This window comes from Blautia sp. HCP3S3_C12 (assembly GCF_052064155.1).
Lineage (GTDB): Bacteria > Bacillota > Clostridia > Lachnospirales > Lachnospiraceae > Blautia_A.
Map to the genome: position 1 here is coordinate 1 of NZ_JBQHWC010000014.1, position 90,782 is coordinate 90,782.

Annotated in this window: 90 protein-coding genes, 2 pseudogenes and 2 riboswitches; of the genes and pseudogenes, 71 read left to right on the forward strand and 21 right to left on the reverse strand. The window is 41.8% G+C overall.

Annotated features, from left to right (window positions below):
* Window positions 1-203: 203 nt before the first annotated feature.
* The 3 genes from ACTNDS_RS11280 to ACTNDS_RS11290 all read right to left on the reverse strand — a co-directional run bounded on the left by ACTNDS_RS11280 (window position 204) and on the right by ACTNDS_RS11290 (window position 3,404).
* The gene (locus ACTNDS_RS11280) at window positions 204-578 is read right to left on the reverse strand and encodes a BlaI/MecI/CopY family transcriptional regulator (RefSeq protein ID WP_173742717.1); all 375 of its coding nucleotides are present in this window, start codon (window positions 576-578) and stop codon (window positions 204-206) included.
* Window positions 579-721: 143 nt separating this feature from the next.
* Entirely contained in the window at window positions 722-1,387 is a 666-nt protein-coding gene (locus tag ACTNDS_RS11285; RefSeq protein WP_173742716.1) for a GNAT family N-acetyltransferase, read from the reverse strand.
* A 19-nt stretch (window positions 1,388-1,406) separates the two neighbouring features.
* Window positions 1,407-3,404, reverse strand: a complete 1,998-nt coding sequence (locus tag ACTNDS_RS11290; RefSeq protein ID WP_441035886.1) for a M28 family peptidase — start codon at window positions 3,402-3,404, stop codon at window positions 1,407-1,409.
* Between the two features lie 400 nt (window positions 3,405-3,804).
* Here ACTNDS_RS11290 and spoIIID point away from each other — a divergent pair, with 400 nt between their 5' ends.
* From spoIIID to ACTNDS_RS11375, 17 genes are all read left to right on the forward strand, one after another.
* The gene (gene spoIIID, locus ACTNDS_RS11295) at window positions 3,805-4,059 is read left to right on the forward strand and encodes a sporulation transcriptional regulator SpoIIID (RefSeq protein WP_019160446.1); all 255 of its coding nucleotides are present in this window, start codon (window positions 3,805-3,807) and stop codon (window positions 4,057-4,059) included.
* Between the two features lie 116 nt (window positions 4,060-4,175).
* Complete coding sequence (locus tag ACTNDS_RS11300; protein WP_441035784.1) at window positions 4,176-5,444, forward strand: amidohydrolase family protein; 1,269 nt, start codon at window positions 4,176-4,178, stop codon at window positions 5,442-5,444.
* Between the two features lie 53 nt (window positions 5,445-5,497).
* Window positions 5,498-6,334 (forward strand): alpha/beta hydrolase, encoded by an 837-nt coding sequence (locus ACTNDS_RS11305; RefSeq protein ID WP_173742712.1) that lies wholly within the window; start codon window positions 5,498-5,500, stop codon window positions 6,332-6,334.
* Between the two features lie 373 nt (window positions 6,335-6,707).
* Window positions 6,708-7,397 (forward strand): N-acetylmannosamine-6-phosphate 2-epimerase, encoded by a 690-nt coding sequence (locus ACTNDS_RS11310; RefSeq protein WP_441035786.1) that lies wholly within the window; start codon window positions 6,708-6,710, stop codon window positions 7,395-7,397.
* A 53-nt stretch (window positions 7,398-7,450) separates the two neighbouring features.
* Window positions 7,451-8,332 (forward strand): carbohydrate ABC transporter permease, encoded by an 882-nt coding sequence (locus ACTNDS_RS11315; RefSeq protein WP_173742710.1) that lies wholly within the window; start codon window positions 7,451-7,453, stop codon window positions 8,330-8,332.
* Between the two features lie 42 nt (window positions 8,333-8,374).
* Window positions 8,375-9,205 (forward strand): carbohydrate ABC transporter permease, encoded by an 831-nt coding sequence (locus ACTNDS_RS11320; RefSeq protein ID WP_173742709.1) that lies wholly within the window; start codon window positions 8,375-8,377, stop codon window positions 9,203-9,205.
* Window positions 9,206-9,278: 73 nt separating this feature from the next.
* The gene (locus tag ACTNDS_RS11325) at window positions 9,279-10,658 is read left to right on the forward strand and encodes an ABC transporter substrate-binding protein (protein WP_243873969.1); all 1,380 of its coding nucleotides are present in this window, start codon (window positions 9,279-9,281) and stop codon (window positions 10,656-10,658) included.
* 2 nt (window positions 10,659-10,660) lie between these two features.
* On the forward strand, window positions 10,661-11,635 hold the full coding sequence (locus tag ACTNDS_RS11330; protein WP_441035787.1) for a D-isomer specific 2-hydroxyacid dehydrogenase family protein: 975 nt from the start codon (window positions 10,661-10,663) through the stop codon (window positions 11,633-11,635).
* An 18-nt stretch (window positions 11,636-11,653) separates the two neighbouring features.
* The gene (locus tag ACTNDS_RS11335) at window positions 11,654-12,568 is read left to right on the forward strand and encodes a dihydrodipicolinate synthase family protein (RefSeq protein ID WP_173742707.1); all 915 of its coding nucleotides are present in this window, start codon (window positions 11,654-11,656) and stop codon (window positions 12,566-12,568) included.
* 90 nt (window positions 12,569-12,658) lie between these two features.
* Window positions 12,659-13,546, forward strand: a complete 888-nt coding sequence (locus tag ACTNDS_RS11340) for an ROK family protein (RefSeq protein WP_441035789.1) — start codon at window positions 12,659-12,661, stop codon at window positions 13,544-13,546.
* 11 nt (window positions 13,547-13,557) lie between these two features.
* A complete protein-coding gene (locus tag ACTNDS_RS11345) occupies window positions 13,558-14,406 on the forward strand; it encodes a MurR/RpiR family transcriptional regulator (protein WP_186994643.1) in 849 nt (282 codons plus the stop codon).
* A gap of 92 nt (window positions 14,407-14,498) precedes the next feature.
* Window positions 14,499-15,242, forward strand: coding sequence for a glucosamine-6-phosphate deaminase (nagB, locus tag ACTNDS_RS11350; RefSeq protein ID WP_173742704.1), 744 nt, complete (start codon window positions 14,499-14,501; stop codon window positions 15,240-15,242).
* A gap of 25 nt (window positions 15,243-15,267) precedes the next feature.
* A complete protein-coding gene (gene nagA, locus ACTNDS_RS11355; RefSeq protein WP_441035790.1) occupies window positions 15,268-16,371 on the forward strand; it encodes an N-acetylglucosamine-6-phosphate deacetylase in 1,104 nt (367 codons plus the stop codon).
* Between the two features lie 197 nt (window positions 16,372-16,568).
* Entirely contained in the window at window positions 16,569-17,300 is a 732-nt protein-coding gene (locus tag ACTNDS_RS11360; RefSeq protein ID WP_441035791.1) for a histidine phosphatase family protein, read from the forward strand.
* A gap of 47 nt (window positions 17,301-17,347) precedes the next feature.
* Complete coding sequence (locus tag ACTNDS_RS11365; protein ID WP_441035888.1) at window positions 17,348-18,313, forward strand: alpha/beta hydrolase; 966 nt, start codon at window positions 17,348-17,350, stop codon at window positions 18,311-18,313.
* A 16-nt stretch (window positions 18,314-18,329) separates the two neighbouring features.
* Window positions 18,330-20,150, forward strand: a complete 1,821-nt coding sequence (locus ACTNDS_RS11370; protein ID WP_441035793.1) for a DUF6320 domain-containing protein — start codon at window positions 18,330-18,332, stop codon at window positions 20,148-20,150.
* Window positions 20,151-20,186: 36 nt separating this feature from the next.
* Window positions 20,187-20,765: a thiamine phosphate synthase gene (locus ACTNDS_RS11375; RefSeq protein ID WP_433845646.1), complete on the forward strand. Its 579-nt coding sequence runs from the start codon at window positions 20,187-20,189 to the stop codon at window positions 20,763-20,765.
* A 138-nt stretch (window positions 20,766-20,903) separates the two neighbouring features.
* On the opposite strand, the gene thiC is transcribed toward ACTNDS_RS11375, so the two are convergent.
* From thiC to ACTNDS_RS11390, 3 genes are all read right to left on the reverse strand, one after another.
* Window positions 20,904-22,214: a phosphomethylpyrimidine synthase ThiC gene (gene thiC, locus ACTNDS_RS11380; RefSeq protein ID WP_186994638.1), complete on the reverse strand. Its 1,311-nt coding sequence runs from the start codon at window positions 22,212-22,214 to the stop codon at window positions 20,904-20,906.
* Window positions 22,215-22,471: 257 nt separating this feature from the next.
* Window positions 22,472-22,580: riboswitch (TPP riboswitch) on the reverse strand.
* 52 nt (window positions 22,581-22,632) lie between these two features.
* Complete coding sequence (locus ACTNDS_RS11385; protein ID WP_441035795.1) at window positions 22,633-23,634, reverse strand: fibronectin type III domain-containing protein; 1,002 nt, start codon at window positions 23,632-23,634, stop codon at window positions 22,633-22,635.
* 189 nt (window positions 23,635-23,823) lie between these two features.
* Window positions 23,824-24,102 (reverse strand): type II toxin-antitoxin system HicB family antitoxin, encoded by a 279-nt coding sequence (locus ACTNDS_RS11390; protein WP_019160457.1) that lies wholly within the window; start codon window positions 24,100-24,102, stop codon window positions 23,824-23,826.
* A gap of 185 nt (window positions 24,103-24,287) precedes the next feature.
* On the opposite strand from ACTNDS_RS11390, the gene ACTNDS_RS11395 reads away from it, so the two are divergent.
* The 5 genes from ACTNDS_RS11395 to ACTNDS_RS11415 all read left to right on the forward strand — a co-directional run bounded on the left by ACTNDS_RS11395 (window position 24,288) and on the right by ACTNDS_RS11415 (window position 27,942).
* On the forward strand, window positions 24,288-25,097 hold the full coding sequence (locus ACTNDS_RS11395; protein ID WP_441035798.1) for a DNA glycosylase: 810 nt from the start codon (window positions 24,288-24,290) through the stop codon (window positions 25,095-25,097).
* 44 nt (window positions 25,098-25,141) lie between these two features.
* The gene (locus ACTNDS_RS11400) at window positions 25,142-25,432 is read left to right on the forward strand and encodes a hypothetical protein (protein ID WP_441035800.1); all 291 of its coding nucleotides are present in this window, start codon (window positions 25,142-25,144) and stop codon (window positions 25,430-25,432) included.
* A gap of 67 nt (window positions 25,433-25,499) precedes the next feature.
* Window positions 25,500-26,543, forward strand: a complete 1,044-nt coding sequence (locus ACTNDS_RS11405; protein ID WP_441035801.1) for an ABC transporter substrate-binding protein — start codon at window positions 25,500-25,502, stop codon at window positions 26,541-26,543.
* Window positions 26,521-27,306: an ABC transporter permease gene (locus ACTNDS_RS11410; protein WP_441035803.1), complete on the forward strand. Its 786-nt coding sequence runs from the start codon at window positions 26,521-26,523 to the stop codon at window positions 27,304-27,306. The genes ACTNDS_RS11405 and ACTNDS_RS11410 overlap by 23 nt, the downstream gene beginning before the upstream one ends.
* 57 nt (window positions 27,307-27,363) lie before the next feature.
* Window positions 27,364-27,942 carry an ATP-binding cassette domain-containing protein gene (locus ACTNDS_RS11415; protein WP_303242328.1) on the forward strand — a complete coding sequence of 193 codons (579 nt, stop codon included), beginning with the start codon at window positions 27,364-27,366 and terminating at the stop codon, window positions 27,940-27,942.
* 1 nt (window position 27,943) lies between these two features.
* Here the strand turns inward: ACTNDS_RS11415 and ACTNDS_RS11420 are convergent, their stop codons facing one another.
* Window positions 27,944-28,579 (reverse strand): endonuclease III domain-containing protein, encoded by a 636-nt coding sequence (locus tag ACTNDS_RS11420; RefSeq protein ID WP_019160460.1) that lies wholly within the window; start codon window positions 28,577-28,579, stop codon window positions 27,944-27,946.
* Between the two features lie 187 nt (window positions 28,580-28,766).
* On the opposite strand from ACTNDS_RS11420, the gene ACTNDS_RS11425 reads away from it, so the two are divergent.
* Entirely contained in the window at window positions 28,767-29,921 is a 1,155-nt protein-coding gene (locus ACTNDS_RS11425; protein WP_441035806.1) for an MBL fold metallo-hydrolase, read from the forward strand.
* A gap of 89 nt (window positions 29,922-30,010) precedes the next feature.
* Here the strand turns inward: ACTNDS_RS11425 and ACTNDS_RS11430 are convergent, their stop codons facing one another.
* The 4 genes from ACTNDS_RS11430 to ACTNDS_RS11445 form a co-directional block, all read right to left on the reverse strand.
* Window positions 30,011-32,278, reverse strand: a complete 2,268-nt coding sequence (locus ACTNDS_RS11430; RefSeq protein WP_441035808.1) for a glycogen/starch/alpha-glucan phosphorylase — start codon at window positions 32,276-32,278, stop codon at window positions 30,011-30,013.
* Between the two features lie 170 nt (window positions 32,279-32,448).
* The gene (locus ACTNDS_RS11435) at window positions 32,449-33,333 is read right to left on the reverse strand and encodes an AraC family transcriptional regulator (protein WP_441035809.1); all 885 of its coding nucleotides are present in this window, start codon (window positions 33,331-33,333) and stop codon (window positions 32,449-32,451) included.
* Window positions 33,334-33,541: 208 nt separating this feature from the next.
* Window positions 33,542-33,754 (reverse strand): type II toxin-antitoxin system RelE/ParE family toxin, encoded by a 213-nt coding sequence (locus ACTNDS_RS11440; RefSeq protein WP_119253083.1) that lies wholly within the window; start codon window positions 33,752-33,754, stop codon window positions 33,542-33,544.
* Entirely contained in the window at window positions 33,751-34,137 is a 387-nt protein-coding gene (locus tag ACTNDS_RS11445) for an AbrB/MazE/SpoVT family DNA-binding domain-containing protein (protein WP_441035811.1), read from the reverse strand. Before ACTNDS_RS11445 ends, ACTNDS_RS11440 begins: the two co-directional genes overlap by 4 nt.
* Before the next feature lie 263 nt (window positions 34,138-34,400).
* Between ACTNDS_RS11445 and ACTNDS_RS11450 the strand changes: the two genes are divergently transcribed.
* From ACTNDS_RS11450 to ACTNDS_RS11525, 16 genes and pseudogenes are all read left to right on the forward strand, one after another.
* Entirely contained in the window at window positions 34,401-35,207 is an 807-nt protein-coding gene (locus tag ACTNDS_RS11450; RefSeq protein ID WP_441035890.1) for a transglutaminase domain-containing protein, read from the forward strand.
* 45 nt (window positions 35,208-35,252) lie between these two features.
* A complete protein-coding gene (locus ACTNDS_RS11455; protein ID WP_441035813.1) occupies window positions 35,253-36,224 on the forward strand; it encodes a DUF3878 family protein in 972 nt (323 codons plus the stop codon).
* 39 nt (window positions 36,225-36,263) lie between these two features.
* Entirely contained in the window at window positions 36,264-37,067 is an 804-nt protein-coding gene (locus ACTNDS_RS11460; protein ID WP_441035814.1) for an HD domain-containing protein, read from the forward strand.
* Entirely contained in the window at window positions 37,042-37,629 is a 588-nt protein-coding gene (locus ACTNDS_RS11465) for a M48 family metallopeptidase (RefSeq protein ID WP_441035815.1), read from the forward strand. The genes ACTNDS_RS11460 and ACTNDS_RS11465 overlap by 26 nt, the downstream gene beginning before the upstream one ends.
* Before the next feature lie 6 nt (window positions 37,630-37,635).
* Window positions 37,636-38,862: pseudogene (locus ACTNDS_RS11470) on the forward strand (endonuclease Q family protein); the annotation flags it as partial.
* Between the two features lie 69 nt (window positions 38,863-38,931).
* Window positions 38,932-39,390, forward strand: coding sequence for a metallophosphoesterase family protein (locus tag ACTNDS_RS11475; RefSeq protein ID WP_441035817.1), 459 nt, complete (start codon window positions 38,932-38,934; stop codon window positions 39,388-39,390).
* 248 nt (window positions 39,391-39,638) lie between these two features.
* Window positions 39,639-41,831 (forward strand): alpha-galactosidase, encoded by a 2,193-nt coding sequence (locus ACTNDS_RS11480; RefSeq protein ID WP_441035819.1) that lies wholly within the window; start codon window positions 39,639-39,641, stop codon window positions 41,829-41,831.
* Between the two features lie 27 nt (window positions 41,832-41,858).
* Window positions 41,859-42,872, forward strand: a complete 1,014-nt coding sequence (locus ACTNDS_RS11485; protein ID WP_441035821.1) for a LacI family DNA-binding transcriptional regulator — start codon at window positions 41,859-41,861, stop codon at window positions 42,870-42,872.
* 340 nt (window positions 42,873-43,212) lie between these two features.
* Window positions 43,213-44,391 carry an AGE family epimerase/isomerase gene (locus ACTNDS_RS11490; RefSeq protein ID WP_441035823.1) on the forward strand — a complete coding sequence of 393 codons (1,179 nt, stop codon included), beginning with the start codon at window positions 43,213-43,215 and terminating at the stop codon, window positions 44,389-44,391.
* A pseudogene (locus ACTNDS_RS11495) lies at window positions 44,381-45,529 on the forward strand (glycoside hydrolase family 130 protein); the annotation flags it as partial. The gene ACTNDS_RS11490 and the pseudogene ACTNDS_RS11495, both read left to right, overlap by 11 nt.
* On the forward strand, window positions 45,521-47,233 hold the full coding sequence (locus ACTNDS_RS11500; RefSeq protein WP_441035892.1) for a phospho-sugar mutase: 1,713 nt from the start codon (window positions 45,521-45,523) through the stop codon (window positions 47,231-47,233). The pseudogene ACTNDS_RS11495 and the gene ACTNDS_RS11500, both read left to right, overlap by 9 nt.
* A gap of 119 nt (window positions 47,234-47,352) precedes the next feature.
* Window positions 47,353-48,294, forward strand: coding sequence for a type I phosphomannose isomerase catalytic subunit (locus ACTNDS_RS11505; RefSeq protein WP_441035825.1), 942 nt, complete (start codon window positions 47,353-47,355; stop codon window positions 48,292-48,294).
* A gap of 279 nt (window positions 48,295-48,573) precedes the next feature.
* Complete coding sequence (locus ACTNDS_RS11510; protein ID WP_173742675.1) at window positions 48,574-48,939, forward strand: CidA/LrgA family protein; 366 nt, start codon at window positions 48,574-48,576, stop codon at window positions 48,937-48,939.
* A complete protein-coding gene (locus tag ACTNDS_RS11515) occupies window positions 48,939-49,631 on the forward strand; it encodes an LrgB family protein (RefSeq protein ID WP_173742674.1) in 693 nt (230 codons plus the stop codon). Before ACTNDS_RS11510 ends, ACTNDS_RS11515 begins: the two co-directional genes overlap by 1 nt.
* A gap of 184 nt (window positions 49,632-49,815) precedes the next feature.
* A complete protein-coding gene (locus ACTNDS_RS11520; RefSeq protein WP_441035827.1) occupies window positions 49,816-50,037 on the forward strand; it encodes a hypothetical protein in 222 nt (73 codons plus the stop codon).
* Between the two features lie 114 nt (window positions 50,038-50,151).
* A complete protein-coding gene (locus ACTNDS_RS11525) occupies window positions 50,152-51,120 on the forward strand; it encodes a biotin--[acetyl-CoA-carboxylase] ligase (RefSeq protein ID WP_441035829.1) in 969 nt (322 codons plus the stop codon).
* Window positions 51,121-51,222: 102 nt separating this feature from the next.
* On the opposite strand, the gene ACTNDS_RS11530 is transcribed toward ACTNDS_RS11525, so the two are convergent.
* From ACTNDS_RS11530 to ACTNDS_RS11540, 3 genes are all read right to left on the reverse strand, one after another.
* Complete coding sequence (locus tag ACTNDS_RS11530) at window positions 51,223-51,864, reverse strand: hypothetical protein (protein WP_441035831.1); 642 nt, start codon at window positions 51,862-51,864, stop codon at window positions 51,223-51,225.
* A 73-nt stretch (window positions 51,865-51,937) separates the two neighbouring features.
* Entirely contained in the window at window positions 51,938-52,432 is a 495-nt protein-coding gene (locus ACTNDS_RS11535; RefSeq protein ID WP_441035832.1) for a hypothetical protein, read from the reverse strand.
* The gene (locus tag ACTNDS_RS11540; RefSeq protein WP_441035834.1) at window positions 52,433-52,939 is read right to left on the reverse strand and encodes an RNA polymerase sigma factor; all 507 of its coding nucleotides are present in this window, start codon (window positions 52,937-52,939) and stop codon (window positions 52,433-52,435) included. It abuts the gene before it with no gap.
* A 250-nt stretch (window positions 52,940-53,189) separates the two neighbouring features.
* Here ACTNDS_RS11540 and ACTNDS_RS11545 point away from each other — a divergent pair, with 250 nt between their 5' ends.
* Both ACTNDS_RS11545 and ACTNDS_RS11550 read left to right on the forward strand, forming a co-directional pair.
* Window positions 53,190-54,341: an alanyl-tRNA editing protein gene (locus tag ACTNDS_RS11545; RefSeq protein ID WP_441035836.1), complete on the forward strand. Its 1,152-nt coding sequence runs from the start codon at window positions 53,190-53,192 to the stop codon at window positions 54,339-54,341.
* Window positions 54,342-54,446: 105 nt separating this feature from the next.
* Window positions 54,447-55,316: an amidohydrolase family protein gene (locus ACTNDS_RS11550; protein ID WP_441035838.1), complete on the forward strand. Its 870-nt coding sequence runs from the start codon at window positions 54,447-54,449 to the stop codon at window positions 55,314-55,316.
* Window positions 55,317-55,370: 54 nt separating this feature from the next.
* Here ACTNDS_RS11550 and ACTNDS_RS11555 read toward each other — a convergent pair whose 3' ends face one another.
* Window positions 55,371-56,549, reverse strand: coding sequence for a hypothetical protein (locus tag ACTNDS_RS11555; protein WP_441035840.1), 1,179 nt, complete (start codon window positions 56,547-56,549; stop codon window positions 55,371-55,373).
* 79 nt (window positions 56,550-56,628) lie between these two features.
* Complete coding sequence (locus tag ACTNDS_RS11560; protein WP_441035842.1) at window positions 56,629-56,826, reverse strand: hypothetical protein; 198 nt, start codon at window positions 56,824-56,826, stop codon at window positions 56,629-56,631.
* 324 nt (window positions 56,827-57,150) lie between these two features.
* Window positions 57,151-57,255, forward strand: a riboswitch (THF riboswitch).
* Between the two features lie 88 nt (window positions 57,256-57,343).
* Between ACTNDS_RS11560 and ACTNDS_RS11565 the strand changes: the two genes are divergently transcribed.
* Entirely contained in the window at window positions 57,344-57,904 is a 561-nt protein-coding gene (locus tag ACTNDS_RS11565) for a folate family ECF transporter S component (protein ID WP_441035844.1), read from the forward strand.
* Between the two features lie 278 nt (window positions 57,905-58,182).
* On the opposite strand, the gene ACTNDS_RS11570 is transcribed toward ACTNDS_RS11565, so the two are convergent.
* Window positions 58,183-58,959: a GNAT family N-acetyltransferase gene (locus ACTNDS_RS11570; RefSeq protein WP_441035846.1), complete on the reverse strand. Its 777-nt coding sequence runs from the start codon at window positions 58,957-58,959 to the stop codon at window positions 58,183-58,185.
* A 219-nt stretch (window positions 58,960-59,178) separates the two neighbouring features.
* The gene (locus tag ACTNDS_RS11575) at window positions 59,179-59,853 is read right to left on the reverse strand and encodes an SGNH/GDSL hydrolase family protein (protein WP_441035848.1); all 675 of its coding nucleotides are present in this window, start codon (window positions 59,851-59,853) and stop codon (window positions 59,179-59,181) included.
* 656 nt (window positions 59,854-60,509) lie between these two features.
* Here ACTNDS_RS11575 and ACTNDS_RS11580 point away from each other — a divergent pair.
* From ACTNDS_RS11580 to atpC, 8 genes are all read left to right on the forward strand, one after another.
* On the forward strand, window positions 60,510-61,172 hold the full coding sequence (locus ACTNDS_RS11580; RefSeq protein WP_441035850.1) for a F0F1 ATP synthase subunit A: 663 nt from the start codon (window positions 60,510-60,512) through the stop codon (window positions 61,170-61,172).
* 172 nt (window positions 61,173-61,344) lie between these two features.
* The gene (gene atpE, locus ACTNDS_RS11585) at window positions 61,345-61,563 is read left to right on the forward strand and encodes an ATP synthase F0 subunit C (RefSeq protein ID WP_019160512.1); all 219 of its coding nucleotides are present in this window, start codon (window positions 61,345-61,347) and stop codon (window positions 61,561-61,563) included.
* 39 nt (window positions 61,564-61,602) lie between these two features.
* On the forward strand, window positions 61,603-62,103 hold the full coding sequence (atpF, locus tag ACTNDS_RS11590) for a F0F1 ATP synthase subunit B (RefSeq protein ID WP_441035852.1): 501 nt from the start codon (window positions 61,603-61,605) through the stop codon (window positions 62,101-62,103).
* Window positions 62,084-62,587, forward strand: a complete 504-nt coding sequence (gene atpH / locus ACTNDS_RS11595) for an ATP synthase F1 subunit delta (RefSeq protein WP_441035854.1) — start codon at window positions 62,084-62,086, stop codon at window positions 62,585-62,587. Before atpF ends, atpH begins: the two co-directional genes overlap by 20 nt.
* A gap of 16 nt (window positions 62,588-62,603) precedes the next feature.
* Window positions 62,604-64,103, forward strand: coding sequence for a F0F1 ATP synthase subunit alpha (atpA, locus tag ACTNDS_RS11600; RefSeq protein WP_441035894.1), 1,500 nt, complete (start codon window positions 62,604-62,606; stop codon window positions 64,101-64,103).
* Window positions 64,104-64,111: 8 nt separating this feature from the next.
* Entirely contained in the window at window positions 64,112-65,002 is an 891-nt protein-coding gene (gene atpG / locus ACTNDS_RS11605) for an ATP synthase F1 subunit gamma (protein WP_441035855.1), read from the forward strand.
* Between the two features lie 5 nt (window positions 65,003-65,007).
* Window positions 65,008-66,405, forward strand: coding sequence for a F0F1 ATP synthase subunit beta (gene atpD / locus ACTNDS_RS11610; protein ID WP_008706999.1), 1,398 nt, complete (start codon window positions 65,008-65,010; stop codon window positions 66,403-66,405).
* A gap of 22 nt (window positions 66,406-66,427) precedes the next feature.
* Window positions 66,428-66,841, forward strand: a complete 414-nt coding sequence (gene atpC, locus ACTNDS_RS11615) for an ATP synthase F1 subunit epsilon (RefSeq protein ID WP_441035858.1) — start codon at window positions 66,428-66,430, stop codon at window positions 66,839-66,841.
* Window positions 66,842-67,104: 263 nt separating this feature from the next.
* Here the strand turns inward: atpC and ACTNDS_RS11620 are convergent, their stop codons facing one another.
* A complete protein-coding gene (locus tag ACTNDS_RS11620) occupies window positions 67,105-67,815 on the reverse strand; it encodes a glycosyltransferase family 2 protein (protein ID WP_441035860.1) in 711 nt (236 codons plus the stop codon).
* Window positions 67,816-67,975: 160 nt separating this feature from the next.
* Between ACTNDS_RS11620 and ACTNDS_RS11625 the strand changes: the two genes are divergently transcribed.
* From ACTNDS_RS11625 to ACTNDS_RS11710, 18 genes are all read left to right on the forward strand, one after another.
* The gene (locus tag ACTNDS_RS11625) at window positions 67,976-68,992 is read left to right on the forward strand and encodes a LacI family DNA-binding transcriptional regulator (protein ID WP_441035862.1); all 1,017 of its coding nucleotides are present in this window, start codon (window positions 67,976-67,978) and stop codon (window positions 68,990-68,992) included.
* Between the two features lie 305 nt (window positions 68,993-69,297).
* Window positions 69,298-70,176, forward strand: coding sequence for a carbohydrate ABC transporter permease (locus ACTNDS_RS11630; RefSeq protein ID WP_019160519.1), 879 nt, complete (start codon window positions 69,298-69,300; stop codon window positions 70,174-70,176).
* Window positions 70,176-71,015 (forward strand): carbohydrate ABC transporter permease, encoded by an 840-nt coding sequence (locus ACTNDS_RS11635; protein ID WP_173742657.1) that lies wholly within the window; start codon window positions 70,176-70,178, stop codon window positions 71,013-71,015. Before ACTNDS_RS11630 ends, ACTNDS_RS11635 begins: the two co-directional genes overlap by 1 nt.
* A gap of 81 nt (window positions 71,016-71,096) precedes the next feature.
* Complete coding sequence (locus ACTNDS_RS11640; RefSeq protein WP_019160521.1) at window positions 71,097-72,359, forward strand: ABC transporter substrate-binding protein; 1,263 nt, start codon at window positions 71,097-71,099, stop codon at window positions 72,357-72,359.
* A gap of 178 nt (window positions 72,360-72,537) precedes the next feature.
* Window positions 72,538-74,892 (forward strand): alpha-xylosidase, encoded by a 2,355-nt coding sequence (yicI, locus tag ACTNDS_RS11645; protein WP_441035864.1) that lies wholly within the window; start codon window positions 72,538-72,540, stop codon window positions 74,890-74,892.
* Window positions 74,893-74,894: 2 nt separating this feature from the next.
* On the forward strand, window positions 74,895-76,859 hold the full coding sequence (locus ACTNDS_RS11650; RefSeq protein WP_173742655.1) for a glycoside hydrolase family 127 protein: 1,965 nt from the start codon (window positions 74,895-74,897) through the stop codon (window positions 76,857-76,859).
* Between the two features lie 215 nt (window positions 76,860-77,074).
* Window positions 77,075-77,590 (forward strand): prepilin peptidase, encoded by a 516-nt coding sequence (locus tag ACTNDS_RS11655; RefSeq protein WP_441035866.1) that lies wholly within the window; start codon window positions 77,075-77,077, stop codon window positions 77,588-77,590.
* A complete protein-coding gene (locus ACTNDS_RS11660; protein WP_173742653.1) occupies window positions 77,587-78,597 on the forward strand; it encodes a hypothetical protein in 1,011 nt (336 codons plus the stop codon). Before ACTNDS_RS11655 ends, ACTNDS_RS11660 begins: the two co-directional genes overlap by 4 nt.
* Window positions 78,594-79,784 carry a CpaF family protein gene (locus ACTNDS_RS11665; protein ID WP_173742652.1) on the forward strand — a complete coding sequence of 397 codons (1,191 nt, stop codon included), beginning with the start codon at window positions 78,594-78,596 and terminating at the stop codon, window positions 79,782-79,784. Before ACTNDS_RS11660 ends, ACTNDS_RS11665 begins: the two co-directional genes overlap by 4 nt.
* Window positions 79,781-80,554: a type II secretion system F family protein gene (locus tag ACTNDS_RS11670; protein WP_173742651.1), complete on the forward strand. Its 774-nt coding sequence runs from the start codon at window positions 79,781-79,783 to the stop codon at window positions 80,552-80,554. Before ACTNDS_RS11665 ends, ACTNDS_RS11670 begins: the two co-directional genes overlap by 4 nt.
* Entirely contained in the window at window positions 80,554-81,594 is a 1,041-nt protein-coding gene (locus ACTNDS_RS11675) for a type II secretion system F family protein (protein WP_441035868.1), read from the forward strand. The genes ACTNDS_RS11670 and ACTNDS_RS11675 overlap by 1 nt, the downstream gene beginning before the upstream one ends.
* Before the next feature lie 47 nt (window positions 81,595-81,641).
* Window positions 81,642-81,821, forward strand: coding sequence for a Flp1 family type IVb pilin (locus ACTNDS_RS11680; RefSeq protein ID WP_019160529.1), 180 nt, complete (start codon window positions 81,642-81,644; stop codon window positions 81,819-81,821).
* 30 nt (window positions 81,822-81,851) lie between these two features.
* Entirely contained in the window at window positions 81,852-83,333 is a 1,482-nt protein-coding gene (locus tag ACTNDS_RS11685; RefSeq protein ID WP_441035870.1) for a DUF5702 domain-containing protein, read from the forward strand.
* Window positions 83,334-83,352: 19 nt separating this feature from the next.
* Window positions 83,353-84,165: a TadE/TadG family type IV pilus assembly protein gene (locus ACTNDS_RS11690; protein ID WP_441035872.1), complete on the forward strand. Its 813-nt coding sequence runs from the start codon at window positions 83,353-83,355 to the stop codon at window positions 84,163-84,165.
* Between the two features lie 87 nt (window positions 84,166-84,252).
* Window positions 84,253-84,669: a prepilin peptidase gene (locus ACTNDS_RS11695; protein ID WP_441035874.1), complete on the forward strand. Its 417-nt coding sequence runs from the start codon at window positions 84,253-84,255 to the stop codon at window positions 84,667-84,669.
* Window positions 84,670-84,673: 4 nt separating this feature from the next.
* Window positions 84,674-85,108, forward strand: coding sequence for a TadE family protein (locus ACTNDS_RS11700; RefSeq protein WP_441035876.1), 435 nt, complete (start codon window positions 84,674-84,676; stop codon window positions 85,106-85,108).
* A gap of 1 nt (window position 85,109) precedes the next feature.
* Window positions 85,110-86,471: a DUF6382 domain-containing protein gene (locus tag ACTNDS_RS11705; RefSeq protein WP_441035878.1), complete on the forward strand. Its 1,362-nt coding sequence runs from the start codon at window positions 85,110-85,112 to the stop codon at window positions 86,469-86,471.
* 81 nt (window positions 86,472-86,552) lie between these two features.
* The gene (locus tag ACTNDS_RS11710; RefSeq protein WP_173742644.1) at window positions 86,553-87,209 is read left to right on the forward strand and encodes a rhomboid family intramembrane serine protease; all 657 of its coding nucleotides are present in this window, start codon (window positions 86,553-86,555) and stop codon (window positions 87,207-87,209) included.
* Here ACTNDS_RS11710 and ACTNDS_RS11715 read toward each other — a convergent pair.
* Window positions 87,201-87,881: a sensor histidine kinase gene (locus ACTNDS_RS11715; protein ID WP_441035879.1), complete on the reverse strand. Its 681-nt coding sequence runs from the start codon at window positions 87,879-87,881 to the stop codon at window positions 87,201-87,203. The two genes, ACTNDS_RS11710 and ACTNDS_RS11715, sit on opposite strands and share 9 nt — an antisense overlap.
* A gap of 113 nt (window positions 87,882-87,994) precedes the next feature.
* Between ACTNDS_RS11715 and ACTNDS_RS11720 the strand changes: the two genes are divergently transcribed.
* Together ACTNDS_RS11720 and ACTNDS_RS11725 are read left to right on the forward strand one after the other, a co-directional pair.
* Complete coding sequence (locus ACTNDS_RS11720; protein ID WP_441035880.1) at window positions 87,995-88,408, forward strand: HIT family protein; 414 nt, start codon at window positions 87,995-87,997, stop codon at window positions 88,406-88,408.
* Between the two features lies 1 nt (window position 88,409).
* The gene (locus ACTNDS_RS11725) at window positions 88,410-88,925 is read left to right on the forward strand and encodes an RNA polymerase sigma factor (RefSeq protein ID WP_441035882.1); all 516 of its coding nucleotides are present in this window, start codon (window positions 88,410-88,412) and stop codon (window positions 88,923-88,925) included.
* 20 nt (window positions 88,926-88,945) lie between these two features.
* Here the strand turns inward: ACTNDS_RS11725 and ACTNDS_RS11730 are convergent, their stop codons facing one another.
* Window positions 88,946-90,007, reverse strand: coding sequence for an undecaprenyldiphospho-muramoylpentapeptide beta-N-acetylglucosaminyltransferase (locus ACTNDS_RS11730; protein ID WP_173742640.1), 1,062 nt, complete (start codon window positions 90,005-90,007; stop codon window positions 88,946-88,948).
* A gap of 126 nt (window positions 90,008-90,133) precedes the next feature.
* On the opposite strand from ACTNDS_RS11730, the gene ACTNDS_RS11735 reads away from it, so the two are divergent.
* Window positions 90,134-90,535 (forward strand): hypothetical protein, encoded by a 402-nt coding sequence (locus ACTNDS_RS11735; protein WP_441035884.1) that lies wholly within the window; start codon window positions 90,134-90,136, stop codon window positions 90,533-90,535.
* Window positions 90,536-90,782: the final 247 nt, after the last annotated feature.

The following is a 90,782-nucleotide window of genomic DNA, read 5'->3' on the forward strand; positions in this document are numbered from 1 at the left end:
TCACGAAGTGACCCCCGCGGAGTACAATACTCAATCGGCAACGCAGGAAGTTAATTCTCAAGGAAATGTCAACATGTATGTAGTTTTGAAGATACAGTAGAAACCAGCTATCATCTAGCTGGTTTTTTTGTGCGTAAAAATATTTTTTGTTAATTAAGCTATAGAAAAATAAGGGGGATGCCATTTGGCATCCCCCCCAACATTTACAGTGAATGAATATAAGTTAACAGTTCCTCTTTTTCATTGGATGTTAATTTATGGTTTTCTGTAAAGGCACAGACGAAATTTTTCAGAGATCCTTCATAGGAATCCTCAATGATCTGCTGTGCATAATCTTCATAGTATTTTTTTCTGGATACAGATGGGATATAGATGGCCCTTTTTCCACTTTTGTCAATATTTAGAAAGCCTTTCTGAGCCAGGCGGGTGAGGAATGTGTTAACAGTCTGCTTTTTCCATTCCTTTTTTTCTTCTTCGTTAAAGTGAGTCATAATTTCAGAAAAAGTCGCAGGTGTTTCTCTGGACCATAAATATTTCAAGATATAAAATTCAGTTGCACTCATTGCGTTTTGTACCATTGTTTAGTCCTCCTTATATAAAGTAAAAGTACATACTGCATATTAGTATAATATATATATAAGAATTTTTCTAGATGTATAATTATACAAAAATCATACCTGAAAATAGGTTGTTTTTATCTTATAAAAAGATCTGTAAGGTTTCACAGCTCCTGTTTTTCAGGGACAAAAGCAGATGCTTCTTTGATCATGCAATATTGTTTCAGATTAAAATGTGATTTTTCTACAATTCCATAAACTTTAAATCCAAAGTGTTCATATATTGGAACATTATCAGGGTTGTGGGTTTCCAGAGAAACCAGCATTTTGTGCTGTTGTGCGTAATCCAGTACTTCATTCATCAGTAATTCGGCCAGACCATGATGCTGATGTCCGGGATCTACCGCCAGGTAAATTACATGGAGACGCTCAGTCTGGTGAAGCTGGTCTGTCCAGCTGGAATTCAGATAATCTTTTCCCTGGACAAAGTTCCAGAAGGTTTTCAGGCTGGGGTCTTCTTTGATGAGCCATCCATCAGTGGTGAGCAGAGCTTTGGCTTCAGTAAGGCAGTATTGCAGGACGTTATAAGGTTCACTTTCATCAGAAACCACCAGTATACTGTTTAATTCGCTGCTGTCTGAATAAATTTCACAGGTTTGAAAAAATTCTGTCAGGTCACAGGAAAAAAGCTCAGGCAGAAGTCGTTCTCTGGTGTCATTATCCGGTATCAGTGCATGATACAGGGGGTCTTGTGCAAAACAAACAGTCAAAAGCTTCTGCAATCGTGGTAAATCCTCTTCCTGTACTCTGTACAAATTTTTACTTTCCATAATAGTATAAAAAACTCCTTTATATATTTGTTAAGATATCATTCAGCATGGAGCAGAGCTTGGTCACTGAATTTTTAAGGTAACGGATATCGTCTTTATAGTAAGCCTTCTGTCTGCGCAGCGCGGCATCCAGGCGGCGGATTTCTATTTCCAGTACCGGATCTGGTTCCTTCATCCGTTCTTTTAGCTGCTGGACAATACCATATAGATTTTCATGATGCATAATCCGTCCGGCACCCCACATCAGCCGGTCTTTAGGCTGGTGGAGAATATACTCTGTAAAATGATAATAGACTTCCTCATCAAAGAGGAATGCATACATATTATTGTCTACACGATACAGGGCTTTCAAGGCATCGGTAATATTCTTGTCTATCAGTGCATTCTTAGCCTTTTCCAGCTGTCTGATATTGTGAAAGGCAGCATCCTGCGGAAAGATTACTTCATCCTGCCAGTTCAGGCGTACCAGGTAATCCTGAGCCTTGCGAAAAGTCTTCAGAAGCTGCAGGGAAGTATTTTCCCATTTGCGGCGAAAAATTTTCCGATCCTGTTCGGAAGCCAGAGCAGAATACTCCTTATTGACCTGGCATATTTTCTGATAAACTTCCTGTCCGAGAGATTCTGCTGTACGGAACAGAGCTCTCAATCCTTCCAGATCAGAGACAGCGAAATCCAGAGTCTTTTCTTCTGCATTTGAAGCGGCTGCCTGCATGGTATTACTGAAATTCAGAGGCGGAAGAATTAGCCTGTCATAGGCCAGAACCAGCTTCAGATAGCATTCATGATGAAAACGATATACAGGTTCCTGGTATACATCCTGGTTATCATATTGGGAATGATAATAATTCTGCATAAAGGGTCCTGCGCTGAAATCATTTACAGTGGAAGGAATGCCTGCAATTGCCATGGAAAAATCATCGGACCAGGTTTCAATAGGAGACAGAACAGAGATCCCGTCCGGATAAGCCTGGGGCGGCACAGTGAGGGAATCTGTGAATTCCCTGATAAAATCTGCATATTCATAGGTACAGCGGATAGCATCCCGGGTGTTGTGGGCATGTGCAGGAAGTTCAAAATTTAAGTTGGCAATAACTTTACCCTGCCAGTCTGGATGTACACGGAATACTTGATTGTAGGCTCCTGTAGACCAGTCATATTTGGAATCGATCACGCCCCATTCCTCAGCTGCCATAGCACAGAATACAAGGGTGTGGGCAGGTTTGTATCTGCCCTTTATCAATGCCCTGGCAATACCAAGCATCATGGCAACAGCGGCATTGTCATCCTGAAATCCATCAAAATAGGAATCGTAATGAGCAGATAAAACAATCATGTGATCTGTTTCGGTGCCCTGGATTTTTCCCACAATATTACTGGCCTGTACATCAGGCATAACCCTGGAACTGGCATCCAGAGAAACCTGCAGGGAGGCCGGATTATTTCCGGAGGCAGCGGTATTCTGAGACTGAATTTTAGAAAACAGTGCATCTTTCAGAAGCCGTGCATCTGCCTGAGACAGCGAAAATGCCGGGGCAAATTCAGGTCCGGCAATGTCCTGGGCATTCAGAGCGGTATCTGCAATTTCTCCATATCCGTTTGCCTGTACTGCGATCAATGCAGCAGCTCCCCGTAAATATGCCTGATAGACAGGAAAGCTGATCCACCATTCATCTCTCTGGTTGATCTCTACAAGTACCAGTTTATTCTGTACATTTATTCCTTCATAATCTGCAGCAGTTCCTTTTCCAAGATAAACTAATTCGTAATCCTGAAAACCATCTGTCTGAAAATTAGTCTGATAGCCTCCCATCTGGAAAAGGTGTTCTCTGCCTGATTCATCAACATATTTAAGAATTGCCTTTTCAAATTCCCATCCGTCAAGGGTAAAGGTATCTCTGGAAACATCAGTCAGACCGATCTCACACATTTCCTCATAGAGCATGTGCCCGGTAGCTGTCTCCGCTGCAGAGCCTGCAGTGCGGTAACCAAGGACGGAATTCGTTTTTTCCTTCTCCATACGTCTGGCCAGATGATAGGACCAGTCTGTATCAAGAAAGGAGATACAGTTTTCTTCTGTATTCAATGGAATCGCCTCTTTTCTGCCCTGCAAAACGCAGGGGTTCTGTTCTTTGTTTATTCGTAAAATAGTATCTGTGAAAATATACCCCTCTTTCATATGAAAACATATACTATAATCAGTATACATTTTAACGATGCAAAACACAAATAAAATCTGTTGTTATTTTTCCATGGGAATGATATGATGAAATTACTGTGATTGTATTCAATTCTGAAAAGGCAGGGCTTCTATTTCTCCAGGCCATTGCCTGAGAAAGATATACTCAAGATTATCTGATATATCATAACCCCTCAAAATACTTCATAAACTGTAAAAAAGTATTTTGAGGGGTTTCCTTTTGAAAGATTATATCGAAGAAAGGGCAGTGGAAATCGCCGGTTATATCATTGAGACAAATGCAACGGTACGTCAGGCAGCGAAGAAATTTGGGATCAGTAAGAGCACAACACACAAGGACTGTACAGAACGTCTTAGTCAGATCAATCCAGGCCTTGCAGCGGCAGTTCGCCAGGTGCTGGATGTGAACAAGCAGGAAAGACATATTCGTGGGGGTCTGGCTACCAGGGAGAAATATTTGCACCAGCAGAATTAAAAAATGTGATAAGATATAGTTATGTGACTGAAAGCATGTGACTTCAGTCGTGTGAGAAATTCCCATCAGGATAAGAAAACATAAATGATAAGGATTAAGAAAGCGAGGAAAAGAGAATGGCAGTAAAAATTTACCATGGAGATATTTTATTTACTCCGGCAGCAGATCAGCTGTCAGTTTATGAGAATAGTTATATTATAGTAGAGGACGGAGTGGTATCACAAATCTGTGAAAGGGTTCCGGAGGAGTATAAAGGAGCAGAGGTTGTTGATTACGGTGATAAATTAATTATTCCTGCTTTTTCAGACCTCCATGTACATGGGTCACAGTATGTACAGCGTGGCATTGGCATGGATTGTCTGCTTTCTGACTGGCTGAACCATTATACATTTCCGCAGGAATCACAGTTCAGGGATATGGATTATGCGAAAGAGAGCTATGATGCATTTGTAGATGACATGCTTCGTCACGGTACCTTTCATGCAAATGTTTTTGCTACGATCCATCGTGAGGCTACGGATTATCTCTTTGATAAAATGGAAGAGAAGGGAATGTATGGATATGTTGGAAAGGTAAATATGGATTGTAATTCACCGGAGTTTCTGATTGAGAAAACAGAGGATTCCCTGTTGGAAACAGAGAAATATCTGTCAGACCATGAAGGCAGCAAAAAGGTGAAAACAATTCTGGCACCACGTTTTGCTCCTACCTGCAGTGAGCCTCTGATTCTTGGTCTTGGAAAACTGGCTGCAAAGTATCATTGCGGTGTGCACACACATCTGGTAGAGTCTGTCTGGGAAGCGGAGGAGGCGTTAAAGCTGTTTCCGGGATATGGGTCTGATGCGGAAATTTATGAACGTGCAGGTTTGATGGATTATGGCCCATCCATCTTTGCCCATGTAATTTTCCCAACTGCAGAGGATAAACGGATTATGAAAAAACATGGAAGCTTGTCTGTGCATTGTCCGGATGCAACAGTAAACATTGTGGCAGGTATTATGCCACTGCAGCAGATGGCCTCTGAAGGTCTGAAGATTGCCATGGGATCTGATGTTGCGGGAGGACATGGAATTGCCATATACCGTCAGGTGGCAAGGGCAGTACAGCTGTCAAAACTGAAAGAATTTTATGAGCCGGCTGAAAGTAAGACCATTACAATCACACAGGCTTTCTATCATGCAACCAAGGAAGCAGGAAGTGTATTTGGAAAGGTTGGATCTTTTGAAAAGGGATATGCATTTAATGCTCTTGTAATTGACAATATGGAGGATTCCTGGTCTAAGATGACTGCCCAGGAGAAGCTGGAAAGATTTTGCTATATTGGAGATGACAGAAATATCAAAGCCAGATATATAGACGGAAAATTGTTGAGTCAGGAGTTCTAATCTGTTATACTGCGATTATAGAGAAACCTCAGAGAGAAGGAGGAAATATACATATGGCATTATTAGAGGTGAACTTTTTTTCCAAGGCGCTGATGCGGCCGGTAACGATGAACGTGATCCTTCCGGCAGATAAAGTCTTTTTTGAAGAGGAGACAGAAGAAGATGAAAAACCTTTCAAAACGCTTTATCTTCTGCACGGTGTAATGGGAAATTATACAGACTGGGTGACAGGAACCTGTATTAAGCGTTGGGCAGAGGAGAAGAATCTGGCAGTAGTGATGCCCTCCGGTGCAAATATGTTTTATATGGATCATCCTGAAGTTAATGAAAATTACAGTGAATTTATAGGAAAAGAACTTGTAAAGATCACACGAAGGATGTTCCCGTTATCTCATAAAAAAGAAGATACATTTATCGCTGGTTTATCCATGGGAGGATACGGTGCGATCCGAAATGGCCTGAAATACCATGATACATTCGGATATATCGCAGGCCTTTCTTCTGCTATGATTCTGGAAAAAATGGATACAGATGATGACAGTTCTCCTATGTTTTTCGAGAAGAAAACGTTCCTGGAAGGTGTTTTTGGAGATCTGTCCCAAATTCATGACTGTGAAATTAATCCGGAGTGGATTGCAAAGAAACTGAAAGAGGAAAAAGCTGAGTTTCCGAAAATGTATCTTGCCTGCGGACTGGATGATCCGCTGCTTCCTCCGAACCGCAAATTCAGGGACGCTATGAGTGAACTGGGTGTGAATGTCACTTATGAAGAAGGACCGGGAGCCCATGAATGGGATTTCTGGAATCGTTATATTAAGAAAGTCCTGGACTGGCTGCCACTGGATAAAGACAGCAAAGAAGGGATGAACAGTGGTAATGTAGGATTATAAATAATTATATTAAAAGAAGCATCTGTGTGGGAGCGATCCATGGAGATGTTTCTTTTTTTATGAAAGAAAGTGGTTTGTAGATTTCAATTGTAAATAGCTATGTATTTTTGAGAACTATGAGTTTTGGCGCATAAAAAATTGTATGAATTAAATATACTAAATGTGAAATTAATTACAATAACGCAAAAGTGAAATGAAAAAAATATCAAATGTATTATATAATAAACACAAAAATACAATAAATACATTAGAAAACAAAATAAAAAACAACAATATGCACAAATGATATGAAAAAAGTTCCAATAAACACAAATGATATTGAAAAAAATATTAAAAGAGAGTATGATTTGAGCAAATGGAGGAGGTAATGATAATGAATCAAAAAATAGAAGCATTAAAAGGGGAATTAATTGTATCTTGTCAGGCTCTTTCACAGGAGCCGCTTCATTCTTCATATATTATGAGCAGAATGGCAGTAGCCGCATTGGAAGGCGGGGCTAAAGGAATAAGGGCTAATACCAGAGAAGATATTAAGGCTATTCAAGAACAAGTAGATCTTCCGATTATTGGAATAGTAAAAAGGGATTATCCTGATTGTAAGGTATATATTACCCCTACTATGAAGGAAGTAGATGAGTTGATGGAAGTTAAGCCTGAGATTATAGCTTTGGATGCTACTGGGGCACTTCGCCCAGGGGGAATAACACTGAAACAATTCATAGAACAGATTAGGAAAAAATATCCGGATCAGCTTTTGATGGCAGATTGTTCAACTGTTAAGGAAGCACAATATGCAGATCAGATAGGATTTGATTTTATAGGAACAACCATGGTAGGGTATACAGAACAAAGCGCGGATGACAAAATTGAAAAAGATGATTTTCGTATTATCAGAGAAATTTTAAATTCAGTAAAACATCCGGTAATTGCGGAAGGAAATATTAATACACCTGAAAAAGCTAAGAGAGTTAAAGAACTGGGAGTTTTCAGTATTGTAGTTGGTTCAGTTATTACTCGCCCACAATTGATTACCAGAGCATTTGTAGATGCATTACATGAATAAATATAAAGAGCTCCAGTAAAACGAAAATTATTGCGGAAAGGAAGGATATTATTTTGAAGAGGAAGCGGGAAAACGGTGAAAATAGATTTGCCTATATTGTAAATGCACCCATGATTATTTATCTGGCCTGTTTTCTGGCATTTCCAATGATATGGGGATTGTATATGAGTTTTACAAACAAGACAATTGGAAATCCTGCATCGTTTGTTGGATTGAAAAACTATATCAGACTTTTGGGAGATCCGGAATATAGGAGATCAATTTTAAATACTGTATTTTTTACTGCTATTTCTATAGCTGTAAAAACAGTTCTTGGAATGCTCATGGCATTATCTTTGAATCAGAAATTTAAAGGCAGAAATGTAGCAAGGGCATTGCTGATGATTCCATGGACGTTGCCGAATATTGTTGTAGTTTATAACTGGCGTTGGATTTTTAATTCAACAGGTGGAATTGCCAATCATATATTAAAATCTCTGCATATTACAAATTCAGATATTATCTGGTTCGGATCAGCAGGGCTTGCAATGACTACAATCATTGTAGCTAATGTATGGAGAGGAACACCATTTTTTGGAGTTTCTATTTTGGCTAAGTTGCAGACAATTCCAAAGGATTATTATGAAGCTGCGGAAATTGATGGTGCTGGTCTTTGGAAGAAATTCAGATATATTACATTACCGGAAGTAAAAGATGTAACTATTTTATCTGCACTTATGAGTACGATTTGGACCATTAATGAATTTGAGACAGTGTGGTTATTAACCGGGGGCGGTCCAAACGGAACAACAGAAGTTATGAATGTATATAGTTATAAGACTGCTATGAGAAGTATGATGCTTGGACGAGGTATTGCAGTTGCAGTACTTGCAATGCCGATTCTTATGATTCTTATTAGTATCCTGACACGCCGTATGCTGCCGGAAAATGAATGATTGTGAGGTATTGCGTGTGCGGAAAAATGAAAGGAGAATTATATGAAAACTAAAAAGAAAACAGCATTACTTGGAAGGATATATCTGATCATATGTCTGATAGTTGCATTATTTCCAATATACTGGATGATCAATACTTCCTTTAAAAGTGATTCTGAAATTTACGCAAAAATTCCGACGTTGATTCCTCATCATCCTACTGGTGGCGCGTATGCTTACTTGATTAATAATACAAATTTTCTTGCAAGTATGAAGAACAGTTTGATTATTGCTATATCCGTTTCGGTATTTTCAATTTTAATAGCATATCCTGTTGCGTACACTTTATCAAGAGTAAAATTTAAAGGAAGACGAGTATTTTCAAAATCAGTATTATTTATGTATTTATTACCAACTACAGTTCTGTATATTCCATTATACATGTTGGTATCTAAAATGCATCTTACCAATACGATTTGGGGGCTGATTGTAATTTATCCTACATTTACATTGCCCTATGTTGCATGGATTCTTATTCCGCATATAGCAGCTGTTCCGAAGGAACTTGAGGAAGCTGCGAAGGTAGACGGATGTTCCAGGATAGGTACCATGTATAAAATTGTATTTCCACTGGCATTGCCAGGGATTATATCTACTACAATTTTTACGTTTGCAATGTGTTGGGGAGAATATATGTATGCATTGGTAAATCTGACATCAAGTCAGGTACAGACTTTCCCATTGGTTATTTCAGGATTGATCTATGGTGATATGCCACCTTGGAATCAGTTAATGGCGGGCGGTGTCCTTGCTGGTATTCCTATTATAGTGATTTATATGCTGGCTTCCAGTGGATTAGTTGGCGGAGCAACTGACGGTGGTGTAAAAGGATAATATTAAAAAGCTAATATAATAGAAAATAATTAGAAAATAATAAAAATGAAAAGTTAAAAGGAGGAACTTCTATATGAGAAAAAAATTATTATCAATGGTAATGGCAGGAACATTGGCTCTTTCATTTACTGCATGCGGAGGAAGTAGTTCCACTGATACAGAAAAAAATACGGATACTGCCAGCACGACAGAAACGCAAACAGAAGATAGTAAAACAGCGTCTGATAAAAAGTCTATTACTATCTGGGTGGAAAAAATCTTCAGTGATGACGCGAATACTAAAATGGAAGAAAGGCTGAAGGAATATGAAAAAGAAAAAGATGTAACAGTAAATTGTGAAATGGTAGCTGCTACAGATTTTGTAACAAAATTAAATGCTGCAATTGAAGCTGGCCAGAGTGTTCCGGATATTATTTCTGCAGACACAACGAAGGTATTAAATTATTATCCGAATATTCCGTGTAATGATGTGACAGATCTTGTTAATAAAATAAATGAGGAACGACCATATTTGCAGGCAAGTTATGACGGAACTAAGATCGATGATAAATATTATTATGTACCGTTTTATAGTTCTTCTACGTTAATGTTTATCAGAAAAGATAAATTTGAAGAAGCTGGTATTACTAAAATGCCTGAAACTTGGGATGAAGTGTTTGAGGATGCAAAAAAGGTAAGCGACCCAGATAATGATTTTTATGGACTTGCAATGGGCTGTGGTGAAAATGATGATGATGACGAAAACACTATTAGACAATATATGTGGAATGAGGGCGGATATCTGTTTAATGAAGATGGGGAAATAGTTGCTGATGATAAAGTAACAGCTGTATTTGATAAATATGCAGAATTATATAAAGACAAAGTAATTCCGCAGGATGCAACAACCTGGGATGCAGGTGGAAATAATGGTTCTTATCTGGCAGGACGTACAGCAATTTGTTTTAATGCACCTACATTATATAATGCATTGGTATCTGATGAACAATATAAAGAACTCTTAGATAATACTGTTGTTTTGGCTCCTCCTGCAGGAAACGAAAATAGTGTATATATGAATTTTAACCGTGGATTTGCAGTTATGAATACCTGTAAAGATACTGACCTGGCTTCAGATGTAATTTCTTATCTTCTGGATAAAGATTGGTATGATTCCTATATGGAAGAAATAGCACCTGTATTTGCACCTGTATTTGAAGATGCAAAGGAAAATACAACATGGAAAGACAATGAAGTAAATGCTCAGGCGTTGAAGTATGTAGAAAATGCTTCTGGTTATTATGGATATCCTGTAAAAACAATTAAGGGACGTACAGTTGCAGCTAAACATTATTTTACATACCCATTTGTAAAAGCAGTTAACCAGGTAGCAACAGGCACTGCTGATTCATCAGAAGCTTTAAAAAGTATGACTGCTGCAATTGAAGATTTTCAGGATCAGGTAGGTGAATAAGGATGAAGACAAAAGTATGGTTAAATCTGGATCCGCAGAAAGTGGATGTAAATTATTTATACAAAAAGTTTGAAGAAATGGGATGTGATTTTGAAGCTGAAGCAATTCCGGATAATAATCCGGAATTGCTAGTGAAAAAAGCACAGAATGTTGATATTGTGGTTGCAACTATGGAACCATGGAATGAAACAACGCTTGGCGCAGTAAAGGGAAAAGTAAAATTTATTCAAAAATATGGAACAGGAGTAGACTCTGTAGATTTAAAAGCTGCAGGAAAAAATGGGATTCCTGTTGCTAATATTCCGGGAGCCAATGCACCTGCAGTGGCAGAGGTCGCCATGATGCATATATTGAATTTAGGCAGACGATTTACTCCGTGTGTAGAGGGCTGTAGAAAAGGAATCTGGCCTTCAACAGTTACAGGAAATGAATTAGATGGGAAAACAGTGGGACTTGCAGGATATGGACGTGTAGCAAAAAATCTTGCGCGGATGATATCTGGATTTTCTGTTAAGATTATTGCATATGATCCATTTGTGAAAGAAGCGGAACCGGGACAGAATGTTACTTTTGTGGATACTTTGGAAGAACTTTTTGAGCAGAGTGATATTGTGAGTCTTCATATGCCCTTTATGCCCTCAACAGCAGGAATTATTAATAAGTCATTATTTGATCGCATGAAACCACATGCTTATTTAGTAAATACTTGCAGAGGTGGTGTAATAAATGAAGCAGATTTAATTGATGCGCTGAAATCGGGAAAATTGGCAGGGGCAGGTCTTGATGTTCTTGTAGAAGAGCCGCCAAAACCGGAGCAGCCATTGATGCATATGGATAACGTATATGTTACGTCTCACATGGGAGCTGCTTCATTGGAAAGTGAGTATCGTTCTCAGGTGATTATTGCGGATAATATAAAAGAATTTCTGGAGGGAAAACTTCCGGAAAGTGTTAGAAATAAAGAGTTTTTGGTATAATAAAAAGGAGAAATCAAAATGAATATAGAGAAATTTAAAGGAGTGTTTCCGGCTTTTTATGCATGCTATGATGAAGAAGGAGAAATTAGTGCTGAACGTACACAGGCACTGGCAGAACATTTATTGAAAAAGGGTGTGAAAGGCCTGTATGTAGGTGGATCATCAGGAGAATGTATTTATCAAAGTGTAGAAGATCGAAAGAAAACTCTGGAAAATGTAATGAAGGCGGTAAAAGGAAAACTGACAGTTATTGCTCATGTAGCATGTAACAATACAAAGGACAGTTGTGAATTGGCTGCTCATGCAGAAAGTCAGGGGGTTGATGCAATTGCAGCGATTCCGCCGATTTATTTTCATCTTCCTGAATATGCTATAGCAGAGTATTGGAATGATATTTCTGCTGCTGCACCAAATACTCCATTTATTATTTATAATATTCCACAGTTGGCAGGTACTACGCTTACCATGTCACTCTTTAAAACTATGTTGAAAAATCCAAATGTACTTGGTGTAAAAAATTCTTCTATGGCGACCCAAGATATTCAGATGTTTAAGGCTGAAGCTGGAGAAGGACATATTGTATTTAATGGTCCGGATGAGCAGTTTATTAGTGGACGTGCAATAGGAGCTGATGGAGGAATTGGTGGTACTTATGCTGTTATGCCAGAATTATTCCTGAAAATAGATGAGCTTTTTAAAGAAGGAAAAATGGAAGAGGCTCTTGCTATTCAGAATAAAGCGGATCAGATTATTTATAAAATGTGCGAAGCACATGGTAACCTTTATGCAGTAATGAAAGAAATCCTGAGAATAAATGAAAAGGTTAATATTGGAAGTGTGCGGAAACCTCTTCCTGATTTAATTCCTGAGGATATGATGATTGTTAAAGAGGCAGCCGAGATGATTCGTGATGCGATTGCAGCACTAAAATAAGCATATAGTAAGGACAAGGCGCGCATACTGTGGTAGAACATAGTGTGCGCGTTTGACGTTAATATAAAAATGAGAGTAAAGGGAGTAATTATGAAAGAGTATGTATGTATTGATATAGGTGGAACTGCTATTAAAGCTGGTGTGCTGGATGAAAATGCAAGGATAATTGAGCAACTGAACATTCCTACGGAAGCAATGCAGGGAGGCAGTTATGTGCTTGCCAGAGTAAAGAAGATTATAGAACGATACATTGTTTTAAGAAAAATCACAGGAATCTGTATTTCTACTACGGGTATGGTTGATGCTGCTCAGGGGAGTATTATATACGCAAATGAAAATATGCCGGGATATATGGGAATAAATTTAAAAAAAGAAATAGAAAGAACATTTGGAATTCTCTGTGAGGTGGAGAATGATGTAAATTGTGCAGGATTGGCAGAATATTGGAATGGAGCAGCCCAAAAAAGTCAAAGTGCATTATGTATGACCATTGGAACTGGGATTGGCGGCTGCGCGATTATTAATGGACGATTACTCAGAGGAATATCCTATTCTGCCTGTGAAGTAGGGTATATGAATATTAATGGAAATCGATTTGAAAATCAGGCGTCAACTACTGCATTGGTAAAAAAAGTGGCAGAGAGAAAGAAGGATAAGATATCTGAATGGAATGGGAAAAGAATTCTTGAATCTGCTGAGAAAAATGATAAAATTTGTATAGAAGCAATAAATGAAATGGCAGAAATTCTTGGACTTGGTATTGCTAATATTTGTTATGTTTTAAACCCGGAAATAGTAGTTCTTGGCGGTGGAATTATGCAAAGGGAAAGTATTCTGACAGATGGTATACGTAAGTCTGTGAAAAATAATCTTTTGCCGGCAATATCATCTCATATGCGCCTGGAACTTGCACATTATCATAATGCGGCAGGGATGACAGGAGCTTGGTACTGTTTCCGAAAAGCACATGAATTTTAAAGGAGAAGTGTATGGAGTTTGATGAAAAATCTGTTGTGCCGGTATTAGAAGCTAAGTATGATAGTTTTACTCAATCAGAGAAAAATATTGCAGATTTCTTTTTGAAAAATAAAAATCAGGCAGATTACTCAATCGAGACATTATCACAAAAATTATTTGTGTCGAAAGCCTCAATATCAAGGTTTGTAAAAAAATGTGGATTTAGAGGTTATAGAGAATTCATTTATCAGTATGAAAAATCTTTAAACAGTGTGAGAAAAGATGTAGCTGACAGCACCAAAACAGTATTGGATACATATCAGGAATTGATTACAAAAACATACAGCCTGATGAATGAAGCTCAGATTACCAGAGTGATTAATTTGCTTGGAATAACTCCCAGAGTTATTGTATGTGGAGCAGGAAGCTCTGGGTTGGCAGCTACTGAGATGGAAAGCCGGTTTATGAGAATTGGAATTGATATAGATTCTCTTACTGATGCAGACAGAATTCGCATGCAAGCGGTTTTTTGCAATGAAGAAAGTTTGATTATAGGAATTAGTGTAAGTGGAGAAAATGAATCAGTATTGTACCTGTTAAAGGAGGCACATCAGAGAGGAGCTAAAACAGTACTAATTACTTCAAGAGATAGTTTGTTTTTCAGAGAATTTTGTGATGAAGTAATATTGATTTCATCAAGAAAAATGCTAAACAGTGGAAATGTGATATCACCACAATTTCCTATTTTAATTATGATTGATATTATTTATAATGAATATATTTATCTCAATCGTAGAGAAAAGCTGGCAATGCATAGTGATACTTTGCGAGCATTAAAGTCGAAAGAGCATTATATGCTAAACGGAACGGGAAAAATATAATCGGAAAAATTATTTTGCTATATTGTAGCTTGTATAATTAAATATATATATTATAATGGAAATACACATATTGAAAGAGGAGGAAAATCGGTATGATTATTTACGAGGGAAAGGATTATCAGGATGTGAGCAGAAAGGCGGCAAATATTATGTCTGCTCAGATTATTATGAAACCAAATGCAGTTCTCGGACTTGCAACAGGTTCTACACCGGTTGGCATGTATAAACAGCTGATCGAATGGTACAAAAAAGGGGACTTGGATTTCTCACAGATTACTTCAGTGAATCTTGATGAGTATAAAGGACTTTCAGGGGATAATGACCAGAGCTATCGTTATTTTATGAACACTAATCTGTTTGACCATGTAAATATTGATAAGACAAGAACTTATGTACCTAACGGACTGGAAGAGGACAGTGACAAAGCATGTGCAGATTATAATGAAGTGATCCGCAGTGTGGGCGGTATTGACATGCAGCTTCTGGGAATTGGCGGAAACGGACATATTGGTTTCAATGAACCTGGAGAAGCTTTTGAGAAGGAAACTCACTGCGTAGACCTTACAGAGAGCACCATCAAGGCAAATGCAAGATTCTTCGAAAGTATGGATGAAGTTCCGAAACAGGCATACACTATGGGAATCAAGAACATTATGGCAGCAAAGAAAATTCTTCTTGTAGCAACAGGAAGTGCCAAGGCAGATGCTTTGTACAAATCCTTGTACGGACCGATCACACCAAATGTACCGGCATCTATCCTTCAGCTTCATCAGGATGTAACTGTAGTGGCAGATGAAGATGCTTTAAGTCTTATTAAAGAAAAAGGACTTCTGTAAAATATACAGTAAAGGGTGTAGAAAAATGATCATTAAAAACGGTAATGTATTTCAGGAAGATGGAAGCTATAAAGTAACAGATTTATATATAGAAAACGGCAGGCTTGTAGCTTCTGAGGAAGAAGTGACAGATAAAACGGAACTGGATGCGGCCGGTCTGAAAGTACTGCCTGGTCTGGTTGATATTCACAGCCACGGTGCAGTGAGACATGATTTCTCAGATGCAGATGTGGATGGCTTGAAAGTTATTCTTCAGTATGAGAGATCACAGGGAGTAACTTCTTACTGTCCCACATCCATGACTCTTCCCAAAGAAGAACTTCTGAAAATCTTTCAGACGGCAAAGGATGTAGATCAGGATGAAACCTGTGCCCGTATTGTCGGTATCAATATGGAAGGACCATTCCTTGATCCTGCAAAAAAGGGTGCACATGTAGAGGGATATATCCGCAAACCGGACATTGAATTTTTCAGAGAGTGCAATGAAGCGGCAGGTGGACTGATCAAACTGGTAACCCTTGCTCCGAATATGGAAGGTGCAGAAGAATTTATCAGGGAACTGCATAATGAAACAGTTATTTCTATTGGACATACAGCGGCAGATTATGACTGTGCTGCACAGGCTATGAAGCAGGGGGCAGTTCATGTAACCCATCTTTATAATGCCATGAATCCTATGGGACACAGAGAACCAGGAGTGATCGGTGCAGCAGCAGATAATGAAGACTGTATGGTAGAACTGATCGGTGACGGGATCCATATCCATCCGGCAACTGTAAGAAATACTTTCCGCCTTTTTGGAGATAGCAGAGTGATTCTGATCAGTGATTCTATGATGGCAACCGGTATGGAGAATGGCAAATATGAACTGGGTGGTCAGGAAGTAACTATGAAAGACAGAAAAGCTACTCTGGCAGACGGTACGATTGCAGGTTCTGCAACTTGTCTCTTTGACTGTATGAAGAGCGTTATCTCCATGGGAGTTTCGGAAAGAGAAGCGATTCTTGCTGCAACTGCAAACCCGGCAAGAAGTATCGGAATTTTTGATGAAGTGGGTTCTCTTACACCTGGAAAACGTGCGGATATTGTTCTGGCAGATAAAGAACTGAATATTGTAAAAGTGTTATAAAAATAAATGACAGGGGATATGGCAGAAGTATTTTGAAAAAAATAATCTGCTGTATCCCCTGTATTAATATTCCAATTATTATCTGACTTGCCATGGTTGTTACAGCGAATATCCCAGCAGTTATATATTGGAAAACAAGTGTCTATAGTATATAATTAGAAAACAGAAAGAATGTGAAATGAAAGGATAAAGGAAAAATGAAATTATTGATAGTACGTCACGGAGACCCTGATTATACCATAGATTCTCTTACAGAGAAGGGATGGAGAGAGGCTGAGTTTCTCGCAGAGAGATTAACAAAACTGGAGATCAGAGACTTTTATGTTTCACCGTTGGGAAGGGCAAAGGATACTGCGTCCCCTACCCTGAAAAAGATGAACCGAACAGCCACAGAATGTGACTGGCTGCGGGAATTTGACGTACTGATCGATCGGCCGGATGTAACAGATAAGAAGATTATTCCCTGGGACTGGCTGCCGCAGGACTGGACAAGGGATGAGAGATTCTATCAGTATGATCACTGGTTTGAAAATGAAAGAATGCTGGCATCGGATCTGAAGGGGCATTATGATTATGTGACAGGAAAGCTCGATGAACTGCTTGCAAAGCACGGATATGTGAGGGATGGGCATTGTTATAAAGTAGTAGAGAGTAATGAAGATACACTTGTATTTTTCTGTCATTTTGGACTGGAATGTGTGCTGCTCAGCCATTTGCTGAATATATCTCCGATGGTATTGTGGCATGGAGTATGTGCTGCCCCAAGTTCTGTGACAACCTTGAATACAGAAGAGCGGAGAGAGGGAATTGCAGCTTTCCGAATGAGTGCGTTTGGTGATATTTCACATTTGTATGTACATGATGAAGCGCCTGCGTTTGCAGCCAGATTCTGTGAAACCTATGGGAATACAGAAGAGCGGCATGACTGATTTATTTGTACAGCAGAAAGGAAGATAAAACATTGATATCAAAGACAATGAAAACAATTCTCCATGCGTTATCTGCCGGGAACATTGAGGTAGAAAACTCCAGAAGACTGGCAGATCTTAAGCAGCTGGATGCAACAAGGATTTTTCTGAAAAAAATGGATACAAAGGTATATAATGGAGAACATGTAGTTCCCATACGCCTCTATTTTCCAACAGAGAATGCTATGAGTGCAGGAATTGAGGAGGGCAGTACTTTTCCGGTATTGTTGTTTTTTCATGGAGGCGGTTGGGTGACGGAAAGTGTGGAAAATTATGACCGCGTTTGTTCCAGAATGGCACAGGCTACTGCCCATATTGTGGTATCAGTGGAATACAGGCTGGCGCCTGAACACAGATTTCCGGTACCGTTGGAGGATTGTTATGCTGCAACCAGGGCATTATATACTAATCAGCTGAGCATAAATACAGATCCTGAGGAAATTACAATTGTAGGTGATAGTGCAGGGGGAAATCTGGCAGCTGCAGTATGTCTCTTGGCAAGAGACCGGAGCGAGTTTATGCCCAGACGCCAGATTCTGATTTATCCGGCACTGGGAAACTGTTATACAGAGAAATCTCCCTTTAGATCTGTGCAGGAAAATGGCAGTGATTATCTTTTGACTGCTGTAAAAATGGAGGATTATCTTAATTTGTATCAAAGTTCACCGTCAGATAGAAATAATCCATATTTTGCCCCGATTGTTGAAGAAAATTTTAAAAATCTGCCGGAAACCCTTATCCTTACAGCTGAATATGACCCTCTCCGTGATGAGGGAGAGGCATATGGAAAGAAACTGCGGGAAGCCGGAAATCAGGTGGAAATCCGTAGAATAAGCGGTGCATTTCATGGATTTTTTGCGTTGGGATTTAAGTTTTTGCATGTGCAGGAAAGCTTTGGATATATTAATCAATTTCTGAATGCAAGCTATGAAAAAATTCTGCATCTGAGTATAAATGATGAAAAGATAAAGTGACCGGAAGGCGAAAAATATGAGAACAGAATATTCTAATTGGAGAAAACTGGATAATGCAGCTCTGGCATTTCCGCTTGTAACAGGGGAAAATGATACAAGAGTTTTTCGGTTTTACTGTCAGCTGAAGGAGGAAGTGGACAGTGATATTCTTCAGCAGGCTTTGGACAGAACTATGGAGAAATATCCATTGTTTCAGGCAGTATTGCGAAAGGGTCTTTTCTGGTTTTATCTGGAGCACAGCCATATCAGGGCATTGGTAAAACCGGAGACAGAGCCGCCTTGCAGCCGTCTGTATATTCCAGACAAAAAATCCCTGCTGTTTCAGGTGAGCTATTATAAAGAACGAATTAATTTTGAAGTGTTTCATGCGTTGACAGATGGCACCGGAGCCATGCATTTTCTCCAGGAGCTTGTACAGAATTATCTCATTCTGGCCCATCCAAAGGAGAATTTTCCGGAGATAGGAAGGGATAAGAAAACAGGTCGCGGAAACATAGAGGAAGATAGCTTTTCCCAGTATTATTCTTCTGATATTCCAAAGAACAGAGAGAAGAAAAAAGCAGCTGTAAAGCTGAAGGGGGAGAAGCTGGTCCATTCAGATATGCATATCTCGGAAGTAGTTCTTTCTGTAAAAGAGGTTCATCAGAAGGCTCGTTCCTACGGTGTGTCCATAACAGTGCTGCTTACAGCTGTGATGCTCTGTTCTATCCGTGAGGAGATCCCAAAGAACCAGCAGAAGCGTCCGGTGACATTGATGATACCTGTAAACCTGAGAAATTATTTTCCGTCTCAGTCCATGACAAATTTCTTTGGATGGATTGAGGTTGGTTATACTTTTTCTGATACAACAACCTTTGAAGAGGTATTGGCGGATGTAAAGCGGCAGTTTGAGCAGGAGCTGGAAAAAGATAAAATAGCCATGCATATGAATGACTATGTAAGGATCGAGAAAAATATATTTGTCCGTGCCGTTCCTCTGGAAATTAAGAAATATTTTCTGATGATCGGAGCGAATCTGGGAAGCAGAAGTATTACTGCTGTTTACTCTAATATTGGTATTATACGTCTTCCTGAGGAGTATAGAGAATATATCCGGCATTTTGGGATTTTTGCCAGTACTAATTCCCTGCAGATGTGTTCCTGCTCTTATGGAGATGAGATGGTGCTGGGATTTACTTCCAAAATACCGGATGACAGTATTCAGAGAAACTTCCGGAGAATGTTAAGTGAGGAGGAAATTCCCCACAGAGAGTTAAAGAACGATTTTCCCGGCTGCGGCGAACAGCAGAGACTGGAAAGAAAAGAAAATCAGAGGATTGTGCAGACCTTTAGTTTCCTGTGTCTGGCAGTTGCTGTTATCTGCGGTATGATCAATATTATGACAGCGGGAACACTGAACTGGTCCTGGTTTGCAGGTGCAGGATGTGTCTGCGCCTGGATGGTTGTTATGGTAGCTTATTCTAAGAGAAGAAATATTTTAAAAAATGAAATCTGGCAGTTGCTGCTCATATCTGTGATTGCCATTTTGTGGGATCGGTTTACCGGATGGAGAGGCTGGTCTGTGGATTTTATTCTTCCTTTTGGAGTTTTGTCGGTTCAGTTTTCTGTTCCGGTGATTGCAAGAGTAAACCGTCTGAAACGGGAAGAATATCTGTTTTATCTTGTGCAGGCATGTATTGCCGGATTAATTCCCATGATTCTGGCATGGACGGGAGTTGTGAAGTTTGTATACCCATCTGTGATTTGTGCAGGCATTAGCATTCTGACACTGGCAGCATTGTTTATTTTCTGCAAGAAGGATACCTTACGGGAATTTCATAAAAAGCTTAGGATGTAAGAAAAATACAGGGAAGAAAATAGAGGTATAAAGGATATGTATCATTCTGAATTTTATAAAAATGTGGTTGCAGTGACGAACCGTTCTCTGTGTGAACGTCCATTTTTGGAGCAGATAGAACGTGTTTGTGCCTGTCATCCAAAAGCATTGATCCTGAGGGAAAAGGATCTGTCAGAGGAAGAATATTTTCTTTTGGCAAAAGAGGTGCTGGGAATCTGCAGACAATATCAGGTTTCCTGCATCCTTCATACTTATGTGGAGGCAGCCAGAAAACTGGGGCATCCCTGTATCCATCTGCCATTATTTCTCCTTGAAAAATATCAGGGAAAGCTTGGTGATTTTCAGGAAACAGGATGTTCTGTACATTCTGTGGAAGATGCTCTGAAGGCACAGCAGTTAGGGGCTACCTATGTCACAGCAGGACACATTTATACAACAAATTGTAAAAAAGGACTTCCGCCAAGAGGACTGGAGTTTTTGAGGGAGGTTTGTAAGGCAGTGACAGTTCCGGTGTATGCAATAGGAGGAATTCATCCGGGGACAGATCAGCTGTTTCAGGTTATGAGGAATGGTGCAGCAGGTGGCTGTATTATGTCAGATATGATGAAGATATAAAAGATATAATAGATATAATAGATATAAGATATAATAGAAAAGCCACATTTCACAGGGATTAACCAAATATGGTGCCTGTGAAAATGCGGCTTTTTATATTTATGTGATTATGATTTTCTGTTTGGATCTTTTGGAGGATTATTCATCAAAAATGGTAACAATCTCTCCGTCCAGAATACGGTTGGTATTTTTAACAGCACAGAAGTTTCCGCACATACTGCAGGTGTCTTCTTTCTCCGGTTTTGCTTCTGCACGATAGCGTCTTGCCTTTTCCGGATCCATGCTGAGTCTGAACATTTCTTCCCAGTCAAGGCGTTTTCTTGCTTCGCTCATCTTATAATCCCAGTCAGCTGCGCCAGGAACTCCCTTAGCAATATCTGCTGCGTGAGCTGCGATTTTAGCTGCAATAATTCCTTCTTTTACATCAGCTGCATTAGGCAGACGAAGATGTTCTGCCGGTGTTACATAGCAGAGGAAGGAAGCTCCTGAATAGGCTGCGATAGCGCCGCCGATGGCAGAAGTAATGTGGTCATATCCGGGAGCAACATCTGTTACAAGAGGTCCAAGTACATAGAAAGGAGCACCGTGGCACAGTGTTTTCTGGATTTCCATATTGGCTGCGATCTGGTTCATCGGCATATGTCCGGGTCCTTCGATCATAACCTGTACATTCTTCTCCCAGGCGCGTTTTGTAAGCTCGCCAAGGGTGATCAGCTCTTCAATCTGAGCAGTATCTGTTGCATCTGCAAGGCATCCCGGACGACATGCATCACCCAGACTTAAGGTGATATCATATTCCTGGCAGATATCCAGGATCTCATCAAAATGCTCATAGAACGGGTTCTCTTTTCCTGTCATTTCCATCCATGCAAACATGATGGAACCGCCTCTGGAAACGATATTCATGAGACGTTTATTCTGTTTGAAACGAGCAGCAGTGGCACGGTTCATACCGCAGTGGATCGTCATGAAATCCACACCGTCTTCTGCGTGCATACGTACAATATCAATCCACTCTTCGGAAGTGATCTTGCCAAGTGCTTTGTGATAATATACAACTGCATCATAGATCGGAACAGTACCGATCATTGCCGGACATTCAGAGGTAAGCTTGCGGCGGAAGCTTCTGGTATCTCCGTAGGAACTGAGGTCCATGATGGCTTCTGCTCCCATTTCTACTGCAGAATGTACTTTTTCATATTCCATATCAACGTCTTTCCAGTCTCTGGAAACACCTAAATTTACATTGATCTTGGTAGTCAGTTTTGCACCGACACCACTTGGACTGATACTTTTGTGATTTTTGTTGCAGGGAATGATTACCTGTCCTTTTGCAATCAGTTCTCTTAATTCTTCTACGTCAAAGTGTTCTTTTTCTGCCACGATTTCCATCTGTGGTGTGATGATTCCGCGACGGGCTGCGTCCATCTGTGTTGTGTACTGTGTCATTTTTTCCTCCTTGCCCTGCACTGCGGGCCTGTTACTGCCTTCTTCTGGTGTATGCAGTAAGCTGAAATGAATTGCGCCCCCTATTTTATAGGGACTTGCACCTGCGCATATTCGTATGATAGTTATTAATCTGCTACAAATAGCCTGGCAGAGAGTGGTGCCCCCGGTCTGCCGAAAAAAATAGGGACTGCAATGCGCCAACAAGCGTATAGCAGTCCCGAAGAACTTAAATTTAATCGCAGCTGTCATTATTATGGACAGAACTACGGTTAATTTCCCTACGTTGGCATTATCCAAATCAGGTATAAGGGTCGAAGTTGAAGACTTCCTCTCAGCCTGCTGTTACAAGCTCCCCATTTATCTGTTTTTTTAGTATATTCTTGTTTGTTATATCTGTCAAGCCTTGGTTGTAAAAGAATCATACCCGGCGGAGATAAAGATAATATGCAGAATTTTTGTCGGACTGCCAGGTCTTTTTTCCTACTTTTTTGTTTGCTGCGATCTTGACGTAATAGCGGGTGCCAAGAGTCATGTTATTTAAGCGGAAGGAATTGGCACTGGTTGTTGCAGCCTTTTTGTAGGAGCTGTTGCCGGGATATTTGACATAAACCGTATAGCTCTGGGCACCGGCCACCTTGTTCCATTTGATGGTCATGCTGTTTCGTGTGTTGCCGGCTTTTTTAGGTACGATACCCTTGGCTACATATCTGGTAGTTGGGGTAGTGCTGACAAATTTCTTGCCCTGTAAAGTAAGATATGGATAAATCTCTACTTTATAGAAGGCATCCTTCTGTAACGGAAGTGTGAAGGTGTAGCGGTTATTGTAAAATTTGGTTGTTGTTTTCTTGGTCTTGTAGCTGGTATATGCTACTTTGTATCCTGTGATTGCATTATAAGGTGTTACGGTTTTCATGTTGAAGGTGTATCCCTTGTCTGAAGAATAGGAGGTTTTAATACCAACGGATTTGTATAATGTAGCACAGATGATCGTGGTGACAGTGGTGGATTCTTCAGAGTCATTGCCTGCAAGGATGGCAACTGTGTATGTCTTTCCGGGTTTCAGCTTGTTAATTTTGCATTTGGTTTTGGAAGTGGTACCGAGAACCTTGTAGCTGTCTGCACCATTGCTGGATTTGATCCGGATGGTATATTTGGTAGCCCCTTCTACTTTGTTCCAGGCAAGAGAAATAGAAGTTTCGGTAGCGGCAGTCTGGACAATATTGGAGGTTGAGCCTACATAGGTGGCATTGTCAACCTCTTCAGTGGAAAGTACAGGTACTTCCGGAATACTGCTTTCCTCCGGTGCGGGAGCCAGGATGGCTTCAGTGGAATCGGCAAAGGCAGCTGTGGACATGCCAACAGTCAGAACAGCGCAAAGTCCCAGGCTCACAAGTAATTTTTTTAAACCTTTCATCTTCATAAAATCTCCTCCTTTTAAAGAATTGTGAGAAAAAATAAAACTCCGCAGATGATAATCAGTATTTTTTACGGAGTAAAGAGTTATGTTTATCTGATTATAACATATCGGAGTTTATATCTGTATTTTTAATATTAAGATTTCGGGACAGGATCCAGGAAGCCTGACCGTTTTTCAGGGATAACCGGCAGGTTATTCATCCCACCCGTCATACATACGGATGGTAACCTGGATGTTACGCACAACGTCCCCTTCCTGAAGTGTCAGGTCGGATTCATCAGAAACAGGGGGAAGATCCATTTCGTCTTCCATAAGTTCTGCATAGATCCAGTTGTAAGCAGCATCATTGGCATTGTCAATGGCATCCTCCAGAGAGTCTCCCTCTGCCTCGCAGCATGCCAGATCAGGGAAGAATCCATGATATCTGCCGGATTCATTTTTGCGGAAAACCGCAGGATATATAAATTTCATAAGCTTAGCTCCTCTCGAAAGTTATAATGTAATGTTATGATTTTCTCCTGTGTTTATTATAATAAAGGAATCATATTTTTATGTGTTTTGGTTTACGTTTACACAGGAAATAGTATATAATACATTCATACATTCATCAAGTGATAAATAGAATTACCGCTGGTAATCTGATGGGAGATCAAGCTATGCTGACAATTGAAATGGACAATTTTGACCTGGGACAGATCTGCAGGTCAGGACAGTGCTTCCGGATGGAGCAGATCGGGGAAAACCGATATCGGGTGATCGCCGGAGATATGTATCTGGAGCTGACCCAGGAGAAGGGGATCGTTAATTTTTTCTGTCCGGAACTGGACTTTATAGTATTTTGGATTCGCTATTTTGATCTGGACTGTGATTATGGAAAATACATAAACAGGATCAATCCGCGGGATAAATATCTGAAAGTTGCCGGTGAGATGGGAAGCGGTATCCGGATTTTACAGCAGGATCTTTGGGAAGTGATCATTTCTTTCCTTATTTCCCAGCAGAATAATATTATCAGGATCAAAAAATGTATTGAAAATATCTGCCGGGAATTTGGAGAGAAAAAGATAAGCAGCACAGGTGTGGAGTATTATGCTTTTCCCACAGCACAGGCGCTGGCAAAGGCTACTGAGGAGCAGCTGCAGGAGTGTAACCTGGGATATCGTGCCAAATATGTGCTGGATACTGCCAGAAGGGTGGTATTCGGAGATTTTATTCCGGACAAACTATATGATATGAAATATCAAAGTGCCCGCAAAGAGCTTTTACAGCTATATGGAGTGGGAGAAAAGGTAGCTGACTGTATCTGCCTGTTTGGACTGCATCAGTTGGAGGCTTTTCCTGTAGATACACATATTCGGCAGGTGCTGGATGAACATTACAAAAGAGGATTTCCTAACAGGAGATATAGTGATTGTAAAGGGGTGATGCAGCAGTATATTTTTTATTATGAGTTAACTGTTTCATAAAGGCTACCTGAACAAACTGCAAATCTGACGAGGAGGACAAAATTATGGAAATTGGAGCAATGCTTGATGAATTACGAGAAATGGCATTAACGGATGAGAAAATCCGGCAGGAACTGCTGGATACCAGGAAGGATGCACATCCGCTGGCTGCTTTTTGCAGTAAATGCCGGGAACTGGGATATGAAATTTATGAAATGGATCTGATCACAGCAGGGGAGGAATTTTATGCAACCATGCGCCGAAGTACCAATGGCGGTGGAGAGAATTCGCCTAAGCTGGAGGGAGAAGATGATTTTTATGAATTATTTTTCGCAAGCCTGGAGCAAAAAAGCTGAAAGTATGTTATAATCAGCTTAACGTGATAAAACGGACTACTTATTTGAAAGGAAAGGTGCGGAGAAAATGAAAAAAAAATTAATGGCATGGACAATGTCCCTGTGTGTGTGCGCAGGACTGGCAGGAGGTACAGGAGCTGTAAGCGTATGGGCAGCGGAAGATAATACAAGTGCTGAGGATACACAGAGCGATGCTGTACAGGAAACCGGAGAGGAAAGCGGGGAGGAAACTGCGGATCCGGACGCTGTACGTGTAGGGGCATTAAAGGGACCAACAGCAATGGGAATGGCACAGCTTCTGGATGCGGACGGATATGATTTTACAATTGCCGCATCTCCGGATGAGATCGTACCTATGGTTGTACAGGGCAATCTGGATATTGCTGCAGTTCCGGCAAATCTGGCTGCAACCCTGTATCAGAAAACAGAAAAGGATGTCAGCGTGCTGGCTGTAAATACTTTGGGTGTTCTTTATATTGTGGAGAATGGTGACAGTGTGAAATCCGTGGAGGATCTGAAGGGTAAAACCATTTATGCCAGCGGAAAGGGTGCGACTCCGGAGTATGCTCTGGATTCTGTTCTGGAAGCCAGCGGAATTGATCCGGAAAAAGATGTAACAATAGAATATAAATCAGAGCATGCAGAGGTTGTTTCAGCATTGGCTCAGGACCAGACAGCAGTAGGACTTCTGCCTCAGCCTTTTGTAACGACTGCTTTGATGAAAAATGACAAATTAAAGGTTGCCCTGGATCTGAACGAACTGTGGGAAGCTTCTATGAATGATGACAGTAGGCTGGTAACGGGTGTGGTGATCGCTAAGAATGAATTTATTAAGGATCATGCAGATCGGGTAGATTCTTTTATGGATGCCTATAAGGAATCCGTAGATTTTGTAAACAGTGACACAGAAGCTGCGGCACAGATTATCGGTGACCATGATATTATCCCAAAAGAGGTTGCACAGAAGGCAATTCCGGATTGCAGTATTGTATTCATTGAAGGGGATGATATGAAAACCATGCTTTCAGGATACCTGACAACTTTAAATGATCAGAATCCGCAGATTATTGGAGGACAGTTGCCGGACGATGGGTTCTATTACAAACGATAGAGACAGAACTGAAAACAAAAAATATACAGGGATTCGCATACTGGCAGTGCTTTTCTGGATTGCAGTCTGGCAGATTGCCAGTATGTGGCTTGGACAGGAGATCTTGCTTGCATCTCCTGTTTCTGTTATCCGGAGATTTTTTGAACTGATTTTCACAGGTGATTTCTGGCATTCGGCAGGATTCAGCTTCGGAAGGATCGTGCTGGGATTTTCCATGGCTTTGATACTGGGGATTCTTCTGGCAGTACTGGCATTTTTGTCCCGGACAGTGGAAATCCTGGTGAATCCGGTGCTTACGGCAGTGAAATCTACACCTGTGGCTTCTTTTATTATTCTCTGCCTGATCTGGATCCCTTCCAGGAATCTGTCAGTTTTTATTTCCTTTCTCATGGTGCTTCCTGTGATTTATACCAACATTCTGGAGGGAATCCGCCAGACAGACTGGCAGATCCTGGAGATGGCGAAGGTGTTTCAGGTGAGCATGGGAAGGCAGATCAGATATATTTATGTATCACAGATATTGCCCTATTTTGTTTCTGCCTGCAGGCTTTCCCTGGGTATGTGCTGGAAGGCCGGAGTGGCAGCAGAGGTGATCGGAGTACCCAAGGGTTCTATCGGAGAAAAGCTTTACAATGCCAAGATCTATCTGGAGACTCCGGATCTTTTTGCCTGGACAATAGTGATCATAGTGATCAGCTTTGTATTTGAGAAATGCTTTCTGTGGCTGGTGCGAAAAGGAGTGTATTGTGTGGAGCATAAATAGCTTCGACAGTGAAGAGATGTGCAGTTGTGATAACAGCTTACAGCAGGAGGAAGAGAAATGGATATTAAGATAAAGCATCTTGGCAAGGCCTATGGAGAGCAACAGATCCTTAAGGATTTTTCCTGTCTGTTTCCGGAAGGGAAAACTACCTGCATCAGAGGAAAATCCGGATGTGGAAAGACAACATTGCTTCGTCTGCTCCTGGGACTGGAAAGTCCGGATACCGGTGAGATAGAGGGGATGGAAGGGAAAAAGATTGCAGCGGTATTTCAGGAAGACCGTTTGTGCGAGAATTTAAGTGCAGCCTCCAATATACGAATGGTGTGTCGGGAACCGATTACAGACCAGCAGCTGGAGGAGGCCTATAAAGCCGTGGCACTCACTCATATCTGGCAGAAGCCTGTCCGCGAATTAAGCGGTGGAATGCGCAGGAGAGTCTCTGTCCTCCGGGCGCTGCTGGCAGAATCTGATTGTGTGGTCATGGATGAACCTTTGAAGGGGCTGGATGAAGACACAAAGGAAAGGACCATAAAATATATTCTGGAAAAAACTACTGGAAAAACCTTAATTTTTGTGACACATGAGGAAAAGGAGGAGAGGCTTCTGAAAGCGGATGGGATAATAGAAGTTCTCTGATTTATACCCCGTTCTTTTCGCAGATATCATTGAGACAGCATTTGTCACAGTAGGGAGCTGTACGGGCAGTACATACTTCCCGGCCGTGATTGACCAGCCGGTGGCAGAGATCATTGCCCTCTTCCGGAGGAATGATTTTCCACAACTCCATTTCCACTTTTTTAGGATCCTTCAGATCATGGACCAGCCCGATCCGATTGGACAGACGGATACAGTGAGTGTCGGTCACAATTGCCGGTTTGCCGAATACATCTCCCATGATCAGGTTGGCACTTTTTCTTCCTACCCCCGGAAGCTTCAGCAGGGCATTAAAATCTTCCGGTACTTTGTCATTGTATTGTTCATGGAGAATCTTCATACAGGCATTAATATCCCTGGCCTTGCTTTTTCCCAGACCGCAGGGGCGTACAATTTCTTCAATTTCCTCCGGGGTTGCCTCTGCCAGGGCTGCTACGTCCGGATATCTGGCATACAGATCCTGTACCACTACATTTACCCGGGCATCTGTACACTGTGCAGCCAGCCGTACGCTTACCAGCAGTTTCCATGCATCATCATAATCCAGGGTGCAATCTGCATCCGGATATTCTTTTTTTAATCGTCTGATCACCTCAAGGGCTAAATCCTGCTTTGTCATATGTATGATCGCTCCATTTCTTATTTGTCCCAATGGACAGATTTTTATTTCTTCGGATACAACTTACTGATTGCTATTATAATAGTTAATTTCAGGCCAGACAATAGTTATTTGTGAGGTTGCATTTTCAAATTTCCTATATTACAATTACGATAGAATTAATTCAATACTTACAAAAGGAAAAGCAATGAAAATACGAATGTATAATGTAGGGTTCGGAGACTGTTATTGTCTCCGGGACAGAAAAAAGAGCCTGCTGGTGGATTTCGGAACGAATAACAGTAGGATAGAGGGACGGCCCAGACGTGAGATTTTTGATCTGATCATATCGGATTTATCTACCATAGAATGTAAAAATTTATTGTTGACCCATTTTCATATGGATCACCTGTCAGGGCTTCTCTATATGATGAAAAATAAGGACAGTTCCTTTGATTTTGGGAAAATTTATTTGCCGGATGTTTTTTCTGAGGAAAAAATGAGCAGGACACTGGTGTTGCTTTTGCTGGCAGATATGGTTAAGGATTCCTGTCTTCCAAGCCGGCAGGTCAGCTTATTTGCCTTGATAGATGCTTTGCTTGAGAGACAGACTCAGACTGTGGAGCTTTTGAGCAGGGGAAAAATATTTGAGGAAAAATATCAGGCCTTATGGCCGGATACAGATGTGACACAGAGGGAAACGGATGAAGTTTATAATCTGCTGAGAGAAAAATTTCCGGAGATTATGGACGTATTGTTTGATTTTGCGGAAAAGCTGAGACAGATTATCTGGTCGATGACAGATGAGGGAAAAGTACTTTCAGAGAATAATCAGAAAAATATCAGGGCATATGTGTATGAGCGTGAATTTCGCAGGATCAAAGCTCTTCCTGAATTTAAGGAGCTGCTTACCTGGCTAAACAGGAATCAGGTGAATCTGCGTCAGTTTAAGCATAAGATCAGCATTGTTTTTCAGAATGCAAGGGATGGAGAAGTGAATCTGTTGTTTACCGGCGATGTGCAGCCGGAGCATATGCAGATGATCGCAGATAATTATGACGGGAAGTGGCCGTTATATGAACATTACTGGTGTATTAAGGTCCCTCACCACGGAACCCAGGATCATTATTTTAATTTCTCCGGATATGAGCCTGAAAATATGATGATTTCCAATGGAATCCATTTTGCAAACAGCAAAACCCAGTCCAGGGAACTGAGGACTTCCCCTCTCTATGGTGGCCTTTTCTATATACCGGACACTCATATGTATTGTTCTAACTGTGATTGCTGCGACTGTTATGAAAACGGCTGTTCCTGTAAAGAGGCAGATGTGATCTCGCCATCCTATTATAAAGATATATAAAACAGCAGGCATCTGTATATTCCAGTGAATATACAATGCCTGCTGTTGAATTTTTTATGAATTTTTATACAATCACAAAATATATCGGATTATTTTGCCGGTGTCAGGTGCCAGATATCGTTGTTGTACTGCTCGATAGTTCTGTCAGAGGAGAAGAATCCGGCTTTTGCAATATTAACCAGCATCTTCTTAGCCCATGTTTTTCTGTCTGCGTAATCAGCCAGTGCCTGATCTTTTTTCTCAACATAATCGTTGAAGTCAAGCAGTGTCATAAACCAGTCTTTGCTTACCAGTTCGTGGTGCAGTCTTTCCAGATTTTCTTTGTGGCCAAGTGCCAGCATCTTTTCGCTTACAATGAAGTCAACACATTCTTTGATGCGTCTGTCGTTGTCGTAGATAGCTTTGGAGCAGTAATCAGCCTTCTCATAATGTTCGATAACTTTCTCACTGGATTCACCGAAGATATAGATGTTATCTTCACCAACCAGTTCGCTGATCTCAACGTTAGCGCCATCCATAGTTCCCAGAGTAACGGCACCGTTCAGCATGAACTTCATGTTACCTGTACCACTTGCTTCTTTGGAAGCCAGGGAGATCTGCTCGGAAATATCGCATGCAGGGAATAATTTCTCAGCTGCAGATACATTATAGTTCTTAACCATAACAAGCTTCATGTATGGTGCAACTTCCGGATCATCTTTGATAAGATCCTGAAGTGTGAGCAGAAGATGAATGATATCCTTTGCGATCACATAAGCAGGAGCTGCTTTTGCACCGAAGATAAAGGTAACAGGCTGAGATGGTTTCTTTCCATCCTTGATCTCCAGATATTTGTTGATGATGTACAGAGCATTTAACTGCTGACGTTTGTACTCATGGAGACGTTTGATCTGGATATCATAGATGCTGTTTTCATCAATTTCAACACCTGTATTGGACAGGATAAATTCTTTACAGGTTTTCTTAGCTTCTGTTTTGATCTCAAGGAGCTTATTCAGAACTGCTTCATCATCCTTATATTTCAGGAGATTTTCCAGTGCAGTTGCATTTGTTTTAAACTCATCACCGATCAGGGAGGTAATATAGTCTGTCAGCGGATGATTGCAGTGCATTAACCAGCGGCGGAATGTGATACCGTTAGTCTTGTTATTGAATTTCTCCGGATAAATATCATAGAAAGCTTTCAGCTCGCTTGTTTTCAGGATTTCTGTATGCAGGGCAGCAACACCGTTGATGGAGAATCCATAGTGGATATCCATATGTGCCATGTGAACCAGGTTGTTCTTGTCGATGATGGCTACATTTTCCTGAGGATATTTTGCTTTGATCTTTTCATCCAGCTTTTCGATGATCGGTACAAGGTGAGGAACTACATCAAGAAGGTAGTCCATTGGCCATTTTTCCAGAGCCTCTGCAAGGATAGTATGGTTTGTGTAAGCACATACTTTGGATACAATCTCAGCAGCCTCATCAAAGTCAATTCCACGCTTTGTCAGGAGACGGATCAGTTCAGGAATGACCATACTTGGGTGAGTATCGTTGATCTGGATCACTGCGTAGTCTGCAAGGTCATGCAGGTTGCAGCCTTTCTTTGTTGCTTCGTCAAGGATGAACTGAGCGGCATTGGATACCATGAAATACTGCTGGAAGATACGGAGCTTACGTCCGTCATCATCGCTGTCATCCGGATACAGGAACAGTGTCAGGTTGTGAAGGATGTCTTTTTTGTTAAAGGAAATTCCATCGTGAACCATAGATTCATCTGCCAGATCAATGTCAAATAAGTGCAGATGAATGGATTTGTTATTGTAGCCTGCAACGTCGATATCGTACAGGGAAGATTTCAGTGAAAATCCGCGGAACGGTACAGTATAGGAAACACCTGCAGGTGTGAGCCAGCTGTGTTTTTCAATCCATGGGTTCGGAGTTTCCTTCTGAAGTCTGTTCTCAAAGAGCTGTTTGAAAAGACCCAGATGATAATTCAGACCAATACCTTCGCCCGGAAGACCGAGAGTTGCGATGGAATCCAGGAAGCATGCTGCCAGACGTCCAAGACCACCGTTTCCAAGAGATGGTTCCGGTTCAACTTCTTCGATGTCAGCGATGGCTTTTCCATTCTCTTTTAAGAATGCAGCAACATCATCATAGATTCCCAGATTGATCAGGTTGTTGGATAATAATTTACCGATCAGGAATTCTGCGGAAATGTAATAGATTTTCTTCTTTCCATCCTGATAGCCTTTTTCAAAGAGCTGATTTTTTGTATAGATTAATAATGCGTTGTAAATTTCTTCATTTGTGCACTGGCGTGCATTTTTCTTATACAGGTCATAGATGAGCTTTTCTAAATTTTCCATCGTAATCTCCCTTTCTGAAATAAATATGTGTTTTTTATGAGTTAGATTGCTTATTTTTTTTAGGTTTGAATAGTGTATTGTTTTTGGTTATATCAGTAAGAGAAGTTCTCTTGCTGACATCTATAACTATATCAGCAGTCTATTCAAAAAAATACAACAAAATTGCGATTTTATGACAGGTTTCTGCGAAACTTATGAGGAGACATTCCGGTTGCCTGCTGGAACTTCTTGATGAAATAGCTGGTGTTGTTGAAACCTACTTCCAGTGCGATCTCTGTGACAGAGGAGTAGGAATGCAGAAGCAGAGGCTTGGCTTTCTCGATGCGCAGGTCATTGATGTAGGCAATCAGAGTCTTGCCGGTATATTGCTTAAACAGTTTCATAAAGTAGTATTCGCTGTAATTGGAGAGCGCAGTGAGCTCTGCTGCGGTCAGTGACTGTGAATAATTGAGGTTGATGTAGTCCAGGATCTTTTTAATAGAAGCAAGACTTTTGTTCTCTTCCTTATCTGCGGGAGTGATGTAATTTCCCATGAGCATTTCGTAGAAAAAGCTGAAGAACAGAGCCTTTAATTTTACGAAATAATATGGCTTTTTTTCTTTATGGCAGGAATGGATCCGGTCAAAAAGCAGGCAGATATTCCCATAATTGTCATCAGATCTGGAAATAATATGGGTAAATTCCGCCTGATTATCCATCAACAGGGAAATGACACGTTCCTGACATAAATCTCCCGCCGGGCCTGACAGGAAGTTCAGGTCAAAAACAATACTACGGAAATAAAGGATATTCTTCAGATCTGTTTTTATGCCATGGAGAACTCCACGGTTCACAATGATCAGGTCACCGGCCTTGACGCGGAGGATCTCTTTATTCAGACGGACCAGTCCGCTGCCGGATTCAATATAGATCAGTTCCATCTCGTCATGCCAGTGGTTGTAGAGGGAATGGAAGATTTCGCAGTTGTCTGTATAAGTTTCTATGGGAAGCTCAAAGGAGCCGTGAGAGCTTCGTTCTTTGAGAGTGTCATCTACTTCAATCGGGGGAGTTGGCATGGAAAATCTCCATTTCTTAAATATGATACTAAAAATGTTGCAGAAATATATGTATGGAATAATGCTGTTTATATGATAATTGACCCGGGGGTGTTATTTGTATTATGAAAGCTTGGCTCGGGAATGTCAATCATAAAACAGGAACCTTTTTCAAGCGAAGTCTGATAGGATATACAAAAGATAGAAAATGGACATAGTTACACCTAGATTATTCACGACTGTGCCGTGAATAATCTAGGTTAGTTTTATTATAATAAATGTCATAACCGTACATTCCTGCCAGATCACCTGTCTTTTCTTCGCCGATGGAATAATCTTCACAGATCATTTCAATAGCTTCTTTGTACAGAGATTTCAGCTTTTTATCTTTGAGTTTTTTCAGAAATTTTGCTGCAGGTGGAAGGATCTGTACCTGTGTCATTTTTCATCCTCCGTTCCGAAAACATCCTCTAAGGAATATCCTCCTGATTTAGATTCTGCGATCCGGTCTGCTTCGGCAAGCATTGCTTCAACTGCCGGACGGATTTTTCGCTGTGCCTGTTTGAATTTCTCAAGTAATTCTTCACCGCTATATCCTTGTCTGATCAGATCGGCAAGAATCTGTTCGGCAAATTCACCACTTGTATTTTCTTTAACGGGGCGTAAAATCAGTTCGTTTCCACGCATGATACATTCAGCTTCCGTATTAAAACCCAGAAGCGTAAAAAATTTCTGTGGGATAGTAATCTGGCGTTTAGATGAAATACTGACTTTTTTTGATTCCATGGATGCATTACCTTTCAATGGGATTGTTGCTGCTGGCATTTGTGTATGCCTCCTTCCTATTTTATGTTCATTTATTCTGTAATATACATGTTGCTTGGTTTCTTTGTTCTTTGTTATATTGTAAAATATTATGTTTGGAATGTCAATTCATATGGTAAAGATATCTGATACAGTTTTTTTCATTTTTAGCTTTAATCTTATATACTCAAAAAAATCTATGGGATTGACAGCCATACAATAATCAGCTAAATTTTTGTATAGATATTGTGTTTTTGTGAAAGGCAGGCGAGTTTTTGTTGAAGGTGAAGTGTCTTGCATCTGAAAATAATTTAAAGGCTGGAAATACGAAAGGAAAGAGGTATTTTGGGTTAGCAATAGCGTTTATGGCAGTTTTGCTGTTGAGTATTTCTTATTCTCCGGTATTTGCAGAAGAAACAGATGATACAGGATGGGTTACTGAAAATTCCAATACATATTATACTGTTAATGGCAAACGTGTAAAAGGCTGGAGAAAGATTGATAAAAAATACTACTATTTTGATGCCAATTATATTTTGCAGAAAAACAAAATTGTGGGTTCAAAGCAAAAGGGATATTACTATGTGGATCGAAGTGGCGTCCGCGTTACAGCACCGGAGATTAAGTATGCGGTTTCATTTGTGATGAAAAACTCATCTCCAAAAGATTCAAGGAGTAAACGATTACGGGATTGCTTTGAGGCATTGTGCAAGTATCAGTATTACAGAGGCTGGCTGGATAACGATATTTCTGCTGCTACCATTTCATCCTATGCCAAATATATGTTTCAAAATCATCGAGGGAATTGTTACAGATATGCTTCTTCGCTGGCATATATTGCAAGAGTTCTGGGATACGACAGTCGGGTGGCTGCCGGAGGAGTAACTGCTTATGCACATAATAATTTATCTCCTCATGGATGGTGCGAAGTAAAAACCGGAAATACATGGAAAATGTGCGACTGCAGCATGCAGAATGCGCATAGAGACAGGAATCTGTTTCTGGTAACCCGCAAGGCATATCCTTTCAGACTTCGTTGTGATAAAGTGTTTACTATGAACATAAAAGGCGGAAAAGTTACCTGGAAATAAAGCAGGAGCTTCCGAAGAACAAAATGATCCTACAGGGGAGTAATAATGGAAGACAATTTTGAAAAATTAAATCTGCTTCTGGAGCAGGAACTGTGTGAGTTTGTGGATATTCCAGACGGTTTTACCGGACAGACGGAGAATGGAGAGTTACGTCTGATCTATCTGATGAATGATGCGGTGGAGAACTTTCTGGTTCTGAAAAATGCCAGAATGACAGGAAATTATGTCAGGGATTATGAAGGGGAATTTGAGGGTTCTTTAGAAAGAACAGACAGAGATTTATGTGAGGCAGAGTATATTCTGGTGGTTCATCAGGGGCAGAATGTGTTTACTGTATTTTTTGAAGACATTTTGTTGGAAACACATTTGTACAACTATGGAGAGTTGGGACATTTCTGGGTGAAGGGCTATGAAAATCTCAGGGTAATGGAGTACCAGATTGCTATATTGCGGGATAAATATGAGTATCTGGGAGAAGAATATTGCACTGAGAAGGAACAAAAGCTGGCAATGCTGCGTGATTTCCCACCGTTAAATTATCTTTTTTATCCGGCAGTACCGGAGAAGTATATTGTTCCGGTGGATAACCCATGGGAGGTAACGGTGGAAGCTCTGGCAGTTATGCAGGAACTGGCAACGGAAGCGGGAGATGAAAAACTGGGAAAAATGCTCAGGCGTTATGAAAAAAATCCGGACATGTCAAATGCCAAAAAGATAGCCGGAATGCTTTGCAGGAGCAGTCATTTACCGGTGGTTACTCTGCTGGGAGAAAAAATCAGGGAAGCAGCTTCGGTCTACCCGGACAGAGATTTTGGAAGGAAACAGAATGAATATCTGCAAGAACTGATGGAAAAAGCGGAACGAAGAAAAGAAGAATTGGAAGCAGAGAATGTTCAGACTCTGATCTACAGAGAAGAACCTTTCATTTATGACTGTGATTCCATATCGTTTCAGGTATATCTTATGATTGTGAGAAAAGGTGTATGGAAGCAGAAAATAATAGTCGAGAAAATGTAAAGTAGTCTGAACAGAAATAAAGAAGGGATTATAATATCAATGGATAAATTATTAGACTTAACAAGAGACTTTGATGCAGCGAAAGCTGCTTTTGAAGCATATCTGGATGAATATGACAGAGCGGATGATAAGATTCATCTGAAAATCGTACATACTTATGGAGTGGTTGATGCTGCAGAGTACATTGCCCGACGTATGGGACTGGATGAGGAAGATGTACAGCTGGCGAAGGTGATCGGATTGCTTCATGATATTGGCAGATTTGAACAGATTAAACGATTTGACAGCTTTGAACCGGGAACCATGGAGCATGCAGCATATGGTGCACAGCTTCTGTTCGGACCGGAGAAAATGATCCGCAGATTTGTGAAGGATGACAGGTTTGACAGTCTGATCTGCACTGCGATTGAGAAGCACAGTGATTTCAAACTTGAAGGAATTACGGACGAGAGAACCCTGCTTCATGCAAAGTTAATCCGAGATGCAGACAAGCTGGATAATTGCAGGGTAAAGCTGGAAGAGTCAATGGAAACACTTCTGGGAGTGGATGAGAAGGGTGTTGGTGAAGGAGTAATCGCGCCAAAGGTATGGGAGTCCTGTATGGCAAAGGAATCTGTATTATCTTCAGACCGGGTTTCAAAAGTGGACTACTGGATTTCCTATATTGCCCAGTATTATGACATCAATTTCCCGGAAACCTATGAGATCATGGGTGAGCATGATTATGTGAAACGGATTATGGACAGGGTTCCCTATGCATTACCGGAAACACAGGAAAAGATGGATATTCTGGCAGCAGAGATGGAGAAATATATGGATGAGAGAATTCGAAACAAAAAATAATCAGGAGAAATTCACCTGCGGAGAATTCGAATATCAGGTCATAAGAAGTGCCAGAAAAACCATGACTCTGGAGGTTCGCAGGGATGGAAACGTAATCGTTCGCGCACCTCTCCGTACAGGTCTGCCGAGGATCAAAAGATTTGTAAACCAGAAGCAGGAGTGGGTTCTGGGATGTCTGGAACGGACAAAAGAATACCGGGAACAGAAGCCGCTGAGCGCAGATCTGAGCGAATCGAAACGAAATGTCTATATACGAAAAGCAAAAGAAACGATTACCAAAAGAGTTTCTTATTTTGCCAGACTCATGGGCGTTTCTTACTGCAATATCACCATCAGAGAACAGAAAACAAGATGGGGAAGCTGCAGCAGCGAGAAGAATCTGAACTTTAACTGGAAACTGATACTTGCACCGCCGGAAGTGCTGGATTATGTAGTGGTACATGAACTTTGCCATCTGAAAGAGATGAATCATTCGAAGGCATTCTGGGACGAAGTCGGAAAAGTAATGCCGGAGTATGAAATGCACAAATTGTGGCTGAAAGAGAATGGATGGAGGTTGTAATGAATAATGAAAACAATAGCTGATCTGCACATTCATTCCAGATTTTCCATGGCGACAAGCAGAGAGGGTACGCCTGAGAATCTGGATTTCTGGGCGAGAAAGAAAGGGATTTCTCTGATCGGAACAGGGGATTTCACGCATCCGGTATGGAGAGAAGAACTGAAGGAGAGACTTGTTACAGAGGGAAACGGTCTGTATCGTCTCAGAGATGAATATGTAAAAGAAGAAAGCCGGAAGTTTCCGGGAAAAGGAACACGTTTTGTTGTATCCGGGGAAATCAGTTCTATTTATAAGAAAAATGGAAAGACCAGAAAAGTACACAATGTAATCCTGCTTCCCAGTCTGGAGGCAGCAGATGCCATGGCACAGCGTCTGGAAAAAATCGGAAATATTCACTCAGATGGTCGTCCGATTCTTGGTCTGGATAGTCATGATCTTCTGGAAATGATGCTGGATGTATGCCCGGAAGGAATTCTGATTCCGGCTCATATCTGGACACCTCATTTCTCTGTATTAGGTGCGAAATCAGGATTTGATTCTGTAGAGGAATGTTTCGAGGAACTGGCACCGTATATACATGCACTGGAAACAGGGCTTTCCTCTGACCCGGCTATGAACTGGAGAATTTCCAAACTGGACCGCTATCAGCTTGTATCCAATTCAGATGCACATTCCCCGTCTAAGCTGGGGCGAGAGGCGAATCTGTTGGATATTGACTGTTCCTATGAAGGACTTTATCAGGCAATCCAGACTGGCGAAGGGCTGGAAGGAACAGTAGAATTTTTTCCTGAAGAGGGGAAATATCATTTCGATGGTCACAGAAAATGCGGTGTATCATTAAGCCCGGTGGAAGCAGAACGGCTTGGAGGAATCTGCCCTGTTTGCGGAAAGAAGCTGACCATGGGTGTAGATCACAGAGTAGAACAGCTTGCAGACAGAGCGGAAGGTTTTGTGAAAAAAGATGGTAAGAAATATGAAAGCCTTGTACCTCTGCCGGAAGTAATCTCTGCATGTATGGGCTATTCCACTGCAAGTAAGAAAGTGCAGGGATGTTTTGAACAGATGATTCAGACACTGGGGACAGAATTCGACATTCTGCGAAATGTACCGTCAGAAGATATTAAATCCTGTGCAGGAGAACGGATTGCGGAAGGAATTGAAAATGTAAGAACCGGAAATGTGAAGAGAATTCCGGGGTATGATGGGGAATATGGAAAGATTGAATTGTTTGAGGAAAATTAAACATAGAATGATGAAATTATAAAACGGCCTATAAGAGAATGATTAGCGAGGAAATAGTGTATGAAGAAAATAGGGATTATTTCAGATACCCATGGCCTGCTCAGGCCGGAAATACTGGAAATTTTAAAGGGTTGCGACTGTATTATCCACGCAGGTGACGTAAACAAACCGGAAATTCTGGATACACTGCGTATGATGGGTTCTATTTATGTAGTCCGAGGAAATAACGATAAGGACTGGGCAGAAGGAATGGCGAAAACCTTGCACTTTACCATAGAAGGGGTAAAATTTTTCATGACTCACAATAAAAAAGATGTGGACTGGGACTTAAAAGATACACAGATAGTCATCTTCGGACACACCCATAAATATTTCGAAAAAATAATAGACAGCCGCCTATGGCTAAACCCGGGAAGCTGCGGCCCCAGACGCTTCGACCAGGAGATTACCATGGCAGTAATGACAGTCGATAATGGAACCTATCAGTGGGAAAAGGTTACCATGATTCCGAAAAAGTAGTATAAATATCAGAGCAAAACTTCTTTTTGAAAATCAATCATGAGTTTTCGAAAAGAAGTTTTTTATTTCGTTCTATTTGTCAGTTTTTTCACTCCTTTTTTGTTGGGTTTGTAGAACTTAAAAAATTAAGTTGACTGTAAATTAATAATTAAGTATACTGAAACCGAAGACAACGACAGAAACCACAGACAGAACCTTTGCGGAATTGCTGTTACCAGCAGCCGCACAACAGAAAGAAAGGAGCAGAAATGGCTGTTCAGTTTAATGAAGACAAGAAAATCTTCCGTCTGGATACGGAAACAAGTACTTACTTAATGGGATTAACTCCGGAAGGATATCTGGGACATATTTATTACGGAGATCGCTTATACAAAGCAGCAGAGAATTACATGTTGCGTATGGAGGAGCCGCCGTACACACCATCTGTAAACAAAAGAGAGAAATCTTCTTTTCTGGACAGTTTCCCGATGGAATATCCGACCGGCGGCATCGGAGATTATCGTGAAAGCTGTTTAAATGTGCGCAATGAAGCAGGACAGATGGGATGCGAGATCCACTATGTTTCACACGAGATCTACAATGGTAAGAAAACACTCAAGGGACTTCCGGCATCCTTCGGTACAGAGGAAGAAGTACAGACTCTGGATATCCTCTGCGAAGACGAGATCCTGGGATTGCAGGTAGTGTTAAGCTATTCTGTATTTGAAAAAGAGAACGTGATCACCAGAAGTGTGAAATTAATTAATAAGGGTGATCAGAAGCTTAAAATTGAGAAAATCTACAGTGCATGTCTGGATATGGACAACGAGAACTTTGAGATGTTGACACTTCAGGGTTCCTGGGCAAGAGAACGTCACATTCAGCAGGGACCGCTCCGCTACGGAAAACAGATGGTATCTTCTGCAAAGGGAGAATCCAGTCATCAGGAGCATCCGTTCCTGGCTCTGGTAACACCGGGAACCACTCAGCAGCAGGGTAAAGTTTACGGAATGCATTTCGTATATTCCGGAAACTTTATGGGACAGGCAGAGTTAAACCAGTTTGATTCTGTTCGTACAGTTATGGGTATCAACAAAGAAGAATTCAGCTGGATCCTGAAAGCAGGAGAAGAGTTCCAGGCACCGGAAGTTGTTATGACTTATTCTCATGAAGGCCTGGGAGAAATGACCAGAAGCTATCATGATTTCTACAGAAATCATATGATCAGAAGCAAATATCTTCATAAGAAGAGACCAATCCTGATCAACAACTGGGAAGCCACTTACTTTGATTTTAACACTGATAAACTGTTAGATATCGCAAGAGAAGCGAAGTCCTGCGGTATTGAGATGCTGGTTATGGATGACGGCTGGTTTGGCGTGAGAAACAGCGATAACTGTTCTCTTGGTGACTGGAAAGTTAACACAGACAAGATCACAGGCGGACTGAAATATCTGGTAGATAAAGTAAACAAGATAGGCCTTGAGTTTGGTATCTGGTTTGAGCCGGAGATGATATCTCCCAACTCTGATCTTTACAGAGCGCATCCAGAATGGGCAATCCAGATTGCTGGAAGAGAAGCAACACAGAGCAGACAGCAGTACGTGCTTGATCTTTCCAGGCCGGAAGTGCTGGATTATGTATATGAAAGCGTGGCTTCTATCTTAAGAAGTGCCAATATTGTTTATGTGAAATGGGATATGAACCGTCAGTTAAGTGATCTGGGAAGCACTTATCTGGGAGCGGAAGAGCAGCAGGAACTTTTCCATCGTTATGTTCTGGGGGTTTATGCACTGCAGGAGAGGCTGGTTACAGAATTTCCTGATCTCCTTCTGGAAAACTGCTCCGGAGGTGGTGCACGTTTCGACCCGGGTATGTTATACTATAGTCCACAGATTTGGTGTTCTGATGACACAGATGCCATCGAGCGTCTGATGATTCAGGAAGGAACTTCCCTGATTTATCCGCTGTCTACCATGGGGGCTCACGTCAGTGACTGCCCGAACCATACAGTTGGCAGGGTGACGCCCTTCGAGACAAGAGGACATGTGGCGCTGGCAGGTACCTTTGGATACGAACTGGATGTGACAAAGATTCCGGAAGAAGACAGAAAGATGATTCCGGAGCAGACAAAGATGTACCACAAATATCATGAACTGGTACGTGAGGGTGACTACTACAGAATTGCTTCCTACAGAGAGAATCATCTGTATGACTGCTGGGCAGTAGCTGCAAAAGATAAGAGAGAAGTTCTGGTAACTTATGTGCATGTACTCAGCACACCCAATGCCCACAGCAGAAGAATCTTCCTGCAGGGATTTGATACGGAAGCTGTCTATGCACTTGAGGGAACCGAAGAGAAATATACAGGTGAGATGTTGATGAAGTGTGGTTTCCTTGTAAAAGGATTCTGGGGAGACTTTAAGAGTAAATTGTATCATTTTGTGAAAGTGACTGAGTAAAGGGGATAAGAAAGGACATATAATGTAATGGGAAAAATAAGAATGGCTGATATTGCCGCAAAGGTAGGAGTCAGCACTGTAACTGTTCACAATGCTCTGTCCGGCAATAAGGGCGTTAGTGATGAGATGCGGGAGAAAATCCAAAAGGTGGCAGATGAGCTGGGGTATTATCAGATGACGGCAGCAGCCAAGCGTGAAAGAAATAAAGGTGGCCTGCGCAATATCGGTGTCATTATTTCAGAGAAATATTTGGCGGCATATACTACTTTTTACTGGAAAATGTATCAGGAGCTTGCTTTGGTTGCTACTGATAAGAATTGCATGGCTGCAGTGGAAATACTGAAGCAGGATATGGAGGAGAATTTTATCCTTCCGAGAATTCAGGAAGAACATACCGTGGATGCTCTGATCGTAATGGGGGAAATCAGCAGGGAATATATTCATTTTATGAAGAAACATACTGATGTGCCGGTAATATTTCTGGATTTCTATGACAAAGAGCTGGCTAAAGATGCAGTTATTGCAGATAATTTCTATGGAATGTACCTGATGACAGGATATCTGTTTGAACAGGGATTTACAAAGATGGCGTATGTTGGTTCTATTCATGTGACTAGCAGTATCATGGACCGCTACTGTGGTTTTTATAAAGCACAGTTAGAACATGGACAGGTTCTGCCGGAAGAATGGCTGATCGAAGATCGTGATGAGAAAGGTGTTTCTATAAATATTAAGCTGCCGGAACATATGCCGGAAGCCTTTGTATGCAACTGTGATCTTACAGCCGGAAATTTGATCGTGGAACTGGAAAAACAGGGATATCGTGTACCGGAAGATATTTCAGTAGTTGGATTTGACAATTATCTGTATCCGGGATTTCCTGATAAAAAAATTACCAGTTATGAGGTAAATACCCAGGTAATGGTGAAGGTTGCACTGGAAAAGGCATTGAAACAGATTAAGAACCCTGCTTCGGGACGAGGCCTGAGCGTTGTTTCCGGAAAGATCGTAGAGAAGGAAAGTGTACGGAAAAAGATTTAGCGGAAATTTGAAAACTAAATATAAAATTAAATATAAATTAAATATAGTACATGAAAACAAGTTGTTAAAAATTAAATATTAATAATTGAAGCTTGCAGGAAAATCAAGAAAAGTGGTTTGCCCGTGAGCTTTTTTATTGTGATAAATATACAAAAATAGAACTTAAATATTTGTACTTTTTACAAACCTTTGTTTTTAAGCAATTAAAGATTGATAATTAAGTTAATGATGGTAAAATCAAATTAGTAAAACAGAAACAAAGATGTCTATGAGCTAGTAAAATGAAGGCAGAAATAAATGTAAGGACTGTATCACGGAACAGAATGACAGGAGGAGAAAAATGGGTATATTTGTGAAGGAAATCGAAGAGGAATTAATACAGAAGCTGATCCCTTTCTGGGAAAAGCTGAGGGATGAAGAATACGGCGGTTTTTATGGCTACATGGGTTATAACCTTAAGGTGCAAAAGGATTATGAAAAGGGATGTATCTTAAACAGCAGAATCCTGTGGTTTTTTGCCAATGCCTATATGACACTTGGAGAAGAAAAACTGAAAGAGGATGCAGATCATGCATATGCATTTCTGAAGGAGAAATGTCTGGACAAAGAATATGGCGGCATGTTCTGGTCAGTCACTTATGACGGGAAACCGTCAGATACAACGAAGCATACCTATAATCAGGCATTCGCAATTTATGCTCTCTCTTCCTATTATGATGCAACAGGAAACAAGGAAGCACTGGAGATTGCCAGAGGTCTTCAGAAGGTGATCGAGGACAGATGTACGGATGAGTATGGATATCTGGAAGCTTTTAACCGCAAATTTGAGCCGGAAGAGAATGACAAGCTTTCTGAGAATGGTATTATTGCAGAGAAAACCATGAATACCCTGCTTCATGTTTTTGAGGCTTATACAGAATTGTACCGTGTGACAAAGGATCCGTTTACAGGAGACAGGCTTCGTTTTATGATGGATCTTTTTGCAGATAAGATCTATAACAAAGAACTTGGCAGACAGGAAGTATTTTTTGACAGAACCTGGAACAGTCTGATTGATCTGTATTCCTATGGACATGACATAGAGACTTCCTGGCTGATGGACAGAGGTCTGGAAGTACTGGATGATGAAAAATATACTGGGAAGATCACACCGATCACAACAGAAATTGCAGAAAATATTTATCACAGAGCTTTTGTGGATCATTCTCTGATGAATGAATGCGAAAATGGGGTCAATGATACGAGGAGAATCTGGTGGGTTCAGGCAGAAACAGTGATCGGCTTCCTGAACAGATATCAGAAGGACCCGGAGAAAAAGGAATATTTACAGGCAGCAGAGGATGAATGGAATTATATTAAAACTTATATGTTGGATCCAAGAGATGGTTCTGAGTGGTTCTGGTATGTAAAGGAAGACCATACACCTGGAGACGGACCTATTGTAGAACCATGGAAATGCCCGTATCACAACGGACGTATGTGTATGGAAGTGATAAGGAGGATGAAAAATGCTGAATAAACAGTATTACGTTGAAAAAGCGAAAGTAGAAAAACTGATCGCAAGAAAAAATCAGAAAACAGACTTTTACAATGGAATTTATGACCGTTATGAGTATCCGGTACTGACAAGAGAATTTGCGCCGGTTGAATGGAGATATGACCTGAATCCGAAGACAAACCCCAATTTCCAGGAACGTCTCGGAATCAATGCAGTGATGAACTCCGGTGCTATTGAACTGAATGGAAAATATTATCTGGTTGTCCGCGTAGAGGGAAATGACCGTAAATCTTTCTTTGCAGTAGCAGAGAGCGATACAGGAATCGATGGATTCCATTTCTGGGATTATCCGGTACAGCTTCCGGATACCTGCCCGGAGGAAACAAATGTATATGACATGCGTCTGACCAAACATGAAGATGGATGGATCTATGGTGTATTCTGCTCCGAGAGCAAGGATAAAACAAATCCTGATCTTTCCGCAGCAGTTGCTGAAGCAGGTATTGTAAGAACAAAAGACCTTAAGACATGGGAGCGTCTGGACAACCTTAAAACTCTTCATTCTCCTCAGCAGAGAAACGTAGTGCTTCATCCGGAATTTGTAGACGGCAAATATGCATTCTACACACGCCCGATGGATGGTTTCATTGAAACAGGAAGCGGCGGCGGAATCGGATTTGGTCTCTGCGACGATATCGAACATGCAGTAATTGATGAGGAAAAAATCATCAGCAGAAGAATTTACCATACATTGACAGAGTCAAAGAACGGTGCAGGTGCAGTGCCGATCAGAGGTAAGAAATGCTGGATCAATATTGCTCACGGAGTAAGAAATACAGCAGCAGGACTTCGTTACGTTCTCTATGTATTCGGAACTGATTTAAACGATCCTTCCAAAGTGATCGCTGAGCCATCCGGTGTATTCCTTGTTCCGCTTGGAAAAGAAAGAGTCGGAGATGTTTCCAACGTAGTATTCACAAACGGTGCCATCGCAAAAGATAACGGAGATGTTTACATCTATTACGCATCCTGCGATACAAGAATGCATGTGGCAACTACAACTATTGATAAACTGGAAGACTATCTGTTCCACACACCAAGAGATCCACATCGTTCTCCTGACTGTGTAAAACAGCGCTGTGAACTGATTATGAACAATACTTATCAGCGCTGGTGTGAGGATGAGTATTTTGACGCTGATACAAGAGCTGAGTTAAAAGCCATCGCAGATGATCCTCAGGAGATCAAAGAGAGATTTTACAAAGATCTGGAATTCGGTACAGGCGGACTGAGAGGAATCCTCGGTGCCGGTACCAACCGTATGAACATTTATACAGTAAGAAAAGCAACTCAGGGACTTGCAAACTTTATCATTAAAGAGAACGCACAGGCAAAGGGTGTTGCCATTGCATTTGACTCCAGACATATGTCACCGGAATTTGCAAAAGAGACAGCTCTCTGCATGGCAGCAAACGGAATCAAGGCTTACATTTTCCCATCCCTGCGTCCCACACCAATGCTTTCTTTCGCACTTCGTGAGTTAGGCTGCACAGCTGGTGTGGTAGTAACTGCAAGCCACAATCCGCCGCAGTACAATGGATACAAAGTTTACTGGGAGGACGGCGCACAGATTACAGCTCCTAAGGATAAACAGATTATTACAGAAGTTCAGGCGATCACAGACTTTGCTCAGGTGAAGACTATGTCTGAAGAAGATGCAAAGGCAGCCGGCCTTTATGAAGTAATCGGTGAAGAAATTGATGACAAATACATGGAAGCTCTTAAGAAACTGGTTCTCCGTCCGGAAGCCATCAAAGAGCAGGCAGACAAGCTGAAGATCGTTTATACACCTCTTCACGGAACAGGAAACATTCCGGTAAGACGTGTACTGAAAGAACTTGGATTTAACAATGTTTATGTAGTAAAAGAGCAGGAACTTCCTGACGGAGATTTCCCCACAGTAAGCTATCCGAACCCGGAAGATAAGAACGCATTTACACTGGCCCTGAAACTTGCAGCAGAAGTGGACGCAGATATCGTTCTGGCTACTGACCCGGATGCAGACAGACTTGGAATCTATGCAAAGAATGAGAAGACCGGTGAGTACGAAAGCTTCACAGGAAATATGTCCGGAATGCTGATCCTGGAATACCTTCTTTCCCAGAGAAAAGAACTTGGCATGCTTCCGGAAAACGGTGCAGTTGTAACAACTATCGTTTCCGGAAAAATGGCAAGAGCCATTGCAAAAGAATATAATGTAGAGCTGATCGAAACTCTGACAGGATTCAAATATATCGGAGAGCAGATCAAATTCTTTGAGCAGAATCATGACCATGAATTCCTCTTCGGATATGAAGAAAGCTACGGCTGTCTGAAAGGTACCCATGCAAGAGACAAAGATGCAGTTGTAGCTGTTATGGCTCTCTGTGAGGCAGCAGCTTACTATAAATCAAAAGGAATCACTCTCTGCGAGCAGATGGAGAAGCTGTATCAGAAATACGGATTCTATAAAGAAAGCCTTTTCTTCCAGACCTTCCCTGGAGCAGAAGGAAAAGCAAAAATTGATGGTCTGATGGATGCGCTGAGAAATCAGCCTCCGAAACAGGTTGGTCCGTTCAAGGTAACTGCGCTTGAGGATTATAAGAAGAGCGTACGCACAGATATCGCAACAGGTGAAACCTCTGCACTGACACTTCCGGAATCCAATGTACTGTACTTTGAACTGGAGGATGGTGCATGGTTCTGTGTAAGACCATCCGGAACAGAGCCGAAGATTAAATACTATGCAGGCGTGAAAGGCGCAGACGCACAGGATGCTGAAGAAAAACTGGAAGCATTATCCAAGGCTGTTGTGGAACTTTAATTACATAAAAAACTTGAAATATCGGTCTGGCTAAGTAAAATAGTAGACAGATAGCAAAGAAAAAGGGCACGCAGGAGAATCTCTCAGGCGTGCCTGAAGTAAATGGAGGAAATTTACAAATGGCACTTTTAAAATTAAAACCAAGCTGTAAAGATTATCTCTGGGGCGGCACAAGATTAAGAACAGAGTTTGGGATTGAATATGACAGGGATCCTCTGGCAGAGTCCTGGGAGCTTTCCTGTCATCCGGACGGACCAAGTTATATCGTAAACGGAGAATATGCAGGGAAAACTCTGCAGCAGTATATTGATGAAAACGGTAAAGAGATTCTGGGAACTGACTGCCAGTCCTTCGAGCAGTTCCCGGTTCTGATCAAATTTATTGATGCGAAAAAAGATCTTTCCATTCAGGTACATCCGGACAATACTTACGCATTGAAAAATGAAGGACAGTACGGAAAGACCGAGATGTGGTATGTGATGGATGCGGCAGAAGGAGCAAGCCTTTTCTACGGATTTGCAAAAGAAGTTTCTGAAGAAGAATTTGAGGAACGTATCCGCAATCATACTCTTACAGATGTTCTGAATAAAGTAATGATCCATAAAGGTGACGTACTTTTTATTGATCCGGGCACCATTCATGCCATCGGAGCAGGAAGCCTGATCGCTGAAATCCAGCAAAATTCCAATGTTACATACCGTGTTTATGACTATGGGCGTAAAGGACCGGACGGAAAGGAGAGAGAACTTCATGTAGATAAGGCTCTCCAGGTAACCAAACGTGAGCCTGCAGCTACTGACAGGGATTTCGGACCACACGTTGCATCCTGCGAATATTTCACAGTGGACAAAGTGATCCTGGATGGACTGAGAAGAAAGAAACTGACAGGAGAAGCTGATGGCACTTCTTTCGTAAGTGTACTGGTTATGAGTGGTGCAGGTAAGATCACTGCAAGCGGCCAGACTATGGAAGTGAAGAAGGGTGACAGTATCTTTATCACAGCCGGTTCCGGCGAGTATGAGCTGGAAGGTGATATGGAGGTACTGCTTACCACTGTATGATCAGGTGATAAAGATGTATTTTCTATATTATTTTTCTAAAATGTCATAAGATGATGAAAAAAGCTTTTGCAAAACAATAGGATTTGCAGAAGCTTTTTTGTATTTTTTGGAAAACATACTACTTAGAGAATGTGAAATTCGGGGATTTCAGCAGAAACAGCCTTGCAATTTATTTTGAATACGTTATAATAAAAAAACGTAACGAACTAAGATTGGTTAGACCAATAACGGATAAATGTTTCCGAATCCTGAGGAAACGACAATAAGAGGAGACTGGAAATGAAATACGTAAGACAATTCTGGGTTATTTTACTGCTATCTGCAATGGGAGAGGCATTACATGTTCTGATCCCGCTTCCTGTACCTGCAAGTGTGTACGGACTGGTGATCATGCTGATCGCACTGGGAACACACATTATCAAACTGGATCAGGTCAAAGAAGCGGCTGAATTTCTCATAGAGATTATGCCGGTTATGTTTATCCCGGCAGGTGTCGGATTACTGACAGCCTGGGGCATACTGAAACCGGTATGTGTGCCGATCATTCTGATCACAGTGATCACCACAGTTGTGGTAATGATTGTGACGGGTCGTGTCACACAGGCAGTTATTCGTATGGACAGAAAGAAAGGACAGAAAAGATAATGACACAATTTATGAGTAATTCCCTGTTTTTTGGCGCAGCGATCAGCCTGATCGCATATGAGGCAGGACTTCTTTTGAAAAGAAAATTTAAGATGGCAATTTTTAATCCGCTTCTGATTGCGATCATTGCGGTAATAGCGGTACTTTGTTTACTGCATATTGATTATGACACCTATAATCAGAGTGGTCAGTATATCAGCTACCTGCTCACACCTGCAACTGTCTGTCTGGCAGTTCCGCTGTATCAGCAGATGGAACTTTTGAAAAAGAATCTGAAAGCCGTAATCATAGGAATTGTTTCCGGTGTACTTGCCAGTCTGGTCAGTGTGCTGATTCTTGCAAAGCTGTTCAGCCTGAGTCATGAGCAGTATGTAACACTTCTTCCGAAGTCTATTACCACAGCAATCGGAATGGGGGTTTCCGAAGAACTGGGTGGTATAGTAACGATTACAGTTGCAGTTATTATCATTACCGGTGTTCTTGGAAATATGATCGCAGAGACTGTGATCAAACTGGCACATATCGAAGAACCCATCGCAAAAGGTCTGGCACTTGGAACTTCTGCCCATGCCATCGGTACTGCCAAGGCAATGGAGCTTGGTGAAATAGAAGGTGCAATGAGCAGTCTTGCAATTGCAGTGGCCGGTCTGCTGACCGTTGTAGGAGCATCTGTGTTTGCCCAGTTTATGTAAGTAATATAGGGGACTGTCATGTTAAGGAACTTAAGCAGGACTTAAGGAATTAACATGGCAGTTATTTTTTACAAACAAATGTTCGAAAAGTACTTTCATTTTAGGATAAGGTGTGGTATTATACTTGAAAAGAGAATATATGTTCGGAAAATATGTTCGATATAAGACTTAGGAGGGCAATGAGATGACAAATACAGCAAGCACCACACATAGAACAGGAAGAAAAGAAAGCCGCAAGCTTTCCAGAACAATGGCAGTAATTCTGGGACTGATCGTAACACTGGAGGTAATGATCGCCGGTGGGATGATCTTTAATATTGATTTTCACTCTGCTGATACGATTGCGGTGATCCTGGGATTTTTAGTTTTATATTCGGGAGTTGTTGCAGTACTGACTGATAATTGAGGTTGCTGTCCGGCATATTATGATGTAACATGTCATATATAATATTCATTCATGAAATAATGTACTCTCGGAATAAAGACTCCAAGAATACATAATATAGGTAAAGGGGAAAATATGACGGTAAAATCAAGATTGCTGGAAATGTTGGAGAAGTATAAAGGAGAAGTGATTTCCGGAGAGCGGATTGCAGGTGAGCTGGGCTGTACCAGGGCGGCAGTATGGAAAGCAGTGAAATTGCTCAGGGAGGACGGATATACCATAGAGGCAGGACCTAATAAGGGTTATATGCTGGCAAAGGATACAAATCGGTTGTCCCAGGAGGGAATCCGTCTGTTTCTGGATGATCCGGAGGTTAAAGTAGATATTTATGATGAGCTGGAATCTACAAACCAGACGGCCAAGAAAGAAGCGATGATAGGAAAGGCAGGACATGGAGCCTTTGTAATTGCCAGAAGTCAGACTGCGGGCAGAGGACGCAGAGGGCGGGAATTTTATTCCCCTGCAGATGCCGGGCTTTATATAAGTGTGATCCTGAAACCCCAGGGAACCCTACAGGACAGCTTACTGATCACAACAGCGGCAGCAGTGGCAGTCTACAGAGCCGTTGCGCAGATCTGTGGAATCCAGCTTGATATTAAATGGGTTAATGATCTGTTTTATAAAGGAAAGAAAGTCTGTGGAATCCTCACAGAGGCTGTCACAGATTTTGAAGGTGGAAATATTGAGTTTGTGGTAGTTGGTATAGGATTGAACCTCTACCTGGATCAGGAGAAACTGCCGCAGAAATTAAGAAGTATAGCTGGAGCTCTTTATGAGACAAAAGAAGATGCAGAACGGACAGACCGTAATCAATTGACAGCAATGATTGTGAACGAGCTGCGAAAAGAGACAGCAGATCTGAAACTATCTCCGGATTATGTGACACATAACATGATCCCGGGACATCAGATCACAATTACAGACGGAACCTCTTCCAGGCAGGCATTTGCGTTGGAGATATGCAGGGACGGAAGGCTGAAAGTACGGGAAGAGGATGGGCAGGAAACAATATTGTCTTTTGGGGAAGTTTCGGTGACTATATAGCTATATGGAAAATTGTATTGTTTTCCCAACTGCTATAAAAATGAGATTCAGATTTGCGGGTAATGTACAATCGCAAATCTGAATCTCATTTTGGGTTCAGGGTTAATTGGTACTGTTATCAGTATCCTTGAGCTCTTCGGAAATTTCTTCTTTTAATGATACAGGATGGCTGCTGGTGTCTGTTGTATCAGTAGTATTTGCAGAAGTTTCAACATTTTCTACATTTCTCATATCCTGCTGGTACGGACGATATGGTGTCCAGTAATGTTCTTCCTCATCGGAACTGTCATGGTGTTCTTCATCCAATGCATCCTTCTTGCGGGTGAGAATATAAATTCCTGCAAAAATGATAGTAGCTGCAATTACGAGCTGTGGCAGATGATATGTGAATCTACCGATAATATCAGCCAGATAGCCGGGTAAGATCATATAGAGGAAATCCATCAGGTTGTTCCACAGAATAGAAGCACCAAGGAAAATCAGCAGAATCGCGGTTAAATTTCTGTGATGTTTAAGCAGGGAACTGATATCTCCTGTCAGTTCATCCATATGAAGAACATAGGAATCTTCTATGGAATAAAACTCTTCCTCAGAAAGAGATTTCAGGTTGTGCACATTAAAGAAACTGTAGAACCAGATGATCGGGATCAGAAACACAAGCCAGTCCATTCCGGTACATGCTCCAATGGCAAAGACACCCCAGAATAAGAACATAATACTGATACCCTGTTTTTTGAATCCCATATACATTTCTCCTGCGCCTGGAATCAGGGAAAAGATAAAAAGCCAGAATCCATGTTTTTGTTTTTGCATACTTTTATTTGCCTCCATTCATTAATTTGCTGGAAAAATCACTGATATATTTTATAAAAGAACTGGTGCCATCACCAATGTTCTGGCCAAGTTCTCTGGTGAACTGGTAGAGCCTGCCGTCTTCATGTTCGGGCAATGTTTTGTTTATCTGAGAGGAAGTATCCTGATGTAAGGAAGTGAAATCCAGGTTGGGGATACTGAATAAAAGCAGCAGGGCAACTATCACACCGGCAGCAGTCTGAAGACTGTAATGGAGCAGCTGCATTTTGCGGGATGCTTTATTTGCTGCCCGGGCAAGCTGTACTTCACCGGAGTCTGCTTTGGTCAGAATCTGTTCTATCAGATAGGAAGGAGCAGTATCAGTACTGCTGTCTTCCTGTTCCATCATCTGATCCAGACAGAAATCGCAGTGATCAAGATGTGACAGAAATTCAATGACTTCCTGTGTGTTCATATTTCCGTTGTCAAATTCTATTAAATCCTTCTTATCAATATGCATCTAATCACCCCTTTCAAGCATATTTTTCAGCATTGCCCTTGCTCGATAGAGCTGTGTCTGAACTGTTTTCGGATTTTTTCCTGTCTGTTGTGCAATTTCAGGTACTGACAGTTCCCTGCAGAAATGTGCGTAAGCGACTTCTTTGTAGGGACTTTTCAGCTGCATGCACAATGCTTCTACATGAGTATTGGATGCAGCTTTCATGTATTCATCCTCGGGAGAGGATTGCCGGTCCGGAATCTGGGAAAAGTAGGTGTCTTCTGTTGGAATACTTCGCCGCCCGGCAGCTTTCAGATAGTCCAGGCATTTTCGGATAGCAATCTTGCTTAGCCAGGCTTTTTCATAAGTGCCGTCAAAACGGGACAGGTTTTTATAGGCAGACAGAAATACTTCCTGAGTAAGATCTTCGGCATCAAATGGATTGCCGATAGATTTCAGGCAGATCGAATATATTAAGTTCTGGTATTGCTTAATCAGATATTCCAGATATTGCTTTTCTGTGATCATTACTGTCTCCTTTGTCCCTATTCATTTAATTATAACGCAGAAGAGGGAGGAATGGATTCATATCTTAGAAAAGTTTTAAAGAAACTATAATGGATGTAATGTTACTGAGGACGGTGTGAATAATAACGATGTGCTTGCATGATTAATATCTTCTATAGATAGTCTTGATAAGTAGATAGTTTTGCTCTATACTTGAGGACAAATGAGAGTACATACTCTAAGATAGTCCGTAAAAGGAGAATAACAAACAATGACAGAGACAAGACGTTTATATTATGAAGATGTATATAAAAAAGAATTCACAGCAACCGTTGTAGAGTGCAGAGAGCGGAAAAAAGGCTACGCAGTGATCCTGGATGAGAGTGCTTTCTATCCGGAAGGCGGCGGTCAGCCGAGTGATGTAGGAACTCTGGGTGATGCGAATGTAACAGAGGTTCATGAGAAGGATGGTGAATTGCTCCATTATACGGACAAGGCTCTGGAAGTGGGTGTGAAGGTTGAAGGAAAGATTGACTGGGCACGTCGTTTTGATCTGATGCAGCAGCATTCGGGGGAGCATATGGTCAGTGGTATTATCCATGCAAAGTATGGTTATGATAATGTAGGTTTCCATATGGGAGGTGATGTGATCACTGTAGATCTGAATGGTATGCTGGATGAAGCTCAGCTGGCAGAAATCGAGCAGGAAGTGAATGAGAGAGTCTGGGAAGATAAAGAAGTACAGATCACTTATCCGACTGCAGAGGAACTTCAGGCTCTGGATTACAGAAGCAAGAAAGAACTGACCGGACAGGTTCGTATCGTGACTTTCCCGGGAGTGGACGTATGTGCATGTTGTGGAACTCATGTAACTCATACAGGGGAGATTGGAATGGTGAAACTTCTCTCTGTAGTGAAGTTCCGTGATGGTATCCGTATGGAGATGATCTGCGGTAAACGTGTTCTGGATTATCTGAATATGGTAAATGAGCAGAACCACCAGATTTCCGTAAAGCTTTCTGCAAAGATGGAAAAGACAGCACATGCAGTACAGCGTCTGCAGGATGAGAACTTCCGCCTGAAAGGACAGGCAGCCCGTATGGAGGAAGAAATGTTCCAGGCAGAGGCAAAGAAGTGGGAAGGTGCAGGAAGTGTCCTGATCTTCAAAGAGGGACTGGAAGCAGATTCTGTACGTAAACTTGCAGATGCAGTGATGAACACCTGCCAGGGATGCTGCGCAGTATTTTCCAAAAATGAAGATGGAAGCTATAAATATGCAATGGGTGAGATTGACGGAGATCTTCGCCAGTATACAAAAGAAATGAATGCTGCATTAAATGGAAGGGGCGGCGGAAAGCCATTCTTTGTGCAGGGGTCTGTACAGGCAACAGAGATGGAAATCCGTAATTTCTTTGAGAAATAGTTTAGGAGCTGAGCAGTCTGTATGCAGATAATATGTGATGCAATATGTTTCTGCATAGGGCGTGTGGATAGCAGGATAAAAGGTATAAATCAGAGGAAAAGAGCAATGTTTGGAGAATGTCATGCGCATATAATTATGGATGGTGTGAATTACCGTCAGGCAATTGATATGCATAAGAATGGTCCGGATGACCAGATAATAAGAGAGCATCTGAAAGCTTATCAGGACAGAGATATTACTTTTGTACGTGATGGTGGCGATGCACTGGGCGTTTCCGCGAGAGCGAAAGAACTTGCGCCGGAATACGGTATTGATTACCGGACTCCTGTATTTGCAATCCACAAAGAGGGACACTATGGTTCCATTGTTGGAAAAAGCTTTGCAACAATGCGGGAATTTCATGGTCGTGTGCTTGAGGCGATAAATGCAGGTGCGGATTTTATTAAGATCATGACTACAGGAATCATGGATTTCAATGCACACGGAGCTGTCACGGGAACACCGCTGGATGCGGCTGAAGTGAAAGAGATGGTACATATTGCACATGAAGAGGGTATGGCCGTGATGTCTCATACTAACGGGGACTATGGTGTTCAGGCAGCAGTGGAAGTCGGTGCGGACAGTCTGGAGCATGGGAACTACATGAATGAAGAAAGTCTTAACATGCTGGCAGAGAGTGATACAGTATGGGTTCCGACGCTGGTCACAGTGCGTAATCTTCTGGGTGACGGGCGTTATGCGGATGAAACGCTGAAGCCGATCATAGAATTTGCAGAAGAGAATGTCAGAAAGGCATTTAAACTTGGAGTAAAGGTTGCTCCGGGCAGTGACGCAGGGGCTTACCGGGTTTTTCATGGAAAAGGAATTCAGGATGAAATGAAAGCGTTTACAGAAATTCTGGAAGAAAGTGATATTGTCTGTCACTGGCTTTCAGATGGTGAATCAGAAATTAAAAAGAAATTTATCAGACGGTAATAACAAAAGCAGTTCATTCTACAGCGTACAAACTGTAAATGGACTGCTTTTGGCTTATGCATACTGAATCTTGACTGCAGTATAAATATTAGAAGATTTTGATTTAGACGGATGGAAAGTAACACATACATAGTCGCCGTATTCCACACCGCTTTCAGTAAGATCCTGAGCGTTTTCAATGCGGAAAGTGTCGACTGCACCATCGTCGGTCTGAACGGTGATCGTATTAGCGGTGCTTCCGATGATAGTTCCGGTTGCTGTAAAGGAAATATGTTTATCATCGATTCCGGCAGGATTTTCTCCGGTTACGGCAATGATACGAATGCCCTCCAGAGTGTCCTCTTCCAGATTTCCAATATAAGTCACATTTGCATGAGAACCGGGAGCAATTCCGCCCTCAAAATAAGCGGGAATTGCAGACATATCAATGCTTAGCGGAGTATCACTGCCAGCAGGAAGAACCTGAAGAATATTCAGATTTACTGCCTGGATGGTTACCAGAAACTGTTTCTCACGGTTCGCAATCTGCTCCGGTGTCAGTGTAACTGTCGGTTCAGGTGTAGGTGTCGGATCCGGAATCTGCAGGTCTTTCAGGTCGGAAATACTCAGGACTTTCAGATGACTAGCGTTTAAAGACGCAGAGGAATCATCAGAAGTATCCGAAAATTCACCTTTAAAGGTAAGGTAGACCCAGTCGCCGGATTTGATGCCGTTCTGATAATATTGTTTCGTTCCGGTGATCGGGTAAGTAGCAGTTTTGCCTTTTTTATTTTTTATGGTGATCGTATTGGAGGTCAGAGATATGACCTGCCCGTGAGCATTACGTTTCTTCAGTTTGTTCTTCTTGTGGAATTCATCCACTACTTTCAGAACACGAACACTGCTTGTATCTGTATTGGAGAGCTGTCCTTCATAAATAATACTGATCTCATCACCGGTGATCATTCCGCCTTTACACTCCAGTGTGGCGTTGGAAACATTGAATACATAAGATGCATCGTCTGTATTCAGGATGAGCTGGCTTCCGGAAAAATCCTGTAGAGTACCGGAAATCTCATCCATATAAACGCGGTCTTTGGATTCGGTTGTAGTGGTGGTATCAGTTGAAGAAGCGATTTCCCGGGCAGAAGTATCTCCGGTAGATGTAAATTGTTCCAGTACAGTTCCAGGGCTGCAGCCGGTCACAGAGAAAGTGAGAACGGTACAGACACATGCAGCAAGCAGTTTTTTCATAGTAAAGACAGGACCTCCGATAAATCATTCGTTTGAGCATTATTCCTGCCAGGTGCAGTGCAATGATCTCAAAACATAATTATTTATGAGAAGAGATATCATCTTCAGGCGGATCTGGGATAAAGTCAAAAATTTTCCGGTAATTTTCCCATTCGTCATTGTCTTTGGCAGGAGTACATATCAGGCCGGTACATTCCGTACAGGCGTTGGTATTCAGGTAATTATCATAACATACATTGTAAGGATTTTGGCAGCTATTTTTACGCTTTTCTGACATTTTTTTACCTCCATGATTATAGCAGATGTGATCCATCTGTCTGTATAATGGATAGTATTAGTATATGCGGTTATTTTATGTGAGTTTTTTGTCCGCTGTTTAAGGAAAACTGCGAAAGAGTTATTGGGTTATGGAGAAGTAGTAAAACGGATTACGAATATCTGACAGAACTGATAAGATTCTGGGAAGTGTGCTGCTGTGAGCAGACAGTAACTGGTTTTCGTGAAATATGTACAATAAACAGACTATAAATTTGACAAAATAATAACGAAAAATATATTGAAATTTCTATGGATTGTGATATAATTTCGATAAATAAATAATAGCGAAGTAGGATTTTATGCGTCAAGTGTTCACAGGCTGGGGAGTCGCCGTGAAACGAAAAGCAGAAAGCGTGCTGCTTACGATATGATTTCCGCACCCGTTGCTACATATGAGGACATCTCATAATGTGGAGGGATTATTATTTATGGTAACTACTCTATTTTTTAAACACATTTATGGAGGTGTTTTTATTATGCAGAAAAAACAATATTGGAATGTAAAAACATTGGTGTTCATGGCTCTTCTGATCGCCATGCATCTGGTACTCACACGAGTTCTGGTTATTGACCTTGGTGCGTATCGTATTTCAGTAGGAAGTGTAACTACAATTCTTGCAGGTCTGTGGCTTGGTCCGGTAGCCGGTGGTGTCTGTGGTTTATGCGCGGATGTTATCGGATGCTTTATGAAAGGATATGCAGTAAATCCATTTATCACAGTTGCTGCTATGCTTTATGGCATTCTTCCTGCTCTGTTAAAACCGTTATTTGTAAACAGAAAAAAAGTAGGAAAAACAGTTGGTATCTGTGTATCTATCGTAGTAACATCTGCTATCAGTTCTCTGGTACTTACCACAGCAGGACTTGTGATTATGCTTGGATATAACTTCTATGCAATCATGCCGGGAAGACTGGTACAGTTTGCAATTTTAATTCCAGTTTACTGTGTACTGACCTGCCTGCTGTATTTCAGCCCGCTGACAGCAATGGTTGTTGAGAATGCGGCACCTGCAGTGCTGAAGAACAAAACCGTATAATTGAGATAGAATTAAGACTTGAATAATGGACTGATAAGATAGTTAAGAAAACATGGTTTTGCGCGGACTATGTTAACTACATATCAATCGATTCCCCGAAAAAGAAGAAAGTTATGATATAAAAAGACAGACTCATTGTAAAGTAAAATATGAAGTACTTTACAGTGAGTCTGTTTTTATTATATTCTGAAACTTAATCAAATCAAGTAAATCTTCTGCTTCAATTGTGAAAAGCAATGAACAGTGGGCGGGGACATGCCTGCCATGATCAGAGCATTTTATTTTTCTGGTGGATAGTTACCGTTCTCATCCGGCTGTACACGGAACCAGTAAGTATAAAGCTGGTTGAATCCGAGCGATTTGTACAGTGCACGGGCATTGTCATTTCCCTCTACAACCTGAAGGTATGCATTCTGCGCACCTTTCTTTATCCCTTCTTTCAGAAGTCCGGTACAGATCTGGCGTGCATAGCCGTGTTTGCGATATTCTTCTTTTACATGGATGGCATAGATCCCGATGTAATCTCTGTCCAGAATGCCGAGTCCGGTTGCAATGATCTGGCCGTCCATACGGATGTAGGCGCAGATAGTTTCTTTGAGGATCGCCTGATACATGGATGGAACGACTTTGCGGTGAACGGGGTTGGTAGTGTTCTTTAAGCGAAACAGACTTTCAATCCATTCAGATGGAATGTTATCGTAGAACGTTACGTCCGGATACGGAGCGTCCAGACGCGCGGCATTCATGCTCATCGCCATGACATTGGTGGTATGCTGGATGGCATATCCACGGTTCTCCAGAACATAATCAAAGTCAGGAGAAACAAGAGGGCTGATCTTAAATACAGCCGGTGTTCCCAGGCGTTTATATACGCTTTCGCAGTATGGGATTTTCTCTCTCCATGTAAGAGTAGAATTGCCGAATTGCTCTACGCTATTGGTTCTGTGTGTATAAAAATAAGAAAATCTCAGGATCCAGCCGTCATACAGTTCCATCTTGTGAGACGGCCAGGCGTTCAGAGACATATCTTCAATCTGTTTAATTGTAGTTTCCATAATATAAGGAAGACTCCTTTCAATATGAGTCCACAAATGCATGTTTATGCATGAAGATGCCATCACGGTTCTCTGTTATAGAAAACTTACAGAAATCCACAGGCATGCAAAAGTGTCTTTTTAGAATTATACAGAGTTTAGAAACGATGTGCAAGAAAACTTTCGTTTATTATAATATTCGTTATGAAGCACTTTGCCGGGCGTGAAGTGAACAATCATTTATCCGGCGATTGTCTCCAGAACGAGGGGATATAATTTACGGGCAAGCAATTCATGTCCATGGGCGGTAAGATGAATGCCGTCTATAGTAATTGCATCAAATCCCTGTTCAGCTGCTATTTTATTCAGATCATCATGCAGTGGCACAAATGGCAGCCGGTATTTTGCAGCAAGATTCTGGATAAGGTCAGACATGGTACGAACATGTGGAATCCATGTCTGATATTCTTCCGGATGCGGAAAGATAAATGGCTCCATAAGGATTACCTGTCTGGCATCTGCAATGAGCAGCTTCAGCAATTCATCGTAATGCTCAGAGAATTCTTCCATCATTTGTTTCTGCTGAGAAGCAGTGCGGTTTGTATTCATCATCAGCCCGATATCATTAATGCCGATCAGCAGCGTTACAACAGGAGAACGGTGCAGGGAAATCCGGTGCTGGCGGATATTGTCCAGGACTCTTGATATGGTGAAGCCATCGAATCCGTAGTTTTTAATTTGTACTGTATTTGATAAAAACGATCTGGAGTTGTCAGAATATGAATCTGGCCGTCTGCCGGGAATTTCTTTCTGAAACATTTCTGCAAGCATCTGCACATATCCATTCCCCAGAGGAAAATCATCGAGTAAATGACCGCAGTCGGTAATGCTGTCTCCAAGACAAATGATCTGCATAGTATAACTCCCTTTTATATTTTTTATATAATAGTGAATGCTGATCTAAATAAATGCTGATATAAATAAATGGTATTACCAATCTATAAATTGGTAAGTGACGTAATATAAAATTTATATAAAAACTATATAAAATAATATCATCGCTTCACAGTTCAGTCAACGAAAAACAGCCTTTTTCCGTGAAAATGCACTATTGTAATTGAGAAAAAAAGTAAAATTAAAAAAAGAAATGGTTACAATGCACAAAAAAACAATCTTTTTTTGTCTAAAACAGTCAAAATGATTGTTGACTTTTTAACAGATTCGAATATAATAATCTCAAAATCTTGAATCGCTGAAAGAATTTATGAAACTTTTAGAAAGATTTTATATTTCTCACGGATCATATATATGGTCAGGAGCTTTCAGACTTTCGACTAAACTAAGACATCTGAGACAGACAGCAGGTAAGGACATCACATACGGGCTTCAGGAAGAGACATCTAAGGCAGGCAGCAGGTAAAGACAGCAGGGACAGACTTCAGGAAGAGGCATCTAAGACGGACACCGGGGAAAGACATCTGAGACGGACATGATAAGAGAGTGCGAATGTCTTTCAGCGATTCAAATAGAAAAAGGAGGGAAAAGAAACGGGTAATTTAGCAAGCACGTTAATGGAAGAACTTCAATGTAAGACAGTTTTTACCATACCAGTGTTTGGAGGAATACCGATTGCAGAATCAGTAGCAGTGACATGGATCATCATGGCAGTGCTTTTAATTTTGTCATTGGTGCTCGTAAGAAACCTGAGTGTGGAGAATCCCGGTAAAAAACAGCTTCTCCTGGAAGCAGGCGTCGGTTTTCTTCATGATTTCTTTAAGGATATCCTTGGAGAAGAGGGAAAAATGTATATTCCCTATCTGATGACGGTTGTCATTTACATTGGAATAGCAAACATTTTCGGTGTGTTTGGATTTGTACCGCCTACAAAGGATTTGAACTGTACCATCGGTCTGGCAATTACAAGTATTTTCCTGATCGAGTATGCAGGATTTCACAAGAAAGGTCTGAAAGGTTTTCTTAAGAGCTTCGCAGAGCCGTCACCGGTTATGTTGCCAATCAATATTCTTGAGATCGCCATTCGTCCGACATCACTTTGTATGCGACTTTTTGGTAATGTATTAGGAAGCTATGTGGTCATGAAACTCCTCGAGTTTATATGCCCGGCGATTCTTCCTATCCCATTCAGCCTGTACTTTGATTTCTTTGACGGATTCATCCAGGCTTATGTATTTGTATTCCTGACTTCACTGTTCATTAAGGAAGCCATCGAATAAATAAGAATTACTGTTTATCTGTTTTTACATAAATTCAAATTACATAAACAACGACAGAAAAAAACAGTGATAAACTGTTATCCGCAATCGCGATATAGAAGAGGATAGCAGTTCACAAAAAGAAATTTGTAATATTTAGTTTATTCTAGTTGAACAACAGGAGGAAAAAGTTATGTTAGTAGCTATCGGAGCAGCAATCGCAGTTATGACAGGTATTGGAGCAGGTATTGGTATTGGTATGGCAACATCCAAAGCAGTAGAAGCAATCGCAAGACAGCCGGAAGCAGAAAGCAAGATCAGCAAAGCACTTCTTTTAGGATGCGCCCTTGCCGAGGCAACAGCTATTTACGGTTTCGTTATCGGTCTTCTGATCGTTATCATGCTTGGCTAATTGATGGATAAAGAATAAGTAGAAAGGCAGGTGGGACCGGTGATTGAAATTAATATCAACGTGGTCTTTACGATTATCAACCTGATTGTTCTTTATCTTTTAATGAAAAAGTTCTTATTTGGTCCGATCCTCAATGTGATGGAGCAGAGAAAAAACATGATCGACCAGCAGTTCGCAAGTGCCAAAGATACAGAAGAACAGGCATATGAACTGAAAGGTAAATATGAAGATGCACTGAAATCTGCGAAAGACGAATCCATGCGTATTGTAAATGCAGCAAAGGATGAGGCAAAAGTACAGGCTGAGCGTATTGTAAAAGATGCAAATACACAGGCCGGCGCAATGCTTGACAAAGCAAAGGCAGATATTAAGACAGAGCAGGAAAATGCTATGAAAGCTATGGAAAGCAGAGTGGCAGAGATCGCGCTGGATGCAGCCTCAAAGATCATGGGAGAGAAAAACAGCAGTCAGCAGGATTTGTCCCTTTATGACCAGTTTATAAAAGAGGCAGGTGATTCCAATGACGGAAACAAGCATTAATTATGCAAAAGCATTATATGAGCTTTCTGTCCCGGAAGAAGCTGTTTTGGAGACAGAAAAGATTTTCAGGAGTACCCCACAGTTAAAGGGGGCTCTTGAGAATCCGCTGGTTTCTTTAAAAGAAAAAGAACATGTAATTGACAGAGTCTTCCCACAGGAGATGAAAAATTTCCTGAAGGTGACCTGTAAATATCAGAAAATCAGCAGCATTTATGATATCCTGGAAGCATATGGCGATTACAGCCGCAAGCAGAAAGGTATCCTGAAAGCTGTTCTCACATATGTAACAAAACCGGAAGAAGCCCAGAAAGAGAAGATGGAAGATTTCCTTCGCAGGGAATTCGGAGCAAAGGAAGTAATCCTTACTCTCAGAGAAGACAAATTTTTGATCGGAGGCTTCATTCTTTCTGCCGGAGACAAAGAGTTCGACTGGAGTCTCCGCGGACGTTATAACAATTTAAGACAGAAATTGACACGGAGGTGAATAAAAGTTGGCTGCAATGAATCCAGATGAAATCATTTCGATTCTGAAAGAAGAAATTGAGAATTATGACGAAATCAGCAAGGACCAGGAAGTAGGAACAGTCATCTCCGTCGGAGATGGTATCGCCACGGTACACGGCATTGATCATGCGATGTACGGCGAGGTTGTAACCTTTGAGAATGGTCTGAAAGGTATGGTACAGGATATCCGTGCAAACAGCATCGGATGTATCCTGTTCGGTAAAGATACAGGAATCAAAGAAGGAACAAAGGTGGCAAGAACCCAGAAACAGGCAGGTGTGCCTGTAGGTGACGCTTTTATCGGAAGGATTGTAAATGCTCTGGGAGCACCGATCGATGGTAAAGGCGAGATTAAGGCAGACGGGTATCGTCCTGTAGAGAATCCGGCACCTGGGATCATTGAGAGAAAATCTGTAACAGTTCCGCTGGAAACAGGTATTCTTTCCATTGATTCCATGTTCCCGATTGGCCGTGGCCAGCGTGAGCTGATTATCGGTGACAGACAGACAGGTAAGACTTCCGTTGCACTGGATACCATTCTGAACCAGAAAGGCAAAGATGTAATCTGTATCTATGTTGCAATCGGACAGAAAGCTTCCACAGTAGCTAAGATCGTATCTACTCTGGAGAAACACGGTGCTATGGATTATACAACAGTATTTTCCTCCACAGCCAGTGACTGTGCGCCGCTTCAGTATATTGTTCCTTATGCAGGTACTGCACTTGCTGAGTACTTTATGCATAAAGGAAAAGATGTATTAATGGTTTATGATGATTTATCCAAGCATGCAGTTGCATACCGTGCACTGTCATTGCTTCTGGAACGTTCACCGGGACGTGAGGCTTATCCTGGAGATGTATTCTATCTCCATTCCAGATTACTGGAGCGTTCCAGCCGTCTGAATGAAAAGGCCGGCGGTGGTTCTATCACTGCACTTCCTATCATTGAGACACAGGCAGGTGACCTTTCCGCATATATTCCTACAAACGTTATTTCCATCACAGATGGTCAGATTTTCCTGGAGAGTGACCTGTTTAACTCCGGTATGCGTCCGGCGGTTAACGTAGGTCTTTCCGTATCCCGAGTTGGTGGTGCTGCACAGGCAAAAGCCATGAAGAAAGCAGCAGGAAGTGTCCGTATCGATCTGGCTCAGTATCGTGAGATGGAAATCTTTACACAGTTCAGTTCTGATCTGGACGAGGCTACAACTCAGCAGTTGAAATACGGAAGCGGACTTATGGAACTTCTGAAACAGCCGCTTTCAAGCCCCTTAAGTCTTCATGAGCAGGTTATCACTCTTTGTGCGGCAACACACAAGGCAATGATGCACGTGGAAACCAAGAAGATGAAGAAGTATCAGAGAGATATGCTGGACTACTTTGACAGTGCTTATCCGGAAATCGGAAGAGAGATCGAGGAGAAGAGACAGCTTCCGGATGAACTGGCAGAAAAGATCGTGAAAGTGGCAGAAGAATTTGCAGATAAGAGCAGGTAGGTGTTGATATGGGCAGTACGAAAGAGATTCAGACTCGAATGAAAAGCATTCAGGACACCATGAAGATCACCAATGCCATGTATATGATTTCTTCATCCAAGATGCAGAAGGCCAAAAGAATCCTGTCCGATACAGAACCGTATTACTATAATATGCAGGCAGCAATTTCCCGAATCCTGCGTCATATGACGGATACAGAGCATCCTTTTTTCAGTATCCGTCATAAGATCGCAGAGGAAGACCGTAAGATCGGCTGTATCGTAGTTACCGGTGATAAAGGTATGGCAGGTGCCTATAACCATAATATCCAGAAAATGACAGAACAGTTTATGGCAGAGCATGAGCACTGCAAGCTTTATGTGCTGGGTATGGTAGGCCGTCAGTATTTCACGAAGAAACATATGGATATCGCAGAGAACTTTCCATATACAGTACAGAAACCGACCATGCACAGAGCGCGTCTGATCTCAGAGGAGATTACCAGAGCGTTCCTGGACAGAGAACTGGACGAAGTACGTATTTTCTATACGGAGATGCAGAGTGCAGTTGCCATGGAGCCGGTGAATATGCAGCTTCTTCCATTGAAGAAGGCAGAGTTCCTGCCAAATCAGGCAATGCTTGCGGACATGCCACAGGAGGAAATCGTGCTGTCACCATCAGCCGATGTACTTCTGAATACCATGATCCCAAATTACCTGACCGGTCTGATCTATGGATGTCTTGTAGAAGCGTATGCCAGTGAAAATAATGCCAGAATGATGGCAATGCAGTCCTCTACGGACAGTGCAAAGAAGATGCTCAGGGAGTTATCCATTGAGTACAACCGTGCGCGTCAGGCTGCCATCACACAGGAAATCACTGAGATTGTCAGCGGTGCAAAAGCACAAAAAAGGAAGTGACGACGATGAACAAAGGTAAAATTGTACAGGTTATGGGACCTGTTGTAGACGTTGTTTTTGAAGATGGAAATCTTCCTGAGATTAAGGATGCCCTTGAGGTAGAGAACAACGGTAAAAGATGTGTAATGGAAGTTTCCCATCATCTGGGAAACAATATGGTACGCTGCATTATGCTGAGCGCAAGCGAAGGCTTACAGCGAGACAGAGAAGTCATCGCCACAGGAAGCGGCATTAAGGTTCCTGTAGGTGATAAGACACTGGGACGTTTATTTAACGTACTTGGTGATACAGTAGATGACGGTCCTTCCCTTGAGGGAGAACAGAAATGGGTCATCCACAGAGATCCGCCGGATTTCGAACATCAGAAACCGGCTGTAGAAATCCTGGAAACAGGTATTAAGGTTATCGACCTTCTTGCACCATATGCAAAAGGTGGTAAGATCGGTCTGTTCGGTGGTGCCGGTGTTGGTAAGACAGTCCTGATTCAGGAGCTGATCCAGAACATTGCCACAGAGCATGGCGGATATTCCATTTTCACAGGTGTTGGAGAGCGTTCCCGTGAAGGTAACGACTTATGGTCAGAAATGAAAGAGTCCGGTGTTCTTGAAAAAACAGCCTTAGTGTTCGGACAGATGAACGAGCCACCGGGATCCCGTATGCGTGTTGCTGAAACCGGACTGACAATGGCTGAGTACTTCAGAGATGAGGAACACAGAGATGTGCTTCTTTTCATTGATAATATTTTCCGTTTTGTACAGGCTGGTTCCGAGGTTTCCGCCCTTCTTGGACGTATGCCTTCAGCCGTAGGTTATCAGCCAACACTGGCTACTGAGATGGGTGAACTTCAGGAACGTATCGCTTCTACTAAGGATGGTTCTGTAACATCTGTACAGGCTGTCTATGTACCTGCCGATGACCTGACTGACCCGGCTCCTGCAACTACATTTGCTCATCTGGATGCAACAACCGTTCTTTCCAGAAAGATCGTAGAGCAGGGTATTTATCCGGCCGTTGACCCGTTGGAATCTACTTCCCGTATCCTGGAGCCGGATGTTGTAGGTGAAGAACATTATGAAGTAGCACGTAAAGTACAGGAAATCCTTCAGAAATATAAAGAACTTCAGGACATCATTGCTATTCTTGGTATGGAAGAGCTTTCTGAAGAGGATAAGAGCACTGTATTCCGTGCAAGAAAGATCCAGAAGTTCCTTTCCCAGCCATTCCATGTAGCTGAGAACTTCACAGGTATCAAGGGTAAATATGTTCCTCTGAAAGAAACCATCCGTGGATTCAAGGCAATCGTTGATGGTGAGATGGATCAGTATCCGGAAAATGCTTTCTTCAATGTTGGTACAATTGAGGATGTCATCGAGAAAGCAAAAACTGAGATGGGTCAGGAGTAATTGCTGAGAGGGAGTACTTGATATGGCAGACACATTTGGTCTTGAGATTTATGCCAGTAATAAGCTGGCGTTTGCAGGACGTGCCAAAACTCTGACAATTCCGGCTGTTGACGGAGAGCAGGCTTTTCTGGCACAGCATGAGAATATTGTTGCGGCTATTATTCCGGGCGAGATGCGTTTCGAGGAAGCAGATGGTACGAAACATGTTCTGGCAGTGAGCAGTGGTTTTGTAGAGATGATCAATAACCGTGCAAAAGTATTCTGCTTAACTGCAGAGAGCCCGGAGGAGATTGATATCCGCCGTGCGCAGGAAGCGAAAGAAAGAGCTGAGGAGCAGATGAGACAGAAGCAGAGTATTCAGGAGTATCATATGAATCAGCTGGCTTTGTCGAGAGCTATGGCACGACTTAGGGTTACGAGTCATAAAGAGATATAAGTACATTTTTGATAAATGGTACGAAAACCCCAAAGGGGACGCTTGAGCAGCGTCCCCTCTGGACACCCCTTGCGCTTTTTTTGGGGAGCGCAAGGTTTTTTTATGGGGAAAGTTGTTAACTTGGCGGATTTGCCAGGTTGGGTCAAAAAAGTCACCGCGTTTTGGCGGTGGCTTTTTTTCGGTATTGGTGAGTTGGAGATTGTGGGATGAGGTTCGCTTTGAAACACTAATGGATTGGATTTTGATATTTGTAAGGTGTTTGATTACATGGATTTTTTTAGAGTGTGGAAGTCCTTCATTGCCTGCCATCCGATTTTGGTGATTTTTTTTAGGTTGAGGGAGTTGGTTCCGGCTTGGCGGGGTTTGAAGGTGATGGGGAGGAAGGTTATTTTTTCTTTGTAGTATACGAAGTAGGTGGTGAGCATGATGTTGGGGAGGTTGTAGTTTTTGGGAAGGCGGTGGATGTATTTTTTTACCAGGTCTGTGCGCATCAGGCGGAAGGGGGCGTTGGCATCCGGGATTTTTACTCCGAAGATCAGGCGGAGGAGAAGGCAGACTGTGTTTTCTACGAATTTTCTGGATTTTCCGTCACCGCGGACTTTGCGGTTTCCGATGATGGCATCGTAGGTGCTTCTTTTTTTCCAGAAGGCTTCAAATTCGTCGGGGTTGGTCTGGCCGTCGGAGTCGGTCTGGAAGATATAGTCAGCTCTGTGTTCAATGGCGTAGCGGTAACCGTAGAGAACGGTGGAACCGTGGCCGCCGTTTGGCTTGGTCAGGGGGATTAGGAGAGGGCGGGCCTGTGCCAGTTTGCAAATTAGCTCATAAGTATTATCCTTGCTTCCATCGTTAATGATAACCAGACGGGATTGTCCCTCTTTGTTGTGGGACTCTACGATGGGATACCATTCACTGACTGTGCGTTCTATGTTTTCTGCCTCGTTGTATGCGGGAATTACGATAAATAATGAAGACATGTATGATTTCTCCTTGTTTCTGTTTCCATGTATCTGAGTGATTGTTGCATTTCTTTTATTATACCTTGATAGTGCTTTGCTGGCAACCGATATATAAATTTACTCTAGCTATTCTATGGCACAGTGTATTATACTTAACCCAAAGGATGGGAGGTTTTTTATGGTTACGATAAAAGAGATTGCCAGACAGGCAGGGGTAAGCACGACTACAGTTTCCAATGTTCTGCACAAGAAAAATGCCAGGGTTTCGGCTGAAACCATAGAGAAGGTGGAAAGGCTTCTGGCAGAAAATAATTATATTCCAAGACTGGGGCTAAATGCATTGACCAACCGGAGTTCCAGGATTATCTGTATTCTTATTACAACGCCGAAGTTTGCCAGAGGCTCTGCTTATGAGACACCATTTTACGGGAACATGCTGGGACACCTGGAGAGGCTTCTGAGAGAAAAGGGATATTATATTATGATTTTCTCGGATAAAAATGTAGAGGAAATTGAGAAGATGACAGTTGGCTGGAATGTGGACGGGATCATTACGATTTCTATGCCCTACAGACACCTGAAAAAAATAGCCGGCTTATCTGGAACACCCATAGTGTCTATTGATATGGATGAAATGCCGGAAGGGAATGAGATGTATTACCAGGTCACCTCTGAAGACAAAAAGGGCGGCAGAGAGATGGCAGAATATTTGATCAGACAGGGCGTAAAAAGAATCGTGTATCTGGCAAATGTAAATCATGGTGCGGATCATCTGCGTTTTCTGGGGGTAATGGAAGCAGTACGTGAGACAGACAGAGATGTTCTTCTGGAAGAGAGACGTCTGCCCGGAAATGATGCAGAACGAGAGAAATGTTATCAGGATTTTCTGAAATATGTGGGAACAGAGACGGCTCTGTTCTTTTCTGCAGATATTAATGCAGCAGAGATGATCTCTTTTCTACACAGGAATAAGGTGAAGATTCCTGAGGAAATTTCTGTGGCAGGTATGGATGATGATGTATTTGCCACCATTGTTTATCCCCGTCTGACTACAATCCGTGTAGATGTAGGAGAAAAAGCGGAAACTGCAGTGAATGTGCTGATGAAACTTATACACGGGGAAAAGTGTGAAAAGAATGTATATATGACAGGAGTACAGCTGGTGGAAAGGGAAAGTGTAAAAATTAAGCCATAAAAGAGGCTCCGGAGTACTGGGATTGGCAAAGTGACGAAAGTAAAAATTGTATATTTTTAACAAGCTAAAGTGGAGAAATAAGTAAAGATTACGAGAAAATTTAGATAAGATTCACAAAAACAGGTTAATTTGACTTTTTGCAGGTTATGTAGAAAACCTATAAAAATATACACAATAGAAGATGAAAATATGTTGACAATTCACATAAAGCGAAGTATATTAAATGCATAAGACAAACGAACGTTGCTGTTTGGGCAAAAGAGCAGCAAAAGTTGCAATAACTGAATAGAGGAGGACAGACAGATATGAAGAGAAAGAAAAAAGAATATCTGGAATGTGCGGCTTTTACAGTTCCGTCATTATTTCTTGTAATGCTGGTGTTTTATATTCCCTTTGTAATGAGTCTTTACTACTCACTGACAGAGTGGAACGGAATTTCCAAATCACCGAAATTTATCGGACTGGAGAACTTTAAGAAATTGTTCAGTGGTTCCTCAGATTTCCTGCAGAGCCTGATCTTTACCGGCAAGTATACCATTGTTTTCATGATCCTGGTAAATATTCTGGCACTGGCAATCGCAGTAGCTCTTGTACAGAAGATCCCGGCTGCGAACGTAATGAGGAGTATGTTCTTCATTCCGTATATCATGAGTATGACAATCGTAGGTTTCATCTGGAAATTTATTTTTTCACAGGGATTTGCAGCACTTTTTGAAAAAACACACCTGGGATTCTTAAATCTCAGCTGGCTGGGTGACAGTCATCTCGCATTCTATGCGGTGGCTTTTGTAGGTATCTGGCAGGCACTTGGTTTCTACATTGTTCTGTATATTGCAGGACTTCAGGCAGTTCCTACAGATGTGCTTGAGGCAGCAGAGGTAGACGGTGCTACTTCCTGGAAGAAATTTTTCAAGGTTACACTTCCTCTTCTGGGACCGTCCATTACAACCTGTGTATTTATGTCCCTGACAAATGCCGTTAAGGTATTTGATATTATCCTGGCACTTACCAAAGGTGGCCCGGGAGGATCTACATACAGTGTAACACTTGATATTTACAGAGAGGCTTTCCAGAATAACAATTATGGTCTTGGATCTGCCAAGGCACTGGTATTCTTTGTGATCATCCTGGTTATTACACAGCTGGTATTAAAAGCTATGCATAGCAGGGAGGTAGATTTATAATGACAATGGCCCAGAGAAAGAAAACGAAAAAGATAGTACTGACAATTGTAATGCTTATCCTGGCGTTGATCTATATTTACCCGGTATTTCTGATGGTGATCAACTCAGTGAAGCCCTTTGGCGAAGTTATCATGGATGTAATCGCACTTCCAAGTAAGATTGAATGGAGCAATTACACGTATGTAATGGACAAAATGCAGTATGGCAAGCTGTTTCTTAACAACGTGATCATTACCGTGATCGGTATTGTGGGAATCATCATATTTTCTTCTATGTCTGCTTATATCATCAGCAGAAAGAAAAACAAATATACCAGATTTGCACAGTTTATGATCACAACACCTATGCTGATCCCGTTCCAGACCATCATGATCACACTTCTGAAAGTTATGAACGTAGTAAATCTTTCCGGAAGCAAGGTAGGACTTGGAATACAGTACTGGGGATTCGGTATTCCCATGGCTGCATTTATTTATGGGAATTTCATGTCAACAATTCCCAAGGAGCTGGATGAAAGTGCATTTATCGATGGTGCAGGAACCTTCCGTACTTATCGTTCCATCATTTTCCCGCTTCTGAAATCTGTAACCTTTACAGTCATCGTAATCGATGTAATGTGGATCTGGAATGACTTCCTTCTTCCACTGCTTATGGTCAACAGTTCAAACGAGACCAAGACGCTGGTGCTTTCCGCTTATACATTTGTAGGCCAGTTCAATACACAGTGGCATTACGCAATGGCAGCTATGGTGCTGGCAGTACTTCCATCCATCATTATCTTTATCTTCCTGCAGAAGTACATTGTAGAGGGCGTTGTTGCAGGTGCAGTAAAGGGTTGATGATTTTATAATTACAATGTAAATGACCGGCTGGTTTCATGCCGGACAGAATAAAACCAAAATCAAAAGGAGGATTTTAAGATGAAGAAAAAACTGATCAGTGTAATGCTTTGTGCAGCAATGGCAACTACTATGTTTTCAAGCGTAGCAGTTCATGCAGAAGGTGACGACGAAGGCGAGATCTATATGTTTATCTCCCAGCCGGAGTATGCAGATGCCATCACAGCTCTTATTGATGAGTACAAAAATGTAGAGCCGGGTGTTACTATCAACTATGAGACAACACAGAACGATTATCCTACACTTTTAAAGGCAAAACTTAACTCAGGTGAGTGCCCGGATATCTTCTCCTCCACATCAGGAAAAGAAATCGAAACATATAAAGAATACTCTCTTGACCTTACAGGACAGCCATTAGTTGATGCTATGGACGACAATGTAGCAGCAGCTATGAAAGATGCCAACGGCGAAGGCTGTTATGGTATGGCGATCAAAGGAAACTATTTCGGACTGATCTACAACCAGGATCTTCTGGATAAGGCAGGCGTTGAAAAAGTTCCGGAAACTATGACAGAGTTAAAAGATTGTGTAGAGAAATTAAAAGCAGCAGATATTACACCATTTACAAGTGGATATGCTGAATGGTGGGTATTTAAACATGTATTCCAGCACTTTGCAGATGCAGCATCTGATGATGTGCAGAAAATGGTAGCAGGATTTGAAGATGGATCAGATTCTCTGGAAAATTATCCAATCCTTACAGATAACTTCTTTGAATTTATTGATCTGGTAAAGGATAACGGAGATCAGAAACCTCTGGAAACAGATTTAAGTGGTGAAGAAGCAGCACTTGCAGCTGGAAAAGCAGCTATTATGATTGGACAGGGCGCATGGGTTGAAAGTGATCTGATGAAGATTAATCCAGACCTTAAGATTACATTTGCAGGATATCCGGTAGATGAAGATGCTTCTCATTGCCAGGTTATCACAGGATCAGATCAGGCACTTCGTGTAAGCAAAGATTCCGAAAATCAGGAGATCGTTCTGAACTTCCTGAACTGGTGGTATACCTCTGACTATGGTAAAGCATGGTTCACAGATGTTGCAGGTGTAGTTCCGCCAATTAAGGGTGACTTTGATACAGAGTATGAAGTAATCAAACAGGGTTCTGCTTCCGTTGAAGAAAAAGGTGCGGCTCCTCTCGAAATAATTTACTCTACAGACAGCTTCCATCAGGCATTTGGTGAAGCTATGCAGGCATATGTAGAAGGCAGCGCTTCCAAAGAAGATACAATCAGCACAATTGAACAGAAATATCAGGAAATTGACGGGGCTTCAAACTAAGACTAGCAGACAAAGATGATAATTGGGGAAGAAGCTATGCTTCTTCCCCTTATTTTATGTCACTGAAGCGACCCATCGCAGGCGGAGAATCCTGCAAGCAGGATTCTTTGTTGTACCGTGACTTGCATAACAGAGAATAAAAAAGAATTGTTTTATAGAAAAGGAGATCAGAAATCAGATGAAATTTACAGAAGGATATTGGGAAAAAAATGAAAGAGCCAACGCGTCCTATGCATCTCAGGCATTTACAGCTGAAGCAATTCCGGGAGGAATGAGAATTGTTTCTCCATTCCGGCAGATCACAGACAGAGGCGGTGCTCTGGATGTAGGAACTATCACTACAGAATTTACTTCTGCACGTAAAGACATTATCAGTGTGAGAAGCTATCATTATGAAGGCTATGTAAAGGGTGAGCCCAGATATGAGCTGAATGAGGATCCGCAGGAAACAGAGGTTGAGATCACAGAAGAGGAAGCTGTGATGAAAGCCGGAAGAATGACAGTAAGAGTAGATTTAAAAGACTTCAAGATCACATATGAAGCAGACGGAAAAGTTCTTACCAATATCGGATTCCGTAACCTTGGATATATGCAGTATGACAGAGCGGTACTGACCAAGTTCCCGGAACCAAACTATATGGCAGCTCAGTATCAGCCATATATGGTAACAGAACTTTCTCTTGACCCAGGGGAATGTGTATATGGACTTGGTGAGAGATTTACAGCATTCGTAAAGAACGGACAGGTAGTGGATATATGGAATGAGGATGGCGGTACAGCTTCCCAGATTTCTTACAAAAATATCCCGTTCTATGTGACCAGCAAGCATTATGGTGTGTTTGTTGACCACAGCGATAATGTATCCTTTGAAGTTGCCAGTGAGAAGGTTGAGAATGTAGGATTTTCTGTAAAAGGGGAAGAAATCCGTTATCATGTGATCTATGGTGATGACATCAAAGGTGTAATGGAAACATATACAGATTTGACAGGTAAACCTGCACTGCCGCCTTCATGGTCCTTTGGATTATGGCTGTCCACATCTTTTACAACCAACTATGATGAAGAGACCACCAATTCCTTTATTCAGGGAATGGCAGACAGAGATATTCCGCTGAGTGTATTTCATTTCGACTGCTTCTGGATGAAAGAATTCCACTGGTGCGATTTTGAATGGGATTCCAGAATTTTCCCGGATGTACCGGCAATGATGAAGCGTTATAAAGAAAAAGGTCTGAAGGTATGCGTATGGATCAATCCATATATTGCACAGGGAACAGCATTTTTCAAAGAGGGAATGGAAAAAGGATATTTGTTACAGCGTGCAGACGGAATGGGTGTAAAACAGATCGATAACTGGCAGCCGGGAATGGGACTTGTAGATTTTACAAATCCGGATGCAGTAAAATGGTATCAGAATAAGCTGAAAGGTCTGCTTGATATGGGTGTTGACTGCTTCAAGACAGACTTTGGTGAGAGAATCCCTGTAGATGTGAAATATTATGATGGATCTGACCCTGTTTCCATGCATAACTATTATACATACCTTTATAATAAGGCTGTATTCAGTCTTCTGAAAGAAGTAAAGGGAGAAGGAGAAGCTATTCTTTTTGCAAGAAGTGCAACAGCAGGCGGACAGCAGTTCCCGGTTCACTGGGGCGGTGACTGCTCTGCAACCTATGCTTCCATGGCTGAGAGCTTAAGAGGCGGTTTGTCCTTTACCTTATCAGGATTCTCTTTCTGGAGTCATGATATGGGCGGATTTGAAATGACAGCGGCCCCGGATGTGTACAAACGCTGGCTGCAGTTCGGTCTCCTTTCCACACACAGCCGTCTCCACGGATCCAAGAGCTATCGTGTACCGTGGCTGTTTGATGAGGAAGCTGTAGATGTTTGCCGTAAGTTTACCAAACTGAAATTAAGATTACTTCCATATCTGTATTCTATGGCTGTGAAATCACACAGAACCGGTATTCCGTCCATGAGAGCAATGATCATGGAGTTCACAGATGATCCTGCTGTGAAATATCTGGATATGCAGTATATGTTAGGTGACAGTATTCTGGTAGCTCCGATCTTCAATAAAGAGAGCCATGTAGAATATTATCTGCCTAAGGGAAAATGGACTCATCTGTTAAGCGGAGAAGTAAAGGAAGGAGGCAGATGGTATGAAGAAACTTATGACTTCTTCTCACTGCCTGTATTCGTAAGAGAGAACACTCTGCTTTCTATAGGTGCAGTAGACACTACTGTTGATTATGAACTGGAAAAAGATGTACAGATCCAGGTTTACGAGCTGAACGGAACTGGTTCCTGTGAAGTAGTAACAAATAAAGGTGAGACAGCATTTGTGGTAAATGCAACAAGAGAAGAAAACAAACTGATTCTGGAAACAACCAAAGAGAATCCGGGAATGACATATCTTCTCAGAAATATTCATGATGTTTCTGCAGTTACAGGTGGCAGTGTAGTGAAGGATACAGAAGATGGAATGATTCTGGCACCGGAAGGATGCAAGATGGAGGTTACAATCTAGGCATGAATAAAAACAGATTGCTTCAGAAGGAGGAGTGCGTAATCCGCAACTCCTTCTGGAACCGTTATATTGATTTGGTAAAAAATATGGTAATTCCCTATCAGTGGGATATTTTAAATGACCGAAGAGAGGATGCTGAGCCCAGCCATGCCATTGACAATCTGAGAATTGCCGGTGGCAAAATGAAAGGGCATTTTTATGGACAGGTATTTCAGGACAGTGATGTATATAAATGGCTGGAAGCAGTAGGCAATATCCTGATGCTGGAGAGGGATCCTGAGCTGGAGGAAAAAGCAGACGCTGTCATTGATCTGATCGCAGAAGCCCAGGAAGAGGACGGTTATCTGGATACTTATTTTTCCATTGAGGAACCGGATAAAAAATGGACGAATGTACTGGAATGCCATGAGCTCTATTGTGCCGGACATTTTATTGAAAGTGCAGTATCCTATTACAGGGCAACAGGAAAGGAGAAAATCCTTCAGATTGCTTATAAACTGGCGGATTATCTGGACAGAGTTTTTGGCCCTGAGGAAGGTAAGCTTCATGGCTATCCGGGACATCAGGAAATAGAGATTGCCTTGTTAAAGCTCTATGATCTGTCCGGGAATGAGAAATATTTAAATCTGGCAGGATATTTTATCAATACCAGAGGAACCAATCACTTCTTTGAGGAAGAATTTGAAAAGAGAGACCATGTCAGCTTCTGGGAGAAAGCCAGAACACCGGAACCAAACAGGTATTATAATCAGTATCCGTATAATTATTACAATCAGTTCCAGAGTCCGGTACGTCTGCAGAAAAAGGCAGTGGGACATGCAGTACGCGCTGTGTATATGTATACTGCCATGGCAGATCTGGCCGGAAAGACAGGAGATAAAGAACTGTTTGCAGCCTGCCGGACAATCTGGGATAATATTGTGAAAAAGCAGATGTATATCACGGGAGGAATTGGTGCCACTAATTCAGGAGAAGCCTTTACCAATGATTATGATCTTCCTAATGACACTAATTATTCAGAAACCTGTGCTTCTATTGGCCTGATCTTTTTTGCTCAGAGAATGCTGATGTCAGAGACTGACTCTGTTTATGGAGATGTGATAGAACAGGCACTTTACAATACAGTGCTTGGGGGAATGAATTATGAGGGCAATCGTTTCTTTTATGTAAATCCGCTGGAATCTGTGCCTGAGGTATGCAGAGACAATACCCAGCGCCATCATGTGAAGCCGGAACGGCAGAAATGGTTTGCATGTGCATGCTGTCCTCCTAATATTGCACGCCTTATCGGAGGATTATGGGATTATATTTATACAGCTTCAGAAGATCGGGTGAATGTACATCTTTATATAGCAGGAGATGGGAAAATCCAGGTTGGCGAAAGTATACTGAACATTACTCAGAATACTTCTTATCCGGAAAACGGAAAGATTAATTTCACAGTACAAAGTGATTCAGACCGTGAAATCGGACTGGCATTCCGTATTCCGGGATGGGCAGAACATTATACTCTGCGGCTGGATGGCAAAGAGATTACTCCGGATCAGGTGGAAAATGGGTATGCATTGATTTCACGCTGCTGGAAAAAAGCTGCTTATATTGAATTGGAATTTGACATGCAGCCACGTTTCATCTGTGCAAACAGAAGAATTCATTATGATCTGGGCAGAGCTGCGATCATGCGGGGACCTTTAGTCTACTGTCTGGAAGAGGCAGACAACGGAAAATATCTGGCAGAGCTGACAGTGGATACAGACGCAGGACTTACAGAAGAGAAAAAATCTGAGTTGGGAGGCTATGTGGCATTGAAGGCCAGAGGCAGCAGAACACAGGTACCTGATACGGATAAGCTTTACACTACCTACTGTGCTTCCAGAGAAAGTACAGAGCTTGTTGCAGTGCCTTATTATCTCTGGAATAACAGAGGAACAGGGGAGATGCAGGTCTGGATAAAAACAGGTTTATAATTTTTTAATTATTTTTATGAAAAAAGGGCTGGACAAATCAAAAGTCCGGCCCTATAATAAAACTCACCAGAGATCTTCTGGTAATCATATCCGCCGGTTCGGCGGGAAATTCCTATTTTTAATTTAAAATACAAAAGAGAAAACGGGCATAGATCATCTTATGTCTTTAAAGGGAAAATAGCGCATATTTACAGGATATGTGAAAAAGTGAGGTGATGCTGAATGATTTTAGTTACCTTTTTCCCGTAGTGATTGCCGGTATCGCAATGATCATGGATCTTCGGACGGCAAAGGTTGATAATGGATGGATCCTGTTCTCTATGTTTGTGGGATTTGTTCTTTGCATCCGGGAAAGAGGAGTTTCGGGAATCCGTTTTTTCCTTATGGGAAGCGGAGCTCCGTTGTTTCTGGCCGTTCTGTTTGTTTTTGGAATGCTGGGAGCTGGTGATATCAAACTTTTCTGTGCGCTGGGAAGCGTGATGGGTTTTTCTGAAATTCTGAAGTGTATCTGTATTTCTTTTATGATCGGAGCCTGCATTTCATTGGCTATTCTGATTTCTGAGCACAATTTCTGTGAAAGAATCCGATATTTTATGAGCTATCTTGAGAATACTGTAAAAAATAAGCAAATTCTTTCCTATGGAAAAAAAGATATTTCACTTCCTGAAAATTTTCATTTTACGGTTCCCATATTTCTAAGTGTTTTGTTGTATGCAGGAGGAATCTATTGAAGAAGAATATATTCGCAGTCTGTGACCTGGAGGTAGACTATGCCCTGAATTTCATGGACTATCTGAATCAGAAGAAGAATATTCCTTTTGAGATTCAGGCTTTTACAGCAGTAGAGAACCTGATCTCCTATGGAAAAAAAACACATATAGAGTTGCTGTTGATTTCCGGACGGGCTATGTGCCGGGAGGTTCGGGAATTAGATATCGGGAAAATCATTATACTTTCGGAGGGAGTACATCCTCCGGAGCTTGATCAATATCCCAGTGTATATAAATATCAGTCTTCTTCAGATGTGATACGTGAAGTGATGGAATGCTATGGAGCAGAAAAGAAAACAACACCTCAGTATAGGGTTTTAAAAAAGACCACAGAAATACTGGGAGTGTTTTCACCTCTGGGACGCTGCCTGAAAACCTCCTTTGCACTGACGCTTGGACAGATACTGGCAAAAGATAAGGCAGTTCTATATCTGAATATGGAAGAATATTCAGGGTTTGAAGAGCTGCTGGGAAAAGGATTTGCTCATAATCTGAGCGATCTTCTTTATTATGTCAGACAGGATAATCAGAATCTGCTTCACAAGATGAACAGTATGGTACAGACCATAGGTAATCTGGATTACATTCCCCCTGTGCAGATGCCGGCAGACATCAGGGGAACAGCCTGGCAGGACTGGGAGCAGCTGATTCAGATGATCACCACGGAAAGCTCTTACGAGGTGGTCGTACTGGATATGGGAAGTGGAATTGATGATAATTTTCAGCTTCTTGACCTGTGTAGAAGGATTTATATGCCTGTACTGTCTGATGCTGTCTCAATGTGCAAGATCGCGCAGTTTGAGAATCTGGTACGTATCTGGGACTTTCCGCAGATCCTGGAAAAGACAGTGAAAATAAAACCGCCCTTTCATATGGCTACAGCACCCTCTCCCAACTATATTGAACAGCTGATGTGGAGTGAGCTGGGAGATTATGTCAGGGAGATATTGAGAAAGGAAAGAGAATGAGCAGAGAAATATTTGGAAGGCTGCGGCAGATGCTGATGGAGCAGCTGGATCTTTCCAGAGAACTGTCAGATAAGGAAATCCTGGATGTGATCGATGAACTGATCCTGAATCAGACAGAAGGCATGAGGCTTGCATTAAAGGAGAAGGTGCGGCTGCGGCAGGAGCTGTTTTATTCTGTCCGCAAGCTGGATGTATTGCAGGAACTGGTGGACGATGAAACTGTGACAGAGATTATGGTAAACGGCCCGGATACGATTTTTGTGGAGCGGGCAGGAAAACTGATGAAATGGCACAAAAGTTTTACCTCCAGAGAAAAACTGGAGGATGTAATCCAACAGATTGTTGGTAAGTGTAACAGAGTAGTAAATGAATCCATGCCTATTGTGGATGCCAGACTGGAGAATGGTTCCAGAGTTAATGCGGTCATCTATCCGGTGGCATTAGACGGACCAATTCTGACAATCCGGCGTTTTCCGGAGCATCCTATTACCATGGAGAAGCTGACCAGTTTGGGCAGTATTACTCCGGAATGTGCCGGATTTCTGCAAAAGCTGGTGCAGGCAAGATATTCCATGGTTATCGGCGGAGGTACAGGAAGCGGTAAAACTACTTTTCTGGCAGCTTTGTCGGAATATATTCCCCGAGATGAAAGAATTATTACCATAGAAGATAATGCAGAGCTTCGTATCAGGGGAATTGACAATCTGGTGCGTCTGGAAGCCAAAATGGCCAATATGGCAGGGGCAGCGTCCGTAACTATCCGTGATCTGATCCGGTCGGCATTGAGAATGCGCCCGGACAGGATCATTGTGGGCGAGGTGAGGGGAGGAGAGGCAATGGATATGCTTCAGGCTCTGAATACAGGGCATGAGGGCTCCCTTTCTACTGCCCATGCCAATAGCAGCCGCGATATGCTTTCAAGGCTGGAGACAATGGTTCTGATGGGTGTGGATCTTCCTCTGGAGGCAATTCGCAGACAAATTGCCTCAGGGGTAGATATCCTTATACATCTGGGAAGAATGCGGGATAGATCGAGAAAGCTGCTGGAAGTAACAGAGGTATGTGGCTTTGAAAAAGGAGAAATCCAGACAAGGCCGTTGTACCAGTGGCAGGAGGGAAAAGGGCTGGTAAAAACAGCAGATCTTCTGCATATGGAAAAATTGGAAAGAGCGGGGATTGAACTATGAAAGGGAAAAGAAAAGAACAAAGCTATGCAAAGAAGGATTATGATCATTACCATTTTTCATTGAAAGAGAGTGTGAAATATCTGGGACAGGCAGCTGCTTTATGTATGGCAGTAGATTATCTGTTTTACAGAAATGTATGGTTGCTTGTACTTATGGTACCAGTGAGTCTGTTTTATCTGAAATGGCAGCAGAGCCGATTGATCCGGGAGAGACGGAAAAGGCTGAATTATCAGTTTAAAGATGCACTGACATCTTTAAGTGTGGCAGTTCATGCCGGATATTCTGTGGAAAGTGCGGTGAAAGCCTGTACCCGTGATCTGGAACGGCTTTATGGAAGAGGTGCAGATGTGGTAGAAGAGTTTCGCTATATTGAAAGCCAGCAGCATGTCAGTGTACCTCTGGAGGAATTGTTTCTGGATTTTGGAGAGCGGAGCCAGGTAGAAGATATTGAGAATTTTGCATCTGTTTTTTACACAGCCAAGCGCACAGGCGGAGATATGAATCAGGTACTGCAAAAGGTGTCCAGGATGCTGGGAGATAAGATTGATGTAAAAAAAGAAATAGAAGCTACGCTGGCTGCAAAGAAATCGGAACAGATGATTATGAGCCTGATGCCTGCGGGAATCATTGTATATCTTCAGATGACTTCCCCTGGTTTTTTAAGTGTTCTTTATGGAAATCCCTTTGGAATTGCCGCTATGAGTATCTGCCTTGCTATTTATGCTGCTGCATATTGGATGGGCAGAAAAATCGTGGATATTGAGGTGTAATGACAGAGATGTGGGTACATATTGTTATATTTGTTATTATTCTGCTTCTGCTGCTGGGGTGGAGAATGAAGTGGATTCCTTCTTCCGGAATTGGCGGAAAAGAAGGAATCAGGCTATTCGCAATGGTAGCCGTTACAGGCAATCTTCTGGGGATGATGCTTACAGCCGGAAGCGGTGAACAGGTGTATTCACGGGGATATCGACTGGAAAAGGAGGATACGGGTTCATATGAGAAGAAGTTTGTGGTATCCGTGGATGGAGAAAAGACAGATACCCTGTATGTACAGATACCGGAGAAAGAGGTACAGGAACAGGAAGAACAGGAACAGACTCAGAAGCTGACGGCAAAGGAGCAGGAACAGAAGGACATCATGGAAGAAATTGCCCGTTATAATGAAGAAAAGGGAGATCCTGATTATTATTACCTGCCAGAGCAGTGGAACGGGAAAAAGCTTCAGTGGATAAGCCCTGCTGATACGTCCGGAAAAATGCTGACAGGAATATTTCTGATCGCTGCTATGATAGTGCTTGTAATGAAAGGCAGAGAAGAACAGGTTCAGCTCCAGAAAAGACAGGAAGAGCTTCTGATGGATTATCCGGGGCTGATCATGAAATTTACATTGCTGGTACAGGCGGGAATGACGGTCAGAAAAGCATTTCAGAAAATCGCCCTGGATTACGGAAGAAAGAAAAAATCTATAAAAAGGGTAGCTTATGAGGAAATCTGTGTAGTCTGTTATGAGATGGAAAGCGGTGTCTCCGAAGGAGAAGCTTATCGAAGATTTGGAGAAAGATGTGGACAGGTAAAATATAAAACTCTGGCTACGCTGCTGATCCAGAATCTGCAGAAAGGAAGCCGTCAGATGGCAGATATGCTGGAACGGGAGTCTGTGGAAGCCTGGGAGGAACGTAAACGAAAGGCCAGGGTGCTGGGAGAGGCAGCTGCAACTAAGCTGTTGTTTCCTATGATGCTGATGTTGATTGTAGTAATGGCAATCGTGATGATTCCGGCATTTCTTTCTTTTTATGGAGGTGCGTAGGAATCAGAGGGTGATGCCTGCAGAAAAGACGGAGGAAGAGTAGAGAAATGAAGAAACTGAAAGAATGGGTATGGGATTTTGTTAAGGAAGAGGATGCTGTGGGTGTAGTAGAGATTATACTCATACTGGTGGTGCTGATCGGCCTTGTAATTATATTTAAAGAGCAGATCACAAATTTGGTGAACAGTCTTCTTTCCAAGATAGCGAAACAAAGTAATTCTATCTGATGTACAGCAAGGAGGAGGTGCATTTTCTGTATGAGAAAAAAAGGAAGCGTTACCGTTTTTCTGACATTGATCCTCAGTTTGTTGTTGTCACTGATATGTGCAAGTATTGAGTCAGTACGCATGGCATCAGCCAGAACCCAGATCCTTAATGGTATGGATATTGGATTATATTCATTGTTTGGACAATATGATAAAGAGCTGCTGACAGATTATGATCTGTTTGCCCTGGATGGTTCCAGAGGAGGTGGGCAGCTGGATCTGGCTGCTGTCTGCGATGAACTGGAAGCTTATATGAATCCTGTATTGAAGCAGAACAGTCAGAAGCTTACGCTATGTCAAAGCGGATTGACAGGATATCGGCTGCTGACAGATCAGAAGGGAGAAGCATTTTATCAGCAGATTGTAGGGTATATGCAGGAAACACTGGGAAGTCAGGGGATACAGCTCCTCCTTGGCAGAATGTCAGAAAGACAGGAAAAAACAGCTCAGGCAGATCAGTCTGCAAATCAGGCACAATCAAAAGGGTCTATTGATCGATATGATTCAGAGATGAATCAGGCATCTGAAAAAAGTCAGCAGGCGGCTGAAGAAGCAGCCAGAAATCAGGAGCAGGGAGGGGAAGAGTTTGGAAGCGGAGATACACAGATCGTTCCACAGGCTCCACCTGCAAAAAATCCCATCACTATTATGAAAAGAATTATGAAAAGGGGAGTACTGGAATTAGTACTGCCAGGTGGAAATGGGCTGTCAACAAAGGAGATTGAGAAAGGAACTCTTGTTTCCGGGCGAGGTCTGCAGCAGGGTATGGAGATGCCGGATGGAATGACGGTTGAAAACAGTTATACTTCAGAAGTCCTTTTTCAGCAGTATCTTATGGAGCATCTGGGAAGCTATGCAGAGCCTTCTTCAGCCGGACTGGCATATCAGATGGAATATGTTTTCGGAGGGAAAGACAGTGACGAGGACAATCTGAAAGCAGTAGCATCTAAATTATTATTTATCCGGGAAGGAGTGAATTTTTCATGTTTAATGGCGGATAATGTGAAAAGATCAGAGGCTCAGGCGCTGGCAACAGCCATTGCGTCAGGATTTCTGGTTCCGCCGGCAGCTGTAATTATTGAGGCAGCTCTGATTTTGTGCTGGGCTTTTGCGGAAAGCGTACTAGATGTCAGGGAATTGTTTGCAGGGGGGAGGATCCCGCTGGTAAAATCCTCTGGGGACTGGCAGATTTCATTGGAAAACCTTCCTGATCTTATGGAAGGACTGGATTCTATGCGGAGAAATGACGAGAAGGGAATGTCTTATAAAGATTATCTGCAGGTGCTGGTTTTGACAGTATCCAAAGAAAAAAAGGTAATGCGTGCTATGGATATGATCGAGAATACAATCCGGGAGAAAGGAAGAAAGAATTTCTGTATGGATTCCTGCATTGTGGCACTGGAAGCGTTTGCTGATGTGAAGGCAAATAAAAAGAAAGATTTTCAGGTGATACGTCAATATTGCTATGAATAGTGAAAAGAGGTGCAAAAAGGTGCTTTTACAGAAAGAAAAGAAGAAAAGAAGAAATAAACTAAGTATAAGAAATGTTCTGAAAAAAGAAATAATCTATGAAAGGAGAAACCGCTCTCTAAGTTTTCGTACAAATCTGTTCTTTTTCCCCCCGAAAAAAAGATGTGAGCTTTCTGTAAAGGCATCTTTTTGCATCTCTGGCTGGCGTAGGGCCAGTCTGGCAGTTGAGACTGCATTTGTATTACCGTTGTTTTTTATGGGAATATTGACCATGATCTGCTTTATGGATATTTATAAGGTACAGACGGAGCATCTTAGTCAGTTATGTACAAAGGCGAAACAGGCCGGAATGTATGCGTACCTTACAGGAGAAAGCAGCGCGGAGGATATTACTCTGCCGGATATTTACAGCTATGAGCCTTTTGGCGGTCTGGTTCCCCTGCCAAAAGTTGTGATTTACAATCATGTAAAAGTGCATGCCTGGACAGGGAGAACTTTTGAAGGGGACAGTGGAAATGAAAGTACACCGGAAAAGATGGTTTATATTACAGAATCTGGAAGTGTATATCATAAGGATCCCGGTTGTAGTTATCTCAATGTTTCGTTAAAACAGATTCCCGGTACTTCTGTTTTGGCTGCAAATAATCAGTATGGAGAACACTATACTGCCTGTGAGACCTGCAGTAGAAACCAAAAGCCTGCAGGTGTGGTTTTTGTTACAGAGCAGGGAAATCATTATCATAACCTGGAGACATGCAGTGGCTTAAAACGCACAGTCAGGATGGTGAAGGAAACGGAAACTTCAGGGATGAAATGCTGCAGCAGATGCGGATGAAACTGACAGACTGCAGAGACAGAGTTGAGGAAGACATAAGTCATATCTAAGAGAATAGTTATAAATGATGGGAGATGAGGCGTAATTGTGAGAGAGTTTTGCGTGCTGGTCTTTTTGGGCCTGAATTCCTGGCTGGATATTAAAAAAAGAGAAATATCACTGGTACTGGCTGCCATGTTGGCGACAGCGGGAATGATTTGGACTGTGTACAGGGGAATTGTTTCTATAGAACGGCTTCTGCCCATAATGACAGGTGTTTCTTTTCTTGGAATAAGTGTCATTACCAGAGGGTCTATGGGAATGGGGGACGGATGGATTTTGCTTGCTCTGGGCACAGTCCTGATGCCAGAAGAATTTTTTTCCATGCTGTTTGCAGCTATGTTGATCAGCGCGGTATGGGCAGGTATTCTGCTGTGGTTATTTCGTAAAAAAGGAAATACGGAAATTCCGTTTGTACCTTTTCTGATGCTGGGATATCTGGGAAAATTGTTTTTGTGGAGGTAGGAATATGGTGGAAAAGATAAAAAAGGGAAGTTTTACAGTGGAAACTGCATGCGTTATGCCCTTAATTCTGCTGGTACTTTTTGGTACGATTTATCTGAGTTTTTTTGTCCATAACAGAGCATGGCTTACAGCGGCTGCCTATGAATCTGCATTGAGCGGGAGCATGGAAGGAAATAAGAAAAACGGACAGGTATATGAGACTGCCAAAATGTGTAGCGAGAAATTGGGAAGTACCGGATTTTTCGGAGCGGAAAACCTGACAACTCAGACCAATGTGGGAAAGGAAGTACAGGTTACCTATGATCTGGATACAATATCTGTTTATGGAGGGCTGAACTGGCATATGAGAACAGAGGGCAAAGCCGAAATCATAGATCCTGTAAGTCATATCCGTAAGATCAGAGCTGCAAAAGCAGTACTTGAAGGAACGGGGGAGTAGGGTGAAAGCAGAATATAAAAGAGATATGAATCATAACTATCTGATTCTATATGGTGAGAAAGATATTAATACGGATTCTTATCAGGTTCGTATGCTGGTGGGGAACATTATACCTTCTCTTCTGAAATGCAGGATTCAGGGGGTGGATGGGAAATTTATGATGTATTTTGATATTACCTCAAAACAGGCGGTCAGCACCTTATATGAAGAGAAAAAAATGGGAATTGAAGATCTTCGGCTGATTTTTGGAGGCTTTGTCAAAGTTATGGAGGAAGCTGCGGAGTACCTGATCAATCCTGCACAGCTGGTTCTGAAGCCGCAGTATATTTTTGCAGACTATGAAAAAAAGGAACTTTTTTTCTGTCTGATGCCGGGATACGACAAAGATATTAAGGAACAGTTTCAGCTGTTGATTGAATATATACTGCCGAAGATTGACCATGAAGATGGTGAGGCTGTGGTCCTTGGGTATGGTGTTTACAGAAGAACTATGGAAAACAGTTTTCATTTGGAGCATATTAAAGAAGAATTATATCGTAAACAGAATAATAAAGAAGAAATAAAGACAGAAACAGAAAAAGATTCCCGGGAAATATCTGTACAGGAAACCGGAGAAGAAAACCTTATGCAGTCATCTGGAATGTCGGAGAATTTCTGGCGGGAAGACAAGGCAGAAAAAACAGACAGCCATAAATTATTTGGAAAAAAAGTGGCAGTATTTGTTTTGATATTGCTGGCTCTGGCAGGTGTTACCATGGCGATTTCCGGGGGATATCTTCCTCATCAGGATATAAGTGTTCTTTTGGGTATTGTGCTGGCAGGAATGGGTGGGATTATGCTGGCTGTAGTGATAATCCGAAAGGCAAAAGATGTTTATAAACAACCACAGAAGGAGAGCAGGGAAAAGTCACAGTTATCGGAAAAGTTTGTTCGGCCGCCGGTAAACGAAATATTGCAGGAGGGTTCAGATGATACTATAAAAATGATGATGGAGAAAAAAAGTCTACACAAGGAAAAGGAGGAGGATTTTGGTGAGACGGTGGTACTGTCTGCAGGAGTTGTTTCGGGACCGGCAAGTCTGGTGAGCAGAGAACCCGGAGAACTGGCTCCTATCTATCTGCAGGAGGAACTGACAGTGATAGGAAAACTGGAAAACGCCTGTGATGCAGTGATCGATCTGCCTACAGTAAGCCGGATTCATGCCAAAATAAGGAAAAGAGAGGAAGAATATTATTTATCTGACATGAACTCCAGAAACGGGACGATTGTGAACGGAAGACTTCTGCTTCCTGAGGAAGAATATCGGCTGCAGGAAGAGGATGAGGTAGATTTTGCCCAGGCAAGATATATATTTTTGAAATAAGATTGAAAAATCAGGATTTTTTGATACAATTTATATGATGAGGGAAGGGATGTAAGATATCTAATCCCTGATCTGATATTTATGAATTGCTGTGACAGCAGGATAAAACAGGATGAAAAGAGGTCAGGTGTGGAAGAATTAAAAAAAGAACCGGTGACAGTATTTCTGATCCTTGTTAATGTACTGGTTTTTCTGGTTGTAGAATTTACCGGTGGAACAGAAAACACCGGACATATGCTTCAGTGTGGGGCTGCGTATACACCTGCAGTGATCAATGGAGAATTCTACAGATTGTTTACCAGTATGTTTCTTCATTTTGGACCGAGACATCTGGGGAATAATATGCTGGTATTATTTGTACTGGGTGGGCGTATGGAGCGTACGGCCGGTGGGATTAAATATCTGTTGATCTATCTTCTGGGTGGAATCGGAGGGAATATCCTTAGTATGTTCCTGGAAATGGGTACCGGAGAGTTTGGTATTTCGGCAGGAGCTTCCGGCGCTGTTTTTGCAGTGATGGGAGCCATGGTCTATGCGGTGATCCGAGGCAGAGGAAGGCTAGAGGATCTTTCCCTCAGGCAGATCCTTATTATGACTGGATTCTCTCTTTACTTTGGATTTGCCAGTGAGGGAGTGGATAATGCGGCTCATGTGGGTGGTATGATCTGTGGCTTTCTCTTATGCATGCTTTTGTATCATCCGGGAAAAAATCTTCGGAATAGTGAGGATTTATTTTAGAAAAATCCTAAAGACAGAGCCCTGGCCTGGGGCGCTGTCTACGGTCAGACTTCCGTGATGTGCAGTGATGATTTCCTTTGTTACTGCCAGGCCGAGACCAGTGCCGGATGGCTTGTAGGTGACAAAGGGTGTAAAGATTTTCTGTATCTGTTCCCTGGTCATCCCGCATCCGTTATCTGCCACAGAGATACAGATACAATCATCAACTCTTGTCAGGCGGACAGTAATTCTGCCCCTTGGTGCTGCTATGGCTTCGCAGGCATTCCGGAAGAGATTCAGCAGAGCCTGACGCATTTTTATACGATCAATCAGTACAGGGGAGGAGATGGGCTCCAGATGAGTTTCCAGAGTGATACCCAGATAATCCAGTGTATGTTTTTCACAGGCGATGATTGTACTGAGGAATTCTGTGATATTTACCGGGGTAAGGGAGACCGTTCCTGAATGACTGAAATCTGACAGCTCATTTAATAGCTCTTTTATGTAATCCAGATTGTCCATGAGATCATCCCATTGTTCAAACCGGCATACTTCCGGATGGGAAGAGGCCATGAGCTGAAGTTCACTGCTTATGAGGGCTATGGGATTACGGATTTCATGTCCAAGCCTGGAAAGTGTGAACTGAAAATTCTGCTTTAATTTTGCTGACTCTTGTATAGTTTCTGTCTGCATATATGATCACCTCAGAAAAAAGTGTATCATTGCAGACCAAAGCTTCGCAATCTGTTTCGCAGTGGAAAATTCGTACAAAATCGACACAGAAAAATAGAAAGAAGGAATTAAAAATGGATAATTGTATTTTCTGTAAAATCGCCGGTGGAGAAATTCCGGCAGCAACTCTTTATGAGGATGAGAATTTCAGAGTGATTCTGGATCTGGGCCCTGCAAGCAAGGGACATGCACTGATCCTGCCAAAGGCTCATGCCGCAAATATTTATGAGATTTCAGACGAACTGGCAGCAAAAGCAATGATCCTGGCAAAAAAAATGGCACGTGTCATGACTGGTGCATTACATTGTGATGGCTTTAATATTGTGCAGAATAATGGAGAATGTGCAGGACAGACAGTGTTCCATTTTCATATGCATCTGATTCCGAGATATAATGGAGATTCTGTAGGAATTACATGGACACCGGGAACTCTTACTGATGAGGCAAAAGAGGAAATTCTGGAGAAGGTAAAGGCACAGTTCAGCTGATATGGATGACGCGGAATTTTGGGAATTTTATGCCAGATACCGTGGTATTGCATTGCGTGCGGCGAAGACGATCTTGAAAAACGAAGCTGAGGCAGAGGATGTCTGTCAGGATATATTTGAAACCTTATACCACATGGAGCAAGATAAAGTTAACAGGCAAACCATGGGTGCGATGATCAGGGAAATGTCTGTAAACAGAGCTAAAGATTATTGTAAAAAAGGATACAGGCAGCATGAGTATGCCAGTTCTGAGCTGCTGGAAAATAACGAAGCGATATCAGGCTGTGATAATGTGGAAGAGAGCATAGAGGCTTTAAGTACAAAAGACGGTTTACATTTTATTTTCCGGAAGCTTCGAAAGAAAAATAAACGAAATTATGAAATATATGTAAGGGTGAAAATCTATCATATTCCATCACGCATCGTCGCAGAGCAGTTTCACACTACTGAAAATAATGTGAATAATATTGTTCTGCGAACGAAGCGATGGCTGTTAAAAGAATATCAGAAGTTATAGTATTGCTGTGAACTGCAGTCTTATGATAATTCCTGGATCAGATCAGTGATTTTTTCAATAGAATCAATGGTGTTGCTGCCGGACATTGCGTCAATATAAGACTGGCGGTTATGGTAAAGCTCTCTGATTGCGTTGAGAAGAGATTTGTCTGTAATTTCTTCTTCTTCCAGAACCATGCTGAAGCCCTGACGCTGGAAGGAACGGGCATTGAGAATCTGGTCTCCGCGGCTTGCCTTTGCAGAGAGCGGAATCAGAAGATTAGGTTTATTCAGGGCTTTGATTTCACAGATGGCATTGGCACCGGCACGGGAGATGACAACATCGGCCAGAGCAAACAGATCAGCCAGTTCCTGCCTGATATATTCATATTGTACATAACCTTCTGTATTGACAAGACTTTCGTCCAGTTTGCCCTTGCCGCACAAATGGATTACCTGGAAATCCTTCAAAAGTTCAGGAAGGATAAGACGGATGTTCTGGTTAACGGATGCTGCACCCAGACTGCCGCCGATAACCATCAGAACTGGTTTATCGGAACTGAAACCGCAGAATTTTCGTCCGGCCTCTTTGTCACCGTTTAACAGTTCTGCGCGGATAGGAGTACCTGTGAGGACTGCCTTGTCAGCAGGGAGGCTTTGCACGGTTTCAGGGAAGTTACAGCATACTTTTGCGGCAGAAGGTATACATATTTTATTTGCCAGTCCGGGTGTCATGTCTGATTCGTGGATAATGGCCGGAATATGGCATTTGCGGGCTGCAATTACAACCGGTACGGTTACGAATCCTCCCTTGGAAAAAACCACATCCGGTTTTAACTGTTTTAATAATTTTTTGGCCTCACCAAATCCTTTTATAACGCGGAAAGGATCAGTAAAATTTTTAACATCAAAGTAACGTCTTAATTTGCCGGAAGAGATTCCGTAATATGGAATGTGCATGTCTTCAATCAGCTTTTTCTCGATACCTTCATAGGAACCGATATAGGAAATTTCATATCCCAGTTCTTTCAGTCGTGGAATGAGTGCAATATTTGGAGTAACATGTCCGGCAGTGCCACCGCCGGTGAGTACGATATGTTTCATAAAAAGCCTCCTGATAATTTCTGAATACAATAGTCAGCCTGAAGGCAGGCTGTATCTCTCTTACTAATATGAACCTATGGGGAGAAAATGTCAAGAAAAAGCACAGAAGGGATAAGGGAGTATAAAATGAGAAAAAAAATAAGTGATGAAGAAGCAGACAAACTGTTGGAAGAGCAATATATCCGGGAAGCGAAAGAGATGGAAGCAGGATTATTACGGTCTGCTGGTATAGACCCTGAGGAGGAATCAGAACCGGAAGCTGAGGAGAAAATCAAGGCCGGATATGATCACCTGATGGCAAGCCTGAAGAGAAAAGGTCAGTACAGAGAAAGATATTCTGAAGATGCGATCATAAATTTTGAAGATTGGAACAGGAAAATGGAAGTCCTGCGTTTGGAGACAGAAAAACGAAAAAGAACCCATTTGCTGGTAAAAAGAGGTGGGGTTCTGGCAGCAGGGTTTATGATGGCTTTTCTTACAGGAATGACTTTACTGGCAAATATAAAAAATTTTTTTACGATTGTGTGATATTTAGGTGGTTTGATTCGTATAATATATGTAGTGGCATTTTACAGTGGTAAAGTTCCGGCTTGTTTTTATGAAAAACTTTGTTTTATGCGGAAACGTCACTTAGAGAAAACGTTTGCAGGCAGAATGAAATCAATGGCCGGATATCTGCAAAAATGAGGGTGTAAAAATTCTTGTGTCTATGGAAAGTAAATCTTTCTGATAAGAAATAGATATGTAAAATTTTGCTGTCGAATTAATGATTATG

What these genes read in the sequence shown, in the direction of transcription:
- ACTNDS_RS11730 (WP_173742640.1), bottom strand. Translation starts at nt 90,007, where the DNA reads ATGAAACATATCGTACTCACCGGCGGTGGCACTGCCGGACATGTTACT.
- ACTNDS_RS11435 (WP_441035809.1), bottom strand. Translation starts at nt 33,333, where the DNA reads ATGCCAACTCCCCCGATTGAAGTAGATGACACTCTCAAAGAACGAAGC.
- ACTNDS_RS11635 (WP_173742657.1), top strand. Translation starts at nt 70,176, where the DNA reads ATGACAATGGCCCAGAGAAAGAAAACGAAAAAGATAGTACTGACAATT.
- ACTNDS_RS11555 (WP_441035840.1), bottom strand. Translation starts at nt 56,549, where the DNA reads ATGAAAAAACTGCTTGCTGCATGTGTCTGTACCGTTCTCACTTTCTCT.
- ACTNDS_RS11550 (WP_441035838.1), top strand. Translation starts at nt 54,447, where the DNA reads ATGTTTGGAGAATGTCATGCGCATATAATTATGGATGGTGTGAATTAC.
- ACTNDS_RS11565 (WP_441035844.1), top strand. Translation starts at nt 57,344, where the DNA reads ATGCAGAAAAAACAATATTGGAATGTAAAAACATTGGTGTTCATGGCT.
- ACTNDS_RS11630 (WP_019160519.1), top strand. Translation starts at nt 69,298, where the DNA reads ATGAAGAGAAAGAAAAAAGAATATCTGGAATGTGCGGCTTTTACAGTT.
- ACTNDS_RS11570 (WP_441035846.1), bottom strand. Translation starts at nt 58,959, where the DNA reads ATGGAAACTACAATTAAACAGATTGAAGATATGTCTCTGAACGCCTGG.
- ACTNDS_RS11385 (WP_441035795.1), bottom strand. Translation starts at nt 23,634, where the DNA reads ATGAAGATGAAAGGTTTAAAAAAATTACTTGTGAGCCTGGGACTTTGC.
- ACTNDS_RS11475 (WP_441035817.1), top strand. Translation starts at nt 38,932, where the DNA reads ATGAAGAAAATAGGGATTATTTCAGATACCCATGGCCTGCTCAGGCCG.
- ACTNDS_RS11410 (WP_441035803.1), top strand. Translation starts at nt 26,521, where the DNA reads ATGGGTTCTATTACAAACGATAGAGACAGAACTGAAAACAAAAAATAT.
- ACTNDS_RS11360 (WP_441035791.1), top strand. Translation starts at nt 16,569, where the DNA reads ATGAAATTATTGATAGTACGTCACGGAGACCCTGATTATACCATAGAT.
- ACTNDS_RS11365 (WP_441035888.1), top strand. Translation starts at nt 17,348, where the DNA reads ATGAAAACAATTCTCCATGCGTTATCTGCCGGGAACATTGAGGTAGAA.
- ACTNDS_RS11670 (WP_173742651.1), top strand. Translation starts at nt 79,781, where the DNA reads ATGAAAGGGAAAAGAAAAGAACAAAGCTATGCAAAGAAGGATTATGAT.
- ACTNDS_RS11395 (WP_441035798.1), top strand. Translation starts at nt 24,288, where the DNA reads ATGCTGACAATTGAAATGGACAATTTTGACCTGGGACAGATCTGCAGG.
- thiC (WP_186994638.1), bottom strand. Translation starts at nt 22,214, where the DNA reads ATGACACAGTACACAACACAGATGGACGCAGCCCGTCGCGGAATCATC.
- ACTNDS_RS11650 (WP_173742655.1), top strand. Translation starts at nt 74,895, where the DNA reads ATGAATAAAAACAGATTGCTTCAGAAGGAGGAGTGCGTAATCCGCAAC.
- ACTNDS_RS11545 (WP_441035836.1), top strand. Translation starts at nt 53,190, where the DNA reads ATGACAGAGACAAGACGTTTATATTATGAAGATGTATATAAAAAAGAA.
- ACTNDS_RS11390 (WP_019160457.1), bottom strand. Translation starts at nt 24,102, where the DNA reads ATGAAATTTATATATCCTGCGGTTTTCCGCAAAAATGAATCCGGCAGA.
- ACTNDS_RS11325 (WP_243873969.1), top strand. Translation starts at nt 9,279, where the DNA reads ATGAGAAAAAAATTATTATCAATGGTAATGGCAGGAACATTGGCTCTT.
- ACTNDS_RS11735 (WP_441035884.1), top strand. Translation starts at nt 90,134, where the DNA reads ATGAGAAAAAAAATAAGTGATGAAGAAGCAGACAAACTGTTGGAAGAG.
- ACTNDS_RS11725 (WP_441035882.1), top strand. Translation starts at nt 88,410, where the DNA reads ATGGATGACGCGGAATTTTGGGAATTTTATGCCAGATACCGTGGTATT.
- ACTNDS_RS11675 (WP_441035868.1), top strand. Translation starts at nt 80,554, where the DNA reads ATGACAGAGATGTGGGTACATATTGTTATATTTGTTATTATTCTGCTT.
- ACTNDS_RS11685 (WP_441035870.1), top strand. Translation starts at nt 81,852, where the DNA reads ATGAGAAAAAAAGGAAGCGTTACCGTTTTTCTGACATTGATCCTCAGT.
- ACTNDS_RS11560 (WP_441035842.1), bottom strand. Translation starts at nt 56,826, where the DNA reads ATGTCAGAAAAGCGTAAAAATAGCTGCCAAAATCCTTACAATGTATGT.
- ACTNDS_RS11330 (WP_441035787.1), top strand. Translation starts at nt 10,661, where the DNA reads ATGAAGACAAAAGTATGGTTAAATCTGGATCCGCAGAAAGTGGATGTA.
- atpE (WP_019160512.1), top strand. Translation starts at nt 61,345, where the DNA reads ATGTTAGTAGCTATCGGAGCAGCAATCGCAGTTATGACAGGTATTGGA.
- ACTNDS_RS11455 (WP_441035813.1), top strand. Translation starts at nt 35,253, where the DNA reads ATGGAAGACAATTTTGAAAAATTAAATCTGCTTCTGGAGCAGGAACTG.
- ACTNDS_RS11335 (WP_173742707.1), top strand. Translation starts at nt 11,654, where the DNA reads ATGAATATAGAGAAATTTAAAGGAGTGTTTCCGGCTTTTTATGCATGC.
- ACTNDS_RS11505 (WP_441035825.1), top strand. Translation starts at nt 47,353, where the DNA reads ATGGCACTTTTAAAATTAAAACCAAGCTGTAAAGATTATCTCTGGGGC.
- ACTNDS_RS11515 (WP_173742674.1), top strand. Translation starts at nt 48,939, where the DNA reads ATGACACAATTTATGAGTAATTCCCTGTTTTTTGGCGCAGCGATCAGC.
- ACTNDS_RS11520 (WP_441035827.1), top strand. Translation starts at nt 49,816, where the DNA reads ATGACAAATACAGCAAGCACCACACATAGAACAGGAAGAAAAGAAAGC.
- ACTNDS_RS11310 (WP_441035786.1), top strand. Translation starts at nt 6,708, where the DNA reads ATGAATCAAAAAATAGAAGCATTAAAAGGGGAATTAATTGTATCTTGT.
- yicI (WP_441035864.1), top strand. Translation starts at nt 72,538, where the DNA reads ATGAAATTTACAGAAGGATATTGGGAAAAAAATGAAAGAGCCAACGCG.
- ACTNDS_RS11485 (WP_441035821.1), top strand. Translation starts at nt 41,859, where the DNA reads ATGGGAAAAATAAGAATGGCTGATATTGCCGCAAAGGTAGGAGTCAGC.
- atpA (WP_441035894.1), top strand. Translation starts at nt 62,604, where the DNA reads ATGAATCCAGATGAAATCATTTCGATTCTGAAAGAAGAAATTGAGAAT.
- atpC (WP_441035858.1), top strand. Translation starts at nt 66,428, where the DNA reads ATGGCAGACACATTTGGTCTTGAGATTTATGCCAGTAATAAGCTGGCG.
- ACTNDS_RS11465 (WP_441035815.1), top strand. Translation starts at nt 37,042, where the DNA reads ATGAGAGAATTCGAAACAAAAAATAATCAGGAGAAATTCACCTGCGGA.
- ACTNDS_RS11525 (WP_441035829.1), top strand. Translation starts at nt 50,152, where the DNA reads ATGACGGTAAAATCAAGATTGCTGGAAATGTTGGAGAAGTATAAAGGA.
- ACTNDS_RS11405 (WP_441035801.1), top strand. Translation starts at nt 25,500, where the DNA reads ATGAAAAAAAAATTAATGGCATGGACAATGTCCCTGTGTGTGTGCGCA.
- ACTNDS_RS11500 (WP_441035892.1), top strand. Translation starts at nt 45,521, where the DNA reads ATGAACAATACTTATCAGCGCTGGTGTGAGGATGAGTATTTTGACGCT.
- ACTNDS_RS11620 (WP_441035860.1), bottom strand. Translation starts at nt 67,815, where the DNA reads ATGTCTTCATTATTTATCGTAATTCCCGCATACAACGAGGCAGAAAAC.
- ACTNDS_RS11300 (WP_441035784.1), top strand. Translation starts at nt 4,176, where the DNA reads ATGGCAGTAAAAATTTACCATGGAGATATTTTATTTACTCCGGCAGCA.
- ACTNDS_RS11700 (WP_441035876.1), top strand. Translation starts at nt 84,674, where the DNA reads ATGGTGGAAAAGATAAAAAAGGGAAGTTTTACAGTGGAAACTGCATGC.
- ACTNDS_RS11430 (WP_441035808.1), bottom strand. Translation starts at nt 32,278, where the DNA reads ATGGAAAATTTAGAAAAGCTCATCTATGACCTGTATAAGAAAAATGCA.
- ACTNDS_RS11720 (WP_441035880.1), top strand. Translation starts at nt 87,995, where the DNA reads ATGGATAATTGTATTTTCTGTAAAATCGCCGGTGGAGAAATTCCGGCA.
- nagB (WP_173742704.1), top strand. Translation starts at nt 14,499, where the DNA reads ATGATTATTTACGAGGGAAAGGATTATCAGGATGTGAGCAGAAAGGCG.
- ACTNDS_RS11375 (WP_433845646.1), top strand. Translation starts at nt 20,187, where the DNA reads ATGTATCATTCTGAATTTTATAAAAATGTGGTTGCAGTGACGAACCGT.
- ACTNDS_RS11680 (WP_019160529.1), top strand. Translation starts at nt 81,642, where the DNA reads ATGAAGAAACTGAAAGAATGGGTATGGGATTTTGTTAAGGAAGAGGAT.
- ACTNDS_RS11440 (WP_119253083.1), bottom strand. Translation starts at nt 33,754, where the DNA reads ATGACACAGGTACAGATCCTTCCACCTGCAGCAAAATTTCTGAAAAAA.
- nagA (WP_441035790.1), top strand. Translation starts at nt 15,268, where the DNA reads ATGATCATTAAAAACGGTAATGTATTTCAGGAAGATGGAAGCTATAAA.
- ACTNDS_RS11290 (WP_441035886.1), bottom strand. Translation starts at nt 3,404, where the DNA reads ATGGAGAAGGAAAAAACGAATTCCGTCCTTGGTTACCGCACTGCAGGC.
- ACTNDS_RS11445 (WP_441035811.1), bottom strand. Translation starts at nt 34,137, where the DNA reads ATGCCAGCAGCAACAATCCCATTGAAAGGTAATGCATCCATGGAATCA.
- ACTNDS_RS11640 (WP_019160521.1), top strand. Translation starts at nt 71,097, where the DNA reads ATGAAGAAAAAACTGATCAGTGTAATGCTTTGTGCAGCAATGGCAACT.
- ACTNDS_RS11715 (WP_441035879.1), bottom strand. Translation starts at nt 87,881, where the DNA reads ATGCAGACAGAAACTATACAAGAGTCAGCAAAATTAAAGCAGAATTTT.
- ACTNDS_RS11400 (WP_441035800.1), top strand. Translation starts at nt 25,142, where the DNA reads ATGGAAATTGGAGCAATGCTTGATGAATTACGAGAAATGGCATTAACG.
- ACTNDS_RS11420 (WP_019160460.1), bottom strand. Translation starts at nt 28,579, where the DNA reads ATGACAAAGCAGGATTTAGCCCTTGAGGTGATCAGACGATTAAAAAAA.
- ACTNDS_RS11665 (WP_173742652.1), top strand. Translation starts at nt 78,594, where the DNA reads ATGAGCAGAGAAATATTTGGAAGGCTGCGGCAGATGCTGATGGAGCAG.
- ACTNDS_RS11305 (WP_173742712.1), top strand. Translation starts at nt 5,498, where the DNA reads ATGGCATTATTAGAGGTGAACTTTTTTTCCAAGGCGCTGATGCGGCCG.
- ACTNDS_RS11280 (WP_173742717.1), bottom strand. Translation starts at nt 578, where the DNA reads ATGGTACAAAACGCAATGAGTGCAACTGAATTTTATATCTTGAAATAT.
- ACTNDS_RS11510 (WP_173742675.1), top strand. Translation starts at nt 48,574, where the DNA reads ATGAAATACGTAAGACAATTCTGGGTTATTTTACTGCTATCTGCAATG.
- atpD (WP_008706999.1), top strand. Translation starts at nt 65,008, where the DNA reads ATGAACAAAGGTAAAATTGTACAGGTTATGGGACCTGTTGTAGACGTT.
- ACTNDS_RS11530 (WP_441035831.1), bottom strand. Translation starts at nt 51,864, where the DNA reads ATGGGATTCAAAAAACAGGGTATCAGTATTATGTTCTTATTCTGGGGT.
- ACTNDS_RS11580 (WP_441035850.1), top strand. Translation starts at nt 60,510, where the DNA reads ATGGAAGAACTTCAATGTAAGACAGTTTTTACCATACCAGTGTTTGGA.
- ACTNDS_RS11625 (WP_441035862.1), top strand. Translation starts at nt 67,976, where the DNA reads ATGGTTACGATAAAAGAGATTGCCAGACAGGCAGGGGTAAGCACGACT.
- ACTNDS_RS11575 (WP_441035848.1), bottom strand. Translation starts at nt 59,853, where the DNA reads ATGCAGATCATTTGTCTTGGAGACAGCATTACCGACTGCGGTCATTTA.
- atpH (WP_441035854.1), top strand. Translation starts at nt 62,084, where the DNA reads ATGACGGAAACAAGCATTAATTATGCAAAAGCATTATATGAGCTTTCT.
- ACTNDS_RS11535 (WP_441035832.1), bottom strand. Translation starts at nt 52,432, where the DNA reads ATGCATATTGATAAGAAGGATTTAATAGAATTTGACAACGGAAATATG.
- ACTNDS_RS11655 (WP_441035866.1), top strand. Translation starts at nt 77,075, where the DNA reads ATGCTGAATGATTTTAGTTACCTTTTTCCCGTAGTGATTGCCGGTATC.
- ACTNDS_RS11370 (WP_441035793.1), top strand. Translation starts at nt 18,330, where the DNA reads ATGAGAACAGAATATTCTAATTGGAGAAAACTGGATAATGCAGCTCTG.
- ACTNDS_RS11285 (WP_173742716.1), bottom strand. Translation starts at nt 1,387, where the DNA reads ATGGAAAGTAAAAATTTGTACAGAGTACAGGAAGAGGATTTACCACGA.
- ACTNDS_RS11415 (WP_303242328.1), top strand. Translation starts at nt 27,364, where the DNA reads ATGGATATTAAGATAAAGCATCTTGGCAAGGCCTATGGAGAGCAACAG.
- ACTNDS_RS11345 (WP_186994643.1), top strand. Translation starts at nt 13,558, where the DNA reads ATGGAGTTTGATGAAAAATCTGTTGTGCCGGTATTAGAAGCTAAGTAT.
- ACTNDS_RS11540 (WP_441035834.1), bottom strand. Translation starts at nt 52,939, where the DNA reads ATGATCACAGAAAAGCAATATCTGGAATATCTGATTAAGCAATACCAG.
- ACTNDS_RS11480 (WP_441035819.1), top strand. Translation starts at nt 39,639, where the DNA reads ATGGCTGTTCAGTTTAATGAAGACAAGAAAATCTTCCGTCTGGATACG.
- atpG (WP_441035855.1), top strand. Translation starts at nt 64,112, where the DNA reads ATGGGCAGTACGAAAGAGATTCAGACTCGAATGAAAAGCATTCAGGAC.
- ACTNDS_RS11490 (WP_441035823.1), top strand. Translation starts at nt 43,213, where the DNA reads ATGGGTATATTTGTGAAGGAAATCGAAGAGGAATTAATACAGAAGCTG.
- ACTNDS_RS11425 (WP_441035806.1), top strand. Translation starts at nt 28,767, where the DNA reads ATGAAAATACGAATGTATAATGTAGGGTTCGGAGACTGTTATTGTCTC.
- ACTNDS_RS11460 (WP_441035814.1), top strand. Translation starts at nt 36,264, where the DNA reads ATGGATAAATTATTAGACTTAACAAGAGACTTTGATGCAGCGAAAGCT.
- ACTNDS_RS11340 (WP_441035789.1), top strand. Translation starts at nt 12,659, where the DNA reads ATGAAAGAGTATGTATGTATTGATATAGGTGGAACTGCTATTAAAGCT.
- ACTNDS_RS11320 (WP_173742709.1), top strand. Translation starts at nt 8,375, where the DNA reads ATGAAAACTAAAAAGAAAACAGCATTACTTGGAAGGATATATCTGATC.
- ACTNDS_RS11710 (WP_173742644.1), top strand. Translation starts at nt 86,553, where the DNA reads ATGAATTGCTGTGACAGCAGGATAAAACAGGATGAAAAGAGGTCAGGT.